This is a genomic window from Rheinheimera gaetbuli (assembly GCF_054781935.1).
Map to the genome: position 1 here is coordinate 1 of NZ_BAAGTL010000012.1, position 115343 is coordinate 115343.

General features: G+C 46.2%; 99 protein-coding genes and 1 other RNA gene (1 of these 100 running past the window's edge). 86 read left to right on the plus strand and 14 right to left on the minus strand.

The features are described 5' to 3' along the window. The first annotated feature begins 140 nt into the window (after window positions 1-140). From ACYVIC_RS10685 to ACYVIC_RS10705, 5 genes are all read left to right on the plus strand, one after another. The gene (locus tag ACYVIC_RS10685; protein ID WP_460859767.1) at window positions 141-695 is read left to right on the plus strand and encodes an energy transducer TonB; all 555 of its coding nucleotides are present in this window, start codon (window positions 141-143) and stop codon (window positions 693-695) included. A 35-nt stretch (window positions 696-730) separates the two neighbouring features. Further along, complete coding sequence (locus tag ACYVIC_RS10690; RefSeq protein WP_460859769.1) at window positions 731-1306, plus strand: sigma-70 family RNA polymerase sigma factor; 576 nt, start codon at window positions 731-733, stop codon at window positions 1304-1306. 3 nt (window positions 1307-1309) lie between these two features. Then, window positions 1310-1912 (plus strand): hypothetical protein, encoded by a 603-nt coding sequence (locus ACYVIC_RS10695; protein ID WP_460859771.1) that lies wholly within the window; start codon window positions 1310-1312, stop codon window positions 1910-1912. 71 nt (window positions 1913-1983) lie between these two features. Further along, window positions 1984-4653, plus strand: a complete 2670-nt coding sequence (locus ACYVIC_RS10700) for a S8 family peptidase (RefSeq protein WP_460859773.1) — start codon at window positions 1984-1986, stop codon at window positions 4651-4653. Window positions 4654-4704: 51 nt separating this feature from the next. Continuing rightward, on the plus strand, window positions 4705-5859 hold the full coding sequence (locus tag ACYVIC_RS10705; RefSeq protein ID WP_460859775.1) for a serine hydrolase domain-containing protein: 1155 nt from the start codon (window positions 4705-4707) through the stop codon (window positions 5857-5859). On the opposite strand, the gene rlmA is transcribed toward ACYVIC_RS10705, so the two are convergent. Further along, entirely contained in the window at window positions 5860-6660 is an 801-nt protein-coding gene (gene rlmA, locus ACYVIC_RS10710) for a 23S rRNA (guanine(745)-N(1))-methyltransferase (protein ID WP_460859778.1), read from the minus strand. A gap of 271 nt (window positions 6661-6931) precedes the next feature. Between rlmA and ACYVIC_RS10715 the strand changes: the two genes are divergently transcribed. Further along, the gene (locus tag ACYVIC_RS10715; protein ID WP_460859780.1) at window positions 6932-7255 is read left to right on the plus strand and encodes a DUF440 family protein; all 324 of its coding nucleotides are present in this window, start codon (window positions 6932-6934) and stop codon (window positions 7253-7255) included. Window positions 7256-7328: 73 nt separating this feature from the next. Here the strand turns inward: ACYVIC_RS10715 and ACYVIC_RS10720 are convergent, their stop codons facing one another. Together ACYVIC_RS10720 and ACYVIC_RS10725 are read right to left on the minus strand one after the other, a co-directional pair. Then, window positions 7329-8672 carry an MFS transporter gene (locus tag ACYVIC_RS10720; RefSeq protein ID WP_460859781.1) on the minus strand — a complete coding sequence of 448 codons (1344 nt, stop codon included), beginning with the start codon at window positions 8670-8672 and terminating at the stop codon, window positions 7329-7331. An 87-nt stretch (window positions 8673-8759) separates the two neighbouring features. After that, window positions 8760-9062, minus strand: coding sequence for a DUF6170 family protein (locus ACYVIC_RS10725; protein ID WP_460859784.1), 303 nt, complete (start codon window positions 9060-9062; stop codon window positions 8760-8762). 101 nt (window positions 9063-9163) lie between these two features. Here ACYVIC_RS10725 and wecB point away from each other — a divergent pair, with 101 nt between their 5' ends. The 45 genes from wecB to ACYVIC_RS10950 all read left to right on the plus strand — a co-directional run bounded on the left by wecB (window position 9164) and on the right by ACYVIC_RS10950 (window position 56558). Beyond that, window positions 9164-10309: a non-hydrolyzing UDP-N-acetylglucosamine 2-epimerase gene (wecB, locus tag ACYVIC_RS10730; RefSeq protein ID WP_460859786.1), complete on the plus strand. Its 1146-nt coding sequence runs from the start codon at window positions 9164-9166 to the stop codon at window positions 10307-10309. 13 nt (window positions 10310-10322) lie between these two features. Next, window positions 10323-11318, plus strand: coding sequence for an SDR family oxidoreductase (locus tag ACYVIC_RS10735; RefSeq protein ID WP_460859787.1), 996 nt, complete (start codon window positions 10323-10325; stop codon window positions 11316-11318). Between the two features lie 86 nt (window positions 11319-11404). Further along, window positions 11405-12682 carry a Vi polysaccharide biosynthesis UDP-N-acetylglucosamine C-6 dehydrogenase TviB gene (tviB, locus tag ACYVIC_RS10740; RefSeq protein ID WP_460859788.1) on the plus strand — a complete coding sequence of 426 codons (1278 nt, stop codon included), beginning with the start codon at window positions 11405-11407 and terminating at the stop codon, window positions 12680-12682. 63 nt (window positions 12683-12745) lie between these two features. Then, on the plus strand, window positions 12746-13279 hold the full coding sequence (rfbC, locus tag ACYVIC_RS10745; protein ID WP_460859790.1) for a dTDP-4-dehydrorhamnose 3,5-epimerase: 534 nt from the start codon (window positions 12746-12748) through the stop codon (window positions 13277-13279). Further along, window positions 13276-14148, plus strand: a complete 873-nt coding sequence (gene rfbD, locus ACYVIC_RS10750; RefSeq protein WP_460859792.1) for a dTDP-4-dehydrorhamnose reductase — start codon at window positions 13276-13278, stop codon at window positions 14146-14148. The genes rfbC and rfbD overlap by 4 nt, the downstream gene beginning before the upstream one ends. Window positions 14149-14313: 165 nt before the next feature. Beyond that, entirely contained in the window at window positions 14314-17058 is a 2745-nt protein-coding gene (locus tag ACYVIC_RS10755; protein WP_460859793.1) for an SLBB domain-containing protein, read from the plus strand. Between the two features lie 14 nt (window positions 17059-17072). Continuing rightward, window positions 17073-17999: a Wzz/FepE/Etk N-terminal domain-containing protein gene (locus ACYVIC_RS10760; protein WP_460859796.1), complete on the plus strand. Its 927-nt coding sequence runs from the start codon at window positions 17073-17075 to the stop codon at window positions 17997-17999. Next, window positions 17996-19078, plus strand: a complete 1083-nt coding sequence (gene rfbB / locus ACYVIC_RS10765; protein ID WP_460859798.1) for a dTDP-glucose 4,6-dehydratase — start codon at window positions 17996-17998, stop codon at window positions 19076-19078. The genes ACYVIC_RS10760 and rfbB overlap by 4 nt, the downstream gene beginning before the upstream one ends. Beyond that, window positions 19075-19950, plus strand: coding sequence for a glucose-1-phosphate thymidylyltransferase RfbA (gene rfbA / locus ACYVIC_RS10770; RefSeq protein WP_460859800.1), 876 nt, complete (start codon window positions 19075-19077; stop codon window positions 19948-19950). Before rfbB ends, rfbA begins: the two co-directional genes overlap by 4 nt. A gap of 1 nt (window position 19951) precedes the next feature. Continuing rightward, entirely contained in the window at window positions 19952-20524 is a 573-nt protein-coding gene (locus tag ACYVIC_RS10775; RefSeq protein WP_460859802.1) for an acyltransferase, read from the plus strand. After that, a complete protein-coding gene (rffA, locus tag ACYVIC_RS10780; protein ID WP_460859804.1) occupies window positions 20511-21647 on the plus strand; it encodes a dTDP-4-amino-4,6-dideoxygalactose transaminase in 1137 nt (378 codons plus the stop codon). The genes ACYVIC_RS10775 and rffA overlap by 14 nt, the downstream gene beginning before the upstream one ends. Next, window positions 21637-23043: a lipopolysaccharide biosynthesis protein gene (locus ACYVIC_RS10785; RefSeq protein ID WP_460859805.1), complete on the plus strand. Its 1407-nt coding sequence runs from the start codon at window positions 21637-21639 to the stop codon at window positions 23041-23043. Before rffA ends, ACYVIC_RS10785 begins: the two co-directional genes overlap by 11 nt. Window positions 23044-23333: 290 nt before the next feature. Then, window positions 23334-24335 carry a glycosyltransferase gene (locus ACYVIC_RS10790; protein WP_460859807.1) on the plus strand — a complete coding sequence of 334 codons (1002 nt, stop codon included), beginning with the start codon at window positions 23334-23336 and terminating at the stop codon, window positions 24333-24335. A 16-nt stretch (window positions 24336-24351) separates the two neighbouring features. After that, the gene (locus ACYVIC_RS10795) at window positions 24352-25443 is read left to right on the plus strand and encodes a glycosyltransferase (RefSeq protein ID WP_460859809.1); all 1092 of its coding nucleotides are present in this window, start codon (window positions 24352-24354) and stop codon (window positions 25441-25443) included. 3 nt (window positions 25444-25446) lie between these two features. After that, window positions 25447-26418: a hypothetical protein gene (locus tag ACYVIC_RS10800; RefSeq protein ID WP_460859812.1), complete on the plus strand. Its 972-nt coding sequence runs from the start codon at window positions 25447-25449 to the stop codon at window positions 26416-26418. Window positions 26419-26667: 249 nt separating this feature from the next. Beyond that, a complete protein-coding gene (locus tag ACYVIC_RS10805; RefSeq protein WP_460859813.1) occupies window positions 26668-27795 on the plus strand; it encodes a glycosyltransferase in 1128 nt (375 codons plus the stop codon). Between the two features lie 10 nt (window positions 27796-27805). After that, window positions 27806-28912 (plus strand): glycosyltransferase family 4 protein, encoded by a 1107-nt coding sequence (locus ACYVIC_RS10810; RefSeq protein WP_460859817.1) that lies wholly within the window; start codon window positions 27806-27808, stop codon window positions 28910-28912. After that, the gene (locus ACYVIC_RS10815) at window positions 28909-29862 is read left to right on the plus strand and encodes a UDP-glucose 4-epimerase family protein (RefSeq protein WP_460859819.1); all 954 of its coding nucleotides are present in this window, start codon (window positions 28909-28911) and stop codon (window positions 29860-29862) included. Before ACYVIC_RS10810 ends, ACYVIC_RS10815 begins: the two co-directional genes overlap by 4 nt. 61 nt (window positions 29863-29923) lie before the next feature. Beyond that, complete coding sequence (locus ACYVIC_RS10820; protein ID WP_460859821.1) at window positions 29924-30475, plus strand: sugar transferase; 552 nt, start codon at window positions 29924-29926, stop codon at window positions 30473-30475. A gap of 135 nt (window positions 30476-30610) precedes the next feature. Beyond that, window positions 30611-30784, plus strand: coding sequence for an MBL fold metallo-hydrolase RNA specificity domain-containing protein (locus tag ACYVIC_RS10825; RefSeq protein WP_460859823.1), 174 nt, complete (start codon window positions 30611-30613; stop codon window positions 30782-30784). 79 nt (window positions 30785-30863) lie between these two features. Further along, window positions 30864-31772, plus strand: coding sequence for a UTP--glucose-1-phosphate uridylyltransferase GalU (galU, locus tag ACYVIC_RS10830; RefSeq protein WP_460859826.1), 909 nt, complete (start codon window positions 30864-30866; stop codon window positions 31770-31772). A gap of 102 nt (window positions 31773-31874) precedes the next feature. After that, on the plus strand, window positions 31875-33794 hold the full coding sequence (locus ACYVIC_RS10835) for a polysaccharide biosynthesis protein (protein ID WP_460859828.1): 1920 nt from the start codon (window positions 31875-31877) through the stop codon (window positions 33792-33794). After that, window positions 33784-34689, plus strand: a complete 906-nt coding sequence (locus ACYVIC_RS10840) for a glycosyltransferase (protein WP_460859830.1) — start codon at window positions 33784-33786, stop codon at window positions 34687-34689. Before ACYVIC_RS10835 ends, ACYVIC_RS10840 begins: the two co-directional genes overlap by 11 nt. After that, on the plus strand, window positions 34686-35564 hold the full coding sequence (locus tag ACYVIC_RS10845) for a glycosyltransferase family protein (protein ID WP_460859832.1): 879 nt from the start codon (window positions 34686-34688) through the stop codon (window positions 35562-35564). Before ACYVIC_RS10840 ends, ACYVIC_RS10845 begins: the two co-directional genes overlap by 4 nt. Before the next feature lie 95 nt (window positions 35565-35659). Continuing rightward, a complete protein-coding gene (gene gspG / locus ACYVIC_RS10850; protein ID WP_460859833.1) occupies window positions 35660-36058 on the plus strand; it encodes a type II secretion system major pseudopilin GspG in 399 nt (132 codons plus the stop codon). Further along, window positions 36058-37713, plus strand: a complete 1656-nt coding sequence (locus tag ACYVIC_RS10855; RefSeq protein ID WP_460859835.1) for a GspE/PulE family protein — start codon at window positions 36058-36060, stop codon at window positions 37711-37713. Before gspG ends, ACYVIC_RS10855 begins: the two co-directional genes overlap by 1 nt. Beyond that, a complete protein-coding gene (locus ACYVIC_RS10860) occupies window positions 37713-38912 on the plus strand; it encodes a type II secretion system F family protein (protein ID WP_460859838.1) in 1200 nt (399 codons plus the stop codon). The genes ACYVIC_RS10855 and ACYVIC_RS10860 overlap by 1 nt, the downstream gene beginning before the upstream one ends. A 1-nt stretch (window position 38913) precedes the next feature. Then, the gene (locus tag ACYVIC_RS10865; RefSeq protein ID WP_460859840.1) at window positions 38914-39318 is read left to right on the plus strand and encodes a pilus assembly FimT family protein; all 405 of its coding nucleotides are present in this window, start codon (window positions 38914-38916) and stop codon (window positions 39316-39318) included. Window positions 39319-39326: 8 nt separating this feature from the next. Next, window positions 39327-39749 (plus strand): PilW family protein, encoded by a 423-nt coding sequence (locus ACYVIC_RS10870; protein WP_460859842.1) that lies wholly within the window; start codon window positions 39327-39329, stop codon window positions 39747-39749. Continuing rightward, window positions 39746-40417: a type II secretion system protein gene (locus ACYVIC_RS10875; RefSeq protein WP_460859844.1), complete on the plus strand. Its 672-nt coding sequence runs from the start codon at window positions 39746-39748 to the stop codon at window positions 40415-40417. The genes ACYVIC_RS10870 and ACYVIC_RS10875 overlap by 4 nt, the downstream gene beginning before the upstream one ends. Before the next feature lie 5 nt (window positions 40418-40422). After that, on the plus strand, window positions 40423-41295 hold the full coding sequence (locus ACYVIC_RS10880; RefSeq protein WP_460859845.1) for a hypothetical protein: 873 nt from the start codon (window positions 40423-40425) through the stop codon (window positions 41293-41295). Window positions 41296-41297: 2 nt separating this feature from the next. Beyond that, window positions 41298-42383 (plus strand): hypothetical protein, encoded by a 1086-nt coding sequence (locus ACYVIC_RS10885; RefSeq protein ID WP_460859846.1) that lies wholly within the window; start codon window positions 41298-41300, stop codon window positions 42381-42383. Further along, a complete protein-coding gene (locus ACYVIC_RS10890; RefSeq protein ID WP_460859848.1) occupies window positions 42373-42918 on the plus strand; it encodes a hypothetical protein in 546 nt (181 codons plus the stop codon). The genes ACYVIC_RS10885 and ACYVIC_RS10890 overlap by 11 nt, the downstream gene beginning before the upstream one ends. 2 nt (window positions 42919-42920) lie before the next feature. After that, window positions 42921-43448: a hypothetical protein gene (locus ACYVIC_RS10895; RefSeq protein WP_460859850.1), complete on the plus strand. Its 528-nt coding sequence runs from the start codon at window positions 42921-42923 to the stop codon at window positions 43446-43448. Window positions 43449-43450: 2 nt separating this feature from the next. Beyond that, window positions 43451-45532 (plus strand): type II secretion system protein D, encoded by a 2082-nt coding sequence (locus ACYVIC_RS10900; RefSeq protein WP_460859851.1) that lies wholly within the window; start codon window positions 43451-43453, stop codon window positions 45530-45532. Window positions 45533-45747: 215 nt separating this feature from the next. Then, complete coding sequence (locus ACYVIC_RS10905; protein ID WP_460859853.1) at window positions 45748-47112, plus strand: hypothetical protein; 1365 nt, start codon at window positions 45748-45750, stop codon at window positions 47110-47112. Between the two features lie 373 nt (window positions 47113-47485). Further along, complete coding sequence (locus ACYVIC_RS10910) at window positions 47486-47953, plus strand: acyltransferase family protein (RefSeq protein ID WP_460860466.1); 468 nt, start codon at window positions 47486-47488, stop codon at window positions 47951-47953. Window positions 47954-48049: 96 nt separating this feature from the next. Next, window positions 48050-48721, plus strand: a complete 672-nt coding sequence (locus ACYVIC_RS10915) for a transposase (protein ID WP_460859855.1) — start codon at window positions 48050-48052, stop codon at window positions 48719-48721. Window positions 48722-48878: 157 nt separating this feature from the next. Further along, window positions 48879-50201, plus strand: coding sequence for a flippase (locus ACYVIC_RS10920; RefSeq protein WP_460859858.1), 1323 nt, complete (start codon window positions 48879-48881; stop codon window positions 50199-50201). 87 nt (window positions 50202-50288) lie between these two features. Further along, window positions 50289-51356 carry a nitroreductase family protein gene (locus tag ACYVIC_RS10925; RefSeq protein ID WP_460859860.1) on the plus strand — a complete coding sequence of 356 codons (1068 nt, stop codon included), beginning with the start codon at window positions 50289-50291 and terminating at the stop codon, window positions 51354-51356. Then, the gene (locus tag ACYVIC_RS10930) at window positions 51357-52511 is read left to right on the plus strand and encodes a polysaccharide pyruvyl transferase family protein (protein ID WP_460859862.1); all 1155 of its coding nucleotides are present in this window, start codon (window positions 51357-51359) and stop codon (window positions 52509-52511) included. Window positions 52512-52583: 72 nt separating this feature from the next. Beyond that, a complete protein-coding gene (locus ACYVIC_RS10935) occupies window positions 52584-52898 on the plus strand; it encodes a hypothetical protein (RefSeq protein ID WP_460859864.1) in 315 nt (104 codons plus the stop codon). 129 nt (window positions 52899-53027) lie between these two features. After that, on the plus strand, window positions 53028-53732 hold the full coding sequence (locus tag ACYVIC_RS10940; protein ID WP_460859866.1) for a YjbF family lipoprotein: 705 nt from the start codon (window positions 53028-53030) through the stop codon (window positions 53730-53732). Next, entirely contained in the window at window positions 53725-54456 is a 732-nt protein-coding gene (locus ACYVIC_RS10945) for a capsule biosynthesis GfcC family protein (protein ID WP_460859868.1), read from the plus strand. Before ACYVIC_RS10940 ends, ACYVIC_RS10945 begins: the two co-directional genes overlap by 8 nt. Continuing rightward, on the plus strand, window positions 54453-56558 hold the full coding sequence (locus tag ACYVIC_RS10950) for a YjbH domain-containing protein (RefSeq protein WP_460859870.1): 2106 nt from the start codon (window positions 54453-54455) through the stop codon (window positions 56556-56558). Before ACYVIC_RS10945 ends, ACYVIC_RS10950 begins: the two co-directional genes overlap by 4 nt. A gap of 30 nt (window positions 56559-56588) precedes the next feature. On the opposite strand, the gene ACYVIC_RS10955 is transcribed toward ACYVIC_RS10950, so the two are convergent. The 3 genes from ACYVIC_RS10955 to ACYVIC_RS10965 all read right to left on the minus strand — a co-directional run bounded on the left by ACYVIC_RS10955 (window position 56589) and on the right by ACYVIC_RS10965 (window position 58427). Continuing rightward, window positions 56589-56726, minus strand: a complete 138-nt coding sequence (locus tag ACYVIC_RS10955) for a hypothetical protein (protein WP_460859872.1) — start codon at window positions 56724-56726, stop codon at window positions 56589-56591. A gap of 87 nt (window positions 56727-56813) precedes the next feature. Next, window positions 56814-57830, minus strand: a complete 1017-nt coding sequence (locus ACYVIC_RS10960) for an MJ1255/VC2487 family glycosyltransferase (RefSeq protein ID WP_460859874.1) — start codon at window positions 57828-57830, stop codon at window positions 56814-56816. A gap of 3 nt (window positions 57831-57833) precedes the next feature. After that, the gene (locus tag ACYVIC_RS10965) at window positions 57834-58427 is read right to left on the minus strand and encodes a thymidine kinase (RefSeq protein ID WP_460859877.1); all 594 of its coding nucleotides are present in this window, start codon (window positions 58425-58427) and stop codon (window positions 57834-57836) included. Between the two features lie 142 nt (window positions 58428-58569). Between ACYVIC_RS10965 and ACYVIC_RS10970 the strand changes: the two genes are divergently transcribed. The 3 genes from ACYVIC_RS10970 (at window position 58570) to ACYVIC_RS10980 (ending at window position 59885) form a co-directional block, all read left to right on the plus strand. Next, complete coding sequence (locus tag ACYVIC_RS10970) at window positions 58570-58989, plus strand: MAPEG family protein (protein WP_460859880.1); 420 nt, start codon at window positions 58570-58572, stop codon at window positions 58987-58989. 3 nt (window positions 58990-58992) lie between these two features. Continuing rightward, on the plus strand, window positions 58993-59421 hold the full coding sequence (locus tag ACYVIC_RS10975) for a YqaA family protein (RefSeq protein ID WP_460859882.1): 429 nt from the start codon (window positions 58993-58995) through the stop codon (window positions 59419-59421). A gap of 71 nt (window positions 59422-59492) precedes the next feature. After that, complete coding sequence (locus ACYVIC_RS10980; RefSeq protein ID WP_460859884.1) at window positions 59493-59885, plus strand: DUF2750 domain-containing protein; 393 nt, start codon at window positions 59493-59495, stop codon at window positions 59883-59885. Window positions 59886-60041: 156 nt separating this feature from the next. Here the strand turns inward: ACYVIC_RS10980 and serA are convergent, their stop codons facing one another. The 4 genes from serA to ssrS all read right to left on the minus strand — a co-directional run bounded on the left by serA (window position 60042) and on the right by ssrS (window position 63028). Next, window positions 60042-61268 (minus strand): phosphoglycerate dehydrogenase, encoded by a 1227-nt coding sequence (gene serA / locus ACYVIC_RS10985; RefSeq protein WP_460859885.1) that lies wholly within the window; start codon window positions 61266-61268, stop codon window positions 60042-60044. A 74-nt stretch (window positions 61269-61342) separates the two neighbouring features. Next, the gene (gene rpiA, locus ACYVIC_RS10990; protein ID WP_460859886.1) at window positions 61343-61999 is read right to left on the minus strand and encodes a ribose-5-phosphate isomerase RpiA; all 657 of its coding nucleotides are present in this window, start codon (window positions 61997-61999) and stop codon (window positions 61343-61345) included. Between the two features lie 189 nt (window positions 62000-62188). Further along, on the minus strand, window positions 62189-62779 hold the full coding sequence (locus ACYVIC_RS10995) for a 5-formyltetrahydrofolate cyclo-ligase (RefSeq protein ID WP_460859888.1): 591 nt from the start codon (window positions 62777-62779) through the stop codon (window positions 62189-62191). 64 nt (window positions 62780-62843) lie between these two features. Continuing rightward, a non-coding RNA gene (gene ssrS / locus ACYVIC_RS11000) (6S RNA) lies at window positions 62844-63028 on the minus strand. 207 nt (window positions 63029-63235) lie between these two features. Between ssrS and ACYVIC_RS11005 the strand changes: the two genes are divergently transcribed. From ACYVIC_RS11005 to ACYVIC_RS11070, 14 genes are all read left to right on the plus strand, one after another. After that, entirely contained in the window at window positions 63236-63805 is a 570-nt protein-coding gene (locus ACYVIC_RS11005; protein WP_460859890.1) for a UPF0149 family protein, read from the plus strand. After that, the gene (ubiH, locus tag ACYVIC_RS11010; protein WP_460859892.1) at window positions 63805-64980 is read left to right on the plus strand and encodes a 2-octaprenyl-6-methoxyphenyl hydroxylase; all 1176 of its coding nucleotides are present in this window, start codon (window positions 63805-63807) and stop codon (window positions 64978-64980) included. Before ACYVIC_RS11005 ends, ubiH begins: the two co-directional genes overlap by 1 nt. Then, a complete protein-coding gene (locus ACYVIC_RS11015) occupies window positions 64981-66204 on the plus strand; it encodes an FAD-dependent monooxygenase (RefSeq protein ID WP_460859894.1) in 1224 nt (407 codons plus the stop codon). Between the two features lie 190 nt (window positions 66205-66394). Next, complete coding sequence (gcvT, locus tag ACYVIC_RS11020) at window positions 66395-67474, plus strand: glycine cleavage system aminomethyltransferase GcvT (protein WP_460859895.1); 1080 nt, start codon at window positions 66395-66397, stop codon at window positions 67472-67474. Between the two features lie 57 nt (window positions 67475-67531). After that, window positions 67532-67918, plus strand: coding sequence for a glycine cleavage system protein GcvH (gene gcvH / locus ACYVIC_RS11025; protein ID WP_173499598.1), 387 nt, complete (start codon window positions 67532-67534; stop codon window positions 67916-67918). Between the two features lie 85 nt (window positions 67919-68003). Then, complete coding sequence (gene gcvP / locus ACYVIC_RS11030; protein ID WP_460859897.1) at window positions 68004-70895, plus strand: aminomethyl-transferring glycine dehydrogenase; 2892 nt, start codon at window positions 68004-68006, stop codon at window positions 70893-70895. Between the two features lie 231 nt (window positions 70896-71126). Further along, on the plus strand, window positions 71127-72629 hold the full coding sequence (locus tag ACYVIC_RS11035; RefSeq protein WP_460859899.1) for a sigma-54 interaction domain-containing protein: 1503 nt from the start codon (window positions 71127-71129) through the stop codon (window positions 72627-72629). Window positions 72630-72684: 55 nt separating this feature from the next. Continuing rightward, window positions 72685-76113 carry a DEAD/DEAH box helicase family protein gene (locus tag ACYVIC_RS11040; protein WP_460859900.1) on the plus strand — a complete coding sequence of 1143 codons (3429 nt, stop codon included), beginning with the start codon at window positions 72685-72687 and terminating at the stop codon, window positions 76111-76113. A 25-nt stretch (window positions 76114-76138) separates the two neighbouring features. Beyond that, entirely contained in the window at window positions 76139-77680 is a 1542-nt protein-coding gene (locus ACYVIC_RS11045; RefSeq protein ID WP_460859902.1) for a class I SAM-dependent DNA methyltransferase, read from the plus strand. Further along, window positions 77677-78864, plus strand: coding sequence for a restriction endonuclease subunit S (locus ACYVIC_RS11050; RefSeq protein ID WP_460859903.1), 1188 nt, complete (start codon window positions 77677-77679; stop codon window positions 78862-78864). The genes ACYVIC_RS11045 and ACYVIC_RS11050 overlap by 4 nt, the downstream gene beginning before the upstream one ends. A 15-nt stretch (window positions 78865-78879) precedes the next feature. Further along, entirely contained in the window at window positions 78880-80634 is a 1755-nt protein-coding gene (locus ACYVIC_RS11055; protein WP_460859905.1) for an ATP-binding protein, read from the plus strand. 63 nt (window positions 80635-80697) lie between these two features. Further along, window positions 80698-82110, plus strand: a complete 1413-nt coding sequence (locus tag ACYVIC_RS11060; RefSeq protein ID WP_460859906.1) for an AAA family ATPase — start codon at window positions 80698-80700, stop codon at window positions 82108-82110. Continuing rightward, window positions 82110-82997, plus strand: coding sequence for a hypothetical protein (locus ACYVIC_RS11065; protein ID WP_460859908.1), 888 nt, complete (start codon window positions 82110-82112; stop codon window positions 82995-82997). Before ACYVIC_RS11060 ends, ACYVIC_RS11065 begins: the two co-directional genes overlap by 1 nt. Continuing rightward, a complete protein-coding gene (locus ACYVIC_RS11070; RefSeq protein ID WP_460859909.1) occupies window positions 82994-83686 on the plus strand; it encodes a hypothetical protein in 693 nt (230 codons plus the stop codon). The genes ACYVIC_RS11065 and ACYVIC_RS11070 overlap by 4 nt, the downstream gene beginning before the upstream one ends. Window positions 83687-83714: 28 nt before the next feature. Here the strand turns inward: ACYVIC_RS11070 and ACYVIC_RS11075 are convergent, their stop codons facing one another. Genes ACYVIC_RS11075 through ACYVIC_RS11085 form a run of 3 tightly spaced genes read right to left on the minus strand, consistent with a single transcriptional unit; the run spans window position 83715 to window position 85391 of the window. Beyond that, on the minus strand, window positions 83715-84320 hold the full coding sequence (locus ACYVIC_RS11075; RefSeq protein WP_460859911.1) for a DUF4326 domain-containing protein: 606 nt from the start codon (window positions 84318-84320) through the stop codon (window positions 83715-83717). Between the two features lie 4 nt (window positions 84321-84324). Further along, window positions 84325-84765, minus strand: coding sequence for a DUF488 domain-containing protein (locus tag ACYVIC_RS11080; protein WP_460859913.1), 441 nt, complete (start codon window positions 84763-84765; stop codon window positions 84325-84327). An 8-nt stretch (window positions 84766-84773) separates the two neighbouring features. Then, window positions 84774-85391, minus strand: coding sequence for a dual OB domain-containing protein (locus ACYVIC_RS11085; RefSeq protein WP_460859915.1), 618 nt, complete (start codon window positions 85389-85391; stop codon window positions 84774-84776). Window positions 85392-85681: 290 nt separating this feature from the next. On the opposite strand from ACYVIC_RS11085, the gene ACYVIC_RS11090 reads away from it, so the two are divergent. The 13 genes from ACYVIC_RS11090 (at window position 85682) to ACYVIC_RS11150 (ending at window position 110221) form a co-directional block, all read left to right on the plus strand. After that, window positions 85682-86302, plus strand: coding sequence for a DUF4258 domain-containing protein (locus ACYVIC_RS11090; RefSeq protein WP_460859917.1), 621 nt, complete (start codon window positions 85682-85684; stop codon window positions 86300-86302). Window positions 86303-86355: 53 nt separating this feature from the next. Then, entirely contained in the window at window positions 86356-87030 is a 675-nt protein-coding gene (locus ACYVIC_RS11095) for a vWA domain-containing protein (protein ID WP_460859919.1), read from the plus strand. A gap of 3 nt (window positions 87031-87033) precedes the next feature. Continuing rightward, window positions 87034-87741 (plus strand): PP2C family serine/threonine-protein phosphatase, encoded by a 708-nt coding sequence (locus ACYVIC_RS11100; protein ID WP_460859921.1) that lies wholly within the window; start codon window positions 87034-87036, stop codon window positions 87739-87741. After that, the gene (locus tag ACYVIC_RS11105) at window positions 87734-89149 is read left to right on the plus strand and encodes a protein kinase domain-containing protein (protein ID WP_460859922.1); all 1416 of its coding nucleotides are present in this window, start codon (window positions 87734-87736) and stop codon (window positions 89147-89149) included. Before ACYVIC_RS11100 ends, ACYVIC_RS11105 begins: the two co-directional genes overlap by 8 nt. 9 nt (window positions 89150-89158) lie before the next feature. Further along, complete coding sequence (locus ACYVIC_RS11110) at window positions 89159-92470, plus strand: DEAD/DEAH box helicase (protein ID WP_460859924.1); 3312 nt, start codon at window positions 89159-89161, stop codon at window positions 92468-92470. Next, window positions 92454-93962 carry a hypothetical protein gene (locus ACYVIC_RS11115; protein WP_460859926.1) on the plus strand — a complete coding sequence of 503 codons (1509 nt, stop codon included), beginning with the start codon at window positions 92454-92456 and terminating at the stop codon, window positions 93960-93962. The genes ACYVIC_RS11110 and ACYVIC_RS11115 overlap by 17 nt, the downstream gene beginning before the upstream one ends. After that, entirely contained in the window at window positions 93955-96279 is a 2325-nt protein-coding gene (locus ACYVIC_RS11120; protein WP_460859928.1) for an AAA family ATPase, read from the plus strand. Before ACYVIC_RS11115 ends, ACYVIC_RS11120 begins: the two co-directional genes overlap by 8 nt. After that, the gene (locus ACYVIC_RS11125) at window positions 96279-98072 is read left to right on the plus strand and encodes a hypothetical protein (RefSeq protein WP_460859929.1); all 1794 of its coding nucleotides are present in this window, start codon (window positions 96279-96281) and stop codon (window positions 98070-98072) included. The genes ACYVIC_RS11120 and ACYVIC_RS11125 overlap by 1 nt, the downstream gene beginning before the upstream one ends. Window positions 98073-98289: 217 nt before the next feature. After that, window positions 98290-99381 carry a ComEC/Rec2 family competence protein gene (locus ACYVIC_RS11130; RefSeq protein ID WP_460859931.1) on the plus strand — a complete coding sequence of 364 codons (1092 nt, stop codon included), beginning with the start codon at window positions 98290-98292 and terminating at the stop codon, window positions 99379-99381. Between the two features lie 2 nt (window positions 99382-99383). Beyond that, window positions 99384-100031, plus strand: coding sequence for a hypothetical protein (locus tag ACYVIC_RS11135; RefSeq protein ID WP_460859933.1), 648 nt, complete (start codon window positions 99384-99386; stop codon window positions 100029-100031). A 21-nt stretch (window positions 100032-100052) separates the two neighbouring features. Further along, window positions 100053-100598 carry a DUF7004 family protein gene (locus ACYVIC_RS11140; protein ID WP_460859934.1) on the plus strand — a complete coding sequence of 182 codons (546 nt, stop codon included), beginning with the start codon at window positions 100053-100055 and terminating at the stop codon, window positions 100596-100598. A 15-nt stretch (window positions 100599-100613) separates the two neighbouring features. Further along, complete coding sequence (locus ACYVIC_RS11145; RefSeq protein ID WP_460859936.1) at window positions 100614-103967, plus strand: STY4851/ECs_5259 family protein; 3354 nt, start codon at window positions 100614-100616, stop codon at window positions 103965-103967. Continuing rightward, on the plus strand, window positions 103964-110221 hold the full coding sequence (locus ACYVIC_RS11150) for a DEAD/DEAH box helicase (protein ID WP_460859939.1): 6258 nt from the start codon (window positions 103964-103966) through the stop codon (window positions 110219-110221). The genes ACYVIC_RS11145 and ACYVIC_RS11150 overlap by 4 nt, the downstream gene beginning before the upstream one ends. A 119-nt stretch (window positions 110222-110340) precedes the next feature. Here ACYVIC_RS11150 and ACYVIC_RS11155 read toward each other — a convergent pair whose 3' ends face one another. After that, a complete protein-coding gene (locus tag ACYVIC_RS11155) occupies window positions 110341-110568 on the minus strand; it encodes a helix-turn-helix domain-containing protein (RefSeq protein WP_460859942.1) in 228 nt (75 codons plus the stop codon). 122 nt (window positions 110569-110690) lie between these two features. Between ACYVIC_RS11155 and ACYVIC_RS11160 the strand changes: the two genes are divergently transcribed. The 5 genes from ACYVIC_RS11160 to ACYVIC_RS11180 form a co-directional block, all read left to right on the plus strand. Beyond that, window positions 110691-111077 carry a hypothetical protein gene (locus tag ACYVIC_RS11160; protein ID WP_460859944.1) on the plus strand — a complete coding sequence of 129 codons (387 nt, stop codon included), beginning with the start codon at window positions 110691-110693 and terminating at the stop codon, window positions 111075-111077. Then, window positions 111074-111388: a hypothetical protein gene (locus ACYVIC_RS11165; protein WP_460859946.1), complete on the plus strand. Its 315-nt coding sequence runs from the start codon at window positions 111074-111076 to the stop codon at window positions 111386-111388. Before ACYVIC_RS11160 ends, ACYVIC_RS11165 begins: the two co-directional genes overlap by 4 nt. A gap of 158 nt (window positions 111389-111546) precedes the next feature. Beyond that, complete coding sequence (locus tag ACYVIC_RS11170; RefSeq protein ID WP_460859949.1) at window positions 111547-112365, plus strand: TnsA endonuclease N-terminal domain-containing protein; 819 nt, start codon at window positions 111547-111549, stop codon at window positions 112363-112365. Window positions 112366-112371: 6 nt separating this feature from the next. Continuing rightward, entirely contained in the window at window positions 112372-114546 is a 2175-nt protein-coding gene (locus ACYVIC_RS11175) for a hypothetical protein (RefSeq protein WP_460859951.1), read from the plus strand. 10 nt (window positions 114547-114556) lie between these two features. Next, window positions 114557-115343 carry the 5' portion of an ATP-binding protein gene (locus ACYVIC_RS11180; protein WP_460859953.1) on the plus strand. Its footprint extends 587 nt past the window's final position, so 787 of the gene's 1374 nt are visible here — the first part of the coding sequence; its start codon is at window positions 114557-114559; its stop codon lies beyond the right edge, outside the window.

The window sequence follows — 115343 nt, forward strand, 5'->3', positions numbered from 1 at the left end:
TCTGATCGCGTAAACCGCGTTGAGTTCCTTCTTTTTAGTGATCTACTGTTTGGAACAGTTATTTAGTACAACAAGCACAACCACAGAGTATACCCGGTGCCAGATTTGTTTTAGCTGGCGTCGGCGCGTTGGCGGTAACATTGGCATTATTTGCTGCCATGCAACAGCTAATTGCTGTAAAAGCTAGCGGACCAGTTCAGCAAGTAGCGACAGCGCCGGTTGCCTTGTATGAACCGGTGAAAGAAACCGAAATGCTGGTAAGGCAATCAATGCCGCAAAAGCCTGATATAAAACCGCGGGATTTACCAGTAGTAACACCGGATCCTGTCGACGTGGTAATGATAACTTCGCATGGGTTTAAATTTAACGCGCCGTTATTACCAAAAGCTTCCGGGCGTACAACGCTAACGCACACCGACAAAGCTGCAACACCATTGGTGCGTATAGAGCCGCGCTATCCGGTTAATGCAGCGCGTGATGGTATCAGCGGTTGGGTTAAGCTGGGTTTTAGTATTGATGAGTCCGGCGCTGTCACTGATGTTGAAGTGCTGGAGGCGGAGCCGGCCAGAACCTTTAATAAAGAGGCCATAGCCGCACTAAAGCGTTGGAAGTATCAACCTAAACGGTTGGATGGAGTAGCGATAAAACAAACTGGTTTGCAGGTTCAACTCGATTTTAGTCTGGACAACAACTAGTCTGATCAGTAATACGGCAGTAAAAGGAGCTTTGTATGGCATTATCCTTTTTTTGGCAGGGCAGTAGTCAGCCAGATTTAACCGCAGAGCAACTGTATAGCCGTTATATACATCATTCTGACGTTAGCGCGCTGGAGCAGTTGGTTGCCTTGTATGGTGATGCGCTGTATCACTTTTTGCTGCGTCAGTCTGATCGGGCACTGGCTGAAGATATCAGCCAGCAATGCTGGTTAAAACTGGTGAATCAAAAGGCCGCCTTCAGCGGGCAAAGCAGCTTTAAAACCTGGCTGTTTAGTATGGCACGTCACTGCCTGATAGATGAGCTGCGTCGCTTACAGCGCTGGCAGTGGCAGCCGCTGCCGGACGACACCAGCACTGAGCAGCTTTGCCTGGCTGAGCAGTTGGCAAACAACCGGTACCAGTTACAGTTTAGTCAGTGGTTGGCAGCGTTACCCTTTGCACAGCGCGAAGCGTTAATGCTGCAGCTTGAAGGGTTTTCATTAACTGAAATTTGTCAGATAACTGTGCAGCCAGCTGAAACGGTAAAAAGCCGTCTGCGTTACGCCCGGCAATTTTTACAACAGTGCAGCAGTGTGAAAGGGCAGGAGTAAGCTATGACAACACCGCAACAGCGTGAACAGGAGCTACAGCAGCAATATCAGCATGACAAAGCGTTGCATCCGTTGCCGCAACATGTGCGCCAGGCAATATATCAGACAGCAGTGCACCGCGCAGCGTCTGGTAAGCAGCCAACCTGGCGCTTTAGTTGGCGCACTGCGCAGCTGGCAGTTTGTAGCGTTTTGATGCTGGTTATGGGCTATCTGTTAGTTCAGCCCCAGCCTGCTGCAAGGCAATATTATCAGATAGACGTAACACAGAGCGCACAATATCGTCAGGTGCAGCAACACAGCGTTAGTAACGTTAAGGCCGCCGGTACGGCAGAAACTGAATATCAGCAATATTTGGCATCAGCGCAGCACACTGAGGTGTTTCACCACCAGGTTGGCTTGCTGCGCCAGCAACAGCAACATTGGCAAATTAGCGTCTGCAATGAATTACTGTTAACCATTGATACTGAACTACTGGCGCAACTTAAAATGCCAACCGCGGTGCGTCAGGCGCAACCGCCGCAATGGGTGGAGTTTATCAGCAATTCACGCGGCCAACTGGTGGCGATACAACCTGCTACGCAAGCATTATTGTGTCCGCATAGCTGAAAAAGTTTGCTCTTTTTGTGGCGTAATACCGTAGTATTAGTGGTATTACGCTATGTGCAAGAGCAATGACTATGAAAGCCCGGTTCTTAACACCTAATTGTATTGTTAGCGCCCTGCTATTGTTGTGCAGTGCGCCATTGGCGGCACAACAACGACTGCTCATTACCGTTGAACCACAACAGGCTGACCAACTGATGCGGGTACAAACTGCAGGTACAGGCCAGCAGGCCGCCTGGCAGCGTTTTTCTCAGCTGCCCGATATCGTTGTGGCAAACCTTACTGACGGCGCAGATTTACAACAGGAAATGCAGCGCTTACGCCAGATCCCCGGTGTATTAACGGTAGAAGCTGATTTGCTGGTGCATAAAACCGTTATCCCTAACGATCCACAATTTGCCCGGCAGTGGCACCTTAATGGCAGTTTTGGTATTAACGCTCCCGTCGCCTGGGATCTCACTACTGGCGACGCACAGCAGGTTATTGCAGTAATTGACACCGGTGTCGACTACAACCATCCTGATTTAGCCGCTAATATCTGGCAAAACCCCAACGAAATTGCCGCTGATGGCATAGACAATGATAACAATGGTTACGTTGATGATATCTATGGCATTAACCCTGCTGATGGCAACAGCGATCCAATGGATGAAGACGGCCACGGCACCCAGGTTGCCAGCATTATTGCCGCGGTAACAGACAATGCTGAAGGTATCGCCGGTGTTAGCTGGCAGAGTAAAATTTTACCTTGTCGTTTTATGGACAAAAATGGCGAGGGTTTTATCAGTGATGCTATTAGCTGTCTGAACTACGTGCTGGATTTAAAGCAAAATCACGGCGTGAATATCGTAGCTACCAATAATTCCTGGGGTAGCAGTGGTTTTTCGCAAGCGTTGTATAACGCTATTGCAGCACAGCGTGATGCCGGTATTTTGTTCATCGCCGGTGCCGGTAACGATGGCAGTTCAGCCCGTTTTTACCCGGCAGGCTTCAACCTGGCAAATATCATCAGTGTCGCAGCGCATGATCAACAAGGCGCTATTGCCGATTTTTCTAATTATGGCCGCGACTGGGTGCACCTGTCAGCGCCTGGCGTTGCGCTAGCTGCGGCGCAAACCGGAGGAGGTTACGTACAAGCCAGTGGCACCTCTATGGCTGCGCCTGTCGTGAGTGGTGTGGCAGCACTGGTTGCGGCCTACGAGCCAGCGCTGGGCATGACAGCGCTGCGCAACCGTATACTGATAACCGGTGCGGCAGCCGCCGATACTGATATTGCCACGCAAACTATGACCGGCCGTCTGCTATTGGCTGCAGGTGGCAACACACAGGGTGCAATCGACTGTACTGAAGGCGTCTTGCAACGCCGGGTCAGCCCCTTAACAGAATTGCTGTACCTTCAGGCCGGCGATGTTGTTGATGTGCAGGTGCTAAGCCTAAGTTGTTTCGGAGATAGCGTGCCGCCTACCGTCAGTGCCGGGCCGGCACAGCAGGCAGTAGCGTTAAATGACGAGGGTATGCAGCAAGACGCGCAAGCCGCCGACGGTATTTATAGTGGAGGTTGGTTGTTTGATGGCACTGCAACGACCTTGAATTTCCCTGATGGCCAGGTACAACTGCGTAGTCGCAATAATAATTTTTGCGCCGTCAACGCGGTATCCGAAATTTCCCCTACAGAGTGCGATGCGCTGGTAGAGCTGTTTTACGACACTCAGGGCCAGCACTGGAATAATAACGAAAACTGGTTGTTAACAGCTACGCCCTGTAGTTGGCATGGGGTAAGTTGCAGTAATGGCCGGGTAACTGACATTAGTCTGGCTGGCAATAATCTTAATGGCCAACTGCCCTCAGCACTAAATCAGCTGACAGCATTAACCGTATTTGATATCAGCGACAATAACCTGCAGGGTGGTTTTCCGGCTGGCTTACTGCAGCTATCACAATTGCAAAGCCTGGTATTGCAGCAAAACGCCTTTAGCGGCGAGCTGCCAGCGGCGCTGGGTAATTTAACCCGCTTGCAGTTGCTGGATGTGTCAACCAACCGCTTTAGTGGTGCTGTGCTATCGGGTTTAGGCAATCTGGCTAACCTGCAACAGTTGTATCTGGAAGGCAACCAGTTCAGTGGTTCACTACCACAAACCTTCGGCCAACTGTCGCAACTGCAGGTGCTTTGGCTGTCTGACAACAACTTCATCGGTATTTTGCCGCAGAGTCTGGCTGATTTAGCCTTGATGCAGGATTTCCGCTTTAACGATACCAGCCTGTGCGCGCCGGCAAACCAACAGTTTGGTAACTGGCTGGCAGCCATTGCTACACTGCAAATTAATACTGGCTGTACTAACACGCCGCCGCAGGTATCGGCGGGCAACGACCAAACGGTTAACAGTGGTTCTGTGGTGCAGTTGCAAGCCAGTGCCAGCGATGCTGAGTTTAATGTACTGCATTATCAATGGCAGCAAATCGGTGGTTCGACAGTAAATTTAAGCAATACTTCTGAGCTTAATCCGCGCTTTACGGCACCAGCGGTAATTAGCAGTACCGTTTTGCGTTTTCGTTTTACCGCCACCGACGGCATCGCCAGCAGCAGTGCGGAAGTGGTGGTTACAGTGCAGCCATTAGCTAACAGCGGTGGCTCGGGTAACACCGCCGGTGGCGAAAGCGGTGGTGGCTCTATGGGTGCATTTGCGCTGCTCGCTTTGTTGCTACTGTGGACACGCAAGCTTGGCAAGCGTGCTCAAAGCCAATAGAATGGCGCCCGGATACCGGCTCAGCGCCGTTTTTAGCATAAAAGGTTAATTGTGAAGCAGTATTTTCTGGCCATTTTGTGCCTTATTGTAGCCGGCAACAGTGCTGCTGAGCCGACGCTTGCGCCGCTTATTGCCGATTTTGATCAGCACTATGCAAAGCAGTTGGCCGGGCACGATATACCCGGTGCAGCTTATGCCATAGTGCAGGGCAACCGTATTATTGCCACCGCTGGTTTTGGTGTGCGACTGAAGGGCAGCGATGCCCCGGTTGACCCTTACACCGTGTTTCGTATCGCCTCGGTGTCAAAAACCTTTGCCGGTAGCCTGGCCAGTATGCTGGCTGCCGAAGGGCACTTTAGCCTGGACGATAAACTGGTAGATTATTTGCCTGAGTTTTCGTTTAAAACTAAAAAGTATAATAACCAGCTGAAGTTAGAGCATTTATTGTCACAAAGTACCGGTGTGATGCCAAATGCTTATGACAACCTGATTGAAGCCAATGTACCGCTACAACGCATTTTACCCCAATTCGGTAAGATTGATCCCCTGTGCCCGCCAGGCCAATGCTATGGCTACCAAAATGTGTTGTTCAGCCTGATTGAGCCGGTAATACAAAAACGCACCGGTAAAACTTACGCCGAGCAACTGCAGGAACGTATATTTGCGCCGTTGCAATTACCCACAGCCTCGGTGGGGCTGGATGGCTTTTTTAGTACTGAAAACCGTGCTTCTCCCCACGTGCGTGCGCGCGGTAAATGGCATCCGGTTAAAGTGGCTGAAAGTTATTATCATTTTGGTCCGGCGGCAGGTGTTAATGCCAGTGCAATAGATTTAGGTTATTGGCTTATCGCCCAGCTCGGCCATCAGCCACAGGTGTTATCAAACGAAGTACTGTCCAGTATTACTGGCAAGAAAGTTAAAACCCGTCGTGATCTCAGGCGCAAAGAGTGGCGTCGTTATCTGACCGATGCACACTATGCGTTGGGTTGGCGCGTGTATCAGTTTGGCCAGGACACACTGTTATATCACGGCGGCTGGGTGCAGGGTTACCGTGCTGAAATTGCTTATTCCCGTGAGCATCAGCTGGGGCTGGTAATGCTGATGAACGCCGAGTCTAATCTTATTAACGAGCTTGGCACGTATTTCTGGTCCAGTTTTTTGTCGGCAATACGCCAACAGCAGCAGGAGCTACAACAAGCAGAGTAGCTAGTCATTGCAGCGCTGATACAGATCCAGCAGAAAATCTACACTGATAGCCGGCAGGCGCTGCGCAAATTGCTGTTTTTCTGCTGCGTTAAATTTCCACGCCAGCGGTACCATCTGCACTAATGCCAGTAATTGCTCGGGCCGGGTAAAATTAAGTTCAAATTGCAGCCGCTCACGCTTGCGGTGCACAAAGCCACTTAACTCGGCCACAGTGTCATCATGTAGACGCACATCGTCGTATATCGCTTGTTTTATTTGTACTAAATGCGCCGGTCCTGGTGTCACGGTTAGCAAGTAGCCAGTGTTTGTTATTAAACGTTGCAGCTCTTCTGCTTTGGACGGTGCGTAAATACGCACGACAGCATCAAAGCTGTTAGCGGCAAACGGCAGCTGATAAGCACTGGCTACGCTGAAGTTAATACTGTGGTTGGCTTTGGCGGCAAACTTAATGGCCGCTTTTGAGATATCGACACCATACACCTGAGCCTGCGGCAGGGCTTGTTTAAGCATGTTGGTGTAGTAGCCCTCACCGCAGCCTAAATCAAGCACTCTGGCGGGTTTAAGCTCTGCTAATGTCTGACTAACGCGCTCAGCCAGAGCGGCATACCAGCCGGCGTGCAAAAACTCCCGCCGCGCCTGCATCATGTCTTTATTGTCGCCGGGGTCTTTGGAGTTTTTTTGCTGCACCGGCAGCAGGTTAACATAGCCTTCGCGGGCCACATCAAAACTATGGCGGTTACTACACAGATATTGTGCGCCGCTAAGGTTTAGCGGTTGCTGGCAAAGCGGACAAAGATACATAGTCAGTTAAGGCCGGGTTGTGGCTAGAAAAAGGCCGCTAGTGTAGCAGCACAGCAGTGTTTTCGCCAAAGCCTTGCTATACTGGCGGGCAATATCGTTAAGCAAGGCATAAACTGCAGCTTAACCGCTGGCCTTGCGTTACAACGCTGCTGTGCTCGCCGGAGCAACTCGCTCACACAAGGCTCGCTCAGACACTCTCCGGCTGTGCGCAGCAGGTTCTAACCGGCCAGCTATCCCGGCGAATACTTATAGCTAATTTTACGGAGCACCAATGCAAGATTTAGAACTGTGGACGCTGGACGAATTATGTGACCACGCCTTTGATATTTTTGAAGAACTGGCCGCAGAAAACCTGTCTGCGGCCGACTATACACTGTATCAGCAACACTATGAAAACCGGGGCTATGTCGACTTAGTACCTCCGGGCGAAGACTGGGTAGAGATTATGATGCAAGACCTCGAGCCCGAGCTGCACTTTGAAGCGCAAATTGGTTTAAGTGGCGAAAATGGCGAAGCCGACATGGTACTGGCTCGCATTTTATTAAGCCGCGAAAAATACGAATCACTCTGTCATGCTCAATGGCGTAATCACTAGACATTAAACCTGCTGCAGCGATTTGTATACAAGGGGGGGCCATCTGCCTCCCCTTATCTGCATACTGCGGTTTTCAGTTGACGTTGTTGGTGCGGATATTGTCCAATCCATGGCCATGTGGCCCGCGCTCGGTTTGCCACAACTTGTAAGAAAAATATAGCCCCAGGCCTGCTAAAGCGGTGTAAAACCACATTCCTGGTGTATAACCAGCCGCATTGTCCGGCCCGGCCTGATAAATGTCATTTAACCAACCCACCGCCAACGGCACTATTGCCCAGCCAATTTGTTGGCAAAACGTCATTAGTGCATAAGCCGACCCTAAACGATGCCCGGCCACGATATACGCCACCGATGGCCACATTACCGCCGGGATCAGCGAAAACACCACGCCTAACACTAAAATAACCAACAACAGTGTCAGCGGAACAGCAGCACTGCCAATAAACGGGATTGTCAGCGCAACATCCGGCCCAGCCGGCACGTAGGTTACCACCAAAAATAGCGGCAGCATTGTTAATGAGCCGATAGCCATAAATAAAGCGCGTTTACCCACTTTGTCTACCCATAAACCAAACAGCGGCGTGGCAATAATGGCGGCAACTGGCAGTAAACTACTTAGTAAGCCAGCAGCCTCGCGGCTTAACTGGTGTGCCTGCTGAAAGTAGTCAATGGCAAAACTGCGAAATGGAAACACTGTGGCATAAAACACCACGCACAAAGCCACAATGTACCAATAGGATGGGCTGAACTTGTACATGGTTTTAAAATCCAGCTTCTCTGTGTTTTCAGACACTTGTAGCTGGTAGCGGCCCTCTGCACGACGCTCCATCAGCCAATACAAAATAGCCGCGCTAACCGAAATGCCTGCTACGGCTGTAGCCAGCCATAACGGATCTTGCCAGTTGGTGTACAGCGGGCTGGCGTATGAAGTAGACCAATCTGCAGAAGCTGATCCTAAGCGTGATATCGACAAATTGATACCAAAGGCAAAGCTTAACTCTTTACCTTTAAACCACTTTGCCAGCACCGTGGTGGCGGCAACAATAAGTGGCTCGGCACCAATACCAAGCAAAAAACGACCGGCAAACATCGTTTCAAAGTCTGGGCTAAATGCTGTCAACGCAGCCGCTGCCATGCATATCAGCGCAAACAGCGTAATCGCTTTTTTAGTACCCCAGCGGTCAATAATGTAGCCACCGAGCAGCAGCACTAGTAACGCGGCAATATTGTACGCCGTTGATAACCAGCCTATTTGCTGATAGCTAAAATCACGCTGCTCACGCAACAAATCGACAACTGGCCATAGTGAGTCATAAATATAGTAATTGCCAAACATGGCAAGGCTTACAAACACCAATACCATCCAGCGGTAGAAAGCGGTAGGCTGCGGTAAGCCAGAAACGGGAATAGCAGACATAATTATTATTATCTCAGTATTAAAGGGTACTTAGCCCTGCAGTTATAACGCAAACACCACTCTAGCCAAGGGCATAGCGCTTAGCAATCATTGTTTTGGATACAGGGAGTGTCGTATTGTGCTCAGTTGCTTTTGACATAGCGCAAAAGTTAACGGCCGGGTGATCAAAGGATAAATCAGTACTAACAGCACCGCATAGCCTGCTATAGCCCAGCCATCTGCACGGGCAATTAACAAAAACAGCGGTACTAATACCAGCAGTTTAATAATGTTCAGCGTTATTTTAGTTGGCACAGGCAGGTTGTCTGCAGCTTTACGCAGCACCTGCATGCGCTGTTCAAAGTTTAGTCCGGCAAGCTGCGGAATACTGCGGCTGTTAAAATAAAGCATATTTGGCTCCTCACAATCAGGGCGCTAGTTTAGCGGTTATCTCTATCGCTTTAAAAGGGCTTTTGGTAAGCTTTACGCTAACAGCACAATAAGGATCTGTGATGATTAAAGTTCTCAGCGTTTTTGGTACCCGGCCAGAGGCGATAAAAATGGCGCCGCTGGTTAATTTGTTAAAACAGCAAAGCGGCATTGACAGCCGGGTTTGCGTTACCGGTCAGCACAGGGAAATGCTGGATCAGGTATTAAAACTGTTTGAGATCACCCCAGAGTACGATCTGGCTATTATGAAAGCCGGCCAGGATTTATACGATGTTACTACCAGCATATTACTGAATATTAAAACCGTACTGCGAGACTTTAAACCCGATGTGGTGTTGGTACACGGTGATACCAGCACGACGTTTGCAGCGGCACTGGCCTGTTACTATGAAAAAATTGCCGTTGGCCACGTAGAAGCAGGTTTGCGCACCGGCAACATTTACAGCCCCTGGCCCGAAGAGGCCAACCGTAAATTAACCGGTGTTATCACCCGGTTTCATTTTGCACCAACAGCAACATCAAAGCAGAACTTAGTAAACGAACAGGTTAGCGAAAAACAGATATTTGTTACCGGCAATACGGTTATCGATGCACTGCTGCAGGTAGTGGCAAAAATCGACAATGATAAGACGCTGTGTGACAGCTTTGCCGCTAAATTTCCTTACGGCCAGCACGGGCGCCGGTTAATTCTGGTTACCGGGCATCGGCGCGAGAGCTTTGGTGGTGGTTTTGAGAATATATGTGCGGCGTTAAAGCAGATTGCGCAGCAGTTTGCCGATTGCGATATTGTTTATCCGGTACATTTAAATCCCAATGTGCGCGAACCGGTGTTCCGTCTGCTGTCTGATGCCCCCAACGTTCATCTGATAGAGCCGCAGGACTATCTGCCTTTTGTCTATTTAATGAGCCGCGCTACCTTGGTATTAACTGATTCGGGCGGTATTCAGGAAGAAGCACCGTCGCTGGGTAAGCCAGTGCTGGTAATGCGTGACACCACTGAACGCCCGGAAGCAGTAGCCGCCGGCACGGTTAAACTGGTTGGTACTGACAGCAATAAAATAGTTGCTGAAGTAAGCCGCTTGCTTAGCGACAGCAGTTATTATGACAGCATGAGCTTTGCACATAACCCTTATGGCGATGGTAAGGCGTGTCAGCACATAATTGACGTGATAAAATCTGCCACCTTCGTCTCTGACAGTAAGATTTAACAAGTTGAATAATATGCCTACGTTACTTACAGCGTCGCAGCGCTGGTTAATTACCGGTTGTGCCGGTTTTATTGGTTCAAATTTACTCGAAACGCTACTAAAAGCTGACCAGCACGTAGTGGGGCTGGATAACTTTGCCACCGGACATCAGCGTAATCTGGACGAAGTTAAAGCGCTGGTTAGCCCGCAGCAGTGGGCTCGTTTTCAATTTATAAATGGCGATATCCGCGACCTGGAAGTGTGCCGGCAAGCCTGCAATGGCGTTGACTATGTGCTGCATCAGGCCGCGCTGGGTTCAGTGCCGCGCTCAATCGCTGATCCGGTAACCAGCAATGCCACTAACATAAGCGGCTTTTTAAATATGTTGCTGGCTGCACGTGATGCCGCGGTTAAACGTTTTGTTTATGCTGCCTCCAGCTCTACTTATGGCGATCACCCGGCGCTACCTAAAGTGGAAGATGTGATTGGCAAGCCCTTGTCACCTTATGCCATTACCAAATATGTAAACGAGCTTTACGCTGACGTGTTTTCACGCAGCTATGGTTTCCATAGCATAGGCCTTCGGTACTTTAACGTGTTTGGCCCACGCCAGGACCCAAACGGCGCTTACGCAGCGGTGATCCCAAAATGGACCGCCGCCATGATCGCTAATCAGGACGTGCAGATAAACGGCGATGGTGAAACCAGCCGCGACTTCTGTTTTGTTGCTAATGCGGTAGAAGCCAATATAAAAGCCGCGCTGGCCGATGTCAGCCAAAGTGAAGTCTTCAATGTTGCGCTGGGCGACCGTACTACGTTAAACGAGCTGTTTGCGGCGATAGCAGCAAGTCTCGGTGACAACGGTGTACAGTACAGCAAAACGCCGCTATATGCGCCGTTTCGCCAGGGCGATGTGCGTCATTCACAAGCTGATATTAGTAAAGCACAAAAAATGCTCGGTTATGCACCACAATACCGTCTGCGCGACGGCCTGGCGCTGGCCATGCAGTGGTATATTCAGCAGCAATAACTCAGCAGTACTGTTTTTAGCATTAATCTAGCAGCAAAAATATCGCACAATAATCAGGGTAAAAGGACTTACACAGGATACTTAGCATGTCACAAATAACCGATACAAAAATCGCCATTATTGGCTTGGGCTATGTTGGCCTGCCGCTGGCAGTAGAATTTGGTAAACATTACCCGACACTGGGTTTTGATATTAATCAGGCCCGTATAAGCGAGCTAAAACAAGGCCAGGATCATACGCTGGAAGTCAGTGCTGCCGAGTTGCAACAGGCAGAGCAACTGCGTTACAGCAGCAACCTGGACGATTTACGCCAGGCCAATGTGTACATAGTTACCGTGCCAACACCAATCGATAAGCACCGCCAACCCGATTTAACCCCATTGATCAAGGCCTCAGAAACACTTGGCAAGGTGGTTAAACAGGGCGACATCGTAATTTACGAATCGACAGTATACCCGGGTGCCACCGAAGACGACTGTATTCCGGTGATCGAACGCATCAGTGGCCTTAAATATAATGTCGACTTTTTTGCCGGTTACAGCCCAGAGCGCATTAACCCTGGCGATAAAGAACACCGCGTTACCACCATTAAAAAAGTCACCTCGGGTTCAACACCGCATATCGCCGATGTTGTCGATAACCTTTACGCCAGTATCATTACTGCCGGCACTTACAAAGCCAGTAGTATCCGGGTAGCTGAAGCGGCCAAAGTCATTGAAAACACACAGCGCGATTTAAATATTGCCCTGATTAACGAGCTGGCCGTGATCTTTAACAAACTGGGTATCGACACTGAAGAAGTGTTGCTGGCTGCAGGCACTAAGTGGAATTTTCTGCCATTTAGGCCTGGGCTGGTCGGCGGCCACTGCATTGGTGTTGATCCATATTATTTAACCCATAAAGCCCAGTCTATTGGCTATAACCCCGAGGTTATACTGGCAGGTCGTCGCATTAACGACAGCATGGGCGGTTATGTAGTTAGCGAGCTGGTAAAAGCCATGATAAAGCGCCGCATCCAGGTAAGTGGCGCCAAAGTGTTGGTTATGGGCTTAACTTTTAAAGAAAACTGCCCTGATATTCGCAATACCAAGGTGGTTGATATTCTTAATGAGTTTACCGAATACGGTATTAGTGCCGACGTGTTCGACCCCTGGGTTGATGCCAGCGAAGCGTTGCACGAATATGGTATCAGCCTGACGGCACAACCAGAGCAAGGCAGCTACGACGCTATTATTCTGGCGGTAGGGCATCAGCAATTCCGTCAGCTTGGCGCGGGCGGTGTGCGCGCCTTCGGCAAGAGCGACAGTGTACTTTATGACTTAAAGTACGTGCTGGACAAAGCCGATGCCGATTTGCGGCTGTAGTTGCAGCAGGCCCATTACCCGCGGGCCTGTAATCTGCCTAAGCATGCTGTAAAACGCAAACTAATGAAAATACTACCCGCCAGCTTACCCGATTGCATATTGCTGCAACCTGAGCGTTATCAGGATAATCGCGGCTTTTTTCAGGAAACCTTCCGTGCGGCAGACTATGCCGCAGCAGGCATTAGCCAACCCCTGGTACAGGACAACTGGTCGCGCTCAGTAAAACATGTGTTACGTGGTATGCATTTTCAGCGCAATGCACCGCAAGGCAAGCTGGTTTACGTGCTTCGCGGCGAGATTTTTGATGTCGCGGTAGACATTCGCCCGGGCTCAGCCAGCTTTGGTAAATGGCAGGGCATAGTACTTAGCGAGCACAATGGCCATCAGCTGTGGCTGCCACCCGGCTTTGCCCATGGTTTTTTGGTGCTGTCAGATGTTGCCGATGTTATGTATAAAACCTCTGCCTATTATCAGAGTGCGGACGAGGGCAGTTTCTGCTGTTTTTCCGCCTCGTTAAATATTAGCTGGCCGGTTAAAACCGTAATCCGTTCAGCTAAAGATGCCGCAGCAGCTGATTTTGAGCAGGTTTTCCGATGATAAAAATACTGCTGACGGGCAGTGACGGCCAGTTGGGGCAGGTGTTGCAACAACAGTTTGCCGGCCTGACACAATTTAGCCTGTTGGCCTGCAACCGTGCAGTGCTGGATATTGCCGACACTATCGCGCTTAAACAGCTGTTTAATACTTACCGGCCTGATATTGTGTTGCACTGCGCTGCCTATACTGCAGTGGATCAGGCTGAGCTTCACAGTGCCTTGTGCCACAGCGTAAATGTAACAGCGGTTCAGCAACTGGCTCAGCTATGCCGGCAGCATGGCTGTTTGCTTATCAGTCTTTCCAGTGACTATGTGTTTGATGGCAACAACACCCGCCCTTACACCGAGCAGGATAACACCGGCGCACTAAATCAATATGGCAAATCTAAACAGCTGGCAGAGCAAGCTGCAGAGCAGGCGCAAAAATATATAACGCTAAGAACCAGCTGGCTGTTTAGCGACATAAACCACAACTTTGTTACCACCATCTGGCGCCGGGCACAACGAGCTCTGCCTACAACCGTAGTGCAGGATCAGTTTGGTGGCCCTACACCTGCCCGTGCTCTGGCGCAGGCCATTTGTCAGCTGGCGCAACAGTACGCGCTAAGCGGTCAGTTGCCTTACGGTTTGTATCATTATTCCGGTTACCCCTATTGCAGCTGGTATGACTTTGCCCACGCTATTTACCAGCTTGCAGCGCCTGAGCATCTCAATCAGCTAAGCGCTATTTCAAGCCCTTTTCCCGGCGCTTTAGCGCGCCGCCCGGCCTATTCCTGTCTGGATATGGGGCTGTTTCAGCAGCGATTCAGGCTGGCTGCGCCAGATTGGCGTACAGAGTTGGCGCTGTATGTAAATAAATTGGCTAAATAAACAAATATTGACAAGATTGCCGGTAAAAAAAGTTCGATAATCAGCAACAAAGCCTATAGAATTCACAACCTGGCCCGGCCTGAAAGCACGTACAGAAATAAGGATAGATTTTCTGTTTCAGGCCCACTGCAGAGCACAATATATTTATAAGAACCGGAGCGACGAGTGGTTAATTTCGTTAAATATTTAACATTTTTCTTGTTTTTTGTCTTGCCGCTGTACACGGCAGCACAAACCGTCACCCCCGCCATGATGGAACAATTTAAGCAGCTGCCTAAAGCACAACAAGAACAATTAGCTAAACAATATGGTATCGATGTTAGTGAGCTTGGGCTCGATGGTAGCGCGCAATCTGATACTGAAACCAGCGACAACGAGCAAGCCAACCGCTCACAACGCAGAAAGCAGCAGGAAAAGAAAAAGCCGGAAGATGATGGCAAGCCAAAACGCTTTGGCCTCAATATGTTTGACGAGGCAAGTTCAGTATTTGCACCGGTAAAAAATCTGCCGGTGCCGGATAACTACATCCTGGGGCCGGGAGATAAGTTATTGTTGCAACTGTTTGGTAAATTAAACCGCGAACTTAAAACAGAAGTTAACCGCGACGGTGCGGTTAGTATCGCTGAAATGGGCGCGGTACAAGTGTCTGGCTTGCGTTATGCCGACGCCCGTGAGCTGATTATTCAGCGTGTACGTCAGCAATTGCTTGGCACAGATGTGGCCGTTAGTATGGGCACACTGCGCAGCATTAACGTACTTATTGCCGGTGAAGCAAAATATCCGGGTTCTTACAACTTGCCGGCGTTAAGTTCAGTTACCCATGCCTTATACGCCGCTGGCGGCGTTAGCGAAATAGGTAGCTTGCGCAATATCTCGGTACAACGTGCCGGGCAAGCAGCCGCCAGTTTTGATTTATATGCCTTACTGTTAAAAGGCGACGCCAGAGTAAACCTGCATTTAAAAGACGGCGATGTGGTGTTTATTGCGCCTGTTACGGCAATAGCTGAAGTAGCCGGTGAAGTGCATCGCCCGGCGCTTTACGAAGTTAGCGCAGACGATACCTTAATCGACTTACTTAATATGGCCGGTGGCGCCAAGCCTGGTGCTTACCCGCAGCAGGCGGTATTGCAGCGTTTTAATGCGCAGAACCTGCGCGACTTCCTCAGTGTCGACCTAACCGACAAAACCCAGCAACAAATTACGGCCCGTGCCGGTGATGTGTTGCGTATTGGTGCCACTTCTCCACAGGTAAAAAACTCCGTTACCCTGGCTGGTGCTGTAGCCAGGCCGGGTATTCATGCCTGGCGCCAGGGCTTGCGTATTACTGATTTACTTGGCTCACGTTGGTCAGACTTACAACGCAGCGCCGACCTTAACTACGGCATAGTGCTGCGTGAAGTCAATGCGCTGGGCGAGCTGGAAGTGCTGCAGTTTCGCTTAGCTGACGCAATAAACACGCCCGGCGGTAGCGAAAATATCGCCTTGCAGGCGCGTGACACCGTCATCGTATTTCACCATGCGCAGCAAACCTATCAGCGTCAGGCACTGAACAAATATCTACGCGATGCGCTGGAGAAACGTTTTGATATTGCCATAGAGTTACGCTGGTTAAACCAACTGGATTTAGCCGAAGAGGGCTTCCGGTTAATGTCAGAAAAAGACGAGCTTACCGAGGAGCGTTTAGCCGAAGATATTAAAGATCTGAAAAATGCCGGCTCGCGTTTATTCCCCGAAGACATTGCTAAACCCGATCAACAAAAAGCGTTAAAAGAAAGCTTCAGTTATTTGTTACAACACGTACTGGATGACCCCGAGCTGATAAAGCTGACACCGCACCTTAGCCGCACCGAGTTGCTATATCCGGTGCTGGAGAAGCTGCGCTTACAAGCCCGCAATGGTGCTGAACCCCTGGTAGTGAGTGTCAGTGGCGAGGTACTGGTAGAAGGCGAGTATCCACTGGCCAAAAATGGTGATGTGCGTGACTTAATTGACGCAGCCGGCGGCCTGAAAGACTCTGCTTTTTTGCGCCGTGCCGAATTGTCACGGGCACAGGCCCGCACAGACGCCGCCCGCGGCTTGCAGGTACAACACACTACAATAGACTTAGCTGCCATGCTCAGTGGCCAGCAAAGCTTAGCGCTAAATAGCCGTGATCGGTTAAATGTATTTCCGGTACCAGAATGGAACCTGGACCGCACTATAGAGCTTACCGGCGAAGTGCGTTTTCCGGGTGTTTACACCATTCAACAAGGTGAAATGCTATCGGACGTGCTAACCCGGGCTGGCGGCGTTACCAGTAATGCTTTTGTTGAAGGCCCATTGTTTACCCGTGAGCAAATTCGTGAGCGCGAAACGCAACAATTGAAAAAGCTGACCGAGCAATTGCGCGCAGATATCGCGGCAAAATCACTATCCAGCGAAACCGTTCGTATTTCGCCAGAAGATGCCATAACCATGATCAGCGAAATAGAAAAAGTAAAACCAGTCGGGCGTCTGGTAATTAACCTGCCACTTGTGATGGCTGGCGATCCGGCAGCTGACCTACCGGTAGAAGACGGCGACAAACTCCATATTCCCAGGGTAAATAACACTATTTCTATCGTCGGCGAAGTACAGCATCCCAGTAGCCACCGTTTTGCCAATAGCCTTATGCTCAATGACTACTTAAAGCTGGCCGGAGGCTTTCGTAAACGCGCCGATAAAGATCGTGTCTATGTTATTCGTGCCGACGGCTCGGTTATGGTACCGGAAAGTAACTGGTTCAGCGTGAGCAAAAATAGCCTGAAAGCCGGCGATACCATAGTGGCGCCACTGGACACTGAATATAAAGACAACTTAAGTCTGTGGGCACAGGTAACACAAATTTTCTATCAGAGTGCAGTTGCTTTAGCAGCGCTGAATAATTTCTAGCAGACGGAACAACAATGAATAACGAGTTAAGTACTGCCGCCGATGAAATCGGCTTAAATGAATTGTTTGGCGAAATATGGCGCAATAAAATCTGGTTATGTGGCGCTTCGTTTTTGGTTGCCGTAGCCATGGCATTTTACAGCCTGACGTTACCCAATATTTATCGGGCAGAAGCTTTGGTTACCCCGGTAACCGACGGTGCCGGCGGTAAGCTTGGCAGCCTGGCGGGCCAGTTAGGTGGCCTGGCGTCATTAGCAGGTGTAAGCCTGGGTAAAGGTGATAATAATAAAACTGCCATAGCGTTGGAGAAGCTCAAGTCACGCGAGTTCTTTTTTAAATTCGCCGAAAAGCACCAGATTTTAGTGCCTTTAATGGCAGTAGAAGGCTGGCAGCCTGAGAATGACCAACTGATAATTGACGCCGATATTTACAATGCCGATACCGGCGAGTGGGTGCGTGAGGTTAAATGGCCAAAGCAGCCCAAGCCTAGTCTGCTTGAAGCACACGAAGTGTTTCTGGATAACCTTACCGTTAACCAGGACAAAGCCAGCGGTATGATTAAAATTGCCTTTCAGCATGTTTCGCCTGCTATATCACAAAATTGGGTAAGTGCCATCGTTGCTGAACTTAACGATGATATGCGCCAGCGTGATATCAGTGAAGCGCAGTCCAGTATCAGTTATCTGGAGCAGCAGGTGGCTGATACCAAGATCACTGAAATTAAAACCGTGTTGTATCAGTTAATTGAAGAGCAAACCAAAACCCTGATGCTGGCCAATGTAAAACCGGAATATATACTGGAAACGGTAGATGCCGCTGTGGTACCCGAACGTAAATACAAACCCGGCAGAGCAGTAATGGTAATAGGTGCCGCCATGGTGGTGTTTATCGCCGGAGTTGGTTTTCTGATGATCAGACTGGTAATGAAGAAAGAACAATGAAAGTGTTACTAACAGGTGGAGCTGGCTTTATCGGCTCAGCAGTCGTACGCCATATTATCGAACATACTAAAGCTAGCGTTATTAATGTAGATAAACTAACTTACGCTGGCAATCTGGCTTCTGTAGCGCCAGTAGCGAATAACGCGCGCTACAGCTTTGAACAAGTCGATATTTGTAACCGCGCGGAATTAGAGCGGGTTTTTGCTCAGCATCAACCCGATGTGGTTATGCACCTGGCTGCCGAAAGCCATGTCGACCGCTCAATAGACGGCCCGGCAGCTTTTATCGAAACCAATATCGTTGGCACTTACACCCTGCTTGAAGTGGCGCGTAGTTACTGGAGCGGGCTGGATGCAGCGCGCAAAGCGGCATTTCGCTTTCACCATATTTCTACCGATGAAGTATTCGGCGATTTGCACGGTACTGATGATTTATTTACCGAAACTACGCCTTATATGCCCAGCAGCCCCTATTCGGCCAGCAAGGCCAGCTCGGATCATTTAGTGCGCGCCTGGCATCGTACCTATGGCCTGCCGGTGCTAATAACCAATTGCTCAAATAACTATGGCCCTTATCACTTTCCGGAAAAGCTCATTCCGCTGGTCATTTTAAACGCGCTGGCCGGTAAACCGTTGCCGGTGTATGGCAAGGGTAACCAAATCCGTGACTGGCTGTATGTCGAAGACCATGCCCGTGCCTTATACAAGGTGGTGACAGAAGGCAAGGTCGGCGAAACCTACAATATCGGTGGCCACAACGAAAAGCAGAACATCGAAGTGGTGCACGCCATCTGTGGACTAATGGACGAGCTGGTACCAATGCATCAACGCGGTTACTCACTCAACACTCAACACTCATCACTAATAACTTATGTTCAGGATCGGCCCGGCCACGACTTGCGCTACGCCATAGACGCCAGCAAAATTGCGCGTGAACTTGGTTGGCAGCCACAAGAAACCTTTGATAGTGGTTTACGTAAAACCGTGCAATGGTTTCTGACAAACAACACCTGGTGGCAGGCAGTACTGGACGGCAGCTACACATTGGAGCGTTTAGGGCAGGGGAGCTCAGATAAATGAAAGGCATTATACTAGCCGGCGGTTCGGGCACCCGCTTGTACCCGATTACCCGTGGTGTATCTAAACAGTTACTGCCGGTATACGACAAGCCGATGATTTACTATCCGTTGTCGGTGTTAATGCTGGCCGGTATTCGCGATATTTTAATTATCACTACGCCCGAAGATCAGCCGGCGTTTCAGCGTTTACTGGGTGACGGTAGCGATTTTGGCATCAATTTGAATTACGCTGTGCAACCAAGCCCTGATGGCCTGGCACAGGCGTTTATCATTGGTGAAAAATTTATCGGCAATGACAGTGTTTGTCTGGTACTTGGTGACAATATTTTCTATGGCCCTGGTTTTAGCCCAAAATTAAAATCAGCTGCGGCCAGAGCGCAAGGCGCTACGGTATTTGCCTATCAGGTAAAAGACCCCGAGCGCTTCGGTGTGGTGGAATTTGATTCGAACTACAAAGCCATTTCGATTGAAGAAAAACCGCTAAAGCCAAAATCCAACTGTGCTGTTACCGGGCTGTATTTTTACGACAACGATGTTATTGATATTGCCAAAAGTATCGCCCCCTCTGAGCGCGGCGAGTTGGAAATTACCTGTGTTAACCTGCGCTATCTTGAGCAAGGTAAGCTGAATGTGGAAATTTTAGGCCGCGGCTTTGCCTGGCTGGATACCGGTACCTTTGAAAGTTTGCTCGATGCCAGCACTTTTGTGCAAACCATTGAGCACCGCCAGGGCTATAAAATTGCCGCGCTGGAAGAAATTGCCTTCTATAACGGTTGGCTTAATCGTCAGCAGCTATACAGTGCCGGAGAAAAAGCCGGTAAAAATACTTATGGTCAGTATCTGATGCAAATTGCTGCTGAGCATAAAGGTTAATATGGCCTACTTAACGCAGTCTCAGCTGGATGCTTTAGGCTTTAAAGCGCTGGGCAAAAACGTAAAAATTAGCGACAAAGCGGCTATTTACGATCCTGAGCAAATTGCCATAGGTGATAACAGCCGCATTGATGATTTTTGTATTGTCTCCGGTAAGGTTAGCATCGGCTGTTTTTGTCATATTACCCCCATGTGTCTGATTGCTGGCGGTACACCCGGCATTGCGTTAGACGACTTCTGTACATTGGCGTATGGGGTAAAAATATTTTCCCAGTCTGACGATTACTCCGGTGAGACCATGGTTAACTCACTCATTCCGAAAAAATATAAAAAAGAGCTGTTTGCACCAGTAAGCTTGGGCAGGCAAACCGTTGTTGGTGCCGGCGCTATTATTATGCCGGGCGTTACTTTAGCCGAGGGCTGCTCGGTAGGCGCTATGGCGTTGCTTACTAAAAGCACGCAGCCCTGGGGTATTTATGCCGGTATCCCGGCGAAGCGGTTAAAAGAGCGCAAGCGCGACTTGTTACAGCTGGAACAGCAGTTTCTAAGAGAGATAAAAAATGATCCCATTTAATATGCCGCCTTACACCGGAGCAGAAGATCAATATGTACTGGACGCAATGCGCAGTGCCAAGCAATCAGGTGATGGCCCTTACGGCTTAAAATGCCAAAAATGGTTTGAACAAAGCTTAGGCTGCGCCAAGGCGCTACTTACGCCTTCATGCACCCATGCGCTGGAATTGGCCGCAATATTAATCAATGTGCAGCCAGGCGATGAAGTGATAATGCCAAGCTACACCTTTGTTAGCACGGCTAATCCGTTTGTACTGCGCGGGGCCAAAATTGTGTTTGTTGATATTCGTCCCGATACAATGAATATTGATGAAACCCTGATTGAGGCTGCCATTACTGCCAAAACCAAAGCGATAGTGCCTGTGCACTATGCCGGCGTTAGTTGTGACATGGACGCCATTATGGCCATCGCGGCTAAGCACAACTTATACGTGGTTGAAGATGCGGCCCAGGGTTTTGACGCGTTTTATAAAGATCAGCCGGTTGGTATCAAAGGCCATATGTCGGCATTTAGCTTTCACGAAACCAAAAATATTACCAGTGGCGGTGAAGGTGGCTTGCTGGTTATCAATGATCCGGTTTTTGTACAGCGGGCTGAAGTTATCCGCGAAAAAGGTACTAACCGTAGTCAGTTTTTCCGAGGCATGGTAGACAAATACACTTGGGTAGATGTTGGCAGCAGCTATTTGCCATCAGAACTGCAATCAGCTTATTTATATGGCCAGTTAGTTGAAGCCGAACAAATTTCTGCCAAACGCATGGCAATTTGGCAAAAATACTGCCAGGCGCTGAAACCGTTGCAAGATGCAAAAATTCTCGACTTACCGGTAATTCCGGCAGACTGCCAGCACAACGCCCACATGTTTTATATCAAAGTGCAGGATATCGACCTCAGAACCCGCTTGTTAGCCTATCTGAAACAACAGGATATTACGGCGGTATTCCATTATGTGCCGTTACACAGTGCGCCGGGCGGCAGTAAATTTGGTGTTATGCACGGTGTCGATGTTTATACCACGGCGGAAAGTGAGCGTTTAGTGCGTTTGCCACTATTTTTTAGCTTGGACGATCAGCAACAACTCCATGTTATTAATAGTGTAAAGGCATTCTTTAGTGAACCTTAAAACCTTAGTTATTTATGCACTGGGTCCTATTGGCGCGGCATTGATTGGTTTAATTACACTTCCCATGCTGGCGTGGCTATATACGCCAGACGTGGTCGGTAGTTACAGTTTACTGAATATTGGTATTAGTCTGATTTCGCTCATATTTGCATTCGGTTTTGATCAGGCGTATGTCAGGGAATATTACAATTTCAACAATCATGCTAAGTTGTTGAAGCATTGCGTGGTACCGGGTTTTGCTTTTTTAACTATGCTGTTATTTTTGTTGATTACATTTTACCTGACTGATTTTATGCAATTTTCTGGAGCAGAGTATAGTTTATTGGCGCTCAGTTACGCCGTCGTAGGATACTTTATTCTAGCTAATCTGTTTGTTGGTTATTACTTTAGAATGCAACAAAACGCGTTAATGTATTCACTTTGCCAATTTCTGCCAAAGCTCGGTTTTATGCTACTGATAGTGACGTTTTATCTCAGTGGCGCAGTCTCGGGATTTCTGTCAGTCGCTGCAGCGCAGTTTGCTGCTATTGCCTGCTTAAGTTGCATTATGCTGTTTTATACCCGAAAGGTTTGGTTGGCTATGTTAGTTGAGACGTTAGAGTGGCCGGTTTTAAAAAAACTGTTCACTTTTGGCTTTCCGCTGGTGGTATCGAATCTGACTTTTTGGGCCTTGGTGTCGATGGATCGGCTTGCGCTATCATATTGGGCTGATATGACCGCGGTTGGCATTTTTTCTGTGGCATCGAGCCTGGCGCTCGCAGCGGGCATTTTACAAGTGGTATTTTCTGCTATCTGGTCTCCGGTCGTATACCGCTGGGAGAAAGAAGGTATAGAAAATCATACTGAGCAGTTCGATGCACTATTTTCCGCACTTGCCACTGTTATATTTGCGGCCTTTTGTCTTGTTGGGTTGTGTGCCTGGTTAATAGATTTTGTACTTCCTGAACAATACCATGCTGTTAAGTTTATTTTAGTGTGCTGTTTTGCATACCCGCTGTTTTTTACTTTGTCTGAAATAACGGTTGTTGGCTTACATTTAACGCGAAAAACATTCCATGTTTTGCTTGCGTCCTGCCTGGCATTGGTTATCAATTTGCTAATTAACTTGTGGTTGACGCCGCAATTTGGCATATCCGGTGCCGCAATTGCTACCGCGATAAGTTTCTACTTGTTATTTGTGTTTAGAACGGAAATGTCTGCACTGTTATGGCGATCTTTCGCCAGACTAAAAACTTATGCGATTGGCGCTGCACTTCTGGCGTTAGCCTGCGCTCAGGCGTTTAGTAGTGCAGACTATTCATACTGGGCATTAAGTTGGCTATGCATGCTATTGCTGGTAGTGGTATACGGGCGTCAGCATTTTAAATTTTTTTTCCTGCTGTTGCAGCGCAAATAGTTTTTAAGGTTAAGTAATTTATGTTTCTGGTATATGGCGCTTTAGTAATGGGGGGCATTGAGACATTTTTTGTCAGGTTAATAAAATCCCGTTACGAAATGGGATTAAAAACCAAAATTTTGCTAACTCAGCCAGAGATATTTAGCCACCCCGAGCTGTTGAGCGAGGCTAGAAAATATGGCGACGTTGTCTTTATACAGCAGCTTTTTGCCGTGCCTTCTGTTGTGTTAAAGGTTGTCCCTAAAGCGTTTTTTCCGCTACTGCCGGTTAAACGACACCTTGTTGAGCAAGTGTTTAAAGATACCAGCCAAATCCATGTCTCAGATGGCTTTTCTGCCATAGTTGCTTTTTCATTGATGCAAAGATTAGAGAAACAGCTTCCGATTACGGTGGGTTTCTATCATTCCAAAGAATTTCTCTGGGGGGCAAACAGAAACTTGCCTTACTTCGAAAAAGTTAACCGTGCCTTTGTTTTCAATTTTTTAGCACAAATCAACTTGATTATTTTTAACGAATCACTGGTTGCGTTATATCAGCAGCACGGCAGGGATCTTAGCAAAGCAAACTGTTTTCCCATTGGTGTTGTCGATGTGAGCTCCAGCGACAGTAGGCTGGCTTTCTCTGTCAAATCAGTTAGCCCGCTCCAAATAGTGTCAGTTGGCCGCTTAGTTGACTTTAAACAGTATAATAAATGGATGATAGAGCTAGTGGCAGAGCTAAAGAGCTCAGCTATGTCGCTGGAATATCATATCTACGGCAATGGTCCATTAGAGGCATCTCTTCGTGATCTGGCTAAACGGCTTGGCGTAGTTGATGCTGTTCACTTTCATGGCTTACTTAACTATGCCGATTTTGATGCCACAGTCGCACAGTATGACATCTTTGTCGGCAGTGGTACGGCAATTGTACAGGCCGCCGCCTTGGGCGTGCCGTCGATTATAGGCATAGAAAATGTAGCCGAACCATACAGCTATGGTTACATTGCTGATATAACCGGATTTAGCTACAACGAAGATGGCTTGTATGAAAAAATTCCGGTAGCGGGCTTGTTACACCGTTACTTTACAATGTCCGATAGTGATAAAACCATGCTAAAACATAAGCACATTGAGAAAGCGAAAACATTTTCTATGGCTACTTGCATCGCAAATTTTGCTCGCGTAGAGGCAAATGCCAAGCCGGCTAACATTAAGCGCCTGCCTAAGTTTAGATATTGCGCCAGTTTGTTGTTAAATGTTGTATTAGCCAAATTAATCAAAACACATTCGTTGAGATTTAAATATGTCGATTGAGCGCAAAGGAAAGGGTATGCAGAAACTTGCGGCGTTTATGCCTTCACTGGATGGCGGCGGTGCCGAGCGAGTCACTTTATTATTGCTAAACGAATTGGCACAGCGTGGTTATGCGGTAGATTTATTGGTTGCCAATAGTAAAGGTGTCTATCGTGATCAGGTTCACTCTGCGATCAATATTATTGATTTTGAAAAGAGCAGAGTAGCCAGCTGTTTGCTGCCGCTAGCGCGCTATTTGAAATCCCTGCAACCCGCAGCTTTGTTGTCGGTAATGAACTATACCAATGTAATCGCCATCTTGGCCAGGCAACTTGCCGGTACTAAGTGTCGCTTAGTCTTAACTGAACACAATAATGCTGAGCAGGCACTGCGAAACGCAATGTCAATTAAATATAGAATGGTGAATTTATTAACGCGCTGGCTTTACCGTCGGGCCGATGCGGTGGTCTGTGTATCAGAAGGTGTTGCCGACAGCATTCACAACGCACTGGGTATACCAAGAGAACAATTAAGTGTTATCTATAATCCCGTTATCCACCCTGGTATCGGCTTGAACGCGGACAAGGCAATATCGCACCCTTTTTTACCTGAGAATGGTGAAGTTCTTCTTATAGCGGTGGGGCGATTAACTGCCCAGAAAAATTTTCCTAATTTACTACAAGCCTTTTATTTAGTAAGAAAAACGTTACCGGCTAAGCTGGCAATTTTGGGCGAAGGGGAAGAGCGTCAAAACTTAACTGCACTGATTGCATCACTTGGGCTTGAGCAAGATGTGTTAATGCCAGGCTTTGTTGACAATCCTTATGCCTGGATGCGTCGTGCAGATGTATTTGTTCTGTCTTCGTCCTGGGAGGGCTTGCCCACAGTGTTAATTGAAGCGCTGGCATGTGGCGCAAAAGTGGTCAGCACAGATTGCCCCAGTGGTCCGCTGGAAATACTGGAAAACGGGCGCTGGGGGGAACTGGTCAAGATGGAAGACGCCGAGGCGTTAGCAAGCGGCATTATCAAAGTGCTGTCGGTTGATCGCAAGGCATTACTAGACAAACGACTTGAAGTTTTCTCTATTGGTTATGCTACCGATAGATATCTTGAAACACTGAAGTTATAAAAAGTGTCGTCAGTAACCTCAACAATAACGCCTACGCAAAGGCTACTCTGCTTGCTGGTAGCGCTGGCCTATGCGTCAGCACTTTGCCTTTTCCCAATGGAAGGTTTAGCTGACCGCGATAACTATCTGGAAATGGCCCGGGTATCACCGCTCATTTTGGCACGACATCTGGGGCAGGGAGTCCATTCGTTATTTGCCAACGAACCTGTATGGCTGGCTATTAACTCTGTGCTGGGGTTGCTGTTAGATGACACTGTGGTTGTGCGGAGCATAGTGTTTTTTAGCGCCTTTACGGTTTCCTATTTGCTGCTGATTAATAACCCGAAAAACTTCCTCTGGTTGTTACTTTTGCTGGTTTTCCCGCAGGTAATGAAGAATTTCGTAATTCATCTGCGTCAGGGTTTGGCGATAGCGGTATTTATGATTGGCTGGTTTAGTGCAGGTAAGAAAAAGCGGCTGTTCTTTATTGGTATATCATCCTTTATACATTCCAGCTTTTTTATCATCACAGCCATATTGCTTGGCGGCTGGATACTGAGGAAGCTTAAAACAGCGCCTGATATAAAGTTGCTGCTGTATTCTGGCGTATCATTGTCTTTGGCATTACTGGTTACCCAATTGGCGGCCGTTATCGGTGCTCGGCAGGCTAATACCACCGCCGTAATGGAAGAGGCGGCATCCGGTATCGGCTTTTTGTTCTGGAGCGCCATGTTGGTTATTTTACTGTTGCAGGGCCGGCGTTTCTTGCATCAGTATACTGTTGCCATTGGTGTGCTGATTTTTTATCTGGCGTCGTATTTTTTCACACCTATTGCCGGTCGGGTATTTGAAAGCGGCATTTTGCTGGTTTTACTGGCAGTATTGGCTACCACTGGCTGGCGAAGGATAATGGCACTTACGGTTCTGCTGGCGTTTAATATGGCGCTGATGCTAGTGCAGTATTCGCAGCCAATGATGGGTTTTGCACCAAGTTAATAATTATTCGTGCGAATCATTGGGTTTGCACGACACTGTGTTTGTAGCAAGCATGCTACACTGACGCGTTAAAAGAGAAAACAACAACACAATCCTATTCGCAGGCTGTGAGTATGTGGCAGTATCAGTAGGCGCTACCCCGTCTGGAGAAAAACCGGATATGACCATTTATGTCCAAGCAAATTTATGGCTTAATTAAGTCGCTTAGTTCTGGTGTGGCCTGCACAGGCTTATTGTTTTGAGGATGCGGTGTTAACTATAGTTCATATTATTAATGGCCTGGAAAGCGGTGGTGCTGAGACAACGATGTTCAGCCTCTGTACCCATGATCGCATTAACAAGCATATTGTTATCTCATTACTTGATCAGGGTAAGTATTTTCAGCCATTGGTTGAGCATGGCATAGAAGTACATTGTCTTGATTTAAAAGGTAAAGGCTGGTTTTTGGCGAAGCTTTACCGTTTATACAAGTTGCTCAAGACATTGAAGCCTGATGTCGTACAAACCTGGATGTATCACTCTGATCTGATTGGCGGTACGGTAGCAAGGCTTGCGGGTATCAAAAAAGTGTTTTGGGGAGTACATAATACTGTTCTTACGCCAACCTTAAGTAAACGTTCAACCATACTAATATCGAGAATATGCAGTTTTCTTAGCCAGGTCGTGCCATACCGTATCGTGTGCTGTGCAGACAAGTCTTTAGCTGTGCATGCTGAGCTTGGTTATAGCAGAGATATTATGCTGGTAATTAATAATGGTTACGATTTGTCAAAATTTAGCCAAAACCCTGCTTTGGCCAGTGATTTCCTTGCTGAGATACAACATAGTGACGCCGAAGTGCTGTTTGGCTGTGTTGGGCGATTTGACCCAAATAAAGATCACAAAAACCTGCTACAGGCACTGAAGATAGTAAAACAGCAGGGTATTGTTTTTCGGTGTTGCTTGGTAGGTAACCAGATGACAGCAGACAATACACAACTTATGGCATGGATAACGGAAAATGACCTTGAGCAGCAGATTATTTTATCCGGGCTGCGTAGTGATATACCGGCCGTGATGAATGCATTGGATATACATATTTTGTCATCCGTGGCAGAAGCCTTTCCTAATGTTCTGTGTGAAGCTATGGCTTGTGGTACCCCATGTGTAAGCACCGATGTGGGTGACGCCGCAATTATCGTTGCAGATACGGGTTGGGTAGTGCCCGCGGCTGATGCAAATGCGCTAGCTGACGCTATTGTCGCTGCCGTTCATGCGCGCCGCGATGCAACAGCCTGGCATCAGCGCAGTGTTAGTTGCCGTGACAGAATTGTCGGGAATTTTAGTGTAGATAAGATGGTGTCGGCCTATCAGCGTAGTTGGACTACGGATCTTTGAGAGTTATTGTTTGAATATTCTTTTTATTATTACCCGCTCCGATGTGATGGGCGGCGCCAGCGTACATTTGCTTGATTTAGCGGCAGGCTTGCAAGCAAAAAATTACAATGTGCATATCCTTGTTGGCGGTACCGGTATTTTGCAGCAGCGTGCGGCAGAGTTTAATTTATCTATATCGTCTGCGCCTTCTTTGTTGCGACAAATTAATCCGTTAAAAGATATTAAAGCTTATTTTGAATTGAAGCGTGCTATCACGACATTTAAGCCAGATATAGTGCATCTACATTCCTCAAAAGCAGGTTTGCTTGGACGGTTGGCGTGCAAAGCAACCGGTGTGCCTTGTGTGTTTACGGCGCATGGCTGGGCCTTTACTGAGGGCGTTTCGGCAAAAAGGCGCTGGTTGTATCGGGTGCTAGAGCGCTTGGCGGCGCCACTGGCAGCTAAAATTATTGCGGTATCAGAGTATGACAAGACGCTGGCTATACAAAATAGGGTGGCATCTGCGATGCGGCTGACATTGGTGCACAACGGCGTTGCAGACAAAGCTCAACATACCGGCGTGGTGGAGCACAGCGAAAAAGCAGAAGTTCGGCTGATTATGGTGGCACGTTTTGAGCAGCCAAAAGATCAGCCGCGTTTGCTCAGAGTTCTGTCGCAATTGGCGGAACTGCCATGGCATCTGGAGTTGGTGGGCGACGGCCCGGGCTTGCCGGCAGCCCGGGCGCTTTGCCAGCGGTTGGGTATTTCTGCAAAGGTTACCTTCAGTGGTGCCTGCTCTGATGTACCGCAACGCTTAGCCGTGGCAGATGCCTTCGTGCTTTTATCGCATTGGGAAGGGTTGCCGTTGACTATATTAGAGGCAATGAGTCTGGGGTTACCGGTTGTTGCCTCCGATGTGGGCGGCGTAAAAGAAACTCTGGATACGAGCTGCGGTTTTTTAATACCGCCAGCGGATGACAATATTCTGCTTGAAACACTACAACAGTTAATTAACTCGCGGCCTTTACGTGCAGCTATGGGGCATGCCGCTCGTACCCGTTATCTGCAGCATTTCACTTTAGCGCGGATGATCAGTGATACTGAGCAGGTCTATCAGCAAGTAGCCGCAAAATCATGAAAATTATGCTTACCGGTGCCAATGGTTTTATTGGCAAAGCGTTATCCTATGAATTGCTGCAAGGCGGGAATTCATTAACCGCTGTAGTACGCAATGCAACAGGGATGATAAATTCACCTGCATTAACAGTACAGCTGGTAGACAGCTTTGACAAGTCTCAGCTTAATTGGCTGGATTATAGCGATGTAGGTTGTGTGATTCACCTGGCTGCACGGGCTCATGTGTTGTCTGACAACAGCAGTGATCCGCTATCAGCGTTTCGCAAAGTGAATACTGAAGCTACGTTAGAGTTGGCGCGTCTGGCTGGCGCTGCGGGTGTTAAGCGTTTTATTTTTTTGAGTTCAATCGGGGTAAATGGTATCAGTAATACTGCGCCGTTTTGCTTTGATGACAAGCCTGCCCCGATTGAAGACTATGCAGTATCAAAACTAGAAGCCGAAATTGGCCTGCGTCATATAGCAGCAGAAACCGGTATAGAGGTAGTAATTATACGCCCACCTTTGGTATATGGTGCCAATGCTCCCGGGAACTTTGGTAAGCTGGCTAAGCTGGCACAGAAAAACCTGCCGTTACCACTGGGTGCTATAAACAATAAGCGCAGTTTGGTGGCGCTGGATAATTTGATAGATTTAATTATTCGCTGTATAACGCATCCTAAGGCAGCAAACCAGACGTTTTTGGTTAGTGATGACCAGGATGTTTCTACCACTGAACTGCTACAAATGCTGACGATTACTGCCGGACATAAACCGCGCTTGTTGCCGGTGCCGGTAAGCTGGTTAAATCTGGTGGCTAAACTTACTGGTAAAACAGCTGTGGTAGACCGGTTGTGTGGCAACCTGCAACTGGATATTGCCCATACCAAGCAAACACTGGGCTGGATACCGCCGCTAACGGTAGAGCAGGGCGTCGCCCGCTGTTTTAATCTCCCCCAGCCCCCTCTTTTCTAAAGAGTGGGGATTAAAGCGGGTTTGAGGTTGTAGGAATTTAATCCTTTATTTTAGAGGTTGTATGTTAATTCGGTTGTTAGATATTATTTTCGCCCTTTGTGGCCTGGTGTTTGGTTTTCCGGTATTGGTTATTCTTACCGTTATAGGCTTATTTGATACAGGCTCACCCATTTTTTGTCAGGTGCGGGTAGGGCGCAATAAAAAACCGTTTACGCTGGTAAAGTTTCGCACTATGCAGCCCGATACAGCCCATGTGGCCAGCCATTTAGCAAGTGCCAGTGCTATTACGCCGTTTGGCGGCTTTTTACGTAAAACCAAGTTAGACGAGTTGCCCCAGCTGTGGAATGTGCTTTGTGGCCAAATGAGCCTGGTGGGCCCGCGGCCGTGTTTGTTTAATCAGCAAGAGCTAATAGCTGAGCGTGAACAGCGCGGCGTATTAGCCGCCCGCCCGGGTATTACCGGCCTGGCGCAGGTAAATGATATTGATATGTCGACACCGGTGTTACTGGCAGAAACCGACGCCAAAATGTTGCAACAGCTGACATTGGCTAACTACTTTAAATATATTTTTATGACAGTGGCCGGCAAGGGCAGTGGGGATAGGGTTAAATAATCTGTCAAATCTCCCCCTAATCCCAAATCTCCCCCCAACCCCCTCTTTGGCAAAGAGGGGGAGTAAAAGCAGTTGCTGTTAAGCTTCCTTTTAGTTGTAGTGGTACACTCTTTACCAAAGAGGGGAGTAAAAGCAGTGACATTAAGCGGCTATTCAGCTCATGCTGATAAAACAGGCGTCTTTAACTTTGTTGCCCGAACAAAGCGCAAACCACAGCGGGTACGCATAGTGCATGGCGGCAAAGAGGCTAAACAGGCACTGCAAACGGCTTTTTTGTTACATGGCATTAATGCTATTATTGCCAGCTGATCCGTGCTGGTTTTAGAAACTACAAGCATTGTTATATTAGTACTAAGCTAAGCACTTTACGTTTGAGGCTGCAACAAACATGCAAAACATCAATACAGTTCGCAAGGCGGTTATCCCGGTCGCCGGGCTTGGCACCCGCATGTTGCCAGCCACTAAAGCCATACCAAAAGAAATGCTGCCGGTGGTAGATAAGCCGCTTATTCAGTACGTGGTCGATGAATGTATCGCCGCTGGTATTAAAGAAATTGTGTTGGTGACGCACTCATCAAAAAATTCGATTGAAAACCACTTTGATAAAAGCTTCGAGCTCGAGTCTATGCTGGAAAAGCGGGTAAAGCGCCAGTTATTGGATGAAGTGCAGGCAATTTGCCCTAAAGACGTCACGATAATGCATGTGCGCCAGGGCGAGGCAAAAGGCCTGGGCCATGCCATACTGTGTGCCTTGCCATTGGTTGGCGATGCGCCATTCTGTGTGTTACTACCCGACGTATTAATTGACAGCTACGACAGCGACCTGGAACAGGATAACCTGGCTGAGATGGTGCGGCTCTATCATCACACTGCTGTTAGTCAGGTAATGGTTGAAGCGGTGCCGCAAGTACTGGTAAGTCAGTATGGGGTGGTAGACGTTGCTGGTAAAGCTATGCAGCCGGGCGATTCTGTGGCAATGTCGGCGATAGTTGAAAAGCCCGACGTTGAACAGGCACCGTCAAATCTGGCGGTAGTGGGACGCTATGTGTTTAATCAGCAAATCTGGCGCTGTCTTAAACGCACGCCCGTCGGCGCGGGCGATGAAATACAGCTTACCGATGCCATAGCACTGCTGATGGAAACCGAAAAAGTAAATGCATACCAGATTAAAGGCCGCAGCCATGATTGTGGCAGTAAGCTTGGTTATATGCAGGCATTTGTTGAATATGGGTTAAGAGACAAGCAGTTAGGCGCCCACTTTCGTAAATGCCTTAATGCTATTTTGCAAAAACAATAAAAGCGCCCCTTATAGCCATAGAGCTTATAGCTGACAGTGCTATAATCGCAGGGTTTTGTGCGCATAAGCCGGTGTAATGCCGGCCTGCAAGTGGAGTTTTACATGCTAACCTGGATGCTGGGGTTACCCCGTTCCATCAAACGTTTATTGTCGGTATTTGCGGACATTGGCTTTTTAGTAAGTTCGTTACTTGCTGCCTTTTTTCTTACCCAGCAAAACGGCCAAACCGATATACCACAACTGGCGCTATCTTTTGCTATCACCTTGCCGATCACCCTGCTTATTTTCACCAAGCTGGGCCTGTATCGCGCCGTTATTCGTTATATTGGCCAGCATGCGCTGGGCGCCGTACTTACCGGTATTGTCAGCAGCGCCTTTGTGTTAATGCTGTTATTTAGCATCACCGGCGTACATGACAAAGGCAACCTGATTTTTGTTTATGCGGTACTGGCCATGCTAACGTCGGGCGGCTTACGCCTGTTAGCACGAATGTTTCTGGGCCAGCGTAACAATGGCCACAAAGAGCGGGTATTAATATATGGCGCCGGTTCTTCTGGCCGCCAGTTAGCCCAGGCATTAATGAATGGCGAACAATACAACCCGGTGCTGTTTGTCGACGACGATACCACCTTGCAACGCTCAACCATTTTGGGCATACCGGTGGGCGCGCCCAGCCAAATTAGCAGCCAGATAAAAGCCTTTAACATCAGCCGCATTTTGCTGGCTGTGCCCTCTGCCAGCCGCGCACGGCGCCGCGAAGTGCTCGATACCCTGGAAGAGCTGCCAATACCGGTGCAGTCGGTGCCCGGCATGAGCGACCTGGTTAGCGGTACCATGCGCATCGACGAGCTGCAGGATGTAAAAATTGAAGATTTGCTTGGCCGCGACCCGGTAAACCCGTCTGACAGGTTAATTAAAGCCAATACGCAAGACAAGGTTGTTATGGTCACTGGCGCCGGCGGCTCTATTGGCTCTGAACTGTGCCGGCAAATTGTTATCTGTCAGCCCAAGGCGCTGGTGCTGTTTGAACTGTCAGAATTTGCGCTGTACAACATTGAGCAGGAACTAAAATCCCTGGTAGCGCAGCGCAGCCCGCAAACCCGCATTGTGCCGGTGCTGGGTTCCGCCCAGGACTTAAACCGGCTGCAAACAGTGATGGCTGGTTTTAACGTTACCACTGTTTACCATGCCGCCGCATACAAGCATGTGCCTTTGGTTGAGTTTAATGTGGCAGAAGGCATACGTAACAATGTCTTTGGTACCTGGCAGGCCGCTGAAGCAGCAATCGCCGCCGGTGTGGAAACCTTTGTGTTAATCTCTACTGATAAAGCGGTGCGGCCCACCAATATTATGGGCGCCAGTAAACGTTTGGCCGAACTAGTGTTGCAAGGCTTGTCTCAGCGCCAGAGCGGCACCCGTTTTTGCATGGTACGTTTTGGTAATGTGCTGGGTTCCAGTGGCTCAGTGGTGCCGCTGTTTCGCGAGCAAATTCGCCGCGGCGGCCCGGTTACGGTAACCCATAAAGATATTATCCGCTATTTTATGACCATTCCCGAAGCCGCACAGCTGGTGATCCAGGCCGGTGCTATGGGCGAGGGCGGCGATGTGTTTGTGCTGGATATGGGCGAACCGGTAAAAATTGCTGATTTAGCCCGGCGTATGATCCACTTAATGGGCCTGGAAGTGAAAGACGATATTCACCCTAACGGCGATATCGAAATTCATTACACAGGGTTACGCCCGGGTGAAAAACTGTACGAAGAACTGCTGATTGGTGGTGAAGAGTTGCCAACTGAGCACCCACGCATTATGAAAGCCAATGAATCCGCGCTCAGCTGGCCAGAAATACAGCAGTTAATGCAAGCAATGCAAAGCGCTTGTGATACTTATGACATAGGCACTATTCGTCATTTGCTATTAAACAGCCATATTGCCTTTGCCCCCTCAGACGACAACTGTGATCTGGTTGCTTTAACCCAGCTTACCGATAACATCAGTAGCAAGATCAAACGTGTTGTCTAAACAAAGCCAAACAGTCAGTGCGCCTATACAGCAGCCACTAGTCAGTATTTATATTGCCACGCAAAACCGCCCGCAGCTGTTAGCGCGGGCCATCAGCAGTTGTGTGGCACAAACCTATACCAACCTTGAGATCATCGTCGTTGACGATGGGTCAACGCCTGAGCAAGCGCAGCAAAACCAGCAGTTGCTGAACGACTATCCGCAAATAAAATACCTGTATCTGCCGGTGCCAGGTGGCGCACCTGTGGCCAGAAACACCGCCATTAATTTGGCCCGCGGTGACTTTATCACCGGCCTGGACGATGACGACGAGTTTAAGCCAGAGCGCATCAGCGAGCTGGTACAGCATTGGTACAGCTGTACCGACTGCGCTTTTTTATGTACCGGTTATACCGTTATTACCGCTCAACAGCGCTTATTTAATTATGCGCGCCGCGCCAGAGCCATTAATTATCAGCATTTACTTTATGCCAATGTCGTGGGTAATCAGTTGTTTACGCTCACATCGACATTGCGCGCTATTGGCGGTTTTGATATAACACTGCCCAGTTGTCAGGACTACGACACCTGGCTGCGGCTTGCGGCCGCCTATGGTAAAGGCTACCGGATAAGCAGTTGCAGCTACATTCTGCATCAGGACCATCAGTCAGAGCGTATTTCCGCTTCTAACCGGCGCGAACTAGGCTACCAGCTGCTACTGGAGAAACATCATAAGTTTATGACTTCTGCCCAACTGGCCAGCCATCAGGTTAATTATGCGCTGCATAACAATAAGCCGTTTCCCTGGCGTGCCTTTTTCCATTTGCCCTTAACACAGTGCCTGCGGGTGCTGAAAACCCTGTTAGTGCGCCGCGCCTGGAGCCTGGTACTATTTAGCCGGGGGTTACAGCGGTGAAATCTCTTTGCTTTGTGCATCAGTCCAAAGCCCAACTGCCTGAATTACAGGCGTACGCCGACTATTTCCGCCATCGTTATCAGGTTGTTATTAACACACCTGAAGCTAATTTGCATGGCTATGATATTGTTTGGTTTTTTATGGGCTATTTTCGGTATCAGCCAAAGCCGCAGCAATTTATTGTGCACGAGTACGCGTCGTTATCCACACCGCCACTGGCCCGATTTAAAGACCAGCTAAAACAGCGGCTGAATATCCGCCCGCATTTGCGGGTATTTCAAAATCCGCGCCAGAGCGAGCTGCTTAATTTTAACGATGATGTGCCGGTGCGCTACCGTGACATGGGCTTGTCCGGCCATTTTATTTGCACACAACATAGCGAAAAAAAGTGCGACCTGATATACGCTGGCTCAATGGATAAAAGCCGCCAGTTAGAAAAAGCACTTGATATTGTGCTGCGGCTGCGTCCACACGCCAGTATCTGGCTAGTAGGCCCGCCATCGGCCTATTTGCAGCGCCGCTATCAGCACTACGCTAATGTGCGTTTTGTCGGCCCGGTACCCAATAGTCAAATTCCGCAGCTGTTAAACCAGGCCCGTTTTGGCCTGAATTACGTGCCGGATGTGTACCCGTATAATTTTCAAACCTCCACCAAATTGCTGGAGTACGCCGCCTGCGGCCTGCCGGTAATTGGCAATAAAACCAGCTGGGTAAGCCGTTTTTTGGCCAGCCAGCCATTGCAATACCATGACTTGCAGCAGCTAAGCAGCTGGCCACAGCCGCAACCGGTGCAAATCAGCGCGCAAACACTAGCCGCCTGGAGCTGGCAACAGCGTATCGCCAATGCCGGCTTTGAAACTATTTTGCCGGCCTAGGGTCTCACCGTAGCGCTGCAGCCTTGTCGATATCGGGGCCATACGGTAAGATGCCACAGCATTGTAATAACTCAGTTTACAACACAGGATCACAGATGAAGGTTAAGCAAACTCGCGGTTTTACGCTGATAGAGCTGTTAATTGTTATTGTTATTTTGGGCTTGCTTGCGTCCATTGTCGCGCCGGGGATGTTCTCAAAAGTGGATTCATCCAAAACAAAAACCGCAGAAGCACAAATTAAGCTCTTACAAACATCACTCGATACGTATCGATTAGATATGGGGCGTTATCCTGCATCTCTGGACGATTTACTCAAAGGCGATCACCCGAATTGGGACGGCCCTTATTTTCCTCAGGCTATTCCGCTGGATCCTTGGGGGAATCCTTATGTTTATCGTACACCGGGACGTGACAGTAAACCCTACGATCTGATCTCATACGGTAGCGACGGGCGTGAAGGGGGAGAAGACACCGCTAAGGATGTTGCTAATTAATGGACAAATTGATATCGCTGTTAGTTAATGACTTTCAGGTCAATGCAGCTCAGTTAGACAAAGCCATTGCTTATATTAAAAAGCATGGTGGTAGGCTTGAGAAAGTTTTAGTTAATCTTGGTGCGCTTTCAACAGACCAGTTACCTTCTTTCTACAGTAAATGGCTATCGTTGCCCTATATTACTGAATTACCCTCGCTTGATGTTGCGGAATATCAACAATTTCCGTTTGATGTGGCAACACTGGCCACGCAAAACTGGGTACCGTTTCAGTTAGAAAATAGTAGCTGGTCTTTTTTGGTCAATGACCCGCTTGATGCAAAGTGTATGGACTACTTACAGCATATCGGTATCACTTATGTTTTAGCTGTAGCAAGTGAAGAATTAGTTGAGCAATACAAAACTAAGTTTCATGTTTTAACGCGTCAGTTTGATAAAACGAGCGATGGTGATAACGAGACAGACAAACTACTCGAGCTTGCCAGCGAAGCTCCTACAGTAAATTTGGTAAATAATCTTATTTACCGGGCAGTAAAGCAAGGCGCCTCAGATATGCATATCGAAACGGACTTGCAAAAAGGACGTGTACGTTACCGGGTAGATGGCGTTTTGCACGACGCCGATACTATTGCACGGGCCATGACATTACCTGCAGTAACCCGTTTAAAAATCTTAAGTTCTATGGATATTGCTGAGCGTCGCCGTCCTCAGGATGGCAAAATAGAAATGAGCATCAATGGTAATGATATGGACATACGTGTGTCTGTATTGCCACGTAACGAGGGCGAAAGTGTCGTAATGCGTTTTTTACGCAAAGATGCATTGAAACCGCAAATGCAAGACCTCGGTATGCACAGTGATATTGAAAGCCTAATAAAAGCAGATCTTAGTAAAACCTCCGGTGTGATCTTACTCACTGGACCTACAGGTTCTGGTAAAACCACTACCTTGTATACCTTTTTACAACACTTAAATAGCCCGGCGGTGAAAATTATTACGCTGGAAGATCCAATAGAGTATCAGTTAGATGGTATTAATCAGGTGCAGGTGCATGCTGATATTGGTTTTGATTTCGCAGCCGGGTTGCGCAGCATAGTGCGGCAAGACCCTGACATCATTATGCTGGGCGAAATACGTGACAAAGAAACCGCCGCTATTGCTATGCAATCGGCATTAACTGGTCACTTGGTATTCTCGACAGTACACACTAATGATGCACCAAGTGCATATACACGGTTGCTAGATTTAGGCGTTGACGAATTTCTGCTTAACGCCGCTTTAGTTGCCATTATTGCTCAGCGTTTGGCGCGAAAATTATGCCCGCATTGTAAAGCTACCGATCCGGAGGCTGAAGATTTAATACGTAAACACAGCTTGCAGCAGCGTGCTGCAGCATTGCAGCTTACGGATATTAAGTTAATGAAAGCTGTGGGTTGTGAGCAATGCAATCACACCGGTTACAAAGGCAGAACAGCAATAATGGAATATTTACGCTGTGATGAGTCAATTATGGCTATACCCAAGAACGAAAACTTTATTATTTCAGCAAGATCACTAATGCGTAAAAATGGTGCCAGAAGTCTTATTGATGATGGTTTGTTAAAGGCCATGCTTGGTGAAACTACCGTAGCTGAAGTGTTCAGGGTTGCTGGTTAATGAACCGCTATCGTTATTCAGGTTATGATAAGCAAGGCGCCTTGATAGAAAGCATTATCGAAGCGCCGGAAAAAGCGTCAGCAATATTGATGCTTCAGCAGCAGGGTATTCTGGTATCAGACGTTAAAGAACTACGCCCTGACTTTGCAACCCGGCTGGGGTTTTCACAAATAACCCTTACTGACAAAGTATTTTTAACCCGTGAGCTGTCGCTTTTGCTTGAAGCCGGTCTGAAAATTGACAAAGGTATTGCGCTGCTGGCTGAGACTGCAGATAAGCCTGCCTTAAAAGAGTTGTTACAGGCTATCAGTGCTGATCTAAAAGCAGGTAAAAAGATATCGCAAGCTTTTGCCCGCCACGAGCATGTGTTTGATGTGCTTTATGTAAACTTGCTAAAAATTGCAGAAGAGTCTGGCCAACTGGCACAGGTGTTTAGTGGTTTAGCCGACGATCTTAATTATCGACAGGCATTGTCTAACAAAATTAAGCAGGCAATAAGTTATCCGTTAGTGATCCTGGCAGTATGTATTTTATCTATCACCTTTATTTTTAACGTGGTAGTACCAAATTTAGCTACCATGTTTGCCAATGTTGAACATCTGCCCGTTTATACCCGTGCTTTGCTGGGCGTAAGCGACTTTATGCAGCAGTATCAATGGATGGTATTGTTTGCGCTAATTGCTACTGGGTACTTGTTTAAACGAGCATTAAAACACCCTGCAGTCAGATCGTATTGGGCTGGCATCATACTAAAAGTACCAGTGCTAAATCAGGCCGTTTTGCAAGCGGCCAGGATCCGCTTTAACGATGCGCTTAGCCTGATGCTCAGGTCCGGTATTGTGATAGACAAAGCACTACAGCTCGCGATAGAGAGTATAAGCAATCCTTTACTGCGAGATGAGCTCAGCATTGCTGCTGATAAAATCAGCCATGGTTCTAAGTTGTCCGTTGCCTTGGGTAATACACGCTTGTTTCCGGCTTATTTTGCTTCAATCCTGTCAGTTGGTGAAGAGGCCGGCGAGCTGGCAAGAATATTCACTGAAATAGCTAACCGCAGCCGTGACAACTTTAACCAGTGGGTAAGCCGTATGACAACCATACTTGAGCCACTGCTTATCTTAACCATGGGGATTATCGTCGGTTCAGTCGTTGTTGTAATGATGATGAGCATAACCGCGACGACGGATATCGCTATCTGATATGGCCAAGCAAACCGGTTTTACCCTGATAGAACTATTGGTAGTGATTGTGCTAATGGCAACCGTATTTGCCTTGGTAGGTCCGCTGGGTAATATCGCGCTGGAGCGGATAAAAGCATCAGATGAATGGTACGATGCCGTAAAAATTACCCGGCATTACCAGTCGCAGGCATTTTTAACGTCGCAACCGGCTTATCTAACATTTGAGGGCAAATTGCTGGCGGTTGATTTCGGCGGTCAAAACGTACGCTATGAGTTTGAGCAACTCTTCTTTACACCACAAAATATTGTGTTCAGTGCCAATGGTTTTGCCAGCCAACCTCAGTTAAATGCTATGCAGCGTCGACAACCGCAAACATTAACCCTGCTGCCTGCCGGTGCTACGCTGTTGGGCGTCGGGTTTTAATTACGCTTATGCAAAAACAGCAAGGTTTTACCCTAATTGAAGTATTAATAGCCAGTAGCATATTGTTTCTGGCGATCGCTATTGCGGTAATCAGCTTTAGTGCTACCCGGCAAACATCGGTTATGGCAACAGAGCGTATAGCCCTGCATACACCGTTAAATATTATTGTTGACCAGGTAGAAACTGCGTTAAGGCCGGCGGCAGCAGAAACGTTGTCCGGCGAGGGGCGCTTAGGCTCTGTGGCATATCGCTGGCAAGCAAACCTTAACAGTCGTTATTCACCAAAAGCAATACCAACCAATGAGCAAGACGGTAGTCAAGCACAAGTGGAGAATAGGTTTTTGCTGTTTGATATACAAATACAGCTGGAAAGTGCTGGTGCAAAGCGCAGTTATTCATATCAAAAACTGGGCTGGAGTGACAAACCATGAGTAAGCCCCGGCAACTCGGCTTTACACTGATAGAGCTGCTGATTGTTATTGTTATCTTAACGTCATTGCTTACTATGGCAGCCATGACTATCCAAACCTTAACTCAGCAATGGCAGGCCGACAGCAATCGTCAACAACAACATTTTGCGTTGTATAAGCATTTGGATCTGCTGGCTACAGCACTGCAGGCAACCGTCGCTTATGAGGTGCAATCCGATACAGGTTATGGCTTTTATTTTCTTGGCCGTGAAGAGGGTTTTACCGGTGTTACCGAAAGTGGCATTTATCATGCCGGTAAGCTTGCGGTATATAGGGTACTGAAAGAGCCAGCCGCTAGTGGCAAGTTTGCTTTGTATTATGAAGAGGCCGCTATTACCAATACACCGCTGCTCAATGCCGCCCAGCAGCTTAACTTTAATTTTCGTCTTAATATCGCCTCTAATTTAGATAGTCTGCAGTTTGAGTATTTTGGCTGGCCTGACGTAGCAACCAGACTGGATGCGGCAACAACCGCCAAAGACTTGCGCCGCTGGGAGCTACATTTCGACGGTATAGCACGCGGTCTGCAGCCGGAAAAAATTGTCATTGCATTTGATGACACTGTTTGGCCAATAATATTGCCAGATAGAATGGATGTACTTAAAGGTCGCAGGTTGGATAACCAGTAATGTATATGCAACAGCCAATGCGGCAAATACAACAAGGTATTGCTTTATTTCAGGTGCTTATAATTGCCGCCATGCTATCGGTAATTTTACTGTCAATGCAGCATAAGGCCCGCAGCCAACTGGCCCTGGCTGAAGCAGTGCAAAACCGTGCTTCATTGCTGCTGCAACTGGAGACCATACAAAGTAAAGTAGAACTGGCCATTATTACTGGCGATAGCAGCGGTTTTATTGGCTGGAACCTGCACAATCAGCCTTTTACCGATCAGGGTTTTACTATTCAAATTCAGGACTTTTCGGGTTTATATAGCATAAGTAGCTTTGGCAACTATCATATAGGCTCTTTAATGCAAAAGTTTGGCAAATCAGAAAGCGAAGCCCTGAGTATTATTGCTGCGCTCAATGCCTGGCAAAAAAAAGCCGACGCTTCAAGCCGTGCATTGCAACTGGCAGGGCAACCACAGCGCCATGCGCCGTTGCAAAGCTTAGTTGAACTAACAGCTATTCCCGGCATAACACCGCAGCTTTATCACGACATCAGCCCGTTTATTACTTTATATCAGCGGCCGTTTTTCAATCCGATGCTGGCACCAGAAGCCATTTTACACACCATACTGGCCCCGGAGTTGGTGCAGCAGATAATGCAGCTGCGCAGCAGTGGTGATCTAACACCAAATATGTTTTGGCGCCTGACAAATATAGAACCTGACGACACAATCAGTTATTCTACCGGCCCGGGATACCGAATTGTTATTAGCCAGCAGGACAGCACAGTGAAAGTTTCCCGCTTATACGAAGCAACATTTAAGCCGCACGAAAAGCTGCCACTAACATTTTGGCACCGGCAGCGTATCAATGTTTTACCTGAGAGAGTTTTCTGAACATGCAAACCAGGCTTATATCTAAAGTATTGCGCCACATTGCCGCATACTGGCATGGCGGTTTAGCGCCCATCGGTGGTATTGCTGCTCAAAACCGGCGGTTGCCTTTGCTGGCATTGGTACTGTCCAGAAGAAGCTATCAGGAACAACAGCAACGTTATCCGGTTACCGATTTAACGGCGTTAAAAAAAATACTGGCAAACCAAACCCCTGCTGATCAGGTGGCTATTCATATTATTTCACCGGTGCAAACACGACAGCGCAGCGTGCGTTCGTTTTTTATCGACAAGAGCCTAACGCAGCAGTTTCCGTCGGTAATCTTTTGGTTGCCGGAATCTTTATTGTTTGGTAACACGCTTCAGCCGCAACAAGCAGTAGAAATTGCCGCTGCCGACTATAGCTATTACCTGGCCAGGTTAAACGATGACATAGCCTCACTACCCAAATCAGCACATTTACCTGATATTAGTCATTTTAATCATGCCTCTGGTTGTCCGTTTATTCAGGTGCTACCCCAACAGCCGGCAAAAGCTTATCAGGCAAATTTGTTACAGGCACTAAACAGCGTATCAGACGCTGTGCTATGGCAGTGTGTACTGCCCCCAACAGCTGCGGTAACGGCTATCAACTGGAAACCCTATGCTATTAGTGGCGCAGCAGTGCTGCTTGGCTATCATTTGCTTTATTCTGGTTACTTGCTTTGGCAACAGCAGCAGTTAACCACAGTGCCGCAAGACCCATTGGTAAGCCAATTATTGCAAAAAGTAGACACTACTGAGCAACTAGCGCAGCAAGTACAGCAACGTATCGAACTGCAGTCACAAAGGGTTGACAGCGCCGTAATATGGCAATTATTAGCTGATATGGCTGCGCGCGGCGTTGAGCCGCAAAACATCAGGTTTGATGCCAGCGAAATAACTATTCGTGGCAATGCTATACAGGTAAGTCAATTACTGGAATGGCTAAAGCAACAACCTTACTTGTCACAGATAAGGTTAGATGCACCGCTACGAACCCAGGCCGGCAAAGAAGTGTTTGTTATTAAGTTGGCGTTACGCCAGACAAGTGGTGTAGCCGATGCGAAATAAAAACCTGTTGCTGCTGTTATTAGTGTCATTACTGGTAATCCGCTTTGCTATTTTGCCGCTGCAACAATGGCAAACCGATACCTATGAGCAAATACAACTTTACCAAAAACGGCAAGACCGTGGCGAGCAGCTGCTACAACAGCAAGAGCAGATAAACCAAATAGCTTTAGCCTGGCAACAATTATCGGCACAGTTAACCACTATTTATCCGGCACATCAAAACCCAGGAGACGCCCAGCTTAGTGCGCAGCAACGTATTCAGGCGCTGGTAAGTGCCAACAATGCCAGGTTTGAGTTATTTGACTGGCTGGTGTTGCCAGAGCAGGCTAGTGCAAATTTACAACAAGCCACGGTAAAGCTTCGGGTATCTGGTACACCGGCAGCCATATCAGCCTTACATGCTGAACTTGTGGCTCAGCCGCATCTGCAGCTGATAAGTGGCGCTTTTAATTGGCAAAGACAGCTTAGTATTCACAGTTCGGTAACCACCAGTTTTGATTTGGTGTACCGTTATCAGCTGACTGACACGGAGTAATTATGTTGCTTGCAAAGTTGCTACCAATAAAATTATCTGCTGCATTTCTAACCTATCTGGCTGCTATTGTGCTATTGGCATTGTGGTTGTTGATCAGCAAAATTATGCCGGTTTCTCAGGCCGACGCGCGTCTTTTAACACTGCCAGAGGCGCCTGCGTTTACCCCGGCAACATTTGTCTCTGCCAAAAATGCTGCGGCATCCTGGCAAATACCGCCAGAAGCGCAGCAAAACACAGAGCAAGAACAACAAAACAGCACTGCAGCAGTGCGCGATCAGTTTGAGCACAACGGGCAGCAATATCAGCTATTGGGTATTTTCAGCGCGGCTACGCCCTTTGCGGTAATAAAGGTATTAGACCCAAGCCAGGCCGCTACTAATGCGCCAGCGCAACAGGTTAAATTACACGATGATATAGGCACGCTTAAGGTTGCTGATATCAGCAAATATCAGGTCTGCTTGTCAGGCGCTGATATCCGCCAATGCTTATATCTGTTTAAGTCCGACGTTAAACTTTCAAAGGCACAATAATTATGTTTCAACCTAAGCTGTTAACCGTTGCTGTTGTCAGCCTTATGCTGGCCTCTTGCGCCAGCACGCAATCTGACCGCCGCCACACAGTGCCGGTATCTAAATTTGCTGGCGCGGCGCAAATTGCTACTAACGAGCCCGACAATATTGCTACCGCTGAATCGCCGGCAAAGCAGCCGTTATACAGCAACCTTGAGGTATACCGGCCGTTTAGTGCACAACCGGTGTCCAGAACTGACCTGGCAGCACGCTTTAGCGATAAAGAAATGGTCAGTTTTAGCGCCGAGCAAATGCCATTAAAAGATTTACTGCATGCCGTACTTAACGAGTTGCTGGGGGTGAACTATGTATTGGCGTCCGATGTTAACGGGCTTGACCAGCCGGTAACGCTGAATATTGGCAATCAGGTGTCTAAACGCCGGGCCTTTCAATTGTTGTACGAGCTATTACAGCAAAAAGGTATTATTGTTAACGAAAACGAAGCCGTGTTATATATTCATCCGTTAGTTGAGGGTGGGGCTAATACGCTGGTAGGTTTTGGCCGCGAGCCGGTAAAAGTGCCACAATCGGTTGGCAATATCTTACAAATTGTGCCGCTGCGCTTCGGTAATAACTCTGCTGTTGAACGTACTATCCGTGAATTTACGCCGGTAAAAGTTGATGCCGATTTATCTAATAACAGTCTGTTTATTAGTGGTAATCGTCAGGATATTTTGCGTGCCTTAGATTTGATTAATTTACTGGATGTACCGCTTAATCGCGGCCGTAACCTGGCTATGTTTAAACTAACCTTCCTTACCCCGGAAGAGTTTGCTAAACAAGTACGCGATTTGCTGGGAGCCGAAGGTATTCGCCAGGTCATGGTAGGCGAGGGTAATGGTACCTTGCAGTTAATGCCAATAGAGCACATCGGCGCGGTTGTGGCTTTTAGCGCCGAAAAAAGTCTGCTGGAACGGGTAAGGTTTTGGGCGCAGCAGTTGGATATTCCCAGCGAAGGCCCGGAAAAACGCTACTTTATTTATAACCCGCGCTATGCCCGTGCATCAGATTTGGGGCAGTCTATATCTTCACTAATTGCCCCAGGCAGTAGCCGTGCCGGTAACCAAAGCCGTGATACAGCCTCTGCTGTGAGTGGCAATAATTCACAGTCAAGCAACAGTGCAAGCAGTTCAGCAAGAGGCAGTAATAATACTGCCAGCAAAGCACCTACGTCAGTGCAGGGTGAAAATATAAGCCTTACTATAGACGAGCGCTCAAACTCATTGGTGTTTTATACCACCGGCACCGAGTATCAGTCGCTGTTACCCATGATCCGCCGGCTGGACATTATGCCCAAGCAGGTATTGCTGGAAGCCACTATTGCCGAGGTAACACTCACCGATGAATTCGCTATGGGCGTTGAATTTGCCATCCAAAACGGCAGCTTTGGTTACGGCACCACCGGCGCCTTTGGTGTGGCAGGCATAACCGGTTTAAGCCTTAATTATTTAAAAAATGGCACTCAGGTACAGGCCAAGTTGCGTGATAGTAACTCTCTGGTTAATGTGTTATCAAATCCCTCCATCGTGGTGCGTGACGGCGTAAGCGCCAGTATATCTGTCGGTAATGATATTCCTACCATATCGTCATCTACGTCAGACCCATTACTGGGCGACAGGCAAACCACTACCGTAACCTACCGTAAAACCGGTTTAGAATTTACCGTTACCCCCACCATTAATGCCCAGGGGTTGGTGGTAATGGAAATACAGCAACGTTTATCGCGCACAGTAGATGGCAGCACCATAGAAGGGTCGCCAGCTATTTTTGAGCGCAGTATCCAAACTGAGGTTATCGCCGAGAGCGGCCAAACCATTATGCTGGGTGGCTTAATCTCGGAAGACAGCACAAAAAATAATTCCAAAGTACCGGGCTTTGGCGATATACCACTGATTGGTAACCTGTTTAAATCGACAACCGATAAAAAAGAGAAAACCGAGCTTATTCTGTTGATTACCCCGCGGGTAATTGACTCGGCAGATCAGTGGCATTATATTAACCAACAGGTCAGGCAGGGCTTTGATAATTTAAGTCTAAGCTTCTGATCACGAACAGGTAACTGTAGACAAGTGCCGGTTTACGCTTGTACTTATTTTTTTAGAAACAAGCAATTATTTATTGACATACTGTAGTAGTTCAATAAAATGCGTGTTGTGTCTCAAGTAGTGCGAACAATTGCGCATTGCTCGGCGCAATAAGAAGATAAAGAGCTAGGCAAGAAGCCGATGCTCTAATTTCATGAAATTGGAGAATGTTTGTCATGACAAAAACTTTTAACAAAACTCTGTTAGCAACTGCATTACTGGCTGCTGCTGGTGTTGCACAAGCTGCTACAATTACTGAGTTCGCGCCTGTAGGTTTATCAAAGCAGGCTTCTAACGCTTTAACAATTAACGGTCCTGCTTTTCAGTTAGATGCTGGCGTAGCTTACCCAACTGGCACTGAGTTCGTTGTGACTTTCTCTGCTGGTGAGTTATCTGTTGCTCCAACTGCTACCGCAAAAGAAGATGACACTACAACTACTAAAGCTGGTGTAACTATCACTCGTATCGCTCAAACTCCAACTACTGCTACTTTCCGCATTGATGCGGGTACAGTTTTGGCTACTGAGTTCGTTGAAATTGCTGGTTACCAGTTCACACGCGCTAGTGCTTTGGCTCAAGCTTCAATCGCTGCAACTGTTTTAGTTAAAGCTGATACTGGCGTGGTAATTGACACTGCTGGTACTGGTGATAAGTTAACTCGTAACGTGTTGTTGGTTGGCGATCAATTCGTTTCTGCTGTTAGCCCGGTAGGTGGTTTCGAGAAGACTATTAGCTTAGCATCAGTACGTACCAAGTTTACTGGTACTAACCCAGCTGACCGCGAGTTCACTATCCAGGTTGATACTACTAACCGTACAGGCGTTGCATATAAAGATGATGCTGACGCTAACCAGGTTGCTACTTTTGCTGCTTCAGCAACTGTTCCTGCTGACGGCATTAAATACACTGTATCTGGTGACTTCTCTTGGTTAGTTGACACCAACGCTACTACTGCAGGTATTCAGGCAGCAGCTGGCACTTACACTCTGGACGCAGCTTGTGCTATGGGTACTGTAACAGCTTCTTCACTGGTTTATACTTGTGATGCAGCAGCTGCGGGTACTGCCGGTACTCACGATCTGAAAATCAACGTGTTCCAGGGCGGCACTAAGGCACCAGCGGCACTGCAAGACGGCGTTTACACTGTAACTGCTGAAGTTAGCTACACGTCTCCTACTGGTACTTTCACTACTCTGAGCGGTGCGAAAGCTGGTGAGTTCAAAAACGACGGTACTACTGCTAACGTTTACTACGTACCATACGGCGCTGGCATCAGCCAAATCCTGTACGTAACTAACACTACTTCTCAGGTTGGCAAAATCTATGCAACTGCATACGATGAAGCTGGTACTAAGCTGTTAGACGGCGTAGTAGTAGGTGAAACTACTCCTAACGGTATCACTCAGGTTTCAGGCACTGTACGTGCTGCACTGGGCGATTCTTTCTCAGGTAAAGTAGCTCTGACTTTCGATATCGAAACTTCAGGCGCTCAAGTATTCTCTGCTTACAACGTAAGCGGCGACCGTTTAGCTACTAAGTAATTAGTAACTGATACGCCAAAAAGCCCTGCTTAGCAGGGCTTTTTTATTGTTGGAATATTAACAGTTTTAGGCTTGTTATTTCGCTTGCAAATTATTATTCTTCTATCCCGCTTTTTTTAGCGAAAAGGTTTAGCCTTTTCGGCTTTTTGTGTATAATCGCTGGCGAACAGTTTTTCAATTTCTTTAACCCAGCCTTAATATAGCTGGGTTTTTTTTGGGTGTTATTTAGCTGCAACTGCTTATTAGGGGTACGCCCTATTATTTATCTTCATGAATAACAACGCTCATTTTTAATTAGGGACGCACCCTAATATTCTCTAATATTCTTTTTATTTTTAATTAGGGACGCACCCTAATATTCTATCGCAAAGACATAGACGGCCTGCGCGCTTTAGCTGTAGTGCCGGTACTGCTATTTCATGCTGGTTTTAGCTGGCTGCCAGGCGGCTATACTGGTGTCGACATTTTTTTTGTTATTAGCGGCTATTTAATTACCGGCATTTTACTTAACGACATTCAGCAACAACGCTTTAGTATGCTGAGCTTTTACGAGCGTCGCGCCAGGCGGATTTTACCGGCCTTGTTTGCGGTGGTGCTGTGCTGCTTGCCGCTGGCCTGGTTTAGCCTGTTACCGGCCGATATGGTGAGTTTTTCGCAAAGCCTGGTTGCGCTGTCGGGCTTTGTGTCGAATGTGTTTTTTTGGAGTGAGCGCGGTTATTTTGGTACCGCCACCGAGCTTAAACCGCTGGTACATACCTGGAGCCTGGCGATAGAAGAGCAGTACTACCTGCTGTTTCCGCTATTGCTGTTACTGCTCGTAAATAGGGACGCACCCTATTAAAAATCTCATCCTATTAAAAATCTACCCGCCTATTAAAGTTTTTTATTGTGTTTTTATTGTGTATATTTAGTTAATTAAAGCTTCTTGTGCTCTATTATGCCCAGAAAACGCCGTGTAGTATTTGCAGGTATTCCGCATCACATCACCCAGCGCGGTAACCGGCGCGAGCCTGTGTTCTTCTCTGATGATGATCGGCGCTATTATCTGAAATGGCTTGCGCATTACAGTAAACAGTTTGATTTAAATATTCTGGCGTACTGCCTGATGTCTAACCATATTCACCTTGTTGCAGTGCCAAAAACGGTAGATAGTATGCATTTGGTAATGCGGCCGTTAAATATGCGCTATGCTCAGCGTATTAATTACCATTTTGGTTGGCATGGACATTTATGGCAGGGGAGGTTTTATTCATCGCCGCTGGATGATACGCACATGTGGCAGGCAATACGTTATGTTGAACGTAACCCGGTAAGGGCAGGCATAGTATCGCACGCTTGGGACTATGCCTGGTCAAGTGCAGCATTTAATTGTGGTGATCGCAGTGACGCTGTTATTTGCTCCGACCCGCAATGGGTAGCAAGGCGCGAAGCATTTAATTCCAATTGGCAAAATTGGCTGGCACTACCTGAGCCAGAGCAGCAGCTAACTTTAATGCGCAGTAGTTTTCTAAAAGGGCTGCCGTGTGGTGACGAAAGCTTCGTTGCTCAATTAGAGAAACAGCATGGTTGTGTTTTGCGTAGCCGCCCGGTTGGCCGCCCCAAAAGATAGCACTCCTTATTCGTTGTTCTAACTAGGGACGCACCCTATTAAATAAGGGACGCACCCTATTAAATACCCACCCTATTAAATACCATCTGCCTTGGCTGCATTTTGCTATGTTATACTGCGCAAGTTTTGTTAACCAGCATGCTAAGCAAGGCCGTACTTGAAGCTAATCAAAAAACTACTCTATGCCCGCGCTACCGCTATGCTGGGTGATAAACTGGTAAAGCTTGCGGCAGGTGCTGTGCTTACGGTCTTTGTTGCCCGTATGCTGGGTGCCAGTGAGCTGGGTGTGTACTCTATAGTAATGGCCTGGAGCGCTTTTTTGGTGCCGATTACCAGCCTGGGCCTGAACAATATAGTTGTACGGCAGATGGTAAAGCATGACAACGGCCATGCTGCCATGACGATGCTGTACAGCGCCGTGACACTGCGTTTATTGCTGGGTCTGCTTGGTGGCAGCCTGATGCTGCTGGCGTTTTACTTGCTGTATCCGGCCATGTTTAGCGGCAATACCGCCATTGCCATACCGGTGCTATTTTTGTTGCAGGCATTTTTTGGTTTTTTATTATTCGAGTTCTATCTTAATTTTCAGGGTACCTTTCGCAGTACTGCTTACGCCAAATCGGTTATCTCGCTGCTTAGCTTCGCCATTAAACTGGCGTTGCTGTACAGCGGCTTTGGTATTGCCAGTCTATTATTGCTTACCGGCGTTGAGTTTTTTGTCGTTGGCCTTGCGCAGTATTGGTTGTACCGCATTAAGCATCAACCCTATAAAGAGGGCGAGCAGCGCTGGCCGCGTTATCACCCGCGCTGGTTTAACTGGCAACAGGCAAAGCTGTTACTTAAGCGTTCGTCCTGGCTATGGCTGTCGGGTATCGTATCGGTGATTTATCTTAAGATAGATATAGTGATGCTGGGCGCCATGGCCGGCACAGAACAAGCGGGTATTTACGCTGCTGCCAGCAGGCTGTCTGAGTTGTGGTATGTATTTCCGGCAACGTTAGCTGCGCGTTACTACCCCGATATGATCAAAGCGCACCAGCAGGGCTGGACGCCATATTATGTAAAGCTACGCCGCTACGCCGCGCTGTTTTTCGTCTCAGCGCTTTGCATTGCGCTGGTTATGTCGCTAACAGCTCCCTGGATTATCAGCTTACTATTCGGTGATGATTTTGCAACTGCGGTGCAGGTGCTGCGTATTCATATTTGGGCCGGTTGCTTTGTGTTTGTGCGTTATCTGATTAGCCAGCATTTATTGATTACTGAGCAGGAGCCGTTATCGCTGTTAAGTCATGGTGTTGGAGCCTTGCTGAATATTGGCCTGAATTTATGGTTAATTCCTACTATGGGTATAGTGGGCGCGGCCTGGGCAACACTGATTTCTTATGCCTATGCCTCGTTTTTATTCTTGTTTTTTGCCCGCAGCACCCGCAGCCAGCTTTGGCAGTTGTTTAAAGCCAGTGAAAAGACCGGTGCACAGTGAAATGCAGCCTATAGCAGGCTTGGTAATAGCTGAAGCAGACACTTTTATGCTATTTTATCGCGTTGTTAATGCCTTAAGAGCGCCAGCATGATAAGAACCAGGCTTGTTAGCCTTATTCCTGTATCCGCACGTCAACGAATAAAAGCTGGTTTTGCAGCTATTAGATTGGCTTTAGTGCGTTGCTGTGCCGGTAATGGTTTTTTGGCATCTTTGTATTACAGTATTTTTAGCCGCAAGTTTTACCGAGAGCACCAAGCAGTGTTGCAAGCGCGGCTGGAGTTTGCCAAGCGGGTAAAGCAGCCGCATAACTCCAGCGCCAGACTCAGGCGCAATATTCACCGGCTGGAAAAAGGCCTGATAATGCAGCCGCGCCGGCCGGTATTTGCTGAGGCTTATATTGGCGAGACGTTAAACGCATACAAGGCTGCGCTAAGCAGTAAAACTTTGTGCGCGAAAGAGTTGGGCTGGGCGACAGATGTACTGCAGCAGTACTTTACTGTAGTGGACGACCATGGCGTTATTGCAACGGCCCGACAGCAATTTGCTGAGCTCACTAAAGACACGAGCAGTGTCGGCGTTGCTATACCTTATGCCCACCAGACTTTACCGGATAACCCGGTTAGTTACAGCCAGTTATTTACTTTGTTTCAGCGGCGCCGTTCAGTGCGCTGGTATCAGCAAAAACCGGTAGACTCAGCGCTGGTGTACCAGGCTGTTGCTGCAGCGGCGCTGGCCCCTACGGCTTGTAACCGCCAGCCGTATCAGTTTTACGTGATAAATAATGCAGACAAAGCGGCAGATATCGCAAAATGCGCCATGGGCACGGTGGGCTTTGCCGATAATATTCCCTGTTTAATTGTGGTAGTGGGGGATTTAAGTGCCTATGAGGCCGAGCGTGACCGCCATGTTATTTATATCGATGCGGCGCTGGCCAGTATGCAACTGATGCTGGCACTGGAGAGCCTGGGGTTGCAAAGTTGCCCGATTAACTGGCCGGATGAAGAGCCGCGCGAGCGTGAGATGGCCGAAAAACTGCAGCTGCAATACTGGCAGCGGCCGGTAATGCTGCTGGCTACCGGCTATGCGAAACCAGATGGTGGTGTGCCGTTTTCACAAAAAAAGCCGCCGCAGCAATTGATCAAGGAAATTAACTGAATGCTGATAGAAGTAAAGGGCGTGCAGTTTGTCAATAAAGGCGCTGAGCTGATGTTGCACGCCGTACTGCAACAAATGCAGCTGCACTGGCCACGGGCACAACTGGTGCTGGAGCCTAACCCGAATTCGCCTTATGCTGCCCGCGCTGCGCTTGGCGCTTTGCAGCGTATGCCGCTGCGTAAAGCCGGCATAGATTTAAATGGTTTAAGCCGTTTTATACCGCAAAAAATAAGACGCTGGTTACGCAATAACCTGGGGCTGGTGTTTGCGGTGGACATTGATGTTGTGCTGGATGCATCTGGGTTTGCTTATGGCGACCAGTGGCCGGCGGCCAATAGCGCATATTTAGCCGCCGAGCTAAGTCGCTTTGCCCGTTGGCAAAAGCCCTATATTCTGTTGCCACAGGCATTAGGGCCTTTTAGTCGGCCGGTTGAGAAACAACGACTGGCTAAAGCCTTATCTAAAGCCAGCCTGATTTGCGCCCGTGAGCAAAGTAGTTATCAGCATGTGGCCAGCCTGACAGGCGCTATTTCACAGCTGCAGCAGTTTGGCGATTTTACTAACCTGGTCACCGGCGTACTGCCTGACGATTATCAAAGCGGTGAGCGAAAGGTGTTGATCATCCCTAACGCCAATATGGTTAGTCAGCGTAATCAATACAGTAACTGGCAGCAAAGCTATCTGCCGTTGCTAAAAAATGCCATAGAAGTTAGCCGCCAGTTGGGCCTGACGCCAGTGCTGTTAAACCATGAAGGCAAGGCCGACGGCGAAATTTGCCATCAGCTGCAGCTATGGGACAGCAGTCTGCAGATTATTACCGAAGATGACCCGCTAAAAGTTAAAGGCATTATCGGCGCAAGTAAGGCAGTGATCTGCTCGCGTTTTCATGGTTGTGTTAGTGCCTTGTCGCAGGGCGTGCCATGCCTGGGTACCAGTTGGAGCCATAAATATGAGCGTTTATTTGATGAGTATGGCCAACGCGATGCACTGCTAGCCGCCGATACCAGCACTGAATTATTGCAGCAAAAATTGCAGCATGTAATTAACAGCCAGGGTAATGCAGAACTGGCACAAAAACGTGCGGCACTGCAGCAACAAAGCGAATTGATGTGGCAGCAGGTGAGTGCGGTTATAAAACAAAAGTTAACTATTTAGTACTTGATGTTTAGTGGTATTTTGGTATAGTCTTGGTTAAATTTTCGCACAACGTCTTTTAAAGGAATGACTATGAAAAAATTATTAGTTGCTGCGGCTGCGTTAGCTTTTGCTGTTAACGTTAACGCCCAGGAAGAAGCGGGTGGTTTTGGTACCATCGGTGGTGTTGCTACTACTACTGTTGCTGCTGGTGTTGTTGGTGTAGCTGTTGCTGCGGCCATTATCTCTAACAACCGTGGTTCTTCAGTAAAAGAAGAAGAAAAAGTGCCAACCTGTAACGCAGGTGATGCTGCGCCAGTTAACGGCGTTTGTACTGGTGTAATTGTAACCGGTACTGGCACTATGACTTCTACAACTACTGCTACTTACGCACCAAGCGTTAAGTAAGTTGTAGTTTGATATTAAGCCGCCTGCTGGCGGCTTTTTTATTGCTGCATGCTTATGACCGTGCTGTTTTCTGTTGGTTTTTATTTGGCACGGTAAAGCGGTTATTTGACAAAACATGAGCCTTAAATTGTGAAAACAGCGATAAAACAGCTTGTTGCCGCAGGCGCACTGCTTGTATTAAGTGCCTGTTCCGGTACCTATAACTCTTATATCGACACCCTGCAACTGGCTTTTAGTACGCCACAAGACGTTAATCTTACCCTGCAACAAGTGCGTGAAGCACGCTCTGATTTAATTTATGTGCGCCACGGTGAGCGCAGCCAGGCCGCTATGGCGTTGTTGCGTTTAGAAGCTGGCCAGCATAAATGGGTGTCTGCAGATAATGCTTTATTGATAATGCAGCAGGGCCGTATTGTGCGCACGGTGGGCTTTACTAATGATTTACTGCATTTAAGCAATATTCAGGGTGATCAAATTCGCCAGACTGAAGCCATTAACCCGGCAACCGAGTGGTTACGCCTGGCAGATTGGCAAAATGGAGAATACGGCTATGCGCTTAGCTCGCGTTTTAGCGTGGCCCCGGGTGAGGTTATGAAGTTTTTTGGCCATAGCCTGAACACAACACGCATCACTGAACAGGTTACCTATGCCAGCCCGGCAAACTACGTGCGTTTAGATAACCGCTGGCAAAATGATTTTTGGTTTGATACTAACACCGGCACTTTAATTAAGAGCGCGCAACAGCTGGCGCCTTTTGGCGAACGCTTTGAAATGACTTATATCAGCCGGATTGCCCGTTTAGTGCCCGCGGACAAGGAAGGCAGCGATGAGTAACCGTTATTTAGCAACATTGTGCTTGCTGCTGTGTAGCAGCTTAAGCCAGGCTGCTGTTAGCATTGATGTTAACGGCGAGCGACGCGACTACCCGCATAATCCGCGTTTAGCCGAGGTGCTACAACCTTACGCGTTAACACAGCCTTGGTATTGGCCCGCTGCAGCGTTGTACCAAACAGATAGCCAGCATGCGCAAGTGCTGCGTCAGCAGCTGCTGCAATTGGCCACTGAGATTGCACAGCAGTCAGATGATGCATTGTTGCGCGACAGTCTGGCGTTGCTGCAAGCGCAGGTAAACCAGTGGCAATTGGCCGATCGCGTAAACCTGGCACTGGATTATGATGCAGCAACAATACAACCTGCACTTAACCCGCGATTTGATAATGGCAGTTACCGTATTGTGCTTAAACGCCGCCCGGTAGTTGTGCATATTGCCGGTGCCGTTAAACGCAGCTTTAGTGTACCGCATATTAGCGCCGGCGCTGTTGCCCGCTATGTGGCAGACAGCCCGATGATATACGGCGCAGACCGCGACCGGCTTATGATAATACAACCTGATGGCCGTGTTATTGCCGCGGGTATTAGCCACTGGAACCATGAGCATATTGAAGCCATGCCTGGTGCTCAGCTGCTGGTGTTATTTGCAGAGCCGGTGTTGGATGGGCGTTTTGCGAGATTAAATGCTTTATTGCAACAACTGGCTGCTCACAGGATTTTGCCATGACGCTGTTTCGTTTTTCTTTTGGTTTATCTTTACTGTCACTTGCTTTGCTGAGCACAGCTACGCATGCTGCCGACAACAATAACTGGCAGCAGCCTGCGGCGGGTGTATCGCAGATGGCTCATGGTGGCGTGGGGCTTATTCAAACGCCAACGGCGCGAATGGCACCGGCTGGCGACCTGAGTATGAATTACACCGACAACGAGGAATATCGCCTGTGGTCGGTAAGTATTCAGTTGTTTGACTGGATGGAGTCGACTATCCGGTATACCGATGTGCGTACGCGTTTGTACAGTGACGACCCGGATTTTAGCGGCGATCAAACCTACAAAGACAAAGGTATAGATGTTAAGTTTCGTCTGCTAAAAGAAAGCCGCTACCTGCCGCAGGTGTCTTTGGGTGTGCGCGATTTTGGTGGCACCGGTTTATTTGAAAGTGAATACCTGACGCTGAGTAAAAAATGGCACAACCTGGATTTTCACCTTGGCATTGGCTGGGGCTATCTGGGGCAGGGCGCTAATATATCTAACCCGTTTTGCCAGTTAGTTGATAGCTTTTGCGATCGGCCCCAAGGCTATGGTGGCCGCGGAGGTAAGGTAGATTACGACCAGTTTTTTAAAGGCCCGGCCTCGCTATTTGGCGGTATTGAATATCAAACACCCTGGCAGCCATTGCGGTTAAAACTGGAGTACGAAGGCAATAATTATCAGCAAGACTTTGCCGGTAACTTAGCGCAAGACTCCAACTGGAACGTCGGCGCAGTGTACCGTTGGGGTAATTTTAACTTTGACTTAAACTATCAGCGCGGTAATACGCTGGGTTTTGGTGTGCATTATGCACTCAATTTGCATGACGTACGCCAATATAAGGTTAAACCGGCACTACGCATTGTGCCAGAGCAGTTAAACCGTAGTGCAATTGCCGACCGTGATGCGCTGCCGCAAGCCTTATTGCGTGAGGCCGGTTTTGCCTTGCAAACGGCTCATATTAACGACGATGAGTTTATTATTTATGGCCAGCAAATGGCTTATCGTGATCATGATGAAGCGGTTGAGCGCATTGGCCGGGTGCTGGCAACCGAGGTGCCCTCACATATTAAACGCTACCGCATTGTTAATTACGCCGGCAATTTGCCTGCGGTAGAAACCGTGATAGAGGCCGCGCCTTTTATTGCCGCTGTGCGCTATGAGTCATTGCAGAATCAGGTTAAGTCAACCTATGTGCGCCAACAACCGGCAGCGCAGACGCTTAGCTATAAAGCAATGCCTTCCCAAAGTGGTTTCTTTGCCGGTGCTGAAACCTTTTTTATTCAAACCTTTGGTAGTCCTGAAAGCTTTTATATGTATCAGGGCGGCATCTTTGCCAACGCCGGTTACCGCTTTAACAACAACCTGATACTTAATAGTACGGCCAAGATCACGCTGCTGGAGAACTTTGATAAGTTTAACTATACCGTTGACGCTGAGCAGACGCCGTTGCCACGGGTGCGCACTTATATTCGTGAGTATGTTACCGGTAACGTAGTTTCATTAGAAAACCTGTATTTGCAATGGCAGGATGAAATTGCACCAAATTGGTTTGCGCAGGCCTATGGCGGTTATTTGGAAACCATGTACGGCGGTGTAGGTACTGAGCTGTTATACCGGCCGGTAGATGCCAATATCGCTGTCGGGTTTGATTTAAACTACGTGCGTCAACGTGATTATGACAACGAGTTAGACTTTTTTGACTATAAAACCTTTACCGGTCATATCAATGTCTATTGGAAGCCGGAATTTTTGCCTGATACGCAGCTCACCTTTAACATTGGTCAGTTTTTGGCAAAAGATAAGGGCGTTAATATCGACTTTGCCAAACGCTTTAACAGCGGCATAGTGGTGGGCGCTTATGCCGCTTTTACCAATGTATCGGCAGAGGAGTATGGCGAGGGCAGTTTTACCAAAGGCTTTTATTTATCTATACCATTTGATTTGTTTTCGTTGCGTCCGGCCAAAGGCCGTGGCCGCCTGCCATGGGTGCCTATTTCGCGAGACGGTGGTCAGCCACTTAACCGCCCGGCAACGCTGATTGACATGACAGAGCAGCGCTCACCGTTTTATGACTAAACCAGAAGGGTAGCTTAGCTGCCCTTTTTATTATGTTACCTTGTTACTTTGACACTGCGCCTGGTAAATGCTAACGCAACTGACATTTTGCAGGGTATTGGCCAGCATATCACCGACCAGTTTCATCCGGCGCAAGTCGATGCTGGTCCATTTGCGCTTACAGGTCACAATATCACAGCTAATAAATCCCAGCAGTTTGTCATTTGCCTGATTGGCGAAAACGGGTTTAATCTGCTTGGCAAAAATGTTCTGCTTTTAGCGCCACAGGCTTTCGCTTAGCGTGCTGATGTCGGTAACACAACCCTGCAGCAGCCAGTCGCAAATAGCGTTAGCCACATTAGGGTAATGTGCCTTATTTAACTTTTGCTGCTGGTTTAGCCAGTGCGCTATCTGCGTTGTGCTTAGCTGCTCTGTGCTGTGCGCCAGTTGCAGTTGTGTCAGTGCCAGCGCATTTGATTGTTGCTCCATCTGGCCTTGCAGGGGTTTAACCATAATGCGTTTGCCCAGCTGCAGGGCTTCGCTTATCAGCTCAAAACCGGCATTGCTCAGCACATAACTGCAACTGGCTAAATCTGCTTTAAACGGCGCCAGCGCTGGCGGATGGGTACTGATATGGCCAACAGTGTCGATAGCTAACCCCGGGCCGTACACACTAAACTGATAATTTGTAAGCGGTTTTAGCAGCGCCAGTACTTGTTGCTGTTGTTCAAATGGCAAATATACCAGCACTTGCTGCGGCTTAAGTGCTACATCTACTGGTTCTTCGTCAATAATAGGCGGCAATATCGGTTGGTTAAAATGGTGCCAATGCAAGCCCAGTTGCAGCTGTGCCGGAGCAAAGTGCTTAAACACCATCTGAGTAACAAAATTGTTGTGACACTGTGGAATACGGTGCAAAAACGCATACTGGTGGCCGATAGCCACGCTGCGTTTACCGGCGCGCTGTGCTGCATGGGCGGTTACTGGCTCAAAGTCGGTTAATACCAGATCATAGCTGCTGACATCCAGCGAGCTGATATCCTGCCGCAGTTGCCGCAACGATGCTTGCTTAATGCTTTGCCAGTAATTTACCCGGCCTGCTTCGGTAACAAACGTCAGGCCGCGTTTTAGCTGGTATTGGCCAAACTGCTGCATATCAAAAAACTGTGACGCTTCGCGGCCTGAGAACAAGTAATCAACCTGCACCCCGGCTTTTGCCAGATATTTCCCCATGGCGCGGGCCCTGCTAATATGGCCATTTCCTGTTGCCTGCACACCATAGAGAATTTTCATCTGTTACTCCGTTTTTTTATCCTGCCATACCAAGGCTTTAAAATGGGCCCGGCACATAGACACATAGCTTTCGTTACCACCAATTTGCACCTGTGACCCTGCAGTGGCCGGCTTACCCTGTTCATCCAGCCGCACGACAAAGTTGGCTTTGCGGCCACAGTGACAAATGGTTTTCAGTTCTATCAGTTTGTCGGCCCAGGCCAGCAGTGCTTCGCTACCGGCAAAGGTGTCGCCTAAAAAGTCGGTGCGCAGGCCAAACGCCAGCACCGGTATATTTAGCTCATCGACAATATCTGTTAATTGCCGCACCTGTGCTTTAGATAAAAACTGTGCTTCATCTATCAGCACACAGTCCAGCTCACCTTGTGCTTTTAATTGCTGCACATGCGCAACAAAGTTGAAACCGGCATTAAACATATGCGCATCCATTGCCAGGCCAATACGCGAGCTAACTTTACCCAGGCCAAACCTGTTATCCAGTGCTGCAGTGTAAATGGCCACTGTCATACCTCTTTCCTGATAGTTATAGGCACTTTGCAGTAAAGAGGTCGATTTACCGGCATTCATTGCCGAGTAGTAAAAATATAATTGCGCCATGGCGTCACCTTACAAAAAAGACGACGCAGTATAGCAATAACCTAGGCCAAAATATAAAGGCCTAACATGACAGAATTAAGACGCTGGTAACTTTGCTGAAGCTGCATTAAGCTCTGCTGCAATTGATAATAAGGAACAGAGCATGGAAAAATTTATTTTACTGCCGGTATTTGTACAGGTGTTACTAACCAGTGTAGTGATGGTATTAATGGGGAGGCGCCGTATTGCAGCGGCAAAAAATAAAGACATCTCAATCTCGGCATTTCGCACCATGAATTTAACCGGCGCCAACGAGCAGGTAATTGCCACCAGCCGTAACTTTGACAACCAGTTTCAGATGCCGATGCTGTATTTATTTAGTGTGCTTTTTACCCTGCAGCTTGGCCTGGCCGATATGATCTATGTGGCACTGGGCACCGCCTTCGTTGCGCTGCGGGTTTTGCATACCGTGGTGCATGTTGGTACTAACCATGTGCGTACCCGCTTTAATGTGTTTTTGCTTGGCTGCGCAGTGCTGTGGGCGATTTGGCTAAGGCTGCTGTGGCAGGTACTGGTTGGTTAAACCTTGCTGGCTTATATATCGCTGTTTTTCAGCGGTTTTGTTGCTGCTACACTGTTTCCTGCCTCCAGCGAAGCATTGCTTTTAGCGCTGTTATCGCAGGGCTACACGCCGTTGTGGTTGTTTGTGGCTGCAACGGCTGGTAACACCTTGGGCTCTTGTGTTAACTGGTATCTGGGCTTGAGGCTGCTTGATTTTCAGCATAAGCGCTGGTTTCCGGTATCCGTAAGCGCACTTAACAAAGCACAGCTGCAGTTTTCCCGCTTTGGCAAGCTAAGTTTGTTGTTTGCCTGGCTACCGATAGTGGGCGATCCGTTAACCCTGGTAGCGGGGGTAATGAAGGTGCGATTTTCGCTGTTTTTTATACTTGTCTTGCTGGGCAAAGCATTACGCTATGCGCTGTTAATCTGGTTAGGAAATGCAGCTCTGGCATAATTAGCATTGGTAAAACCAGCTTAGATCCGTCATCATTAGCACCATTATCGACTGCATAACAGGATTATATTATGGAATACCAATTAACCGCTGAAGAATTAAACCGCATTACCACACTGGATGCCGAGCAGCGTTACGCTTATTTTGTGCAGGCGGTTGCAGATCTGGAAAAGATCTGGATTTTAGTTGATGACGATGGCTTCGTGCTGGTTAGCGCAGAAGATGAGCGTTGCATACCTGTTTGGCCTCATGCCGAACTGGCAGAACAATGGATTGAAGGTGAGTGGTCGCATTGTACTGCGCAAGCAGTAGACGTGGACACCTGGCTGGAGAAATGGACATCTGGCTTAAATGGTGACGAGTTGGCCATTGCCGTGTTGCCAGATACTGACGGCCCAGGCGTAGTGGTGCTACCTGAAGAACTGGCAGAGACATTGCTTAGCGAAATGCAGGACGATGAATAACCGCGATATTACGCAGGTTAACAGGTAAGGGCGCATAGTTGCGCCCTTATTTTTTGCCACCATGTAACGCTTTTCAAGGGGTCAGAGCACTTGAACTTCAAGTGCTCTGACCCCTTGAAAAGTGGAGCGCACAAATGTCGCTCCCCTTGGGCTGCCTTAGTGTAATACGCGGGCGCGTAGCGTGCCGGGTATGGATTTTAACTCGTTTAATGCCTGCTCAACATCGTCTGAGTCGATATCAATTACCACATAACCAATATCGGCGTTGGTTTGCAAAAACTGGCCGGCGATATTGATATTGTGTTTAGCAAAGGCTTCGTTGATCTTAGTTAGCACGCCGGGCTGGTTTTTATGCACATGCAGCAAGCGCGACCGGCCTTTGTGTTCTGGTAAGGATACTTCTGGGAAGTTTACCGCCGACAGGGTAGAGCCATTGTCGCTGTATTTCACCAGTTTGCCGGCTACTTCAAAGCCGATATTTTCCTGAGCTTCCTGGGTAGAGCCGCCAATGTGTGGCGTTAGAATGACATTATCAAACTCACGTAGTGGCGAGACAAACTCTTCATCATTGCCTTTGGGCTCAACCGGAAATACGTCAATGGCCGCGCCAGCCAGCTTTTTGCTGCGCAGCGCTTCTGTCAGAGCATCAATGTCTACCACAGTGCCACGGGAGGCATTAATTAAAATGCTGCCGGGTTTCATCAGTTCCAGCTCGGCTTCACCAATCATGTTTTTGGTTTGTGGTGTTTCCGGCACATGCAAGGTAATAACGTCGGAGGTTTTCAGCAAGGTACCAAAGTTAACCTGGGTGGCATTACCTAATACCAGCTTGTCTTCAATATCATAAAATTGTACCCGCATACCGATATTCTCGGCCATTATGCTCAACTGAGTACCGATATGGCCATAGCCGATGATGCCAAGGGTTTTACCGCGGGCTTCAAACGAATTGTTGGCTGTTTTTTGCCACTCACCGCGATGGGCTGCGGCGTTACGTTGCGGAATACCGCGCAGCAGCATAATAATTTGCCCAAGGACCAGCTCGGCTACCGAGCGGGTGTTAGAAAACGGCGCGTTAAATACCGGTATCGCGCGCTTTAACGCAGCACTTAAATCAACCTGATTAGTACCAATACAAAAGCAGCCAATCGCCACCAGTTTGCCGGCGGCATCGAGCACCTTTTCGGTAAGTTGGGTGCGCGAGCGGATACCGATAAAATGCACATCTTTTATGCGTTCGATAAGCTCGTCTTCAGGCAGTGAGGTTTTTAAGTATTCTATATTACTGTAGCCCTGGTTTTTAAAACTCTGCACCGCGCTTTGGTGTAAGCCTTCTAACAGCAATATTTTTATTTTATCTTTGGCCAGCGAAAATTTTTCCATGTCACTCTCTTCATTAAATTATAAATAAAATCAGTTTGTTGTAGTTATTATTATATTTTCGTGGGCCCTGTTTATTATCGTATTACTTTGGTGCCAGCGGCACTGCCTACCAGCACCATATTAGCTGCGCGCTGAGCAAAAATACCGTTGGTTACTACGCCAACAATATTATTAATTTGTTGTTCTAACGCCAATGGCTCAGTTATGGCAAGGTCATGTACATCCAGAATAACATTTCCATTATCGGTGGTTACGCCGGCACGCATTACCGGCCTGCCACCCAGTTTAGCCAGCTCGCGTGCTACATAACTGGCCGCCATGGGTATAACTTCGACCGGCAGCGGAAACTTACCTAATACCTCAACCTGCTTGCTTTGGTCAACAATGCAGATAAAGGTATCGGCAACGGCCGCAACAATTTTTTCCCGCGTAAGCGCTGCGCCACCGCCTTTAATCATGTGTTTTTGTGCGTTAATTTCATCAGCGCCATCAACATACACACTAAAGCTGTCAATGCTGTTTAAATCCAGCACATTAATGCCCAGAGCTTTAAGTTTTTCTGTTGACTGCACCGAACTGGACACTGCGCCTTTAATGTCGTGCTTAATGCTTGCCAGCGCGTCGATAAAATGGTTAACCGTTGATCCTGTACCAACGCCTACTACGGTATTGCGCGGGATATATTCCAGTGCAGCCCAGGCGGCGTTTTTTTTCATCTCATCTTGTGTCATTACAGATCCAAATTCGTTTAGCCATACAGATGGATATTATATCGAAAGGACTTGCCGACAAAAGGGTAAAAGAAGAAAAAGGCGAAAACTGTTTTTTCAAGGGGGCAGAACACTTGAAATTGCCGGGCGTCGAGCCTTTCAAGTGTTCTGCCCCCTTGAAAAAGTAGACCCCTTGAAAAAGTATGCCGGTTAAAACAGGAAATGTTTTTCCGGCGTAATAATTTGTTTAAGCGGAATATCCCATGCTTCGCTGGGCACGGCAGTTACTTGCTGGCAATCATGTGCCAGGCCGATTATCTGGCAATGGCTGCCAGGCGGCAGTTGCGACAAGGTGCGATCGTAAAAACCGCCGCCCATACCGAGGCGGTTGCCTGCAGCGTCAAAAGCGACCAGTGGCGTAAAAATAATATCCAGTTGCTGCACCGGCAGTAATTGATGGCAGGCAGGCAAGGGTTCGGGGATGCCGAATTTATTCGGGTACAGCAGAGTCTCTTTGGTGTAACGCACAAACAGCAGATAACCTGCTACAAAGGGATGCAGCACCGGCAAATACACCTTTTTACCTTGAAGCCACAGTGCCTGGATAAGCGCAAAGGTATCCAGCTCGCCATCGTTGGCCAGATAAAGCGCAATATGCTGGCTGGCGGCTAACTGTGGTAAGGCCAGTGCTTGTGTGGTCAGTGCTGTCGCTGCCTGTTGCTGTGCATCAGCGTTTAGCTGCCGCCTCAACTGGCGTATATGATTACGCAAATGTTGGCGCTGTGTGTTGTTGTTTGACACTTGGTATATTGCGGTTGCTGTTGTTATAGCATGCTAGTATGCCCGAAGCAGGGCAGAAGAAAAGAGGTTCTCTGAATTGCCGTGTCTGATATCAGCCCTTGAACCATAGGTTCAAGGCGGGAGTCAGATGACTACCTCAGGCTTCCCGGTACGGGCCGGGCTTGCACACTGGCAGTGCAGAAGAATCCCTTGGTAAAAACAATTATCGGCTCAGGGACATCTACCTGATCACCAACAACCCAGAGAACTGACGTAAGTATAACACCGCCTTGGGCGCTGTATATGTCAAACCGTCACAGATTTACCGCAGTTTATGCTACTTGCATGGTTTTGCAGCAACTTTTGTTTACGCTTTACGCTTTATAAGCTTTTGTGCAGCTAAAGTTGGCGCAGCTCCCGGCTGGTGGTAGCATAAAAGCAATTTTGTAGCAGACGTGATTGAGTATGAGCGGCGAGATGTTACTAACATATGATGAATGGAGCCACAAGCTTGAGCAGGCCTATGTTATGGCCTCGGCAGCTGAGGTACATGGCCTTATTGCGGGTTTGCTAAGCGCCGGTGTAGAGCCTGCTGGCGAGCAGATGTTGCCGGTGCTGCACGATTTTTTAAATGACGGTCAGGCATTGCCGAATACTGTGAAATCGGATGTGCTGGCGCTGATAGAACACACCAATACTGAGTTGAAGCAGAATGATTTTAGTTTTTCGTTGCTGCTGCCCGGTGATGATGACAGCTTGCCAGAGCGTCTTGATGCGATGGTGGAGTGGACGCAGGCGTTTTTGGTTGGTTTTGCCATAGTGCAAACTGATTTATCTCTGGTGTCGGGTGATGTGCGCGAAGCATTAGAGCAACTGACCGACGTCACTAAAATAGACATTTACACCACCGACGATGGCAGCGCGGAAGAAAATGATGAAGCGTATTTTCTGGTGCTGGAACATATCCGTATTATGGTGCTGGCCTGTTTTACGGAAGTAGGTCAAAAATTCGGTGCCCGCCCTGCTACTAACAAGACTTTACATTAATGATGGCCAACCAGTTTGATGTCGTTATTGCCGGTGGCGGCATGGCAGGAAGCACATTGGCCTGGGCATTGTTACAGGCCTTGCCCGAGTTACGCATTGCCATTATTGAGCAGCAGGCTGAGCCGATAAGCCAAGCCAGCTTTGACAGCCGCAGTATTGCTTTAGCTGCCGCTAGCTGTCAGTTGCTGGCGCATTGGCAATTGTGGCATGAACTAAAACCTGATACCTGTGCGATAGAGCACATACTGGTGTCTGATCGTGGCCATTTTGGTAAAAGCCAGCTAAGTGCCGCTGAGTATCAGCTGGAAGCGCTAGGTTATGTTGCAGAGGTAGAGCATATAGGTGCGCTGCTGGCAAAAAAGCTGGCCAATTGCCGTGGGTTAACCCGTTTTACGCCTAATGTTATTGCGCAGCTTCAACCTATGGTTGATGCCCAGCACATCACGCTAAATGACGGTACGGTGCTACAGGCCAAATTATTGGTTATTGCCGAGGGAGGCCAGTCGCCCAGTCGCAGTCTGGCGGGTTTTAATGTTACCGAGCGCCAGTATGGTCAGCAGGCTATTATCGCTAATCTGGCACTGGATACGCCGCATCAGCACAGAGCGTTTGAGCGTTTTACCGAGCATGGCCCAATAGCCTTGCTACCGCTCACTGCTCAGCGTTATTCGCTGGTGTATACCGCCGCAGATGGCAGTGTGCCGATGTTAATGCAGTTAGATGATGCCGCCTTTGTTGAACACGTACAGCAAGCATTTGGTTACCGTGCCGGATTATTTACCGCGACGGGCAAGCGCGTCTGCTATCCGCTTAGTTTACGTTTAAGCGGCAATATTGTGCGCCACCGTGTGGCTTTGCTGGGTAACAGCTTGCACAATTTACACCCGATTGCCGGCCAGGGCTTTAATTTGGCGCTGCGCGATATTGCCCAGCTTGTAGCGCAAATACAGGCCCGGCCCGACGCTATAGGTGGTTATGCTATGTTACGTGCCTATCAGCAGCTGCGCAGTAAGGATATTACTACCGTAAGTACCGCAACCGATGCCTTGGTCAGGTTGTTCTCCAACCGTTCTCGTGTTGTAGCATTGGCGCGTAACGCCGGTTTGCTGGCTATGACATTATGCGATGAATTAAAACGGCCGCTGGCCGAGCAGGCAATGGGGTTTCGCAGCTAAATGCAAAATGTTGATATAACCATAGTCGGGGCCGGTAGTGCCGGTTTAACCCTGGCAGCGCTACTGGCGCCACTAAACCTTAGCATCGTAGTACTGGAGCAGGGTAATGCCCCGGCGCCAGATAAAGTAACACACCAGCGTGTTAGTGCGCTTAATTTAGCCAGCCAGCGTTTGCTTAGCCATATTGGTGCCTGGCCGGCTGTTGCCGCCACTGCGTTGGCCTATACGCAAATGCAGGTGTGGGACACTGACAGTTTTGCCCGTATTGAATTTGACGCCGCCAGCGAAGGGGTTGCTGCGCTGGGCCATATTTGTGACAACGAGCAAATTCGTTTAGCGCTGTATCAGCAATTGCAAAAGCATAATAATGTGCACTTTGAATTTAACTGCAGTATCAACAGCCTGCAGCAAAGCGAGCGTGATGTACTGATTAACATTAATGAGCAGCAATTACTATTAAGCCGCTTGTTGGTAGGCGCCGATGGCGTAAATTCTTTGGTACGTCAAACTATGCAACTGCCTTTAACCCATTGGGATTACGAACAGCAGGCCATAGTCGCTACTGTTAATACCACACAGCCACATCAAAACTGCGCAAGGCAGGTATTTTTACCTACAGGGCCTCTGGCACTTTTACCGCTGCCTGATACACAGCAGTGTTCTATTGTTTGGAGTTGTAAGCCAGAGCGTGCCGCACAGCTACTGGCTATGCCAGCAGAACAATTTAATCAGGCCCTGACAGCAGCCAGCAACAGTGTGTTGGGCGTGTTGCAACTGGCCAATACGCCGCAGGCGTTTGGTTTGAAAATGCGCTACGCTAGCAGTTGGTTGCGCGGCCGCACAATATTGGTAGCCGATGCGGCGCACAGTATTCACCCGCTGGCGGGCCAGGGTATGAATTTAGGCCTGATGGATGTTGCTGCATTAGCAGAACTAATAACGCAGGCGGTTGAAGACGGTAATGACTTTAGCGAGCAGCGGCTACTGCGACGCTATGAGCGCTGGCGCAAGGCCGAAGCCCAGACACTGATCGTTGCGATGGAAGCTTTTAAACGCGGTTTCAGTAATAAGCAGCCGATACTTAAGCTGGTAAGAGCTGTTGGCATGAGCGGCATTAACCGGGCACCGTGGCTAAAAAGTAAAATTATCGCTGCAGCCCTTGGTAACAGTGGTGACTTACCAAAGCTGGCGCAGCCTAAGGCAAAAATAGCCCATAGTGATTGAGTTAGTTTTTTTAGTTGCTGTGGTTGTCGCATTACAAAAACTAATTAATCAGGGGCTGTTTGCCAGCCTTGCCTTGCGTTATAATCCGGCTGCCTTTTTATCCGCTGATACTGCATAAGTTGTCATATAACTATGCTGTAGCGCTGAATTTCCGGCGCCTTGCGGGCCTTACAATAAGCAGGAAATAGCAATGGCCAATCAAACTGCGTTACATGGCAAACACCTGGAAGCCGGTGCCAAAATGGTCGACTTCTTTGGCTGGGATATGCCAATAAACTACGGCTCACAAATTGAAGAGCATCACGCTGTGCGCGGCGACGCCGGCATGTTCGACGTATCTCACATGACAATTGTTGACTTAAAAGGCGCTCAAACCCGCGCCTTTTTGCGTTATTTACTGGCCAACGATGTCGCAAAACTGACGGTGCCGGGTAAGGCGCTTTACAGCGGCATGTTAAACGAAGCCGGTGGCGTAATTGACGACTTAATTGTGTATTTTCTGCAAGAAGATTTTTTCCGTTTAGTGGTTAATTCTGCCACCCGCGAAAAAGACTTAGCCCATATCACCAAAGAAGCTGCCGCTTTCGCTGTTACGGTTACTGAACGTCCTGAATTCGCCATGATTGCTGTGCAGGGCCCAAATGCCAAAGCTAAGGTCGCAACCTTATTAACTGCTGAGCAACAAGCTGCCGTCGCCGGTATGAAACCGTTTTTTGGTGTGCAGGCTGGTGACTTATTTATTGCCACTACCGGTTATACCGGTGAAGACGGTTATGAAATTGCCCTGCCAAATGAGCAGGCGGCCGATTTTTGGCAAAAGCTGCTGGACGCCGGTGTTGCCCCCGCCGGTTTAGGTGCACGTGACACCTTGCGCTTAGAAGCCGGCATGAACCTATACGGCCAGGATATGGACGAAACCGTATCACCCTTGGCTGCCAATATGGGCTGGACTATTGCCTGGACACCGGAAGATCGTAACTTTATCGGTCGCAAGGCGATAGAGCAGCACAAAGCTGATGGCACCTTTAAGCTGGTAGGGCTGGTAATGGAAGCCAAAGGCGTTCTGCGCCACGGTCAGCGCGTAGTGGTAGAGGGCGGTGAAGGTGAAATTACCTCGGGTACTTTTTCACCCACCCTTGGCTATAGTATAGCGATGGCGAGGGTGCCAGCTACAGTGGGCGACGCAGCCGAAGTAGATATTCGCGGTAAGATGGTGCCGGTTAAAGTGGTTAAACCGGCTTTTGTGCGTATGGGCAAAAAAGTCATCTAAACTGTCAAAGTGATCAAAAACCAAACTAAATACAGAATACCAGCTAAGGATTAAACAATGAGCTCGATTCCTAACACATTAAAATATGCCAGCAGCCATGAGTGGGCACGCGACGACGGTAACGGTATCTACACTGTAGGTATTACAGAGCATGCGCAGGGCTTGCTGGGTGATATGGTATTTGTTGAACTGCCTGAAGTAGGTGATAGCGTAACGCAGGGCGACGACTGCGCGGTAGCTGAGTCTGTAAAAGCGGCTTCTGACATTTATGCGCCACTGTCAGGTGAAATTGTTGAAGTAAATGAAGCCTTAGCAGATTCACCTGAGCTGGTGAACAGCAACCCGTATGAAGATGGCTGGATGTTTAAAATTAAAGTGTCTGATACCGCAGAGTTATCAGCGCTGTTAGACGCTGAAGGCTATAAAAACTCGATTGACGAGTAATTAACTGATCAAACCCCGCTTAAGCCCCGTATTTTTACGGGGCTTAACTTTAGTAGCAACGAAACCTTACCAGGACATTCAAGGCATGACCAACTCCGCTGTGAAAACCCTGTCGCAACTTGCGAACCACGAAGAATTTATTCAGCGCCATATTGGCCCGGATGCAGCTGAAACTGCCGCGATGTTAAGCGAACTGGGCGTTGACAGCCTGGAAACGCTGATTGCGCAGACAGTGCCTGCTGATATCCGTTTGCCAACACCACTGTCGACCGGCCAGGCACGCACCGAAGCTGACGCTCTGGCGCACTTAAAGCAGGTGGCTGGCAAGAACAAAATGTTCAAATCGTACATTGGTATGGGCTATCACCCAACGCTAACGCCAAATGTTATTTTGCGGAACGTGCTGGAAAACCCTGGCTGGTATACTGCGTATACGCCTTATCAGCCTGAAATTGCCCAAGGCCGCCTTGAAGCCTTGCTAAACTTTCAAACGCTGACACTGGATTTAACCGGTATGGAGCTGGCAAGCGCCTCACTGCTGGACGAAGCCACTGCTGCCGCTGAAGCCATGGCATTGGCCAAACGGGTAACCAAGAGCAAATCTAACCTGTATTTTATTGCCGATGATGTGCATCCGCAGACTATCGACGTGGTAAAAACCCGCGCCGAAATGTTTGGCTTCGACATCCTGGTGGGTAAGGCTGCCGATGCCGCTGAACAAGATGTTTTTGGTGCCTTAATTCAGTTTCCAACCACTAACGGCGATATTCGCAACGACAGCGCCTTAATTGCAGCGCTGCAGGCGAAAAAAGCCATTGTTGCAGTGGCAACGGATCCTATGGCCTTAATGCTGTTAAAATCACCGGGTCAGCTTGGTGCTGATGTTGTGCTAGGCTCGGCGCAACGTTTTGGCGTACCTATGGCCTTTGGTGGCCCACATGCTGCCTTTTTTGCCACCCGTGACGCATACAAGCGCTCTATGCCAGGACGCATTATCGGCGTGTCGAAAGACCGTCGTGGCAACAGTGCACTGCGTATGGCGATGCAAACCCGCGAGCAGCATATCCGCCGTGAAAAAGCCAACTCGAACATTTGTACTGCTCAGGTGCTGTTGGCAAATATCGCCTCGTTCTACGCCGTATATCATGGCCCGCAAGGTCTGAAAAATATCGCTGAGCGTATTCACCGCAGTGCGGATATTTTTGCTGCCGGCATAGCCGCCAAAGGGGTTGAGCTGGTAAATGCACATTGGTTTGACACGGTAAGTTTTAAGGTTAGCGATCGCGCTGCGGTTGTCAGCCGTGCGCTGGCCGCAGGTGTCAACCTGCGTACCGACATGGCCGATTGTCTGGCGGTAAGTTTCAGCGAAGCTAATAACAGCGCTGATATTGCTCAATTGTTTGATATCGTGCTTGGTACTGATCACGGTTTAAGCGTAGATATTCTGGACAGCGCTATTGTTGCCAATGGCAGCAAGTCTATTCCGGCCGATGTCATGCGCACCGACAGCGTGCTTGGCCATCCGGTATTTAACCAGTATCACTCTGAGACAGAGATGCTGCGTTACATCAAAAAGCTGGAAAACAAAGATTTAGCCTTGAACCATTCGATGATTTCATTGGGTTCATGCACCATGAAGCTAAATGCTACGGCAGAGATGATCCCAATTACCTGGCCTGAGTTTGCCTCACTGCATCCTTTTGTGCCACGTGATCAGGCCGACGGTTACTACGAGATGATAACCGAGCTTGGCGACTGGCTGGTAAACATCACCGGTTATGACAATATCTCTATGCAGCCTAACTCGGGTGCCCAGGGTGAGTATGCCGGTATGCTGGCAATTCGTAAGTATCACGAAAGCCGTGGCGAGGGGCACCGCAATATCTGTTTAATACCTGTATCGGCGCACGGTACCAACCCGGCTACAGCCGCTATGGCCAGCTATGACGTCGTACTGGTAGATTGTGATAAATCTGGCAATATCGACATGGCCGATTTAAAAGCCAAGGCAGCAGAAGTAGGCGATCGCTTAGCGGCCATCATGGTAACTTATCCGTCTACTCATGGTGTATTTGAAGAGAGTATCCGTGAACTGTGCGACGTGGTTCACAGCTACGGCGGTCAGGTGTATATGGATGGCGCTAACATGAATGCGCAGGTGGGCGTAACTTCACCTGGCTTTATCGGCTCCGACGTATCGCACTTAAACCTGCACAAAACTTTCTGTATTCCGCACGGTGGTGGTGGCCCGGGCATGGGTCCTATCGGTGTGAAAAGCCATTTGGCGCCGTTCCTGCCTAACCATGCTGTGGTTAAAATTGACGGTACCGATGCGGCTAACGGCGCAGTTTCAGCCGCGCCGTTTGGCAGCGCCGGCATATTGCCAATCAGCTGGATGTACATTGCCATGATGGGCGGCGAGGGCTTAAAGCAAGCCACAGAATACGCCATCCTGAATGCTAACTACATGGCAAACAAGCTCGACCCGTTATTCCCGGTATTGTACCGCGGCACTAACGGCCGCGTGGCGCACGAATGTATTATCGACATTCGCCCGTTAAAAGAAGCCAGCGGCATTACCGAGATGGACATTGCCAAGCGCTTAATGGACTTTGGTTATCACTCACCAACCATGAGCTTCCCGGTAGCCGGCACGCTGATGATTGAGCCAACCGAGTCTGAAAGCAAAGCTGAGATGGATAAGTTTATCGAAGCGATGAGCACCATCCGCAGCGAGATTGCCAAGGTAGAAGCCGGCGAGTGGACAGTAGACAACAATCCGCTGGCCTACGCACCGCATACCATGCAAGACATTTTCGACCCGGCATGGGACCGTGCCTACGAGCGCCAGTACGCCGCCTTCCCGGCAGCTTTCGTGGCAGAGAACAAGTTCTGGCCAACGGTTACCCGTATCGACGACGTATACGGCGACCGTAACCTGATTTGCTCATGCCCAAGCCCGGAAGCGTATCGCTAAGCGCTTAATTTTGTCAGCGTGTAATTAAGTTTGTGACTGCTTTAATTAAGTTTGTGACTTTAATTAAGTTTGTGACTAAACGAAAACCTTAAGAAAAAGGGCCGAAAGGCCCTTTTCTATTAGCGACTTACATTAAAACCTTTCTCTAAATTAATGCAAATCTAGCCGTGTAAAAAAGTTTATTTCAGGTAATATCAATTACAATAGTTTACCCGATATGAGACTGTTACTTTGCACACACTGTTAACCTGGCTTGGTAATAAAGACATCGAAAATATGGAGCTGGACAAGCATGCGGCTATTTCAGCTATCGCGGCGAAGTCTGATCTTCAGTTCGATAAAATCGTGATCTTATCGAATCACCGTGAAGAGGTGTGGGGGCGTTTCGAGCAGTTTATTCAAAAGAAGCTAGCGCATGCTCGTCGGCAAGAAGCAGATGTTGTGGTCAAGCAAGCCCATATTGACAGCCCAATAGACTATCACTCAATTGCTAAAGAAACCGAAAAGTGGATCGGAAAATTATCTGAAGAATCGGAAACGTTGGTGGTTAACCTAACCTCTGGTACGTCTGCCATGACGACTTTGTCAGTGCTAATCGGTAAAGGTAAACCCAATGTTCGCTTTATGCAGGTAACGCCTGAAAATAAAGTTCTCAAAGTCGATGTGCCGATAGACTTCAGCCTGGAGTATACCAAGTCCGCGGCACGGCACATTGCCTCAAAAGCTGCATCAGCCCCCAAGCTTGATGCGGCATTTTCTGCAATAACCTGCGTCTCAGATAACATGCAAGCTGTTGTTAGCAGAGCAAAGCGGTTAGCCGCCTCTGAAGTTCCGGCCCTTATTTTAGGTGAAACAGGTACCGGTAAGGAGGAGATGGCCAAAGCCATTCATAAAGCTAGCTTCAGAGCCAACAAACCTCTTAAAACCATTAATTGTGGCGCACTAGCACCAACATTGGTGGAATCCATTTTATTTGGTCACAAAAAAGGTGCCTTTACCGGCGCTAACCAAGATTATCCTGGGGTATTTGAACAAGCTGATGGCGGTACTTTATTTCTCGACGAGATTGGTGAACTAAGCCCTGATATTCAGGTAAAGCTGCTACGGGCATTGCAGCAAGGCGAAATAGCACCACTTGGTGATACTGAAACCAAAACTGTTGATGTAAGAGTGGTTGCCGCAACCCATAAGAATCTGCAACAGATGGTGGCTGATGGCACTTTTAGGGAAGATTTGTTTTATCGCCTCGCTGTTGGCATTATAACGCTGCCGTCTCTAAAACAGAGAATTGCAGATCTGCCGATTATTGTGCAGCAACTCACGCAGCAAATTAATAATGCCGGCGTAAAACAACCTGGTTATATAAGTAAAAAAATTTCCGAAGATGGAATGAATTTTATTTTAAGCCAACCGTGGCCGGGCAACATCCGTGAGCTTTGGAGCACACTTAATCGCGCTTTTTTGTGGTCAGATAAAGCTGAAATTGGAGCAGCGGAGTTGGCAGATGTGATGTTGTCGGTGGCAAAAGCTTCAGTCGATGAGCATGTTACATTGGCATATCATGATAAAGTCGATTTATACCAAATAACTGATAATATTCAAAAAAAATACATAGAAGCAGCATTGAAAGCCAGCGGTAATGTTAAAAAACACGCGACGCAAATGTTGGGTTTGAAAGATCATCAAACGCTGACCAACTGGATGAACCGGTTAGGAATAAAAATAGAAAAATAAAGCCAGATTAGTATTGGCACCAAAGTTGCCCATAGGTGGAAAGGAATACTGTGGAATGAAGCAATCGATGAATTTTGAGTTTTTACGAAAAAATTGGCCAGAACTTGCTAATTTTGGCGCTTATGCTGAAGAGTACGCATTTAGCGACCCTCAAAGTGCATTGATTAAACTTCGTTCGTACGGCGAGTTTATGGTGAATTTCATTTACCAAACGCTTAACTTGCCTTGCCTGCCTAAAGCTTCATTTAACGATAAGTTAGTTGGTAGTGATTTTGCTCAGTTAGCAGGCGCTGCCATTCTGGATAAATTCCATGTCGTTAAAAACCTGGGTAATAAAGCTGCTCACGAAAATAAAGGCACTGACAAAGATGCTGTATTTGCGGTCAAAGAATGTTATCAGCTGGGGGTGTGGTTTTATTGCAGTTACCACCAGGTTAAAGCCGATGTAGTACCGGCTTTTATTGAATTTACCGCAGATGTGTCGCCAACTAACCGCTTGCAAAAAAAGCTCGAACAAAAAGATGCACTGTATAAACAAGCCATGTCAGAGCTTGAACAGCAGCGGCAAGCTAATCAAAAGCTTCTGGCGGAATCGAAACAAACCATTGCTGTTCGCAACGAGCCGATGTTTATGGCCTTTGCTAACAACAGCCAGGCTGTCACAAATACGCTTAATCTCAACGAAGCCGAAACGCGCAAATATCTGATTGATTTAGAGTTGAGAGATGTCGGTTGGGATGTTGCAGATAACAACAAGTCTACCGAGCAGGTTGGACAGGAAATTGAAGTGCAGCATCAGCCAACAGAGACCGGTAAAGGCTATGTTGATTACGTGCTTTGGGACGAAGATGGCTTGCCATTGGCTGTTGTTGAAGCTAAAAAAACTGCCAAAGATGCCCGTATCGGCAAAAAGCAGGCAAAGGATTACGCTAATGCGCTAGAAAAGCAATACGGCCAACGCCCGGTGATGTTTTATACCAATGGGCATGACATCTACATCTGGGACGATGTACAAGGTTACCCGCCGCGTAGAATTTACGGCTTTTATTCTAGAAGCTCACTTCAGCACCTGGTTAAGTTTCAGCGCATTGAAAAGAAAAAACTTACTGAAGTAGCGATTGATAAAGATATTGCCGGCCGTCGCTATCAGATGGAAACCATCTCTCGTGTGCACGAAACCTTTGAGCTTAAACGTCGCAAAGCGTTAGTAGTGCAAGCTACGGGTACCGGGAAAACCCGAGTATCAATTGCCTTGGCAAAATCACTGATGGATGCGAAATGGGTTAAACGCATTCTGTTTTTATGTGACCGTAAAGAGCTGCGCAAACAAGCTGATAAAGCCTTTGTTGAGTTCCTGGGCGCAAAGCCTTATGTGGTTGGCAAGAGCGATAAAAAATACCAGGACACTGCCAGGGTTTTTATTGCCACGTACCCAGGAATGATGAGTATTTACGAGAAATTTGATGTCGGTTATTTCGACCTTATTATTGCCGACGAATCGCACCGCTCAATTTATAACGTATTCGGTAACCTGTTTAAATACTTCGATTGCTTGCAAGTGGGGTTAACGGCTACGCCTGTGGAGATGGTCTCGCGCTCAACTTGTAGTCTGTTCGAATGCGGTTATAAAGACCCAACCGCTAACTACCCGTTAGAAAAAGCCATTGAAGAGGGGCATTTGGTGCCGTTCGAAATCGTCACCATGACTACCAAGTTTATGCGCGAAGGTATGAACCAGCGCTCGCTTACGGATGAGCAAATTGCGGAATTAGAAGCTCAGGGCGAGGATCCAAATGAGTTTGAATTCGAGTCGGCAGAGATAGATAAAGCGATACTAAACAAAGATACCAACCGTAAAGTGCTGCGCAATCTTATGGAAAATGGCATCAAAGATAAAGACAACCAGTTGATCGGTAAATCAATTATCTTTGCGCGTCGTATTGACCATGCTCGTTCATTAAAAGAACTGTTCGATGAGATGTATCCGGAACTGAGTAACGGCTTTTGTGAAGTGATCCACTCCGACGAACCACGTGCAGAGGCGCTCATCGATCAGTTTAAAATTACGGAAGAAGAAAAAGCTGCCGATCCATCACTACCGGATCCAATTACACTGGCAATCTCGGTGGATATGTTAGATACCGGCATCGATGTGCCAAGTGTCGTCAATTTGGTCTTTGCCAAACCAGTAAAATCCAAAGTGAAGTTTTGGCAGATGATTGGCCGCGGAACCCGCCTGTGTAAAAACCTGTTTGGCGAAGGCCAGGACAAAACCCGCTTTTTGATTTTTGATCACTGGAACAACTTTGATTACTTCGAGTTTCACTACGAGGAAGTTGAACCATCAACTAGCAAATCATTGGCTCAAAAGCGCTTTGAATTACGTTTGCAATTAGCGGCGACAGCATTAGCTAAATTGGAGCTATCGGCGTTTGACACTGCGATCAAGCTAGTACAACAAGATATAAAGTCGCTTGATACCCGCAACATCAATGTGCGTGATCATTGGGGTAAGGTAGAGAAGTTAACTGATTTAGCATTGCTTAAGCAGTTTGCCAAATCGACAGTCGCTATGCTGGAGGCAGATATAGCGCCGTTGATGGATTGGCTGCCAATTAAAGGCCAGAGTAAAGCGTTTCGCTGGGATTGCCTCATAGCGCAAACTCAAACTGTGCTGTTGCTTAACCCGCAGGCTATTGCTTCAAATAAATTTGAAGTACAAAGCGTGTTGGAACGGCTACCCAAAAATGTCGCGCAAGTTCAGGCTCATGCCGATGAAATTAAGTTTCTGATGGACAGCAACAACTGGCAAAGCATCACGTTTGAACAGCTAGAGCAGCACAGACTGGCGCTGCGTGAAATTATGTATTTGCTGGAAGGTGAATTAGTGCCGCCAAATCCAGGCCCTAAATATACTGATATTAAAGAACATGATCAGCACACCGAATATAAAACCAGAGCGGCTAATATTCACACCGTAGATTACAAAATCTATCAGCAAAAGGTGCAGGAAGCACTTCAGCCGATTTTTGACAGTAACCCTGTAATTCAAAAAATACGTCAGGGTATAGCTGTAACAGTAAATGAAATTGCTCAGTTAAACGGTATCATTCACGCGAAATACGCCGATTTGGATATTGAGACGCTTAAAACCTTCTATCCAGACACAACAGAGCCCCTTGATAAGTTGCTGCGCAGCATAGTGGGCATGGATGCAAAGTACATTGAGCAAAGCTTTACTGCATTGTTGCAAAAGCATCGTATGCCACCGCAGGCAATGCGGGTAATTGACATGCTAGTTGGCCATATCGCCCGCAGTGGCGGCATAAAAATGGCAGATTTAGACCAGGCGCCTTACAACAAAATTTATGAGGGCATTTTAGGCACTTCGGAAGAAGAGGTATTCTCGCTACTAAAAACCTTAGAACTGCCTATGCCATTGACTAAAGACCAAATGGCGGCCAGACAACAAACCGTACTTTAACAGCTGCATTTAAATAAGAGATTTTATGATCACTGGTAAATTAAAAAGCGATATCAACAAATTATGGGAAGAATTTTGGACTGGTGGCATTGCTAACCCATTGACGGTGATTGAGCAAATTACCTTTTTAATGTACGCCCGTTTATTAGATCTACACGAACAGCGCGATGAAAAACGCGCCAAGCTACGTGGTATTGCATTTAAGCGTCGCTTTAACGACGACCAACAACATATTCGCTGGCATCGGTTAATTCATCAAGACAAAGACACTATGCTAAAGCTGGTGCGGGATGAAGTGTTCCCGCACTTTAAATCAGCGTCGGGTGAGGGCTCGCTATTTGCCGAGTTTATGAAAGATGCTCAGTGCATGATCCAAAAACCGACGTTGATGGAATCCGCTGTCGAGATGATCAATAAGTTGCCACTAGAAGATAGCGACACCAAAGGCGACTTGTACGAGTACCTGCTAAGCAAGCTAACCACAGCGGGCATTAATGGCCAGTTCCGTACACCACGGCATATTATCCGCGCTATGGTCGAAATGTTGGATCCAAAGGTTGACGATCGCATTGTCGACCCTAGCTGCGGTACTGCTGGTTTCTTAACGGTTGCCTATGAGTACCTGGTAGAAAAGTATACCTCGCCAGAGGGGATACATTTTGAAACCATAATTAATGAGAATGGTGAACAGCAGCAGGTCAAAATTTATAGTGGCGACCGGTTGGTTGAACATCGTGACCATGTAAATACCGACATGTTCCACGGCTTTGACTTCGATACTACCATGCTGCGTATCGCTGCAATGAACCTGGTGATGCACGGCGTGACTGAACCCGACGTACATTACCAGGATACGTTAAGCGGCAGCTTCACCGAGCGCTTCCCAACCCAGAGTAAAGATGCGTACACCATGTGTATTGCTAACCCGCCGTTTAAAGGTTCGTTGGATGAAGAAGACGTAGACCCAGCAATCTTACGCATGGTTAAAACCAAGAAAACCGAGCTATTGTTTGTTGCGCAAATACTACGTTTACTGAAAAATGGCGGCAAAACAGCGATTATCGTGCCAGATGGTGTGCTATTTGGCTCGTCAAACGCGCACCAGCAACTACGTCAGCACATTGTTGAAAATAACGAGCTGCAAGCAGTCGTGTCATTGCCCTCTGGTGTATTCAAACCTTATGCCGGTGTGTCTACCGCCATCTTGTTTATCACCAAAGGCTCACGCACCGACCACGTCTGGTTTTACGATGTACAAGCCGACGGCTTTAGCCTGGACGATAAGCGCACACCAATAAAAGACAACGACTTGCCAGCGTTAGTGGCCGGGTATAAAGCGCGGGATAAAGCCATTGCCGACACCGAGCAAAACGATCGCGCGCAAAAGGCCTTTTGGGTAAGCAAAGCCGAAATTGCCGCTAATAAGTACGACTTATCCATAAACCGCTATAAGCAAGTGGTATATGCGGAACAGAAGTATGATGATCCCAAAGTGATCCTAAATAAGCTGGTTGCGCTGGAAAACGATATTCTGGCGGATTTAAAAGCGCTGGAGGCCATGCTGTGAGTTGGCCGATGGTGAGGATTGGAGAGCTTTGCTCATTGATGACTGGTGGAACGCCTAAAACAACTGAGCCACAATACTATGACAACGGTGATGTTCCTTGGATAGTCTCTGGCGATATCCACAAAGGTGAAATATACGAGTGTGAAAAAAGGATAACTCAACTTGCTGTTGAGAATAGCAACGCACGTTATCTTCCGAAGGATAGCGTACTGATAGCACTAAATGGACAAGGTAAAACTCGGGGTACAGTAGCACTACTTCGCATAGATGGCGCAACATGTAATCAGTCAATTGTGTCTATCAATCCGAATAACCCTGAACAACTATCTTCCGAGTACCTGTTTTATTATTTAAAGTCGCAATACCAGCAGATTAGGAACATTACTGGTGATAAAGATCGCGCTGGTTTAAATATGCCTCTTATCAGAGCTATTGAAATCCCGCTCCCACCACTAGCCGAGCAAAAACGTATTGCCGCGATACTGGACAAAGCCGACGCCATCCGCCGCAAACGCCAACAGGCCATCCAACTCGCCGACGACTTCCTCCGTGCCGTGTTTTTGGAGATGTTTGGCGATCCGGTGACTAATCCGAAAGGGTTTCCTGTTGGAACGATTCGTGAGCTTGTTGAAACGGCAAATTACGGATCTTCAGCAAAAGCATCTGAGGAAATTGCCGATTATCCGATGCTTCGTATGGGCAATATCACATACGAAGGTGCGCTAGATATGACAGATTTAAAATATATTAACCTTAGTGAGTCCGATAAGCCTAAATATTTGGTGTCAAAAAGTGACCTGTTATTTAACAGGACAAACAGTAAAGAATTAGTTGGTAAAACCGCAGTGTATGATCTGGATGAGCCAGCAGCCTTCGCCGGATACTTAATAAGGGTACGAACTAACGCAGCAGGAAACACTTATTACCTCTCAGCATATTTAAACTCTACTCACGGTAAAGCAACATTGCAGAACATGTGCAAAAGTATCGTAGGGATGGCAAATATCAATGCTCAGGAAATGCAGAACATCCCCATTATGCTGCCGCCAGTAGGGCTGCAAGATAAGTTTCGAGATATCGTTGTTTCTGCAAAGGAAAAGGTTAAAGTACATGAATTTGCTTTGAGGGAATTAGTGACTTTGTTTGACTCGTTGAGTCAAAAAGCCTTCGCAGGAAAACTTTAGAAAGGATATCGTTATATGAGTAAAAGCTCATTCAAGGTCGATACACGTTTAGCTTATTTACTAAGCGAAAACTACCGCTCGCCGGAAAAAGCGTTAAAGGAATTAATTGATAATGCATGGGATGCTGAAGCTACTCGTGTTGACATAATGATTCCTGAACCTCTGAGCGGTGATGCTGTTATCGTTGAAGATAATGGTTCAGGTATGACTTTGAATGAGTTGGAGAGCGAATATTTGAATGTTGCTCGAAATCGACGTGACCGTAGCGGTGATCTAACTCCTACATTGAAGCGCAAAGTTAAAGGCCGTAAAGGAATTGGTAAGTTTGCGGGTTTAATGTTTGCGACATCGATGAAATTAGAAACTTGGACCAGAGGAAAACTTTCAAAGTTTTGCCTTGATAAAATGCTTCTTGAAAGTTACCAAGCACTCCCTGAAATGCCTTTGGAAATAACTGAAGCAAGTATTAGTCAGTCACTTAATGGGACACGGATCAGTCTTTCCGAACTGAATCAGACGCAACGGTTCCCCAACGAGCATGAGTTAAAACAGATTTTATTTGCGGACTATGGACGAGAAGATGGATTCAATATTGTTATTAATGGCAAGTCATTAGATGTTGATGATCTGCAAGGTCAATACAATGAGCACTCTATTAATTTTAAAGGTAGCCAAGTTAAGTTTCGCTGCACCATAAGTGATCAGAAACGTAAAATTCGGAAGCCTGGCATAATTGTTCGGATTGATGGCAAGGTTGTAGGTGATCCGAGCTTTTTCGGCTTAGAGAAAGTTGATGATATTCCCCGGAAGTTAATGGAAAAGTGCTATGGCGAGGTAGAGCTCACTGACTGCTCCGATGATGTAACTGCCGATTGGGGCTCAATCATTGAGGGAAGTGCAACCGAAAGAGAGCTTATTGCTACGATTCAACCTTTACTGCTTGAACAACTAAAAACAGTGTTTGGCCAAGAAATACACCTTGCTCAGGCGAGGTTACGCAAAGCGGCTAAAGACAGAATCTCAAAACTTCCCGAAAACCGAAGACAATTTGCTGACCAAGCGATCAAGAAGATACTAGACCGTTTTTATCAGGAACCCGAACACAAGCTCGAGCCAATTGTAAATGTTTTATTAGATGCCTTAGAGCGTAACGATTATCGCGTTGTACTGGAACACATAAATGACGCTAAACATTCGGAGGTTGGTCGTTTTGCAGAAGCATTAGCAGAGTTTGGCTTTGTGGAATTGGCGTTAGTAGCTGAGCAGGCAGTAAACCGGTTACGCTTCCTGGACTATCTTGAAGAAATCTGCGCGAAAAAAGAAACGCTCGAAGTTCATGTTCACAAAGCTATTGAGAAAAACCTTTGGCTTTTTGGCGTGCAATATAGTTTATTCAGTTCAAATATCACCCTAAAAAAACAGATAGAAAACTATTTAGAGCGAAAATACGTTGGTGATCGGGCTGATAAACGGCCAGATCTGTTTCTTACAGAAAACTTGAACGGTGAACGCTTGTTGATTGAATTTAAACGTCCCAGTCATTCGTTAAAGTTCGAGGATTATCAGCAAGCAACAGGCTATAGGAATGATTTTCATCAAAATGGTATCGACAAACAGATAAGTGTGATTTTAATAGGCGGGAGCTTAGGTAATGATTTACCGATTCAAGAAAGACGAGAGCCTAACGTATTGATTATGACCTTTCCAGATTTAATTTCAGCTGCGCGTCGCCAATATCAATGGCTACTCAATGATAAGAGAGACTTTTAGTTATTAACTCTTTGCTGATCTTGAGGCAAAAGTATAGCTATAGAGATAAAACACCGAGAACATATGCAGATAAAATCCATCACCATCCAAAACTTTAAAGGTATCCGTCGAAAAGCGGTGATCCCTTTGGCTCCGGTGACTATGTTGTTTGGCGCGAACAGTTCGGGCAAAAGCAGTATTTTGCATGCTCTGTTGTACCTTTATGAGCTGCTGGTAAATAAAAACGTTGATCCTGAATACTCCAGTGTTACTGGCGAGCATGTTTACCTTGGTGGTTTTTCCGAGCTGATAAACGGTAAAGATCTATCCAAAGTGATGACACTTGGCGTGTCTTTTGGCCTTGATGCCAGCATGGATTTTTTCAATACTTTTATGACGGAGTCTGACGAAAACGTTGCTGACGGCTTTGTGCATGATGTCAGTGCGCCGGTGTTTGAATATGCAATTGAAATGGATATTGCCTTTAGCGAGCTTGATAACAGGGCTTTTGTCAGAGAAACCAGAGTAGCGATTAATAATCATCCATTTTGCGTGTTTACCGCAACAGCGGGTAAGAAAGCCATTGTTGTAAATGTCATTAATCCTTCAACGATTTTGTTAAGTGACAATGATGAAATTAACGGGGTTATGCCATTTCAGGGTGTAGAGCCGTTTGAGCTGAATTTGCCTTACAAGGCTTTATTGGCATTTGAACAGCGTATTGATTTATCAGATGCGCCAGTAGACTGGGCTGAAGTTTGTAATGACAAGCCATTAGCTGGAAGGGTTGTAACGGAATGCGCGCTTGCAGATGTGGTTTTAGCGCCTCTACGGCATTTCTCGAAACGGTTGCAGCAGCTAATTCACATAGGGCCGCTAAGGGTTATTCCAAACCGCAGCTTTGTGGCAAAACGCACCATGGAAAAAACTCGATGGTTTGACGGCCAGGCAGGGTGGGATACGTTTTACTTTGGAAGTGCAGTTTTGCAAAACGAAGTAAACCAGTGGTTCGGTAAAGATCATTTTAATTCAGACTATCAATTTATCAGATCAAAAGATGGCTATGGCGTAGCTTTAACTGATATGAGAAATGAAACCGCTTTGTTGCCTTCGCAGGTGGGCGCAGGTATCTCTCAAGTGTTCCCGTTCGTCGTTGCCGCTATGAAGACTGATCTTGGCATTGTCAGTATTGAACAGCCAGAGTTGCACCTACACCCTGCGTGGCAGGTTGAATTAGCCGACCTGATGCTTACGCAAACCAATCAATACAGCGCAGACAAGCTGTTCTTTGTTGAAACTCATAGTGAGCATATGGTGTTGCGGTTGCTAAGGCGGGTGAGAGAGTCAAAAGTAACGCCTGAATACATCAGCATCATTTACATGAATACTGACGAGAGCGGAAGTAATCCAATTAAACTGGATGTGACATCAGATGGCGATTTTGCCGAAGAGTGGCCAAATGGTTTCTTCGATGAACGTGACGAGGAGCTATTCTGATGTATCGGGAAGTTGCGTTCGATCCGCAATGCCTTGCTCAGTACGAGTATTACGCATTATTAAAGCGGGATATTGGTTTTGAAACTGGCAGATATGTTGTCGCGCCAATGAAAGAATGGATTAGGGAAGCTTTTGCTGCTGCCAAAAATTCGACAGAACTTGCCCCTATCAAACGACAGTCTGTTAAGCAGTTTCTGAACAAAATGCTCAAAGAGCATGGTTCAGGTAAAATGTTGCTTCCAAAATACCGCCCAATAGTAGACTCATCCGATTGGTGTAATTGGTATCACGCACAAGAGCAGTTCCAAGAGTTTGATGTCGTGGTTTCTGAGCGGATTGGTGCTGCGTTAAATCACGAGCACATTCTTGAAAACCATCATAACTGGTATATCCCGCCCACGATCAGAATTGAGAAGCAAGTTTCATCAATACTTACCGTCATAGGTGGACTAATGCGATTTGGTGGCGCGATTACTATAATTGACCAATATTTTAGGCTCGCAACCAATGACGTTTTACATGCCATATTTGATGTTTTAAATTCGGATAAATCAATAACCAGCCTGACTTTAGTTACAAGTGTAACCACATCAAATCCCCAAGGTATATTCGATAGAGAATATAGGCTCCGTTATCAGGTGATACCGAAGTTAAAACTTGTCGTTGTACCAGAACGTTTTTTTCATGATCGGTACGTGATGTCTAATTATGGTGCTCTGAAATCAGGCCAGGGGTTTGCCGATGGTGTGGCTATGGGAGCGCAGTCAGATAAACTGAATATTGGCTTGTGCGGGTATGTTGAATATTCAGAAACGCTCGGAGATTTAAAGGCATTAATCGATGATGGTAGAGCTACAGTTTATGAACTTTGGAATGGTATTCCTTGAAGCTCTCATTTTCTGCCACCAACGCACTTACCAAATGGCTTAAAACCGACCTACCGCGTTTGCCTGCTGAGCCAGGCCAACAGGTTGGGGTGAATACCGTTACCAGCACCTGTGAGCAGATGTGTTGGCAGTTACATATTATTGAAAACCGCTACGGCAGTTGGCATAAAACTATTATTGCCTCCGAAGCCAATAGCCGTTTTACACTGTTTATTCCGGTAGACTTGCTAATGAGCGTTGAAGAGCTAACAGAGCGCTTGCAAATGGAATGGCAGTGGGTGTTGGCTGAAACCTTGCGCTTGTCACACATATTGCCGCGCAGTGATATTGCACTGCTTTTAAGCAGGCTTAGCGAAATCACATTTGAACCACAGTGGGTGAAAAACACCGACCGCAGTGTAAACGGCCATGTAACTGATGCCGGGCTTTGGGTAACCCAAACTCTGGCTGATAGACGACAAGATGCACTTTCGCCTGAGCTGGCGCTGGAGTTAGCAGTTTACCTGAATACTCAACCGAAACGGGTGAATAAAGCTAAGGGGAAAGTGGTGCCCGTGCTGGCGTTATTGGACTATTGCATGACACTTACCGGTGGGGCTGCACCTTTTGCAGCAGAACCCCCGGACACCAACGCGTCAAACCCTGGTAATTCGTCAAATGTCATTTATCTAAAACCTCGCAAGCACTAGCTGAACCCAACCTCTGCAGCAGTTTTTATTAGCTCCCGTCATCCCAACTGTTTAGGAAGTCTGCCAGCACATCGCCATGACATGCTGATGGTTTACAAAAACAACCTAGTCGCTTGCCTGCCAGTTTATATACCTCTTGTTTGTCTATATGTGGGAATTTTTCATACTCAAAGTCATATTGAAATTTTCGGATAACTTCATCTCGGTCATCCCCTTCCTCAAACATAGAGTAGGGATTGCCCCAGTAAGAGCCCCGTCCAATATATTCATATTTGTCGCTGTTTTGTTGGCCTTTAAATTCGGTTTCACGAGTTATGTTTATTACCCTGGTTAGCTTTATATTTATTAGCCTAAGAGGTATGTCTTTTGCTTTTAATTGCTGCAGCTCAGCAGCGAACTCTTCACCGTCATCAAAAATGATGGCATGAGTGATGCCTGGGAAATCGTCAATTTCGTCAATCTGTTGCATGCATACCCTGGCACTGTTATCTCCAAAATAGCTTTTAATAAGTGTATTCTGGTCGTGTAGAAATAAGACAGATTCAGGTGTTTTCTCTGAAATAATTCGGTCCAATTTCCTCGTGAATTTTGACGGAACATTAAACAGCTTTGGATAAAAAATAAATAAATTCATAAGTTTAATACAGGTGAGTGACTGACATGTTCAGATTTGTTGTTTTATTTAAATAATCGACAACAATCCGTCTATGACAGAAATGGGGTTCATGTTCACTGCATAACAAGCAACTATTGTTGAGTTCGCCAGAGGTAAACTCACGCTCAATTCTTCTTGCAGACATAAGGTCAAAAAATTCATCTTCATAATGTTGCCAGCTAATGGAGCCATTTTTATAACTATCCAGCAAAAATTTCGTTGGTGCTAGGCTGGGTGCATGTAAGTATTCGGCATTGCAAAGCTCTTTAAGGAAGAACTTTAAATCGTCTTTTTTCGCAAAGCCTGCCAATTGCGAAATGTTATTTAATCGCACATCAATTAGCCGCTCGACTTTCGAATCTCGGATAAGATCAAAAAATGTCTTAGCATTTTTTTTAGTAAAACCAATCGTATAGATGTTCATGTCTAATCCTAATAAATTGCGGCGGCAATTTTATAACAGTAACCATGATGCTCTTCACCCAGGCTAATACAGAGAATACCCATTAGTTTCCGCTTTTCCTTAAAAATAGTATCAAACTGCGGATCTGTTGCTGGTAAGTCATATGCTATACCGTTGTACTTAAAGCTTACGCGGCGCTTTTTGTCTACGGCGTAATAGAGCTGAAGCTCCTGTGTTTGAACCAGAAACAATGATTGGTGTGGTTTATACAAATTTTGAACAATAGCTTGATACGAGACTCTTGAGTCGCCACCCCAAATCGAAATAGGGTTATCCAGGAACCTGGGCAAATCCTGCTGGTATATCTTAAAATCCTGCTGCCATAGTTCATTAGCTGCGATTAGATAATTTTCTGGCTGATGTATTAAAGGCTTTGCGGTTATAAATTCTATGGTGACTTTTTGCAAAGTTTTGACTGCAAAAATGCCATGTGGATTTCTGCACTTCAGCTGGTCGAATGATAAAGCCTCACCAGTAGTATCAGCAACTGGTCTGATCCATTGGCCTGTTGCAAGACATTTTCCTGCAACACAGCGTTTTTTATGTTTAATTGAGTTGGCTAAAATAACGATTTTTTTTGCAGGCATAATAGGCTCCTTTATTGATATCTATGCCTACTAGTTCAGCTTGTGTGCCATATTTAGCGAATTTTTCATGTTATTGATTTAAAATAACTTATTTGAAGATATCTTTTGCGCTTGTCATTTTTAATGAAGAATAAATTACTTTTTTGTAATTTTATTTACGGTTTAAGGATGGAGTTTTGCTGTTAGATTTATAGGTAGCTAATCAACAATTTAACTTGATTAGAGTGCGTTTATTGGGTACAAATTGAGCTCACTAATGAGTAGTGTGCTTTAAACAAAGGATTGTAGTTGTGGTTGTAGAGTCTCCTCGCGTCGTATCGAGTTCTGTCACTTCTAAAGTTTCTCAAAGTCGTAAAATTAGTTATTCAACTGCATGCAGTTTTATTCTGCTTGAGTCTCGCGATATCGCATTTTTCAATTTCGCTTACAAACTGCCTTTAAGTACAAAAGATTACGAAGAAGTAGACTTTATTACTAATTCGAAATGGCGATTAATCATTAAATTATTGAAATATAACAATAAAGTTATTTGGTCTGTTTTCTGCAATCTTTGCTCTGTCAATCAGAATGAGGAGCGCAGGATGAGTAGCCAAAAGCAATACAAACAGATGCCTTGTCAACCAGCAATCAGCTCACATGCTCAGCAACGCATGGACTTAAGAGGCATGAGTGAGCGTGATATTGAATTAGTGTTGAAGTTTGGGCGCAAAATTCATTCCCGCAGAACTGTCTTTCATGTGATTGGCCGCAAAGAAATTAAAAAGTATGCAGGTGAGTGCCCGGAGTTAAAAGAACTTGACGGGCTGCATGTGCTGACGGTGCCACAGAAAGGCACTGTTCTAACGGCTTATCGCAACCATGATTTGCGTCATATCCGGCCAAGCAAAAGAAAGCATAAGCATTTGCACTAATTAGTTAAAAGTTGAATTTAAAGTTTAAGCATTTAGATAAGGAATTATGTTGTATGGGAATTAACGAATTTGTTGCCAAAACGGCTCGGCCATTACCAGTGATTATTCTGGCCGATGTGAGTGGAAGCATGGGCGCAGATGGCAAGATCGAAGCTTTAAATCAGGCGTTAAAAGATATGATTGAAAGCTTCGCCCAAGAAGGCAGGATGAATGCAGAAATTCAACTTGGTTTGATAACTTTTGGTGAAAGCGTTACACAGCATTTGCCGTTATCGCCAGCGCACAGTATTAAAGCATTTAGCCGGCTTGACGCAGGAGGCCGAACGCCAATGGGGGCTGCGTTTGATCTGGTTACAGCGCTGTTAGAAGACAAGGAATTGATACCATCACGAGCATACCGACCTGTGGTTATTTTAGTGTCTGACGGTCATCCTACCGATGAAATAAGACGACCGTTTGAACGACTTACTTCTGGTGAACGTTCACAAAAAGCAACTCGGCTGGCTTTAGCTATTGGCTCAGATGCTGATCTCAATTTTCTCCAAGAATTTACCAATGACATAGAAGCGCCATTATTTAAGGCAAATGATGCGCGTGACATTCGCAATTTTTTCCGGGCTGTTACCATGAGTGTGTGCGCGCGTTCGCGAAGTGTGAAGCCTAATGAATCGGTAAAAATTGAATACCTACCAGGGGACGATGACGATCTACTTGAACTAGGTTTTTAGCTCGTGAAGGCGCGTTTTTATCAGTGTTCTGTGACTGGGCCTGCTCATATCCGTGACAGTTTACCAAATCAAGATTACCAGTCAGCCAGATGCTGGAAACAGCGTTGGGCTGCCGTTGTTTGTGACGGTATGGGCTCTCGTCCCAAGTCAGATATTGGGGCGCGAGAGGCCGCGAAGGCAGCCGTGTTGAGCGTGCAAAATCACGATTTTAATGCTGATGATAGAACTATAGTCCAGGCACTTTATTTGGGCTGGTTAGCAAAATTAAAGTCTTTGAATGTCGAACCGACCGATGCAGTCACAACGTGCATATTAGTTTGGGGCATGGCAGATGGACGCTTTCGGTATGCTCATTTAGGCGATGGCATGATCGCTTCGCCCACCTCAGTACTTTCCAACGCCAAGACGACAGGTTTTAGCAATGAAACCACAGGGCTGGGTCTTTCCCGGCATTTATCGGATTGGCGTTTTGGTTCTGGTTATCTTCAAGAACACAGAGATGGTCTGTTATTGATGACTGATGGCATCAGTGAAGATTTGTTAGATCCTATTGCTTTTAGCCAGTGTTTAACGGATGGACTCGTCAAGAAAAGCCGGCGGCTGGGTAATCTCTGGCTAAAGCGTCAACTAATAAACTGGCCAACCCCTGGGCACAGTGATGACAAAACAGTGATAGCGGTATGCCTACCGCAAGGACGTATCAATGAGTGAACAACCGGTATTAACAAAGGATAAAGCCAAAGCGTCTTCAAAAAGGCGAGTTGTACAGGACCAATATGGTGCTGAGTATGACTGTACGGAGCTTTTAGGTGAGGGCGGGCAAGGCAAGGTGTGGAAGACAAATCATCAGAACACTTTAGTTAAAACCTTCTATAAGAAAGATAAAGTCAAACAAGAGCAATGGTTTAATCATATCCAGTGGGTTCTGCGCCAGGATTTGGATGGTCTCGCAATCGCGGCGCCCAAGGCATTGATTACTAAACCAGTGCCTGGTTATGTAATGGAGTTGATGGATGGCCTCCATTCCTTGAACAGTGAAATGGAGCAAAGTTTTGTTGCCTTAGTAGAAGGTAAAGGTCTCTATGGTTTCCTGCAAACAGGTGGTTTAAAAAGGCGTTTACAACTTTTGGCCCAACTTGCCGACACTCTGTCTCGACTTCATGCGCGCGGAATGGCGTATGGCGACCTATCACCAAATAACATCTTTGTTTCTGAAAACGTTAATGATGCGCGGGTATGGCTCATTGATTGCGACAATATTTGTATTAGTGAACGTGCCAGTTCTATGCACCTCTACTCACCGGGTTTTGGAGCGCCAGAGGTAGTAAGGGGCGAATCGGGTGTGAATAGTCTTACCGATGCTTGGTCATTTGCGGTTATTGCCTACCAAGTGCTGACGATGCAACACCCGTTAATAGGCGTGATGGTAGAAGACGGAGAACCTGAATTACAGGAACGAGCTTATCGTGGTGAATTACCTTGGGTTGGTGACAGTTCTAATGATTGTAATGCTTCCAGCGGCGGGATCCCGTTGGAGATGGTAGCAACGAAAAAACTACACACTTTATTCAAGCGATGCTTTGAGCAAGGTAAAAATTGTTCATGGGAACGTCCAACTATAACTGAATGGCGCAGCAGCATTGATGAAGCCATATCGCAGCTATTAGATTGTCATAATCCCAAATGCCGCAGTACCTTTAACCGAAATAGTGCTTGTCCATTTTGTAAAACCGAAGCAGACCCGACAGATTCAGTGTTGTTAACCGCACTTGTGTACACTACCGACCCTAATCTAGAACAAAAATATTTGAAAACGGGTTTGGGCCAAGTAGTTAATTTAAATGAGGTAATGACACTTAAGCGAGTACCAGCAGGCACACAACTATATCGAGAATCAGGTGAGGTAGGGCAAATTCGTTTTGACGAAAATGGCTTAGCTTTAAAAGTTACTTCGGGTAACAAAATAATCTTGCTAGTCGATGGTAAAGAACAGGAAATTACGAGAGGGGTATTACTGAGTCCTGATATCAAACAAGGCAAATCCTACTTTATACATTTGACTCCACCCATGCCTTCGGATGATGTCACGACTCACCCGGTGTGGGCATTTCGTTGGTAAGGTGATGATATGAAGTTAAAGGATTTTCGCTATTTTGACAAAGAACTCCATTGCGTTTACTTCATTGACGATAATGCCGCAGCGTTGAACTGGGAAGTAGGGTATGTAGTTCAAGTTATAAATGACAGTGGCAACTTAGTAATTGCTCAACATGGTCAGGTTGCTCTGGTAAATCCAAAAGATTTGAAAACTGCCGATTTGGCTGCAGCTCAACCAGGGTTGTGGCGTCTGGCTCAGAAAGGCTCGGATCATCTGCATCTTGAATATGTTGGCTTTACAACCAGGCTACCTCTGGATCTAAAAATTGCTGTCGATTCATATATATCGACGCAACTTCATCAGGAGCAATTGATAACCAGTAATAGCATCATCGAGGCAACGGCTTGGCTTAAGCAAGCATTTGTTCTTGAACTGGAAGAGCCGTTATTAATTGCTCAATATTACCGGCAACAATCTCATTTAGATTTTAAGGTGATCGGCAAAGAGCATGCGTTGTCTGTTGTAAATGAACAGGGCGTTTGGAAAGCGAAGAGGCTGACTAAACTACGTCGACAATCTGATAATTTTATAGCAATTGTTGGCAACGTGGATTTTGTTGATGGTACCTCGGCTTCCCTATTAAAAGCGGGAGCAATAGACTTATTAGAACAACACATTAACGATGCCGGGAGCTATCTAAGTCTTTGGGAGTCTTACAGCCAGCTTCAGTGGGAGCAGGCCACAAGAACTGCCAAAGCGTTGGGCTATGTTAATTACTCCGAACCGAAGCATACTGGTGGTGAAACACCCCGATTTAGGTTGCACTTGAGTCATGGCCAATCAGATGCATTTGCAGAAAGAATAAATAGTCTGAAAAAGAGTGATGATCTGAGCATTCAAGATCTGACCTTTGAGATTTCCGAGGAAGCTCCTGAGTGGCTTACAGATATATCAGGCTCGTTTAAAAAGTCACCAGATGGGCGTCGGCCGCTGTTAGCAAATAATCTTAAGTTTTTTCCTAGCTATATTGAAGTTGATTTAAGTCAGCCTTTTCTGCCACGCAAAGGTGTTATGTTTCTTTCTATTCAAGGGGATAAAACTGCAAACGACCGACGGGAACGAGCGTATACCGCAATAAAAACGCACCACAATCCTATGCCACAACTACGTATGATTTTTGAGGGCTTAGAGCCACCTATTGAACGAAAATCAAAATTAAGGGCGATTTCGCCAAAAGCAAAACAACGCTTTAAAGGTGAGCCGACGATTCGTCAGAGAAAGGCTCTGGAGATTGCTCTTAACACGCCTGATGTCGCACTGATTATTGGCCCCCCCGGTACTGGGAAAACGCAGGTGATTGCGGCGCTCCAACAACGTATCGCTGAGGAATTTTCCTCCGGAGAGTCGTTGAGTCATCAGGTGTTGCTGACAAGCTTTCAGCATGATGCCGTTGATAATGTTATTGAACGCTCTGGGGTGTTTGGGCTGCCGGCTATTAAAGTTGGTGGCAGACGGTTTGGTAACGATAGTTCTGAAATAATGGTGACAAAGTGGCGCTTGAATAAATTACTTGAGCTAAAGCCTGCGCTGGAAATAGAAATGCGCTCCTGGCCAGTGTTTGTCCAATTTGAAAAAATCAAAAAAGCGATGCTGCAGCTAAGAATTGCAAGAGAGCCTAGTGTCAGAAAAGTGATTTCAAATGAAATTCAAGAACTGCTGAACGAGTTTTCTCAGCTACATGGTATGTATTTGTCTCAGGAAACGAGCGACGCATGGCTGAGCACCTATGACAAACTCAATAAAAATTCGTCATTTAATTTATCAAATAGTGTTCGCCGACAGTTGCTGCAAAAGGTTCGTGGAATTCGTAGTGAGATTATTGCGTTTAATGACGACGGCTTTGAACGATTACAAGATTTTATAAGCTTTTTTGAGAGTCTAGCCGACTTGAGCGCTGCTCCCTTGCTCAGTCAATTTAAGCATCTTTATACGGAATTGAATGATGTAAAAGTACCATCAGAAAATCAGCTTCAGCAGCTGAGCGAGTTAAAACAGCAGATGATAGATTTGGTGCGTCCTGACTACAGACCATTCTTACTCCGCTCATACACATCCGAAGCAGATTGCAACACATTAGACATGCTTGAGCGGGAACTATATCAATCAATTGCGAACTCAAGAACCCTGGGGCCACTCCTGGCTAGGTATGATTATGTCAAAGCTTTGGAGGAGCGGGCGTTAGATGTTGAGGAGAGTATTAAAGATTACGTTACGGTAATAGGTGCAACTTGTCAGCAATCAGACAGCGAATACATGACAAGCATAAAAGACAACTCTGAGCGTCTTGGCATTTCATTTAACACAGTGATTGTCGATGAGGCTGCCAGAGCTGCGCCACTGGACCTGATGATCCCTATGTCAATGGCAAAGTCTCGTATTGTGTTGGTCGGCGATCATCTACAGCTTCCTCACATGCTAGAACCTCGAGTGGAAAAGGAACTTCAAGAACAGCAGGAACTGGATTTGGTTAGGAGTGAGCTGTTACGTATCAGTTTGTTCGAGTATCTGCATAGACAATTTGAGAAGATGCATGAAAAAGGTGGACCTGAGCGTGTTGTGATGCTGGACACACAGTTCCGCATGCATCCAGAGCTTGGTAGCTTTGTCAGTAAAGAGTTTTATGAGCGGCGAGGCTTCGAACCAATTAAGTCTGGTTTAGAGTCAGGAGATTTCGAGCACCAGATAGATGACTATAAAGGTTGCCACTCAGCATGGATTGATGTTCCAAAAAGTCAGGGGCTTGAGAAACGCAATAATGGTAGCCGACTGAGAACAGCTGAAGCGAAACGGTGTGCCGCTGAGGCTTTTAGAATCCTCAGTGATCACCCTGATTTGAGTGTTGGTGTAATCACGTTCTATAGCGCTCAACGTGATGCAATTTATCAGGAACTAGAAGCCTTGGGTTGTACAACACCCTCAGATGATGGCTGGCAAATAGCTGGAGAATTTCGTTTAACCCAAACCGGGAACGAGCGTCTTCGAGTTGGCTCTGTCGACGCTTTCCAAGGTAAGGAGTTTGACGTTGTCATTCTCTCCGTTGTTAGAACTTGGGATTCTGAAATCGACATGACTGAAGAAGAGTTAAATAAAAAGCTTGGTTTTTTGCGGCTTGCAAATCGTATTAACGTTGCAATGAGTCGCCAGAAAAAATTGCTTATTGTGGTGGGAGATAAAGAGCTGGGCACCATAAGCAGTGGCAATTTTGAGGATGGAATGCCCTTGCTTCCAGGTTTTCCGGCATTTTATAAACTTTGTGAGGGACCACATGGCAAAGTTTTCTGATGAATTTATCTGTTTCGTCAAACAAGCGCCTGTCAATGATCGGCGGGCAGTTAGACCGGTACTTTTACCAGTTTATGTATGGCAGGTGTATGGGCCAGATTTAAAAACAAAGCGCGCGAACGTTTTTGAAAAGGCTTTGTTATCACAACTGTCTATGGGCCGAGGAAAGGGGATTGATTACCAGCGGGTCGAGGAGCTTGCAAGGTGGCATGGTTTAGAGCCTGAGCTTGTTAGCTTTATTATTAATCAACAGTTGATACCCAAAGGCTGGATTGATGCAAAGACCGGGACGCTCACCAAAGACGGCATTGATTTGCTGAACAATGATGTTTCCGGAGCTAGCAGCTTAAAAACCGGTTATGTTTTTCAGGATGCTGTGAAAGGAAGCTTTTTACCAAGGTACAGTAATTCGCTTGAAATGATTGAGCCTGTTTCAGATTCAAATACTCAACCTGAGTTTTCGATGTCTAAATCTGCAACTAGATTATGGCAGCCGATGATACTGCCAGATCGGGTAAGGCCATTTGAACCAAATCGTGAAACGCTTAAAAGTATCATGTCTTCAACCCAGGCGGCACAGCGTAACGCGCGTTCAATGGGCTCAAAAGAAGAATTTGAGTCCATTTATCAGATGGATGTATTGAAGTTATCTGATAAAGAACCTTTTGCGGCATTCTTATGGGTTTGGGTGTATTCAGATGTCGGATTAGAAGAGCTTTGGGGAGTGTCGGATCCTTTTGGTCTTCATCATGATGTGCTTTGGATGCGGGAAAAAATTCGTGATTTATGTTTATCTGTGCCAAAACTTTCAAAGGAAGTTGCGAGCCTTATAGGAGGCAAAACTGAAGCCGAGTTTTCTTCGCTAGAGGATGCAGCAGCCGCTCGTGAGGAGCAGGTAAAATTAGAAGTTTTAGCGGAGTTTAATAGAGCAGATTTAGTTGATGGTTTGATTGGTTTACTTAACGGTTGGACAAGCCGGAAACTGGATGTTGAAACCTCAGAAGCTGAAAACAGATTTCATGATTATCGTGATCTGATTACTCAAAGTTCAGGGGTTATCGAGCATTGTCTCCGTTATTGTTTGCAAAAGTTTCCGCTAAAAAACCTTTATATATTTCCAAGAACGATTGAAAAATCAGATGTTGAAAAGCTTTTTTGGGCAACCTCACCATTTTTGACAAAGGCTCAGGTGCATGAAGCTATTCAGGTCAAACCGACAAGCCTTTTTAGTACCGCAAGGAATAAACAAGGCTCATTCCGTTTATGTATGGCGGTATGTTTAATGTCGATGCCCGATTACCCGAATCACCCGCTTAGACACTTCGTTATGAAGGAATCACATTTTCTGGCTACCTACCAGCTATCACATTGGCGTGACAGCGCAGCACATGTGGATAGCAGCGCTGACAATTCCAAAAAGAAAGCATTAGAAGCTGCAGCAATAACTACCTATTTTTTAAATATATTTTTCGAAGGATTGGAACGTGGTTAAACGTAATAAACAAGCTGGTATTCCGGCATCATTTATGACACCGAAATCACCAAAAACTGCTTTAGCCGAAAAGATTGAAGCTGTTACCGGCGAGAGACCGGACAATGCAGTTTTAAATGTGTTAGAAAAAGAGCAAACTGAAAAGTTAAACCAACTAGTGGATCAACTCACTGAATCAAAAAAACAATATGAAGCAGAGCGTCAAGAGATTGCACAAATCAAAGCACAGACTGAGATCTTAAAGGGCACGCTAGAGGCTGAAAAATCAAAATTAGACGCTTTAATTGCAGAACAAAAAAAAAGCAGTAAAGAGAGCGAAGAAATTCGGGCAAATTTGCTGTTAAAAGAGAAAGATATTCTAAAAAAAACCGAAGAACTTTTAGCCCGGGAAGCTGACGCTGAAGCTGGTTTTGTTATTCAGCACGGCCAATCACTTTTATTGTTAACAGCGGAGCTGTCTAAAGTTCGCTCAGAGCATATGCAGTCATTAGCCGTTAGTCAAAACCAATTTTTGCAAACCTTTAATGAGGTTGATGAACAACGTAAAGCATTGTTTGAGGAACTTCGTGCAGAATATCAAAATATTCAAAATACCAAGGCAGAGCTTGAAAGAGTCAAAGCTGAGCTTATTGAGCGAAAAGCTGAACTTTCGGCGAAAGAGTCAGTAATTGAGACGACAGTCGAAACAAAAAAAAACCAACTTGAACAGCAATATGGCCAGCAAATTACATCGTTAGAATCTGAAATTGCTCGTTTAATTAGTTACCGAAAGCGAGACGAAGCTAATTTGCTTGATTTAAAGAATCGTTTAATGGATTTCTCTGAATTAGAGAGAGTTCTTAAGCAAAAAGGAATGGATTCAGCTGAAGAGCTTTTACTTCATGTCGAAAAAATTGAATCAACTTTAAGAGAGTATCGTCAAAAACTGTCTGGACGACCTGCTGAAGATTTAGAAGATGAAGTTGAGTATCTGAAAGATTTTAATCGTTCTTTAGAAGAACAACTTCGAGATGCAAAACAAGCGCTGCAAGAAGCCAATGCTGAACGTCATCAAAGAGCGATCGGTATTATGGAGCGCGAAAACTTGATGATGAAGAATCGTGTGCTTCAGCAACATAATGACGCTATTTCGTTAGCCACTGAGCAGCTAAAGCAAGAAATTGATGAGCTAAAAGATAGGCAACAAGGGCAGGCTGTTTTCCCAGCGTTAACTCGAATGGACACGCTATATACTGAAAGCCCGTCAACTCAACCTGTTGGATCACTGACTGAATTTGTTGACGAGCTTCAGTCAAGGATTTTTCAAAGTGACCGTAATAACCCCCTGTATTTTGATAAAGATACACTTCAGTTATTCTTGGGTGGCTTGGCGATGAGTCAGTTGCATATTTTTCAAGGAATTTCCGGTACTGGAAAAACTACCTTAGCGAAAGCATTTGCAAGTGCAGTTGGAGGACATTGTACTGTGGTGCCTGTTCAGGCTGGTTGGCGTGATCGGGATGATCTTGTAGGCCACTACAATGCCTTTGAGAAACGATATTACGAAAAAGAGTGCTTACAGGCTTTGTACCGTGCCCAGACGCCAACATATCAAGACCGTTTAAATATCATTCTCCTCGACGAAATGAACCTTTCACGGCCAGAACAATATTTTGCTGAGTTTCTTTCAGCGCTGGAGTTATCTGGTGAGGATAGACAAGTTGTATTGATGGAAGATTCCCCGGCAAAAACACCTCGGTATTTGAGAGAGGGCCGCAAGATACCTGTCGCAGATAACGTGTGGTTCATCGGTACCGCCAACCATGATGAAACTACCTTTGAATTTGCTGATAAAACCCAAGACAGAAGCTTTGTTTTGGAATTAGGTCGAAATGGTATGCAGCAATTGCCAAACACCCTGAAGCGATCTGTCATTTATAGCTTTTCATCACTTCAAACTTGCTTTCAAAATGCCATCAGCGAACATCGTGCTGATGTTGATAAGATTTTCAATACGCTTTACACGCATGAAGTTACTAATGTTTTGGCTAAAAGGTTTGGGATTGGCTGGGGTAATCGATTAGAACGGCAGGCCAGAAAATTTTTACCGGTAGTTGTCGCATCTGGTGGCTCTATGAGCAAAGCCTTAGATCACCTTTTATCCGTAAGAATTTTCCGGAACGGCAAGGTCACTGGTCGCTATGATACCAAGCCAGAACATTTATCCGAATTGCAAGAACAGCTAAGCGATGTGTGGGATAAATTATTTAAAGCAGACATTGCGGTTAGGTGTGAAGAACGAATTGAGCATGAATTAGAGCGAAAGGAAATTGCTTGATGCTGCGCCTTCTTGATTGTATTACCGGTGATACTTTTGAGTGTAATACTTCTGTACCAATAGATTCGGGGCGCTTTGCGCTCCTTGAAAAAGCCTCTTTGGGAACATTTGGTATATGGCCTGAAGGTACACTTTTAATAGACGACGGAAGAGGGCAAATAGTAGTAAACAATATTTTGCTTCGGTTTAATACGGAAAAAACTGACAGCATGTTGTTGGCCAAAAGGCAGTTAGCGTTTGATGCACTTGAAAACATTAAATTAAGAGTGGATAAGCTTGATATTGACCAGCTGGTATCGCCGGTTATACCAGCTGAAATAGCAAAAAGCTTGGAGCCAACTGAGTTACAGATAGCATTGAACAGAGTGCTTAGTTTGGGACATTTACATACTATTGCTAAGGCCCCGCGTATTACTATGCGCTATGACGAAGAGCTTTTACCTGTATCCAGGGTAAAGCGCACGGCAAATAATTATCAGCGACATTTAGCCGCCCACTCCGAGTGTTGGCAACAGCGAACGTTTATCGGGATTGTACCAAGTAAGCTTAGAGCAAAGATTAGTGAGGATGAAGTTCACATCTATGAGAATCGTGTATTTGCCAGGCTGCTCGATCATCTGGAACGATTTCTAAGAACTATTATTGCTCAGGTTAACCAACTGAACGAAGCCATGCGTCAGGGACTAGACCTAGAGGGAAGTTCATCTCTCCATCGCAGTCTTAGGCATTCTGTTTGTGAGACGTGGGGGGAGTCTTTTAAGGATAACGAAGCTGAGCAATTAAAACAGTACTCGGAACATCAATTAATCTGTTTGGAAGAACAATTAAGAAAAATTCTTCAGTTAAAGCAGAGCGAAACTTATCGTAGCATTCCAAGGGATGCGGTGGTTTCTTTAGCGTTAAAAAACACCAATATTTTACACAACGATCCGCACTACATCCAAGTTCGTCAGCTTTGGGAATTGTGGGTAAAAGAAATTGCGTTTGTTTCCAGGGACTACCTGCAAATCTTTAAAAAGTCGCAACTCCATGTTGAGTGCTATCAAGATTTTATTGGTTTACTTCTTCTTCGTTCGCATAAAAAATTAGGGTGGACGATATCTAACCGGTCAGAAAAGAGCTGGGTGTTAACTCATCCATGTGGCATTGAAGGGCAACTTAATTTTCGAGATGGAAATTGGCATTTATTATGTCAAAGCGCCGGTTTTAACAAAAAACTCTTGTTTATCCCTTTGATTAACGTTTCTCAAGACATTAAAGCTGTTAGCGGGCGCATTTTGTGCTGTTTGAATTGGAAAGGCGATGTAGAGGGTATTATAAATTGTTCTCCAGAGGATCTGTTTTCTGAAGAGTCGATGATTGTGACCGTTCAGAGATGGTGGATGAACACTATTGCGATAGAGTACGGAGAGGTAGCTTCAAACTTACCCAAAGCGATTTTAGAGCAGTGGCCCAAATTGCATTCTCCAGGAGTGTTTTATGCCCAAGTTAACGACGGTTTCGATATCTACGCGTGGATTAATAGCTTTCACTTGGCACCAACAAATAAAGCTGCTGTTTTGAGGCGATACTTTGCAGCAGAAGCTTTGAAATTTTGCCCATGTTGTGGGGTTAAAACAAGAGAAGCAAATATACTCCCTCGAAGCGGAAAAGGATTTAAAGCTAGCTGTGAATTATGTTCGGCAATTTGGCAAATTCGCTCAAACGGCTCTTTATGGGTCTTTGAGATTGTCAGCAAGCAAGAAAGAGAGAAATCTGGTCGATGGCATCAAACAGTTAACTTAGTGACGTAAATTTATATTCTAGGACTACTAGTAACCATTTAATGAGTATTAAGGATTACCATCACTTCTAAAAAAGGTAATAAAACTTACTTTTTTGTTTTTTTATTACCCTTTCTAGGGGGTTAAAATAGTGATTTAAAGTCAAGCTATTGATTTTGTTTGATAAAGTATTATGGCATAACTCCTGAATTACCTCTTGTGACTAACATTTCACAGGAGACACAAGATGGGTTACGAAGTAGATTTTTTAGGTGTCGGTAGCGAGTCAAAAAGCGGTGACGCGATAGCGATTCGGTTTGGTAATTTGCATGGCCGCCGTGACGAACAAACCGTGGTAATCATTGATGGTGGTTTTAGCGATACCGGTACGGCACTGGTTGAGCATATCCGCACATATTTTGGTACTGATAGCGTTGACTTGGTTATCAGCTCTCACCCGGATCAAGACCATATTAATGGCCTCGAGGTTGTACTTAACGAGCTCGAGGTAAAAGAGCTATGGTTACATCAGCCCTGGCTACACAACCATAAGCTGGCGGAAGAGTTTTCTGATGGTCGCTTAACCGACTCCAGCCTGGGTGAGCGTTTAAAACAAAATTTAGAGCGTGCCTGGTCACTGTCCAAATTGGCAAAGCGCAAGGGTATTCTTCTAAAAGAGCCCTTTACCGGTCTGATGGATAGAACGGGTTCGGTTAAGGTGCTAGGGCCAAGCCAGTCTTATTACGAGTCACTTATTCCTGATTTCGATGGAATGCCTTTGCGCGCCGCAGCAAACGCTGTCGCGAATGAGAGCTGGCTCGATAAATTCTTGAAGTCGGTGAAGACTTTCTGTGCTAGCTGGGGCGAAGACCATATTTCAGATGATGGTAAGACGTCAGCTAAAAATAACTCCAGCGTTATTACTCAGCTTATAGTCGATGGTAAACGTCTGGTCTTTACCGCTGATGCTGGCATTCAAGCGTTAGAATATGCAGCAGATGAGATTGATGGTTGCCTCTCGGGCGCTATGCTCTCCCTTATCCAAATCCCGCATCATGGTAGCCGCCGCAATGTCGGCCCTACAGTGTTAAACCGTCTTATTGGTAGCCCGGTGGCAGAAGGTTTACAACGCGGTGTGACCGCGATCGCCTCAACCGCCAAAGCCAGTGAGCCAAAGCACCCTCGTAAAGCAGTATTGAATGCGTTTTCTCATCGTGGTGCACGAGTATTAGTAACACGCGGCCAGGGAATAATGCATTACCATAATTCTCCTGGTCGCGCAGGGTGGTCTTCACTGACAGCTGAGCCATATCACTTCTCGTATGAAGAGGAGGTGTAAGCATGGCCTGGATATCACTAAAAACTCAAAACATGCCGACCTTAGCACTGGTGATGATTGCGCAGGTTGCAGTAGCGTATGGCCTGTCAAACCCTAACTTTGACTGGGCTGGCTTGAACCTGTTCTCGCCGGATACAGTGATAGTGACGTTAATAATCGTGTTTGCTGGCCTGTTTAGTAGTTTGCTGCCGGCTTCGGTTAAGCATCAATTAGTGTACTTGCGTTTGCATAATGTGTTGCCAGGCCATCGCTTTTTGCATCTGGCAGCGCACGACCCTCGTATTGATTTGCTTGCACTGCAACACAAAGTTATGCCGCTGATGCCACTAAATGCTGATGAGCATGTGCAGAACCGAGTGTGGTATCAACATATTTATCAGCCGTTAAAGCAAGCACCGCTTGTAAAAGATGCGCATAAAGGCTTTTTGCTCTGGCGTGACAGTATGGTGGTGTCATTAGTTATTGCTGTAATGCTGGCATTCGGATTCGTCGCTTTACCTGTAGTAGCTGTTGCTTTCTCACCTTATTCACTTTTAGTGCCGTTGTTGTTTGCTATGTCCAGTGCGCTTGCTGCTCATCACCATGGAAAAAGAATGGTGACTAATGCTGTTGTCACCTGGCTGATGCAGCCACGTTCTAATCAGAAATAGCGAACTGAAGGAGAGCGAGTTATGGCATTTTTAGTGAATCAAAAATTTGAAGCTAAAGCGGTTCTGATCTCGAATTTGCTGGATGGTACACGGTTGGTATTTTCACAAGGCAGGTTTGATAGTTGGTGCATTTATCATTTGCGTAATGGTTTTGCCCATGCCATCCGCGATGAGGATGTATTTTCCTTGATGCAAAAATATACCACGACATTACAACGATTTGGGTTATATCGAGATTTTCTAACTGTGTTCAAATTAGTGACAAATGACATTAATTATGGTGTAGTCAATAACATAACTCGTATGGCAAAACAGTATGAAGAGCCTAATGAGGTGCAGTTTATTCTGACGTTTCTTTACGCAGGTATGGTTGCAGAAGAAAATAAGCAGAAAGCCATTTTAAAAAAATATATTAAACGGCTTGGTGTGCACCAGGTACTTATAGAGTGCATGCCCGCCAGGATGGCAGCAAATTACTCACGGCAGAAAAAATTCCGGGAGTTACAACTCGAGTGTGAGGCAAGGGGCTTTTATAGCCAGGATATTGCATTGAAGTTAAGCGCATAAAAGGATTTAGTGGTTATGATGCAGAATATACAGACTGTTTTAAATGCAGCGATTACCCCCTCTGATTTTATTAGCACGCTGCTTAAAAAAAGGGGATTGATCTCTCCCTCTGGGCAACCTCTTTTTTCGTATCAAATCTCACACGAAGAATATTTGTCGCTGCGCGAAGTGACAAAACGCTTTTATCCCAAAACATCACTAACTGCCTCGCACCATAGCCATTGGGCCGCTTGCTTCGTGTTGTTTTGTTCTGAGTGGTACAGGAGAGAATATCAGACAGCGGATGGATGGCAATGGTCTCCAATATGGCAAGAACTGGGGTTACAGCTTGATCAAAATGACCTTCGTCAGATCGTGCCCATGGGCCTTGAGCTATTTTGGAAGAGACCCGTTCGCCGTTTTGAGGTATCAGGAACCAGGACTTTTTTAGGCTCAGTATTTATTGAGGGGGGCTTGCCTTTCCAGTTGATACGTCAGTCTGATAATAAGTTCGGTTCGCTAGTATGGCGGGTACTGAAAAACTATTTTCGTGTTGAATTATTGGGGATCGAATTAACGGAGTTAATTAAGCAGAACGTTACGTATTTGCCTTCTGTTTTCTCAGAATCTGAGAGCATTGAACTTATTGCCAGCGTGATTAGAAATCTGATGCGACTAGCAAATAAAGTCGATCTTAATAACTTGGAGCAAAAGCCTTCAGAGCAATTAGATAAATTAATACCAAATTGGCGCGAACAGTTCCCGATACCTTTGGATGACGAGACGGGCCGTGAGTTGCTTAACAATTGGCTTGAACAGGCGAGTAGTGCCAGTCAGTCAATAAAAAATGTTCAAACGAAGCTAACGTGCGATCACGTCATTGATATCGACACGCTCAAGATCAAAACAAAGATCACATTTCCTAAAAGCCTCAGTTTTAATATCGAACGATCACAAGTTAGCTCAACCCGGCTCGAGCTTGGACTGGATGAAGGCACTAAAAAGTCTGCTCAATTGGGTAGCGTCTATGCCCTGTTTGATGGGCGGGTATGTAAAGTCAGGCCAAGAGTAAAAAGCATCGTGGTTAGTCGGGGAAATCCGCACACACCACTATTTGTTGAACTCACAGAGTCAGGAATATGCCGGGATAGACAGGAAATATCAGCATCAGCTTTCCCAATAGGTGAGACTCCTATTGGTTTTGAAGAAATTAACAATAGCTTGAGCTACTGCGGACAATCTAGCTTTAGTGTGAAAGCCAAATCGATCTATGTACTTGTCTCGGCAACAGCTAGGTTGGAGTCGTTGAGCGGTGTAGTGGATTTAGAAAAAACGTTATCGTATCAGGGCACATTACTTCATTGGTACAAGGTGTTTGGTGAAGTTCGGGTACAAGACAATGGTAACCGTTACCGTATTTGTACTAACTCAACTTATAACAGCAGTGGTGCGTTCGAATTATCTGGCCAAGAGCTTCAATGGGAAACTAGGCCCACCCGAGTTTACAAAGGCTTGCCCAAAGTAATATTGCCAGACGCTGACAGTCAAACAGCGACCAACATGTTTGAATTTATCAACGACAAGCCTAAACATGCATTAAAGAATCACGAGAAATATGGCATTCATACTTTTAGCCTGAAAAATGCAGAAGGTGATGTACTTTTAAGAAGAAAATTAGGTGTATTGCCGGATGATTTGATGCTCAACTTTCACTCCACTGCACAGGGAGTTGAATTACACATTTTTACCAAGACAACGATCTTCGTTGAGGTTGTGGTAGAGGGGGCGCAGTGTGAACATAGTAAACAAGAGCACACACACATTTATTTTCTGCGTGTTGGACTGAAGCCACCGTCAACTATAAGACTGTCCATTTCTGCCAATCTTGGTAGTGACCCAATTGAAATAACGTTGCCATTTCCAGCTGCTGGCGTGTTTGGTTTTGATAGCAAAGGGGATGAACTTGGCACATCGCTTACCGTGCCTCAACTCTTGGGTTCTAAAGTTTTGCTCTACTCTGCTAAAGACTATATCGAGACCTTTACTTTGTCTGTAGCACTGAAACCAATTTGTCGTAATTCGCCGAGGTTCGAATCGAAAATTAAAGTTGGGAATCGACCAGTATCTATTAGCTTATATAGCTTTAAAGAGCGAATCATGGAACTTTTTGCTTTAAGTGCGCTGGATGATGGCATAGATGTAGAGGTTGAAATTGAAATTCGAAATGGCGTTAATGCAAAGAAATATAATGTCAGAAAATATATCACTGAGCTTGAAATAGATACGACCCAAAATATCGTTTCGTTTGTTGACACTAGTGCTATCGATACATTTAATGAGCAACCGCAAGCTATTAGAATAGCTGAACCTGAGCGGCATAGTGAGTACCTTCCTGCTAAAAAGCTGGGTGACATTGTAGTGGATCGATATGAACTGCTGCCGGCAATGTTTAAAGGCGATGTCTGGCTTATTATTCCTGGAGTGGGCAATGATCTCGCATTTAGACCACGGTTAGTAAATTTAAACGGTGAGCAGGAAAAGTATGCAGCCCAACGAATTGATACGCTTCAGTCAGCAGTAAGGGCTTATCACCCAATGTCCAACCCAGATGTCATTGGTTTGGTGATGTCAGATATGGCTGACAATATTGAACACCGAAGCTGGGGGTATTTGCGGGCGCTCTGGAAAGAGACTAAACACCTGCCATTATCAACATTTCAGGTTTGGCATGAGATTGCTAAAAATGAGCGAGCCTTAACCGTGGCATTGTTTGTCTTTGAAATGAACGAAGAGTTCATTCAAAAACTGGATATCGAGCTGCCGATTTTCTGGGAGATGATCAACATAGATAGTTGGAAACAGGCGATAAAACAGTATCGGTTATTTATCGGTCGTTTTTTGCCAGATCCTAAAATAATCACTTCTCGGCTAGATGAGTTGTTTTTAAACTTAACTAGTTGTGTTTCCTCTTTTCCTGCGCCATTTGCCCACTTTTTAATTCACAACCGTTTTGAAAATAAATTGAGCATTACGCAGGCTGAGTTCGCGTTCAAACAATGTTGGTTGCAGGATTTAAAACGGACGAATTCAGAACTTGAGCCTAACGATTGGCCTATTCTTCTTAATGGAGCACTAAAAAAGGCCATTTCTAATTGTGAGGTCAATGGTTTGCTGGATTGCGAATACCATCAATCCTCTGTTGTTTACTACCCCGCAATATCAGCCGCTGTTGCCGCTGGCATTATGCGGATTGAAGACTATGTTCGGCTTGACCCTAATGCTATTTATGAAATGAAAAAAATTCGGGAATTCGATCGCGATTGGTTTGGCGCTGCTTACAGCTATTTCGTCAGCCTTTACGAAAAAATGAATAAAGAGAACGAAGCATGAAATATTTCACGAGCCTTGTTGAACAATCAATCAATCGTGCCAGAGAATCTACTTTGGGTGTATTAGGTATTACCAATCCAAATCTTAGAAAGTATCTGCAACAGCAGATGTCGAAAGAATGTGGCGCACCAGATTCTTTCTTGGCGGATCCAGTTTTGGAACACACATTCGGATGGGAGCAGGCAAAAGAACATACGCTGAATTCATTAATTGACACAGGCTTACTCAGTTCACCGCTTGTGAATTCATTAGATCAGCAAAAAGTGAAAAGTGTAGATGGTAAAGAGATTAAAAACAGATATCGCTTTGCCAGCCATTTTTCTCCGTATACACACCAATTAATAAGTTGGCAGACGTTACTGGCAGAACAGCCCAAGTCAGTGATTGTTACTAGTGGCACCGGCTCAGGAAAAACTGAATGTTTTATGGTACCTGTTCTGGAGGACTTGTATCGCGAATATACTCAATCTAATGCAAAGCTTGTTGGTGTTAGAGCGATTTTCCTTTATCCATTAAACGCACTGATTAGCTCGCAACGTGAGAGGTTAAATGCCTGGACACAAGCATTTGATACAAATATTCGATATTGCTTATACAATGGCAATACGCCTGAGAAAATGCGGAGAGTTCGAGATAAACAGAAAGAGCGACCAAATGAAATTTTGTCGCGGGAGTTAATGAGAGAGGAGCCTGCACCGATACTTGTCACAAATGGCACCATGCTCGAATACATGCTGGTTAGAAATATAGACTCCACTATTATCGAAGCATCCAGAAAACAAAAGTCATTAAGATGGATTGTACTAGACGAAGCTCATTCTTATGTGGGCTCTCAAGCTGCTGAGTTGTCGATGCAACTACGTCGTGTGGTTCAAGCTTTCGGTGTTGAATCCAAAGATGTTCGTTTTGTTGCCACCTCGGCAACCATCGCAGACGAGAATGCCAATCAGCAATTAAAAACATATCTGGCAAATTTGGCAAACGTTTCCGAAGAGCAAATTGTGGTAATTGATGGCACAAGAGCTGTGCCTTCACTGCCTTCTTTGACCAGTAAAAAGTACTCCTTAAAGCAGCTGGTGGCTGTTGATAGTGGTTTGGAGGTTTCAAAAGAGCGATTTCAGATGCTGTGTGAGTCGCCGATAGCACGCGAGATAAGACATAAATTCGTGAGCAATAAACAACGAGCTATAAAGTTATCTGCATTACGACAACATTTGAAAGAATGTTTCCCAAGCGAATCCTTCTCGACTTCAGAAATGCTTGAATGGATTGATTTATTAACAGGAACCAAGGCTGAGGAAAATCAGGAAGCATTTTTAAAAGTTAGGGCACATTTTTTCCAGTCGATGCTGAACGGCTTATGGAGTTGTATTGATCCAAAATGTAAAGAAAAAGTGGAGACGACACTCGAGGACAATTGGCCCTTCGGTGTGGTATACACGCGCCAACGTAGTCGCTGTAATTGCGGAGCACCAGTGTGTGAGGTGGGCTTGTGTGACGATTGCAATTCACCTCATCTCCTTGCTATCGAAAAAAACGATAAGACTTTAGCCCAGCGCGATATTTTTGTCTCCGATGAATTCTCATTATTGCTTGATACGGATGAAGTTGGTAATGAGGATGATGGTACTGGTTCCAAAAGTATAAAAACGACGTTCCCCGTTACTCTTCGCGCTTTGCCTGATAAGGCTGGCGAATATAAACCTGTTGAGATTGATAAAGAGACCGCATCAATTGGTACTGCATCCGACCCTATTCATTTATATCTATTTGAAGACTATGAAAATGAGTGTGGCTGTTGCGGTTACAAAGGTGTGCAAGGACGTAAGGCTATTCGCAGAGCAATTTTAGGTTCGCCTTTTTATGTCGCCAATGCGGTGCCTACGATTTTAGAGTATTGCCCTGACCATCAGCCTGATGAAGATAATAAATTGTCTCCGGCAGAACTTCCTGGCCGAGGGCGTAAACTAATTACGTTTACTGATAGTCGTCAGGGCACAGCCAGGATGGCCGTCCGTATGCAGCAAGAAGCTGAGCGTAGTCGCTTAAGAGGGCTGGTTTTTGAAGTTCTTCAGAATCGTCAGCTCGAAACTGAGGCAACTAACAAACCAACGATATCTACTGAGGATATTGACCGTAAGACAGGGTATATCGAATACCTGAAATCTAGAGGGGATCATAAGGCTGCTGAGAAGGAGCAGCAAGAACTAGATAATTTGATGGGAATTGGTGGTAGCGGTCTTATTTCTGTTTCTTGGGCAGATATGACCGACGCGTTATCTGAAAAAACGGATATTAAGCATTCCATCCTCGCATACAATAAATATGCTAACCCGGAATTGTTTGATGACAGTTTAGGAGCAAAAAGTCTGGCTAAAATGCTGTTGATTAGAGAGTTTGCAAGAAGACCCAAAAGGCAAAACAGCTTAGAGACACAAGGGATTATTAAGCTTAACTACACTGGCTTGGAACAAGTAACCGCTTTACCTGAGCGTTGGAAAAGCTATGGTTTTTCCACGCAGGATTGGCAAGACTTTTTAAAAGTTAGCCTGGATTTCTTTATCAGAGAAAACTCCTGTGTAGTACTGGAACCTAAATTGCTGAAATGGGTTGGTCGTAGGTTTTATCCAAAGCGGTTGTTGAAGCCAGATTCTAATGAAGATACCAGTAAGCGGATTCAAAAGTGGCCTCAGGTTACAAGTCAAAATCAGAGTAGATTGGGTAAGCTGTTAATTAAAGCCGCTAATTTTGATGTGTCTGACAGCGCTGCAATTGATATTGTCAATGAATGGCTAAGAGCAGCATGGAGTGCACTTACGACAAGGCGAATTTTAGACAATGAGGGGAATCTGTTCTACTTGAACCCTGACAAGATCACCTTTTCTTTCTCGGATACCGGCTTTGTCTGTCCTCAAACTAACAAGCTCATAGATACGGTATTCAGGGGGTTAACACCATATTTACCACATGATTTATCTTCACCAAATGTACTGTGTGAGAAAGTAACGATACCGGCATTCTGGGCTTTTGATATTTCTCAAGAAGATTTCGCTCAGGGATTGATTAAAGTTCGCGAGCTGGTTGGTCAAGAAAAGGGTATCGAATCACTTAGAGAGAGAAGTTTATGGACAGATATTAACGACAGAACCGTAGAAAAAGGTTTTTATTACCGTACAGCGGAGCACTCCGCACAGCAATCGGCAGACAGGCTAAAAAAATATGAGGATGACTTCAAGCTAGGCAACGTTAACGTTTTAAATTGCTCAACCACTATGGAGATGGGGGTTGATATAGGCGGTATATCTGCGGTGGTCATGAATAATGTTCCTCCTCACCCTGCCAACTATCTGCAAAGGGCTGGTCGTGCAGGGCGTAGTAAAGAGTCCAGAGCTATTACGTATACATTGTGTAAAAGCAACCCTCATGACCGACATGCATTTGCAGATCCACTTTGGCCTTTTGTCACCAATATTCCTGCTCCACACATATCTCTTAATTCGGAGCGATTAGTTTATCGCCATGTAAATTCATTATTGCTCTCTGAGTTTTTGCAGCGCGTTATTGGACCAACGGAGAAAGAAAAGACTGCGCTGAATCTGCAGTGGTTCTTTGAACCCGAACCAGAGCGGAAATCAGTTTGCGAGCGGTTTAAAGCGTGGCTGGATATCTGTTTAAAAGATGTTGAGTTAAAGATTAGGGGCCTCGTAAAGGGCACTACTCTTGAGTCGTTTGAACCGTATCGGTTGATCAACAATACCAGGAAGCAGATAGAAGGTCTGGAATCGAAATGGATAGGGCAATTTAATGATTTGTCGGAAAAACTGAAAAAGGCAGCAAAAGATTCACCATTTGAGTATCGAATTGAAATGGAGCTTGGACGTCACCGCTCTGAATATTTGCTTAAAGAATTGGCTGCAACAACTTTCTTGCCTGGTTATGGATTTCCGACCGATGTGGTGACTTTAAATAACACAAATATCGTTGATTACAGACGAGCTAAACAAAATAAAGATAAACAGAAGGAAATCCGTGAAGACAATATTTCCCTGTTGCGAGATATGCCAAGCCGCAATCTGGCAATTGCTATAAGAGAGTATGCCCCTGGATCTCAGCTGGTCATTGACGGAAGGGTTTTTAAGTCTGCGGGTATATCTTTGAACTGGCGAAAGTTTGGTGAGCGGGGCGGCGAAAAGTTTGATTTGGCTTGGAAGTGTGGCAAGTGTGGACAAACTGGATTGACAGACACTATTGTCGATGAAAGCGACCTGGAGTGTGATGCTTGTGGCCACTTAATCTCACTTTCCTCCAGATCGGAAATTAAGAAAACTCTTCAACCAACAGGGTTTGTGACAGACTTTTTTGATGAGCCGACTAATGATATCAGCTCTCAGAAATATGTACCCGTGCAACCGGCGTGGCTGGCTGTTGCCGGGCAATGTCAAACGCTTCCGAATCCATTAGTTGGACGCATGCGAGTTGGAGATAATGCAAAACTATTCCAGCACTCTTCTGGCGAACACGGTACAGGCTATGCGGTTTGTTTAAGTTGTGGTAAAGCTGAATCCATGATGGATGATGGTGAATATCCAAAGACTCTCCAGCCAAACGAAAAACATCGGCCAATACTTTCTACGCCAAAATCAAAAGATGACAATCGTTTTGAGGAGGTGTGTGATGGAAATCTTCAAAAAGAAATTCACCTGGGTTGTTCCAGCTACACAGATGCGTTTGAACTGACATTACGCCATCCTGTATCTGGTGAATTCATCGCTAATACAGAAGACGGTAAAACTATAGCCCTGACGTTGGCGGTGGCTTTGCGTAATGCACTTGCAGAGATGCGAGGTATATCAACCGCTGAGATTGGTTATCTCGTGAAAGCTGCTGTTGATGAAGTATCAAATATGCCGACAATGGTTATTCAACTTTATGACACGCTCTCGGGTGGCGCGGGCTTTGCCTCAAGTGCAGCCAAGGATATTAATGCATTGCTGCATAAAATGTATGAAGAGCTAATCTGTCACGACAATTGCGATGAAGTTTGCTCTTCTTGCTTATTGGATTCAAACACTCGGCATGACGCGAACAATCTAAATAGGCATGTTGCGCTTAAATGGCTGGGAGAGGATTTTACTTTCTTCCTACACCTTCCGTCAGAATATCAATTTATATCTAATGGTGAATATTGCTATCACTCAATAAGGGAAGAAATTGCTCACAGGATAAGTAAAGGCGCAACCAAGGTTTGCATTTGGTTATCACAGAATCCAAATGAATGGGATCTAAACGCCAGACAAGTACATCGCTATGTAGAACAGATAGTTGAGTATTACGGTGTTTCATTATCTTTTGTGCTGCCTGCTACTAAGTTATCTAAACCTGTTCAGCAAATCTTAAAACGCTATCAGGAACTTGGTGTTCAACTCGTTACTACGTCAACGGTGGCAGAAAACGGTGGGTATTTGGCTGTAGCCGTTGGTAACGAAAAGGATATGTATGGCATAGCAGTGCAGAATGATATTCCATTAATTCCTGGCAGTAATTGGCTGGATAGCCCGTCTGATTGCATGGTTGTATCGGCAAAGCTTGTTAGTGCGCCAATTTGGACTGGTGTCGACACATCGGATTGGTATCAAGTTAAAGCCAGTGAAAGAATTGAGATTAAAGCAGAACTTAATGGTCCTATCAAACAATTTGGTAATAAGCTGTGGGACGTCATCGGCACAAAGTACCCAATTATTACCCGAAAAATAGCTGAGATAGGTATTGAGTCTTTAGATTATACCGACAGGTATATCCAATCTCCCTGGAGCATTATTCTACTTGGTGAAGTAATGCGTAGTTTAGGCAGTTTACAGGCACCTTCTTTTACTATTAACTCTTTGTTTAACCCAAAAGATAAAACCGGATGGCGGTTGCATGATGACTGGGATTGTGAAGATGAATTTCAAAAAGTAGTTGATATCTGGTTTGAGCAAGGTGTTTCCTTGCCTGTGAATTTATCTATTCATAAGGACAGAGGGGCGGTTCCGCATCGCCGGGAATTGCTTTTGACGTTTAAAGATGGAGAGCAGTACTCAATTGCTTTCGATCAAGGCGTGGGGTATTGGTCTCATGATGTTAGTAGAGAGCTATATCGGTTTAATTTTACAGATATTAAAGAGCAACTTGAGCAAATGATTAAAGTCTGGAGCACTGGTCACGTCAAGAACAGCGCTGATTGGCCTTCTGTTCTCTATCTGAACAAACTATGATGTTCTTAAGTTGGCTAGCCGCTCAATCGGCTAGCCATAGTTTTAATTCATGACATGGGATATCGACAACTAAGTCGAGATTCTGAGTTAGTGATATAGCTAGCATCCATATATGCCTTTTAAACCCTCTCAAACAGATCCTCAACTTTGCAGTTAAATAACTCGCAGAGTTTATCTATTGTCTCAAAATCAACTCGCTGAGCTGTCTCTTTATAAAGAAGGGTTATTGTATTCCTGTTTAAACCAGTCTCGCGTGCTACGTCCACAATCTTCAACTTGTGCTCGCCCATAAGTCTGGCCAAGTGACATCTAATCAATTTTTGCTGCCCCTGATAACAAAAAGTCATTTAAAATGACAAAAAAACCTTGTGAATGTCATTTTGTGATGCTAAATTTCATTTAGAATGGCATTTTATGCTTTCAAATGTCATTCTGATACTTAGGGTAACTCACCTAAAGGGGTAATTCTATGAAAAATTTGTCTGAAGTGATGTTTGAAAATGAGGGCATTGCGCCAGTGCAAGGTCCTCTGGAGACTTGTATGCGCAATACACCACCAGATTTTGACGACATTCCGTCCACAATTCGCGCTGAAATTTTGCGCAAACGATTTCTAGGACAAACCCGAAGTATTACGTTGAGTCTCATGACGAGTTTGCGCATTAACCCGCTTGAGCGGCGTTTGGTACCAATTTGTGGCAAGGGAGACGAGTCTGACAACACTGAAGCTGTTTTGTACTGGGTTCGACGCTATTCATGTTGTGCAAGTTGCATCCGCAGCTTGAGTTTTTATGAAACGCAAAAAGACTTCCTGCGATTTCTGATTAATAAAACTGGCCAGGAGTATGTTGAATGAATACTGATTACTTACCTTTGCAGCGCTTGCAGCATTTCTTCTTTGAACGAGACACTGCAATCGGATTGCTTTATCTGTTTGGTGAGTTAGAGCTCACGGATAAACGGCGTTGCCTGATAAAAGTTGGGCCAGTCCTTCAGGTCGACAATCTTTGTGCACAGGTTTTAACGCCATTTGGGATCTACGTGTTGGGTGAGTTAATCACAACTAATGATGAGAAACTCATGTATAGGCAAATTTTTTCTTCACAGATTAAAAATATTTTACATGCAAATTTGGTTTCTGCGCCGCTATCTATGTTGATGCATTAGCCCCACTTTGGGTAATGAAACTGTGCTGTATCAAAACAATATTGTTGTGATTGTAGTTTTTAAAGTTGTCTATCACTATGTTTTTAATGATTTTTGTAGTTTGACTCGTCAGTTTTTGAATGCTAGTACTTTCTGACGTTTTAAGGATGGGGAACGGAATGTTGTCTATTAAAGACTCGACATTGAAAAAGTATAACCAGTGGATCTTAGATATCAATCAAGGATCTTATCGGCCGTTTCTTACTGTGCGTGCAGTAAACAAATTTGGTCGCCGGCACTGGTTATGGTGCGACAAACAACAGCGGGAGGTTCATCTCTTATCTGATGCAGAAAGACGTGCTTATGAAATTATGATGTCGCGCCCTGGAACAGTCGCCGTGATGGAGCAATATGCTCTTGATGTTGATGAAACCATCTCAATTGCTAAGGAGTTTGGTTATGTTCATCCGCGAAACTACAAAACGAAGCAGATAACAGTGATGACAACGGATTTTATTGTTATTACGCAAAATATTGTCAGTAATGAAAGTTCGTTGTGCTCAACTGCCTACACATTCAAGTACAGCTCAGATCTTTATACTGATAACACTTGCACGGAGTTTCTCCCGTCTGCTACTCGTACGATTCAGAAATTGGAAATAGAGCTAGAGTACTGGAATCGTCGGGGTATCCAGTACCGGATTATTACTGAGTTGAATGCGACTAAAGAACATGCTTGGAATCTTCAGTTTTGCAAAATTGGCCTTAAACAACCGGTCGAAAAAGAACAGGCAATAGCGTTTTCCGCCGTATTCTATGGAGTTTGGCAAAATCATCGCTATATGCATTTGTCAGAATTACTTCATTACAGCGCAGTAGCATTGAATGTTGAGCAGTCTGTTGCGGAGCAACTGTTCTTTTTTTGCGTTTTACACAATTTGGTTAAGCTGGTGCACTCCAGCAAATTACAGCAGTATCGACCGATTGAGCTGGAGTAATGCTATATGCCTTACATCGGAAGTGGTTACTTTAGCGATACTAAGTCATACAGACTGTGTGCCCTCAGCCAGTCAGGCGAATATGTTGCACTGTCTGATATGTCGAGGATGGAAAAGGGGAACTTTCAAAAGCCAATTATATTCACGCTTGATGAGTTAGATACTTTTTGTCGTGTAAATAATTTGACTGAGCGGGAGTATGAGTTGCCAGCTGAGCTCAGTTTTTCTGACAAGGCGCTGGTATCAAAAGGTCGCACTAATTGGCTAAAGAGGCGAGATGCAAACTGGTTAATGCTAAGCCCTCTCACCGCACCATGCTTGATTGAACAGTATCTTTTCGCTGATGGAATAAGCCTGCTAATATCAGAACAGGTTCACAACGGCGGCTGGGCTAATAAATCAGCATATTATAGAGCGCTAAATCGATTTATCGCATTAGGTATGACAAAGAATGCGCTGCTACCGGTTGGATTTAAAAATAGCGGCAGTAATAGCCCTACATTTAAAACTTTGGCAGACGTTAAGGCCAAACGGGGACGTAAATCAATATTACCCGTTGAGCGAACGCGAGGTGTTTGCGAAGCCGACAAGCGAAACATTCATGCTGTTATTAAAAAGTTTAAAGCCGTTGGTAAAAAATTTTCATTGCAGGCGGCATATCAATTATTTGATGTTACGTATCAACGAACAGAAATGCTGCGTGAACTTGACGATGGAAGTGCGCAAAAAATAATTGTCCCGTTTGCGAAAAAAGATTGTTTGAGTTACGACCAGTTTTACTACCATTTTCGAAAACTAGTCGATGCCGAAACGTTAGCTAAGATCCAACATGGTCATCTTAAATATGCCAAAGATATTGCACCAAGAACTGGATCGGCTCGTGATGGAATAGTGGGTGCGACACATCGCTATGAAGTCGATGCTACAGTTTTGGATTTATATGTCTCTTACCCCTATAAAGCAGGACTGGCTGTAGGACGTCCGGTACTTTATTTAGTTGTTGATGTGTATTCATCGATGATTGTTGGTATGTACTTGGGCTTCTCCGGTCCAGATTGGTCTGGTGTTGCTCAGGCGCTTGCAAACGCTTGTCTTGATAAAGTTGAATTTGCGCGCCGATATGGAGTAGACATCTCCGAACATGATTGGCCTGCCCATCATATTCCCAGGGAAATTACGATTGACAATGGTCGTGAATATAAGGACTGCGTAATTTCTAGTGCGCTAAAGAGTCTGTTAGGTATTTCTGCTGTCAATCTTGCGGCGGCTTATCGGGGCGATTGCAAAGGAACGGTTGAACGGTCATTCGGGGTTTTAAATGACAGCTTAATTCATCATTTATCCGGTTCGATTTTCAAGCAGCAAGATCGGACAGAAAGCCACCCTTCTAATGCTGCTACTTATACTTACCAACAAGTCGTTGGCATTCTTATCAGAGAAATTATTTATCAAAATAAGTCAGCTAATCGTTTGCAAAAGCTTGGTTTTAAAGCCGCGATAGATGGTTGTGGTATAACGCCTGAAGCGATTTATTTGCATAGTTTACTCAATGATATGACCGGGGGCCGGCCGACGACAGCCAAAGATCAAGCGAGAGTATATTGGGCTTTTCTACCCGAGGAGGAGGCGACGGTAACGGATCATGGAATTAGCTTTGGCGGTCTGGAGTACATTGCCGATCACCCTACTATTATGGGGATGTTTAGTACTGCCACGAAAAAGCGTTTCAAAATCCCGATTAAACGGTTGAAAGACTTTGTGAACTGCCTTTGGTATCAAGATAATAGCGGTGAGTTTATCAGACTGGATTTAAAAAATGTTAATAACGACAACCGCTTTTTAGATCTGCCATGGGAAATTGTCGAGCACCGGTTGTTTGAAGAAAAAGTAATTGAATATGGAGCGCAAGAGGATGGGCGTTATCTTCGTGCTGAGCGTGATAGCAAATTAGAGGAAATATTAGCTAACACTGATTGTAAATCAGTACTCCACGTCGGTAAAACGTCTACCCGAAAATCAATTCAGCCGGGTATGAAGCAGCGAAAAGTAGAGCAGCATAAACAGATACGTATCGCGGAAGGTGCTGAGATAACTAGAGCGCTAACGCATAACAAGCAGTTTTCCAATGACATTCCATCCGAAATTGATTTGTATGATCTTGATAATGAACTATTTAGTTAAGGGAAACGATATGGATGCAGTATACAAATCGACACCATACAAGGACGGGCAAGGGAACCCTTTAGTGGAAGCGCTACATTTTCTTCTCGAGCCGGAATTTCAAGCAAAAGCGGTGTCTGAATGTTCTGATTGGTGCCCACCGGATTTCTGGCAATTGCCCAAAATTGTCCGGCTAGCTAGTTTAGCTGGTTTAAACAGGATCCATGTGCCTGCGTTGCAGCAGGAACAATTGTATGAAAAGGTCGTCAGCCAATTATTTGATTCGTATTGCACACGGAGTCCGTTAACTGCTGAGTCAAATAGGCTTAAATATGCACTTGCTGTCGGGTTAAAAGAGCGAAAAGTAGTAGCAAGGAGTGCTATGACAACAGCGCCAACAATGGTTGTGGATGGACCTTCCGGTGCTGGAAAAACAAGCACAATTTTAAAAGTTTTAAATGCCATACCACAAGTTATTGTTCACCGCGATTATGCTGGTGTGCCTTACCAGCAGTCGCAGTTAGTTTGGATATCAATTGATTTGCCCGCAACCCCCAGTATTAAAGCGTTAGCGCTGAGTTTTTTTCGAGCCGTGGATAATGCTTTAGGGACGGACTATTATGAAAAGTGGTCCAATAGAAATCGGGACAGTGTCGATCAGCATATTACAGGGATGCAATTAGTTGCCCAAACTCATGAACTCGGGTTAATACACATTGATGAAATGCAGTTTATGGTGAGCTATGCCCAGAGCAAAGACAAGCCCTCAATGGTAGTACTCGAAGCAATTTTTAACAAACTCGGTATCCCGATGTTGT

Coding starts and splice junctions, on each gene's coding strand:
- ACYVIC_RS10690 (WP_460859769.1), top strand. CDS start 731: ATGGCATTATCCTTTTTTTGGCAGGGCAGTAGTCAGCCAGATTTAACC.
- ACYVIC_RS10695 (WP_460859771.1), top strand. CDS start 1,310: ATGACAACACCGCAACAGCGTGAACAGGAGCTACAGCAGCAATATCAG.
- ACYVIC_RS10700 (WP_460859773.1), top strand. CDS start 1,984: ATGAAAGCCCGGTTCTTAACACCTAATTGTATTGTTAGCGCCCTGCTA.
- rlmA (WP_460859778.1), bottom strand. CDS start 6,660: ATGTATCTTTGTCCGCTTTGCCAGCAACCGCTAAACCTTAGCGGCGCA.
- ACYVIC_RS10715 (WP_460859780.1), top strand. CDS start 6,932: ATGCAAGATTTAGAACTGTGGACGCTGGACGAATTATGTGACCACGCC.
- ACYVIC_RS10720 (WP_460859781.1), bottom strand. CDS start 8,672: ATGTCTGCTATTCCCGTTTCTGGCTTACCGCAGCCTACCGCTTTCTAC.
- ACYVIC_RS10725 (WP_460859784.1), bottom strand. CDS start 9,062: ATGCTTTATTTTAACAGCCGCAGTATTCCGCAGCTTGCCGGACTAAAC.
- wecB (WP_460859786.1), top strand. CDS start 9,164: ATGATTAAAGTTCTCAGCGTTTTTGGTACCCGGCCAGAGGCGATAAAA.
- ACYVIC_RS10735 (WP_460859787.1), top strand. CDS start 10,323: ATGCCTACGTTACTTACAGCGTCGCAGCGCTGGTTAATTACCGGTTGT.
- tviB (WP_460859788.1), top strand. CDS start 11,405: ATGTCACAAATAACCGATACAAAAATCGCCATTATTGGCTTGGGCTAT.
- rfbC (WP_460859790.1), top strand. CDS start 12,746: ATGAAAATACTACCCGCCAGCTTACCCGATTGCATATTGCTGCAACCT.
- rfbD (WP_460859792.1), top strand. CDS start 13,276: ATGATAAAAATACTGCTGACGGGCAGTGACGGCCAGTTGGGGCAGGTG.
- ACYVIC_RS10760 (WP_460859796.1), top strand. CDS start 17,073: ATGAATAACGAGTTAAGTACTGCCGCCGATGAAATCGGCTTAAATGAA.
- rfbB (WP_460859798.1), top strand. CDS start 17,996: ATGAAAGTGTTACTAACAGGTGGAGCTGGCTTTATCGGCTCAGCAGTC.
- rfbA (WP_460859800.1), top strand. CDS start 19,075: ATGAAAGGCATTATACTAGCCGGCGGTTCGGGCACCCGCTTGTACCCG.
- ACYVIC_RS10775 (WP_460859802.1), top strand. CDS start 19,952: ATGGCCTACTTAACGCAGTCTCAGCTGGATGCTTTAGGCTTTAAAGCG.
- rffA (WP_460859804.1), top strand. CDS start 20,511: ATGATCCCATTTAATATGCCGCCTTACACCGGAGCAGAAGATCAATAT.
- ACYVIC_RS10795 (WP_460859809.1), top strand. CDS start 24,352: ATGCAGAAACTTGCGGCGTTTATGCCTTCACTGGATGGCGGCGGTGCC.
- ACYVIC_RS10815 (WP_460859819.1), top strand. CDS start 28,909: ATGAAAATTATGCTTACCGGTGCCAATGGTTTTATTGGCAAAGCGTTA.
- ACYVIC_RS10820 (WP_460859821.1), top strand. CDS start 29,924: ATGTTAATTCGGTTGTTAGATATTATTTTCGCCCTTTGTGGCCTGGTG.
- galU (WP_460859826.1), top strand. CDS start 30,864: ATGCAAAACATCAATACAGTTCGCAAGGCGGTTATCCCGGTCGCCGGG.
- ACYVIC_RS10835 (WP_460859828.1), top strand. CDS start 31,875: ATGCTAACCTGGATGCTGGGGTTACCCCGTTCCATCAAACGTTTATTG.
- gspG (WP_460859833.1), top strand. CDS start 35,660: ATGAAGGTTAAGCAAACTCGCGGTTTTACGCTGATAGAGCTGTTAATT.
- ACYVIC_RS10855 (WP_460859835.1), top strand. CDS start 36,058: ATGGACAAATTGATATCGCTGTTAGTTAATGACTTTCAGGTCAATGCA.
- ACYVIC_RS10860 (WP_460859838.1), top strand. CDS start 37,713: ATGAACCGCTATCGTTATTCAGGTTATGATAAGCAAGGCGCCTTGATA.
- ACYVIC_RS10865 (WP_460859840.1), top strand. CDS start 38,914: ATGGCCAAGCAAACCGGTTTTACCCTGATAGAACTATTGGTAGTGATT.
- ACYVIC_RS10870 (WP_460859842.1), top strand. CDS start 39,327: ATGCAAAAACAGCAAGGTTTTACCCTAATTGAAGTATTAATAGCCAGT.
- ACYVIC_RS10875 (WP_460859844.1), top strand. CDS start 39,746: ATGAGTAAGCCCCGGCAACTCGGCTTTACACTGATAGAGCTGCTGATT.
- ACYVIC_RS10880 (WP_460859845.1), top strand. CDS start 40,423: ATGCAACAGCCAATGCGGCAAATACAACAAGGTATTGCTTTATTTCAG.
- ACYVIC_RS10885 (WP_460859846.1), top strand. CDS start 41,298: ATGCAAACCAGGCTTATATCTAAAGTATTGCGCCACATTGCCGCATAC.
- ACYVIC_RS10890 (WP_460859848.1), top strand. CDS start 42,373: ATGCGAAATAAAAACCTGTTGCTGCTGTTATTAGTGTCATTACTGGTA.
- ACYVIC_RS10895 (WP_460859850.1), top strand. CDS start 42,921: ATGTTGCTTGCAAAGTTGCTACCAATAAAATTATCTGCTGCATTTCTA.
- ACYVIC_RS10900 (WP_460859851.1), top strand. CDS start 43,451: ATGTTTCAACCTAAGCTGTTAACCGTTGCTGTTGTCAGCCTTATGCTG.
- ACYVIC_RS10905 (WP_460859853.1), top strand. CDS start 45,748: ATGACAAAAACTTTTAACAAAACTCTGTTAGCAACTGCATTACTGGCT.
- ACYVIC_RS10915 (WP_460859855.1), top strand. CDS start 48,050: ATGCCCAGAAAACGCCGTGTAGTATTTGCAGGTATTCCGCATCACATC.
- ACYVIC_RS10925 (WP_460859860.1), top strand. CDS start 50,289: ATGATAAGAACCAGGCTTGTTAGCCTTATTCCTGTATCCGCACGTCAA.
- ACYVIC_RS10930 (WP_460859862.1), top strand. CDS start 51,357: ATGCTGATAGAAGTAAAGGGCGTGCAGTTTGTCAATAAAGGCGCTGAG.
- ACYVIC_RS10935 (WP_460859864.1), top strand. CDS start 52,584: ATGAAAAAATTATTAGTTGCTGCGGCTGCGTTAGCTTTTGCTGTTAAC.
- ACYVIC_RS10945 (WP_460859868.1), top strand. CDS start 53,725: ATGAGTAACCGTTATTTAGCAACATTGTGCTTGCTGCTGTGTAGCAGC.
- ACYVIC_RS10950 (WP_460859870.1), top strand. CDS start 54,453: ATGACGCTGTTTCGTTTTTCTTTTGGTTTATCTTTACTGTCACTTGCT.
- ACYVIC_RS10960 (WP_460859874.1), bottom strand. CDS start 57,830: ATGAAAATTCTCTATGGTGTGCAGGCAACAGGAAATGGCCATATTAGC.
- ACYVIC_RS10965 (WP_460859877.1), bottom strand. CDS start 58,427: ATGGCGCAATTATATTTTTACTACTCGGCAATGAATGCCGGTAAATCG.
- ACYVIC_RS10970 (WP_460859880.1), top strand. CDS start 58,570: ATGGAAAAATTTATTTTACTGCCGGTATTTGTACAGGTGTTACTAACC.
- ACYVIC_RS10980 (WP_460859884.1), top strand. CDS start 59,493: ATGGAATACCAATTAACCGCTGAAGAATTAAACCGCATTACCACACTG.
- serA (WP_460859885.1), bottom strand. CDS start 61,268: ATGGAAAAATTTTCGCTGGCCAAAGATAAAATAAAAATATTGCTGTTA.
- rpiA (WP_460859886.1), bottom strand. CDS start 61,999: ATGACACAAGATGAGATGAAAAAAAACGCCGCCTGGGCTGCACTGGAA.
- ACYVIC_RS11005 (WP_460859890.1), top strand. CDS start 63,236: ATGTTACTAACATATGATGAATGGAGCCACAAGCTTGAGCAGGCCTAT.
- ubiH (WP_460859892.1), top strand. CDS start 63,805: ATGATGGCCAACCAGTTTGATGTCGTTATTGCCGGTGGCGGCATGGCA.
- ACYVIC_RS11015 (WP_460859894.1), top strand. CDS start 64,981: ATGCAAAATGTTGATATAACCATAGTCGGGGCCGGTAGTGCCGGTTTA.
- gcvT (WP_460859895.1), top strand. CDS start 66,395: ATGGCCAATCAAACTGCGTTACATGGCAAACACCTGGAAGCCGGTGCC.
- gcvH (WP_173499598.1), top strand. CDS start 67,532: ATGAGCTCGATTCCTAACACATTAAAATATGCCAGCAGCCATGAGTGG.
- gcvP (WP_460859897.1), top strand. CDS start 68,004: ATGACCAACTCCGCTGTGAAAACCCTGTCGCAACTTGCGAACCACGAA.
- ACYVIC_RS11040 (WP_460859900.1), top strand. CDS start 72,685: ATGAAGCAATCGATGAATTTTGAGTTTTTACGAAAAAATTGGCCAGAA.
- ACYVIC_RS11045 (WP_460859902.1), top strand. CDS start 76,139: ATGATCACTGGTAAATTAAAAAGCGATATCAACAAATTATGGGAAGAA.
- ACYVIC_RS11055 (WP_460859905.1), top strand. CDS start 78,880: ATGAGTAAAAGCTCATTCAAGGTCGATACACGTTTAGCTTATTTACTA.
- ACYVIC_RS11060 (WP_460859906.1), top strand. CDS start 80,698: ATGCAGATAAAATCCATCACCATCCAAAACTTTAAAGGTATCCGTCGA.
- ACYVIC_RS11065 (WP_460859908.1), top strand. CDS start 82,110: ATGTATCGGGAAGTTGCGTTCGATCCGCAATGCCTTGCTCAGTACGAG.
- ACYVIC_RS11075 (WP_460859911.1), bottom strand. CDS start 84,320: ATGAATTTATTTATTTTTTATCCAAAGCTGTTTAATGTTCCGTCAAAA.
- ACYVIC_RS11080 (WP_460859913.1), bottom strand. CDS start 84,765: ATGAACATCTATACGATTGGTTTTACTAAAAAAAATGCTAAGACATTT.
- ACYVIC_RS11085 (WP_460859915.1), bottom strand. CDS start 85,391: ATGCCTGCAAAAAAAATCGTTATTTTAGCCAACTCAATTAAACATAAA.
- ACYVIC_RS11095 (WP_460859919.1), top strand. CDS start 86,356: ATGGGAATTAACGAATTTGTTGCCAAAACGGCTCGGCCATTACCAGTG.
- ACYVIC_RS11105 (WP_460859922.1), top strand. CDS start 87,734: ATGAGTGAACAACCGGTATTAACAAAGGATAAAGCCAAAGCGTCTTCA.
- ACYVIC_RS11110 (WP_460859924.1), top strand. CDS start 89,159: ATGAAGTTAAAGGATTTTCGCTATTTTGACAAAGAACTCCATTGCGTT.
- ACYVIC_RS11115 (WP_460859926.1), top strand. CDS start 92,454: ATGGCAAAGTTTTCTGATGAATTTATCTGTTTCGTCAAACAAGCGCCT.
- ACYVIC_RS11125 (WP_460859929.1), top strand. CDS start 96,279: ATGCTGCGCCTTCTTGATTGTATTACCGGTGATACTTTTGAGTGTAAT.
- ACYVIC_RS11130 (WP_460859931.1), top strand. CDS start 98,290: ATGGGTTACGAAGTAGATTTTTTAGGTGTCGGTAGCGAGTCAAAAAGC.
- ACYVIC_RS11135 (WP_460859933.1), top strand. CDS start 99,384: ATGGCCTGGATATCACTAAAAACTCAAAACATGCCGACCTTAGCACTG.
- ACYVIC_RS11140 (WP_460859934.1), top strand. CDS start 100,053: ATGGCATTTTTAGTGAATCAAAAATTTGAAGCTAAAGCGGTTCTGATC.
- ACYVIC_RS11145 (WP_460859936.1), top strand. CDS start 100,614: ATGATGCAGAATATACAGACTGTTTTAAATGCAGCGATTACCCCCTCT.
- ACYVIC_RS11150 (WP_460859939.1), top strand. CDS start 103,964: ATGAAATATTTCACGAGCCTTGTTGAACAATCAATCAATCGTGCCAGA.
- ACYVIC_RS11155 (WP_460859942.1), bottom strand. CDS start 110,568: ATGACTTTTTGTTATCAGGGGCAGCAAAAATTGATTAGATGTCACTTG.
- ACYVIC_RS11160 (WP_460859944.1), top strand. CDS start 110,691: ATGAAAAATTTGTCTGAAGTGATGTTTGAAAATGAGGGCATTGCGCCA.
- ACYVIC_RS11165 (WP_460859946.1), top strand. CDS start 111,074: ATGAATACTGATTACTTACCTTTGCAGCGCTTGCAGCATTTCTTCTTT.
- ACYVIC_RS11170 (WP_460859949.1), top strand. CDS start 111,547: ATGTTGTCTATTAAAGACTCGACATTGAAAAAGTATAACCAGTGGATC.
- ACYVIC_RS11175 (WP_460859951.1), top strand. CDS start 112,372: ATGCCTTACATCGGAAGTGGTTACTTTAGCGATACTAAGTCATACAGA.